This window comes from Micromonospora olivasterospora (assembly GCF_007830265.1).
Lineage (GTDB): Bacteria > Actinomycetota > Actinomycetes > Mycobacteriales > Micromonosporaceae > Micromonospora > Micromonospora olivasterospora.
The window spans coordinates 5,618,486-5,733,828 of sequence record NZ_VLKE01000001.1; the positions used below are offsets into that span (position 1 = coordinate 5,618,486).

At 72.0% G+C, this 115,343-nt stretch carries 98 protein-coding genes, 10 pseudogenes and 1 riboswitch (2 of these 109 running past the window's edge); of the genes and pseudogenes, 49 read left to right on the top strand and 59 right to left on the bottom strand.

The features are described 5' to 3' along the window. The 6 genes from JD77_RS25755 to JD77_RS25780 form a co-directional block, all read left to right on the top strand. Window positions 1–140: the 3' end of a hypothetical protein gene (locus JD77_RS25755; RefSeq protein ID WP_145777782.1), read on the top strand. It extends 223 nt beyond the left edge of the window; only the last 140 of its 363 coding nucleotides appear in the window; its start codon lies beyond the left edge, outside the window; its stop codon occupies window positions 138–140. Next, entirely contained in the window at window positions 137–967 is an 831-nt protein-coding gene (locus tag JD77_RS25760) for a hypothetical protein (protein WP_145776535.1), read from the top strand. Before JD77_RS25755 ends, JD77_RS25760 begins: the two co-directional genes overlap by 4 nt. Before the next feature lie 21 nt (window positions 968–988). Then, window positions 989–1,618 carry a tetratricopeptide repeat protein gene (locus JD77_RS25765; RefSeq protein ID WP_170286547.1) on the top strand — a complete coding sequence of 210 codons (630 nt, stop codon included), beginning with the start codon at window positions 989–991 and terminating at the stop codon, window positions 1,616–1,618. A 119-nt stretch (window positions 1,619–1,737) separates the two neighbouring features. Further along, window positions 1,738–2,853, top strand: coding sequence for a M24 family metallopeptidase (locus tag JD77_RS25770; RefSeq protein WP_145776537.1), 1,116 nt, complete (start codon window positions 1,738–1,740; stop codon window positions 2,851–2,853). Next, the gene (locus tag JD77_RS25775) at window positions 2,850–3,992 is read left to right on the top strand and encodes an acyl-CoA dehydrogenase family protein (protein WP_145776538.1); all 1,143 of its coding nucleotides are present in this window, start codon (window positions 2,850–2,852) and stop codon (window positions 3,990–3,992) included. The genes JD77_RS25770 and JD77_RS25775 overlap by 4 nt, the downstream gene beginning before the upstream one ends. A 92-nt stretch (window positions 3,993–4,084) precedes the next feature. Further along, window positions 4,085–4,591 carry an Lrp/AsnC family transcriptional regulator gene (locus JD77_RS25780; RefSeq protein ID WP_145776539.1) on the top strand — a complete coding sequence of 169 codons (507 nt, stop codon included), beginning with the start codon at window positions 4,085–4,087 and terminating at the stop codon, window positions 4,589–4,591. Here the strand turns inward: JD77_RS25780 and JD77_RS25785 are convergent. From JD77_RS25785 to JD77_RS25800, 3 genes and pseudogenes are all read right to left on the bottom strand, one after another. Next, a pseudogene (locus JD77_RS25785) lies at window positions 4,521–5,125 on the bottom strand (histidine phosphatase family protein). The gene JD77_RS25780 and the pseudogene JD77_RS25785 overlap by 71 nt on opposite strands. 8 nt (window positions 5,126–5,133) lie before the next feature. After that, complete coding sequence (locus JD77_RS35640; protein ID WP_425463598.1) at window positions 5,134–6,285, bottom strand: golvesin C-terminal-like domain-containing protein; 1,152 nt, start codon at window positions 6,283–6,285, stop codon at window positions 5,134–5,136. 128 nt (window positions 6,286–6,413) lie between these two features. Next, entirely contained in the window at window positions 6,414–7,823 is a 1,410-nt protein-coding gene (locus tag JD77_RS25800) for a KamA family radical SAM protein (protein WP_145776541.1), read from the bottom strand. A gap of 95 nt (window positions 7,824–7,918) precedes the next feature. Here JD77_RS25800 and kdd point away from each other — a divergent pair, with 95 nt between their 5' ends. The 9 genes and pseudogenes from kdd to JD77_RS25845 all read left to right on the top strand — a co-directional run bounded on the left by kdd (window position 7,919) and on the right by JD77_RS25845 (window position 18,251). Next, complete coding sequence (gene kdd, locus JD77_RS25805; protein ID WP_211372676.1) at window positions 7,919–9,028, top strand: L-erythro-3,5-diaminohexanoate dehydrogenase; 1,110 nt, start codon at window positions 7,919–7,921, stop codon at window positions 9,026–9,028. Window positions 9,029–9,033: 5 nt separating this feature from the next. Further along, window positions 9,034–10,619: pseudogene (locus JD77_RS25810) on the top strand (amidohydrolase). Further along, window positions 10,616–12,166, top strand: a pseudogene (kamD, locus tag JD77_RS25815) (lysine 5,6-aminomutase subunit alpha); the annotation flags it as partial. The pseudogenes JD77_RS25810 and kamD, both read left to right, overlap by 4 nt. A gap of 65 nt (window positions 12,167–12,231) precedes the next feature. Then, window positions 12,232–12,996, top strand: coding sequence for a lysine 5,6-aminomutase subunit beta (gene kamE / locus JD77_RS25820; RefSeq protein ID WP_145776544.1), 765 nt, complete (start codon window positions 12,232–12,234; stop codon window positions 12,994–12,996). Beyond that, window positions 12,993–13,385 (top strand): 3-aminobutyryl-CoA ammonia lyase, encoded by a 393-nt coding sequence (gene kal / locus JD77_RS25825; RefSeq protein WP_145776545.1) that lies wholly within the window; start codon window positions 12,993–12,995, stop codon window positions 13,383–13,385. The genes kamE and kal overlap by 4 nt, the downstream gene beginning before the upstream one ends. Further along, on the top strand, window positions 13,382–14,719 hold the full coding sequence (locus tag JD77_RS25830) for a glutamate mutase L (RefSeq protein ID WP_145776546.1): 1,338 nt from the start codon (window positions 13,382–13,384) through the stop codon (window positions 14,717–14,719). The genes kal and JD77_RS25830 overlap by 4 nt, the downstream gene beginning before the upstream one ends. A 425-nt stretch (window positions 14,720–15,144) precedes the next feature. Next, a complete protein-coding gene (gene lnt / locus JD77_RS25835) occupies window positions 15,145–16,758 on the top strand; it encodes an apolipoprotein N-acyltransferase (RefSeq protein ID WP_387227644.1) in 1,614 nt (537 codons plus the stop codon). Window positions 16,759–16,796: 38 nt separating this feature from the next. Beyond that, window positions 16,797–17,609, top strand: coding sequence for a polyprenol monophosphomannose synthase (locus JD77_RS25840; RefSeq protein ID WP_145776547.1), 813 nt, complete (start codon window positions 16,797–16,799; stop codon window positions 17,607–17,609). A 51-nt stretch (window positions 17,610–17,660) separates the two neighbouring features. Next, a complete protein-coding gene (locus JD77_RS25845; protein ID WP_145776548.1) occupies window positions 17,661–18,251 on the top strand; it encodes an FxsA family protein in 591 nt (196 codons plus the stop codon). Between the two features lie 61 nt (window positions 18,252–18,312). On the opposite strand, the gene JD77_RS25850 is transcribed toward JD77_RS25845, so the two are convergent. The 3 genes and pseudogenes from JD77_RS25850 to JD77_RS25860 all read right to left on the bottom strand — a co-directional run bounded on the left by JD77_RS25850 (window position 18,313) and on the right by JD77_RS25860 (window position 20,761). Then, window positions 18,313–18,654, bottom strand: a complete 342-nt coding sequence (locus JD77_RS25850) for an RNA polymerase-binding protein RbpA (protein WP_145777784.1) — start codon at window positions 18,652–18,654, stop codon at window positions 18,313–18,315. A 316-nt stretch (window positions 18,655–18,970) separates the two neighbouring features. After that, window positions 18,971–20,122, bottom strand: coding sequence for a coiled-coil domain-containing protein (locus JD77_RS25855; RefSeq protein ID WP_145776549.1), 1,152 nt, complete (start codon window positions 20,120–20,122; stop codon window positions 18,971–18,973). Window positions 20,123–20,183: 61 nt separating this feature from the next. Next, window positions 20,184–20,761: pseudogene (locus JD77_RS25860) on the bottom strand (LysE family translocator). Between the two features lie 218 nt (window positions 20,762–20,979). Here JD77_RS25860 and JD77_RS25865 point away from each other — a divergent pair. Beyond that, a complete protein-coding gene (locus JD77_RS25865; protein ID WP_145776550.1) occupies window positions 20,980–21,540 on the top strand; it encodes a GNAT family N-acetyltransferase in 561 nt (186 codons plus the stop codon). Window positions 21,541–21,556: 16 nt separating this feature from the next. Here the strand turns inward: JD77_RS25865 and JD77_RS25870 are convergent, their stop codons facing one another. Next, window positions 21,557–21,745 (bottom strand): class I SAM-dependent methyltransferase, encoded by a 189-nt coding sequence (locus JD77_RS25870; protein ID WP_145776551.1) that lies wholly within the window; start codon window positions 21,743–21,745, stop codon window positions 21,557–21,559. Window positions 21,746–22,014: 269 nt separating this feature from the next. Here JD77_RS25870 and argG point away from each other — a divergent pair, with 269 nt between their 5' ends. Both argG and JD77_RS25880 read left to right on the top strand, forming a co-directional pair. Beyond that, window positions 22,015–23,463 (top strand): argininosuccinate synthase, encoded by a 1,449-nt coding sequence (gene argG / locus JD77_RS25875; protein ID WP_145776552.1) that lies wholly within the window; start codon window positions 22,015–22,017, stop codon window positions 23,461–23,463. A 388-nt stretch (window positions 23,464–23,851) separates the two neighbouring features. Beyond that, a complete protein-coding gene (locus JD77_RS25880) occupies window positions 23,852–24,373 on the top strand; it encodes a DnaJ family domain-containing protein (RefSeq protein WP_145776553.1) in 522 nt (173 codons plus the stop codon). Between the two features lie 21 nt (window positions 24,374–24,394). On the opposite strand, the gene JD77_RS25885 is transcribed toward JD77_RS25880, so the two are convergent. The 14 genes and pseudogenes from JD77_RS25885 to JD77_RS25945 form a co-directional block, all read right to left on the bottom strand. Continuing rightward, the gene (locus tag JD77_RS25885; RefSeq protein ID WP_145776554.1) at window positions 24,395–24,994 is read right to left on the bottom strand and encodes a maleylpyruvate isomerase N-terminal domain-containing protein; all 600 of its coding nucleotides are present in this window, start codon (window positions 24,992–24,994) and stop codon (window positions 24,395–24,397) included. A 43-nt stretch (window positions 24,995–25,037) separates the two neighbouring features. Further along, the gene (locus tag JD77_RS34145) at window positions 25,038–25,337 is read right to left on the bottom strand and encodes a hypothetical protein (RefSeq protein ID WP_246140947.1); all 300 of its coding nucleotides are present in this window, start codon (window positions 25,335–25,337) and stop codon (window positions 25,038–25,040) included. A 111-nt stretch (window positions 25,338–25,448) separates the two neighbouring features. Continuing rightward, on the bottom strand, window positions 25,449–25,664 hold the full coding sequence (locus JD77_RS34150) for a hypothetical protein (protein ID WP_246140948.1): 216 nt from the start codon (window positions 25,662–25,664) through the stop codon (window positions 25,449–25,451). Window positions 25,665–25,851: 187 nt separating this feature from the next. Beyond that, a complete protein-coding gene (gene rox, locus JD77_RS25895) occupies window positions 25,852–27,282 on the bottom strand; it encodes a rifampin monooxygenase (protein WP_145777785.1) in 1,431 nt (476 codons plus the stop codon). A gap of 337 nt (window positions 27,283–27,619) precedes the next feature. Then, window positions 27,620–28,405: a class I SAM-dependent methyltransferase gene (locus JD77_RS25900; protein WP_211372677.1), complete on the bottom strand. Its 786-nt coding sequence runs from the start codon at window positions 28,403–28,405 to the stop codon at window positions 27,620–27,622. A 209-nt stretch (window positions 28,406–28,614) separates the two neighbouring features. Beyond that, the gene (locus JD77_RS25905) at window positions 28,615–28,959 is read right to left on the bottom strand and encodes a recombinase family protein (protein WP_281292123.1); all 345 of its coding nucleotides are present in this window, start codon (window positions 28,957–28,959) and stop codon (window positions 28,615–28,617) included. Between the two features lie 38 nt (window positions 28,960–28,997). Beyond that, window positions 28,998–30,251: an ISL3 family transposase gene (locus tag JD77_RS25910; RefSeq protein ID WP_145776556.1), complete on the bottom strand. Its 1,254-nt coding sequence runs from the start codon at window positions 30,249–30,251 to the stop codon at window positions 28,998–29,000. Between the two features lie 81 nt (window positions 30,252–30,332). Continuing rightward, on the bottom strand, window positions 30,333–30,485 hold the full coding sequence (locus JD77_RS34155; protein WP_246140950.1) for a recombinase family protein: 153 nt from the start codon (window positions 30,483–30,485) through the stop codon (window positions 30,333–30,335). A 38-nt stretch (window positions 30,486–30,523) separates the two neighbouring features. Further along, a pseudogene (locus JD77_RS34160) lies at window positions 30,524–30,655 on the bottom strand (hypothetical protein); the annotation flags it as partial. Next, window positions 30,652–30,912 carry a hypothetical protein gene (locus tag JD77_RS25920; RefSeq protein ID WP_145776557.1) on the bottom strand — a complete coding sequence of 87 codons (261 nt, stop codon included), beginning with the start codon at window positions 30,910–30,912 and terminating at the stop codon, window positions 30,652–30,654. The pseudogene JD77_RS34160 and the gene JD77_RS25920, both read right to left, overlap by 4 nt. Continuing rightward, window positions 30,912–31,673, bottom strand: a complete 762-nt coding sequence (istB, locus tag JD77_RS25925) for an IS21-like element helper ATPase IstB (RefSeq protein ID WP_013289162.1) — start codon at window positions 31,671–31,673, stop codon at window positions 30,912–30,914. The genes JD77_RS25920 and istB overlap by 1 nt, the downstream gene beginning before the upstream one ends. Continuing rightward, window positions 31,670–33,088, bottom strand: a complete 1,419-nt coding sequence (gene istA / locus JD77_RS25930; protein ID WP_145776558.1) for an IS21 family transposase — start codon at window positions 33,086–33,088, stop codon at window positions 31,670–31,672. Before istA ends, istB begins: the two co-directional genes overlap by 4 nt. A gap of 113 nt (window positions 33,089–33,201) precedes the next feature. Further along, entirely contained in the window at window positions 33,202–33,324 is a 123-nt protein-coding gene (locus JD77_RS34850; RefSeq protein WP_281292124.1) for a hypothetical protein, read from the bottom strand. 841 nt (window positions 33,325–34,165) lie between these two features. After that, a complete protein-coding gene (locus JD77_RS25945) occupies window positions 34,166–42,313 on the bottom strand; it encodes a winged helix-turn-helix domain-containing protein (RefSeq protein WP_145776560.1) in 8,148 nt (2,715 codons plus the stop codon). Between the two features lie 902 nt (window positions 42,314–43,215). Here JD77_RS25945 and JD77_RS25950 point away from each other — a divergent pair. The 3 genes from JD77_RS25950 to JD77_RS25960 all read left to right on the top strand — a co-directional run bounded on the left by JD77_RS25950 (window position 43,216) and on the right by JD77_RS25960 (window position 45,708). Continuing rightward, window positions 43,216–44,132, top strand: a protein-coding gene (locus tag JD77_RS25950; RefSeq protein ID WP_425463576.1) for an IS5 family transposase whose coding sequence is annotated in 2 segments (ribosomal slippage) — window positions 43,216–43,620 and window positions 43,623–44,132 — 915 coding nt in all. Because the reading frame shifts where the segments join, the coding sequence is not laid out codon by codon here. Between the two features lie 128 nt (window positions 44,133–44,260). Beyond that, window positions 44,261–45,304 (top strand): transposase domain-containing protein, encoded by a 1,044-nt coding sequence (locus JD77_RS25955; protein ID WP_170286513.1) that lies wholly within the window; start codon window positions 44,261–44,263, stop codon window positions 45,302–45,304. A 26-nt stretch (window positions 45,305–45,330) separates the two neighbouring features. Further along, window positions 45,331–45,708, top strand: a complete 378-nt coding sequence (locus JD77_RS25960; protein ID WP_145776072.1) for a hypothetical protein — start codon at window positions 45,331–45,333, stop codon at window positions 45,706–45,708. Between the two features lie 411 nt (window positions 45,709–46,119). Here the strand turns inward: JD77_RS25960 and JD77_RS25965 are convergent, their stop codons facing one another. After that, a complete protein-coding gene (locus JD77_RS25965; protein WP_145776561.1) occupies window positions 46,120–46,608 on the bottom strand; it encodes a hypothetical protein in 489 nt (162 codons plus the stop codon). 636 nt (window positions 46,609–47,244) lie between these two features. On the opposite strand from JD77_RS25965, the gene JD77_RS25970 reads away from it, so the two are divergent. Both JD77_RS25970 and JD77_RS25975 read left to right on the top strand, forming a co-directional pair. Further along, window positions 47,245–53,619 (top strand): winged helix-turn-helix domain-containing protein, encoded by a 6,375-nt coding sequence (locus tag JD77_RS25970; RefSeq protein WP_145776562.1) that lies wholly within the window; start codon window positions 47,245–47,247, stop codon window positions 53,617–53,619. Next, window positions 53,514–55,334 (top strand): winged helix-turn-helix domain-containing protein, encoded by a 1,821-nt coding sequence (locus tag JD77_RS25975; RefSeq protein ID WP_145776563.1) that lies wholly within the window; start codon window positions 53,514–53,516, stop codon window positions 55,332–55,334. The genes JD77_RS25970 and JD77_RS25975 overlap by 106 nt, the downstream gene beginning before the upstream one ends. A 619-nt stretch (window positions 55,335–55,953) precedes the next feature. On the opposite strand, the pseudogene JD77_RS25980 reads toward JD77_RS25975, so the two are convergent. The 8 genes and pseudogenes from JD77_RS25980 to JD77_RS26015 form a co-directional block, all read right to left on the bottom strand. Continuing rightward, window positions 55,954–56,778 (bottom strand): annotated as a pseudogene (locus tag JD77_RS25980) (IS701 family transposase); the annotation flags it as partial. Window positions 56,779–56,877: 99 nt separating this feature from the next. Continuing rightward, window positions 56,878–57,867 carry a tyrosine-type recombinase/integrase gene (locus JD77_RS25985; RefSeq protein WP_145776565.1) on the bottom strand — a complete coding sequence of 330 codons (990 nt, stop codon included), beginning with the start codon at window positions 57,865–57,867 and terminating at the stop codon, window positions 56,878–56,880. After that, window positions 57,864–58,802 (bottom strand): tyrosine-type recombinase/integrase, encoded by a 939-nt coding sequence (locus JD77_RS25990; RefSeq protein WP_145776566.1) that lies wholly within the window; start codon window positions 58,800–58,802, stop codon window positions 57,864–57,866. Before JD77_RS25990 ends, JD77_RS25985 begins: the two co-directional genes overlap by 4 nt. Next, window positions 58,799–59,482, bottom strand: coding sequence for a tyrosine-type recombinase/integrase (locus tag JD77_RS25995; protein WP_145776567.1), 684 nt, complete (start codon window positions 59,480–59,482; stop codon window positions 58,799–58,801). The genes JD77_RS25990 and JD77_RS25995 overlap by 4 nt, the downstream gene beginning before the upstream one ends. A gap of 194 nt (window positions 59,483–59,676) precedes the next feature. Beyond that, window positions 59,677–60,498 (bottom strand): annotated as a pseudogene (locus tag JD77_RS26000) (IS5 family transposase); the annotation flags it as partial. 83 nt (window positions 60,499–60,581) lie between these two features. Further along, the gene (locus JD77_RS26005; protein ID WP_145776568.1) at window positions 60,582–61,178 is read right to left on the bottom strand and encodes a site-specific integrase; all 597 of its coding nucleotides are present in this window, start codon (window positions 61,176–61,178) and stop codon (window positions 60,582–60,584) included. Between the two features lie 66 nt (window positions 61,179–61,244). Beyond that, window positions 61,245–61,559 (bottom strand): annotated as a pseudogene (locus JD77_RS26010) (transposase); the annotation flags it as partial. 81 nt (window positions 61,560–61,640) lie between these two features. Beyond that, window positions 61,641–61,844 (bottom strand): hypothetical protein, encoded by a 204-nt coding sequence (locus JD77_RS26015; protein ID WP_145776570.1) that lies wholly within the window; start codon window positions 61,842–61,844, stop codon window positions 61,641–61,643. An 830-nt stretch (window positions 61,845–62,674) separates the two neighbouring features. Here JD77_RS26015 and JD77_RS26025 point away from each other — a divergent pair. The 3 genes from JD77_RS26025 to JD77_RS26035 all read left to right on the top strand — a co-directional run bounded on the left by JD77_RS26025 (window position 62,675) and on the right by JD77_RS26035 (window position 64,623). After that, the gene (locus tag JD77_RS26025) at window positions 62,675–63,124 is read left to right on the top strand and encodes a hypothetical protein (protein ID WP_145776571.1); all 450 of its coding nucleotides are present in this window, start codon (window positions 62,675–62,677) and stop codon (window positions 63,122–63,124) included. 66 nt (window positions 63,125–63,190) lie between these two features. Further along, window positions 63,191–63,826: a hypothetical protein gene (locus JD77_RS26030; protein ID WP_145776572.1), complete on the top strand. Its 636-nt coding sequence runs from the start codon at window positions 63,191–63,193 to the stop codon at window positions 63,824–63,826. 395 nt (window positions 63,827–64,221) lie between these two features. Beyond that, on the top strand, window positions 64,222–64,623 hold the full coding sequence (locus JD77_RS26035; protein WP_145776573.1) for a hypothetical protein: 402 nt from the start codon (window positions 64,222–64,224) through the stop codon (window positions 64,621–64,623). A 112-nt stretch (window positions 64,624–64,735) separates the two neighbouring features. Here JD77_RS26035 and JD77_RS26040 read toward each other — a convergent pair whose 3' ends face one another. After that, a complete protein-coding gene (locus JD77_RS26040) occupies window positions 64,736–65,746 on the bottom strand; it encodes a glycoside hydrolase family 113 protein (RefSeq protein WP_145776574.1) in 1,011 nt (336 codons plus the stop codon). A 50-nt stretch (window positions 65,747–65,796) separates the two neighbouring features. Between JD77_RS26040 and JD77_RS26045 the strand changes: the two genes are divergently transcribed. Further along, on the top strand, window positions 65,797–66,477 hold the full coding sequence (locus JD77_RS26045) for a TetR/AcrR family transcriptional regulator (RefSeq protein WP_145776575.1): 681 nt from the start codon (window positions 65,797–65,799) through the stop codon (window positions 66,475–66,477). Between the two features lie 341 nt (window positions 66,478–66,818). Here the strand turns inward: JD77_RS26045 and JD77_RS26050 are convergent, their stop codons facing one another. The 9 genes from JD77_RS26050 to JD77_RS26080 all read right to left on the bottom strand — a co-directional run bounded on the left by JD77_RS26050 (window position 66,819) and on the right by JD77_RS26080 (window position 76,034). Next, complete coding sequence (locus JD77_RS26050) at window positions 66,819–68,048, bottom strand: coiled-coil domain-containing protein (RefSeq protein WP_145776576.1); 1,230 nt, start codon at window positions 68,046–68,048, stop codon at window positions 66,819–66,821. Window positions 68,049–68,227: 179 nt separating this feature from the next. After that, window positions 68,228–69,481 (bottom strand): ISL3 family transposase, encoded by a 1,254-nt coding sequence (locus JD77_RS26055; RefSeq protein WP_145776556.1) that lies wholly within the window; start codon window positions 69,479–69,481, stop codon window positions 68,228–68,230. Between the two features lie 67 nt (window positions 69,482–69,548). After that, window positions 69,549–70,892, bottom strand: coding sequence for an IS701 family transposase (locus JD77_RS26060; RefSeq protein ID WP_246140610.1), 1,344 nt, complete (start codon window positions 70,890–70,892; stop codon window positions 69,549–69,551). 199 nt (window positions 70,893–71,091) lie between these two features. Then, window positions 71,092–72,129: a TniQ family protein gene (locus JD77_RS26065; protein WP_145776577.1), complete on the bottom strand. Its 1,038-nt coding sequence runs from the start codon at window positions 72,127–72,129 to the stop codon at window positions 71,092–71,094. Continuing rightward, a complete protein-coding gene (locus tag JD77_RS26070; RefSeq protein WP_246140953.1) occupies window positions 72,126–73,175 on the bottom strand; it encodes a TniB family NTP-binding protein in 1,050 nt (349 codons plus the stop codon). The genes JD77_RS26065 and JD77_RS26070 overlap by 4 nt, the downstream gene beginning before the upstream one ends. After that, entirely contained in the window at window positions 73,172–74,299 is a 1,128-nt protein-coding gene (locus JD77_RS34170; RefSeq protein WP_342799694.1) for a Mu transposase C-terminal domain-containing protein, read from the bottom strand. Before JD77_RS34170 ends, JD77_RS26070 begins: the two co-directional genes overlap by 4 nt. A gap of 14 nt (window positions 74,300–74,313) precedes the next feature. Continuing rightward, a complete protein-coding gene (locus tag JD77_RS34175; RefSeq protein ID WP_246140956.1) occupies window positions 74,314–75,264 on the bottom strand; it encodes a helix-turn-helix domain-containing protein in 951 nt (316 codons plus the stop codon). After that, the gene (locus tag JD77_RS34180) at window positions 75,257–75,430 is read right to left on the bottom strand and encodes a hypothetical protein (RefSeq protein ID WP_246140958.1); all 174 of its coding nucleotides are present in this window, start codon (window positions 75,428–75,430) and stop codon (window positions 75,257–75,259) included. Before JD77_RS34180 ends, JD77_RS34175 begins: the two co-directional genes overlap by 8 nt. Then, window positions 75,405–76,034, bottom strand: a complete 630-nt coding sequence (locus JD77_RS26080; protein WP_246140959.1) for a TnsA-like heteromeric transposase endonuclease subunit — start codon at window positions 76,032–76,034, stop codon at window positions 75,405–75,407. The genes JD77_RS34180 and JD77_RS26080 overlap by 26 nt, the downstream gene beginning before the upstream one ends. Window positions 76,035–76,855: 821 nt before the next feature. On the opposite strand from JD77_RS26080, the gene JD77_RS26085 reads away from it, so the two are divergent. Both JD77_RS26085 and ltrA read left to right on the top strand, forming a co-directional pair. Further along, window positions 76,856–77,533, top strand: a complete 678-nt coding sequence (locus JD77_RS26085; RefSeq protein ID WP_281292190.1) for an IS3 family transposase — start codon at window positions 76,856–76,858, stop codon at window positions 77,531–77,533. 532 nt (window positions 77,534–78,065) lie between these two features. Continuing rightward, on the top strand, window positions 78,066–79,544 hold the full coding sequence (gene ltrA, locus JD77_RS26095) for a group II intron reverse transcriptase/maturase (protein ID WP_145776579.1): 1,479 nt from the start codon (window positions 78,066–78,068) through the stop codon (window positions 79,542–79,544). Here ltrA and JD77_RS26100 read toward each other — a convergent pair. Then, window positions 79,541–79,741: a hypothetical protein gene (locus tag JD77_RS26100; RefSeq protein ID WP_145773317.1), complete on the bottom strand. Its 201-nt coding sequence runs from the start codon at window positions 79,739–79,741 to the stop codon at window positions 79,541–79,543. The two genes, ltrA and JD77_RS26100, sit on opposite strands and share 4 nt — an antisense overlap. Beyond that, window positions 79,738–80,979, bottom strand: a complete 1,242-nt coding sequence (locus JD77_RS26105; protein ID WP_145776580.1) for an IS256 family transposase — start codon at window positions 80,977–80,979, stop codon at window positions 79,738–79,740. The genes JD77_RS26100 and JD77_RS26105 overlap by 4 nt, the downstream gene beginning before the upstream one ends. Before the next feature lie 238 nt (window positions 80,980–81,217). Between JD77_RS26105 and JD77_RS35645 the strand changes: the two genes are divergently transcribed. Both JD77_RS35645 and JD77_RS26115 read left to right on the top strand, forming a co-directional pair. Beyond that, on the top strand, window positions 81,218–81,850 hold the full coding sequence (locus JD77_RS35645; protein WP_170286549.1) for an IS3 family transposase: 633 nt from the start codon (window positions 81,218–81,220) through the stop codon (window positions 81,848–81,850). Then, window positions 81,754–82,536 carry a hypothetical protein gene (locus JD77_RS26115; protein WP_145776581.1) on the top strand — a complete coding sequence of 261 codons (783 nt, stop codon included), beginning with the start codon at window positions 81,754–81,756 and terminating at the stop codon, window positions 82,534–82,536. The genes JD77_RS35645 and JD77_RS26115 overlap by 97 nt, the downstream gene beginning before the upstream one ends. Window positions 82,537–82,806: 270 nt before the next feature. On the opposite strand, the gene JD77_RS34185 is transcribed toward JD77_RS26115, so the two are convergent. Further along, window positions 82,807–83,334, bottom strand: coding sequence for an MFS transporter (locus tag JD77_RS34185; protein WP_342799665.1), 528 nt, complete (start codon window positions 83,332–83,334; stop codon window positions 82,807–82,809). Window positions 83,335–83,426: 92 nt separating this feature from the next. Between JD77_RS34185 and JD77_RS26125 the strand changes: the two genes are divergently transcribed. The 4 genes from JD77_RS26125 to JD77_RS26140 all read left to right on the top strand — a co-directional run bounded on the left by JD77_RS26125 (window position 83,427) and on the right by JD77_RS26140 (window position 85,633). After that, a complete protein-coding gene (locus tag JD77_RS26125) occupies window positions 83,427–83,669 on the top strand; it encodes a helix-turn-helix domain-containing protein (RefSeq protein WP_145776582.1) in 243 nt (80 codons plus the stop codon). A gap of 108 nt (window positions 83,670–83,777) precedes the next feature. Continuing rightward, window positions 83,778–84,407, top strand: a complete 630-nt coding sequence (locus JD77_RS26130; RefSeq protein ID WP_145776583.1) for an NADPH-dependent F420 reductase — start codon at window positions 83,778–83,780, stop codon at window positions 84,405–84,407. Between the two features lie 58 nt (window positions 84,408–84,465). Next, on the top strand, window positions 84,466–84,996 hold the full coding sequence (locus JD77_RS26135; protein WP_145776584.1) for a DUF2087 domain-containing protein: 531 nt from the start codon (window positions 84,466–84,468) through the stop codon (window positions 84,994–84,996). Window positions 84,997–85,198: 202 nt separating this feature from the next. Beyond that, on the top strand, window positions 85,199–85,633 hold the full coding sequence (locus tag JD77_RS26140) for an Hsp20/alpha crystallin family protein (RefSeq protein ID WP_145776585.1): 435 nt from the start codon (window positions 85,199–85,201) through the stop codon (window positions 85,631–85,633). On the opposite strand, the gene JD77_RS35880 is transcribed toward JD77_RS26140, so the two are convergent. Next, window positions 85,516–85,836 carry a WYL domain-containing protein gene (locus tag JD77_RS35880; RefSeq protein WP_484213890.1) on the bottom strand — a complete coding sequence of 107 codons (321 nt, stop codon included), beginning with the start codon at window positions 85,834–85,836 and terminating at the stop codon, window positions 85,516–85,518. The two genes, JD77_RS26140 and JD77_RS35880, sit on opposite strands and share 118 nt — an antisense overlap. Then, a complete protein-coding gene (locus tag JD77_RS26145; protein WP_484213891.1) occupies window positions 85,818–86,276 on the bottom strand; it encodes a helix-turn-helix transcriptional regulator in 459 nt (152 codons plus the stop codon). The genes JD77_RS35880 and JD77_RS26145 overlap by 19 nt, the downstream gene beginning before the upstream one ends. A 124-nt stretch (window positions 86,277–86,400) precedes the next feature. Here JD77_RS26145 and JD77_RS26150 point away from each other — a divergent pair, with 124 nt between their 5' ends. Then, window positions 86,401–87,402: a tyrosine-type recombinase/integrase gene (locus tag JD77_RS26150; protein WP_145776586.1), complete on the top strand. Its 1,002-nt coding sequence runs from the start codon at window positions 86,401–86,403 to the stop codon at window positions 87,400–87,402. 60 nt (window positions 87,403–87,462) lie between these two features. Here JD77_RS26150 and JD77_RS26155 read toward each other — a convergent pair whose 3' ends face one another. Then, window positions 87,463–87,834, bottom strand: coding sequence for a VOC family protein (locus tag JD77_RS26155; protein WP_145776587.1), 372 nt, complete (start codon window positions 87,832–87,834; stop codon window positions 87,463–87,465). Between the two features lie 63 nt (window positions 87,835–87,897). Next, window positions 87,898–89,604: an acyl-CoA dehydrogenase family protein gene (locus JD77_RS26160; RefSeq protein ID WP_145776588.1), complete on the bottom strand. Its 1,707-nt coding sequence runs from the start codon at window positions 89,602–89,604 to the stop codon at window positions 87,898–87,900. 118 nt (window positions 89,605–89,722) lie between these two features. On the opposite strand from JD77_RS26160, the gene JD77_RS26165 reads away from it, so the two are divergent. Next, window positions 89,723–90,181 (top strand): Rv0361 family membrane protein, encoded by a 459-nt coding sequence (locus tag JD77_RS26165; RefSeq protein WP_145776589.1) that lies wholly within the window; start codon window positions 89,723–89,725, stop codon window positions 90,179–90,181. Window positions 90,182–90,230: 49 nt separating this feature from the next. Here the strand turns inward: JD77_RS26165 and JD77_RS26170 are convergent, their stop codons facing one another. The 4 genes from JD77_RS26170 to JD77_RS26185 all read right to left on the bottom strand — a co-directional run bounded on the left by JD77_RS26170 (window position 90,231) and on the right by JD77_RS26185 (window position 94,145). Continuing rightward, window positions 90,231–90,902 (bottom strand): thymidine kinase, encoded by a 672-nt coding sequence (locus JD77_RS26170; protein ID WP_145776590.1) that lies wholly within the window; start codon window positions 90,900–90,902, stop codon window positions 90,231–90,233. A 138-nt stretch (window positions 90,903–91,040) separates the two neighbouring features. Then, entirely contained in the window at window positions 91,041–92,438 is a 1,398-nt protein-coding gene (locus JD77_RS26175) for an MFS transporter (RefSeq protein ID WP_145776591.1), read from the bottom strand. Between the two features lie 15 nt (window positions 92,439–92,453). Then, a complete protein-coding gene (locus JD77_RS26180) occupies window positions 92,454–93,221 on the bottom strand; it encodes a glycerophosphodiester phosphodiesterase family protein (protein WP_145776592.1) in 768 nt (255 codons plus the stop codon). 141 nt (window positions 93,222–93,362) lie between these two features. Continuing rightward, window positions 93,363–94,145, bottom strand: coding sequence for a lysophospholipid acyltransferase family protein (locus JD77_RS26185; protein WP_145776593.1), 783 nt, complete (start codon window positions 94,143–94,145; stop codon window positions 93,363–93,365). A 166-nt stretch (window positions 94,146–94,311) separates the two neighbouring features. Here JD77_RS26185 and JD77_RS26190 point away from each other — a divergent pair, with 166 nt between their 5' ends. The 4 genes from JD77_RS26190 to JD77_RS32495 all read left to right on the top strand — a co-directional run bounded on the left by JD77_RS26190 (window position 94,312) and on the right by JD77_RS32495 (window position 100,930). Then, window positions 94,312–95,724 carry a cytochrome ubiquinol oxidase subunit I gene (locus JD77_RS26190; protein WP_145776594.1) on the top strand — a complete coding sequence of 471 codons (1,413 nt, stop codon included), beginning with the start codon at window positions 94,312–94,314 and terminating at the stop codon, window positions 95,722–95,724. Window positions 95,725–95,739: 15 nt separating this feature from the next. Continuing rightward, entirely contained in the window at window positions 95,740–96,738 is a 999-nt protein-coding gene (gene cydB / locus JD77_RS26195) for a cytochrome d ubiquinol oxidase subunit II (RefSeq protein ID WP_145776595.1), read from the top strand. A gap of 84 nt (window positions 96,739–96,822) precedes the next feature. Next, a complete protein-coding gene (locus tag JD77_RS26200) occupies window positions 96,823–98,022 on the top strand; it encodes a GNAT family N-acetyltransferase (protein WP_145776596.1) in 1,200 nt (399 codons plus the stop codon). Between the two features lie 286 nt (window positions 98,023–98,308). After that, window positions 98,309–100,930 (top strand): hypothetical protein, encoded by a 2,622-nt coding sequence (locus tag JD77_RS32495; protein ID WP_170286550.1) that lies wholly within the window; start codon window positions 98,309–98,311, stop codon window positions 100,928–100,930. Between the two features lie 70 nt (window positions 100,931–101,000). On the opposite strand, the gene JD77_RS26210 is transcribed toward JD77_RS32495, so the two are convergent. Further along, a complete protein-coding gene (locus JD77_RS26210) occupies window positions 101,001–101,693 on the bottom strand; it encodes a hypothetical protein (protein ID WP_145776597.1) in 693 nt (230 codons plus the stop codon). Between the two features lie 169 nt (window positions 101,694–101,862). Here JD77_RS26210 and JD77_RS26215 point away from each other — a divergent pair, with 169 nt between their 5' ends. Then, window positions 101,863–102,591 carry an SDR family NAD(P)-dependent oxidoreductase gene (locus JD77_RS26215; protein WP_145776598.1) on the top strand — a complete coding sequence of 243 codons (729 nt, stop codon included), beginning with the start codon at window positions 101,863–101,865 and terminating at the stop codon, window positions 102,589–102,591. 576 nt (window positions 102,592–103,167) lie between these two features. Here JD77_RS26215 and JD77_RS26220 read toward each other — a convergent pair. Beyond that, a complete protein-coding gene (locus tag JD77_RS26220) occupies window positions 103,168–103,422 on the bottom strand; it encodes a hypothetical protein (protein WP_145776599.1) in 255 nt (84 codons plus the stop codon). 146 nt (window positions 103,423–103,568) lie between these two features. Between JD77_RS26220 and JD77_RS26225 the strand changes: the two are divergent. The 3 genes and pseudogenes from JD77_RS26225 (at window position 103,569) to JD77_RS26235 (ending at window position 106,466) form a co-directional block, all read left to right on the top strand. Then, a pseudogene (locus tag JD77_RS26225) lies at window positions 103,569–104,572 on the top strand (tyrosine-type recombinase/integrase). A 30-nt stretch (window positions 104,573–104,602) separates the two neighbouring features. Then, a riboswitch (ZMP/ZTP riboswitch) is annotated at window positions 104,603–104,679 on the top strand. 22 nt (window positions 104,680–104,701) lie between these two features. Continuing rightward, a complete protein-coding gene (locus JD77_RS26230) occupies window positions 104,702–105,568 on the top strand; it encodes a bifunctional 5,10-methylenetetrahydrofolate dehydrogenase/5,10-methenyltetrahydrofolate cyclohydrolase (protein ID WP_425463577.1) in 867 nt (288 codons plus the stop codon). Between the two features lie 214 nt (window positions 105,569–105,782). Beyond that, a complete protein-coding gene (locus tag JD77_RS26235; protein WP_281292125.1) occupies window positions 105,783–106,466 on the top strand; it encodes a sulfite exporter TauE/SafE family protein in 684 nt (227 codons plus the stop codon). 40 nt (window positions 106,467–106,506) lie between these two features. On the opposite strand, the gene JD77_RS26240 is transcribed toward JD77_RS26235, so the two are convergent. Then, on the bottom strand, window positions 106,507–107,106 hold the full coding sequence (locus JD77_RS26240) for a malonic semialdehyde reductase (RefSeq protein ID WP_145776601.1): 600 nt from the start codon (window positions 107,104–107,106) through the stop codon (window positions 106,507–106,509). A gap of 94 nt (window positions 107,107–107,200) precedes the next feature. Between JD77_RS26240 and JD77_RS26245 the strand changes: the two genes are divergently transcribed. Beyond that, complete coding sequence (locus JD77_RS26245; RefSeq protein WP_145776602.1) at window positions 107,201–107,563, top strand: winged helix-turn-helix transcriptional regulator; 363 nt, start codon at window positions 107,201–107,203, stop codon at window positions 107,561–107,563. A 95-nt stretch (window positions 107,564–107,658) separates the two neighbouring features. Here the strand turns inward: JD77_RS26245 and JD77_RS34190 are convergent, their stop codons facing one another. After that, window positions 107,659–108,165, bottom strand: coding sequence for a hypothetical protein (locus JD77_RS34190; RefSeq protein WP_246140962.1), 507 nt, complete (start codon window positions 108,163–108,165; stop codon window positions 107,659–107,661). 41 nt (window positions 108,166–108,206) lie between these two features. Between JD77_RS34190 and JD77_RS34195 the strand changes: the two genes are divergently transcribed. Continuing rightward, a complete protein-coding gene (locus tag JD77_RS34195; protein ID WP_246140964.1) occupies window positions 108,207–108,359 on the top strand; it encodes a GNAT family N-acetyltransferase in 153 nt (50 codons plus the stop codon). Window positions 108,360–108,430: 71 nt separating this feature from the next. On the opposite strand, the gene JD77_RS26255 is transcribed toward JD77_RS34195, so the two are convergent. After that, on the bottom strand, window positions 108,431–109,114 hold the full coding sequence (locus JD77_RS26255; RefSeq protein WP_145776603.1) for a TioE family transcriptional regulator: 684 nt from the start codon (window positions 109,112–109,114) through the stop codon (window positions 108,431–108,433). 90 nt (window positions 109,115–109,204) lie between these two features. On the opposite strand from JD77_RS26255, the gene JD77_RS26260 reads away from it, so the two are divergent. Next, on the top strand, window positions 109,205–110,380 hold the full coding sequence (locus JD77_RS26260) for an erythromycin esterase family protein (protein WP_145776604.1): 1,176 nt from the start codon (window positions 109,205–109,207) through the stop codon (window positions 110,378–110,380). 40 nt (window positions 110,381–110,420) lie between these two features. On the opposite strand, the gene def is transcribed toward JD77_RS26260, so the two are convergent. Beyond that, a complete protein-coding gene (gene def, locus JD77_RS26265; RefSeq protein WP_145776605.1) occupies window positions 110,421–110,930 on the bottom strand; it encodes a peptide deformylase in 510 nt (169 codons plus the stop codon). Between the two features lie 10 nt (window positions 110,931–110,940). Next, window positions 110,941–112,148, bottom strand: a pseudogene (locus JD77_RS26270) (chorismate-binding protein). A gap of 123 nt (window positions 112,149–112,271) precedes the next feature. On the opposite strand from JD77_RS26270, the gene JD77_RS26275 reads away from it, so the two are divergent. After that, entirely contained in the window at window positions 112,272–112,472 is a 201-nt protein-coding gene (locus JD77_RS26275) for a DUF5999 family protein (RefSeq protein ID WP_145776606.1), read from the top strand. Window positions 112,473–112,579: 107 nt separating this feature from the next. Here the strand turns inward: JD77_RS26275 and gcvP are convergent, their stop codons facing one another. Beyond that, window positions 112,580–115,343 carry the 3' portion of an aminomethyl-transferring glycine dehydrogenase gene (gcvP, locus tag JD77_RS26280; protein WP_145776607.1) on the bottom strand. 59 nt of this gene lie beyond the right edge of the window, so only the last 2,764 of its 2,823 coding nucleotides appear in the window; the start codon falls outside the window, past its right edge; the stop codon is at window positions 112,580–112,582.

A 115,343-nucleotide genomic window follows, 5' to 3' on the forward strand; every position in this document is an offset into this window, starting at 1 on the left:
CGGGCGGGGGCCGGCCGCCGGGCGCGGGTTCGGCCGAGTACGCCTGTCCGCGCGACCGCTGCGCCCGCCGGGCCCACCGGGACGAGCACGGCCACCTGCCCCGGTGCACCGCCTTCGACACGCCCATGCGACCCGCATGATCGGGCTGCTCACCGAGGTCGGCAAGCGGGTCAGTGGCCGCTGGCTGACGGCGGTCCTCCTGCCGGGCGTCCTCCTGGTCGCCGTCGGCGCGGTCGCGGTGGCGCTCGGTCATGCCCGGCCGTTCGACCTCGACCAGCTCGCCGCGACGGCCGAGCGCGTGGGCCGCGACCTGGCCGCCAGCCCCGCCCGGCTGGTGGTCGTCGGGTCCGTCGTCCTCGTCGGGGCGGGGCTGGCGGGCACGGCCGCCCGCGGCCTGGGCTGGCTGGCGCAGCGGTGGTGGCTGCGCGAGTGGTTCCTGACCCGCGGGCTGGTCACCCGCTCCGGGTGGTCCAGGCGGTCGCGTGCCATCGCCGCCGCCCGCCGCGCCGGGGTGCCCACCGTCGCCGCATACCTGCCGCAGCGGCCGACCTGGCTGGGCGACCGCGTCCGGCTGGTCGAGGCGCGGGTCCGGGCGCAGTACCACGTCAGCGCCGCCCTGGTGTGGCCGCGGCTGTGGCTGCTGCTCGACGAGGACGCGCGGCAGCCTGTCACCGACGCCCGCACCCGCTACGGCGAGGCCGTCGCGCTGGTGGGTTGGTCGATCCTCTACCTGGCGCTGGGCTTGCGGTGGTGGCCGGCGCTGCTGGTCGGGGCCGGCATGCTGTTGACGGCCTGGCGGCGCCTGCGCGACACGCTGGCCGAGTTGGCCGAGCTGATCGAGTCGGCCATCGACCTGCGCCTGCGTGACCTGGCCGCGGCTCTCGGCCTGCCGCCGGCCGGGGCCGAGGTGAGCGAGGCGGAGGGGCGCGCGCTGGACGACCGGTTGGGCAAGTCGGCTCCGACGTAGACACCCGGGGAGGTGGACACGGTGGGATTCCGTTGGCGCAGGCCGGCTCCGCTGCCGGCCGACCTGGAGCGGCGGTCGCGGGCGGCCCTGGCGCTGTTCGACGCGGGCCAGTACGCGCCGGCGGAACGGGCGTGGCAGCGGCTGCTGGTCGACTGCGAGCGGGAACTCGGCCCCGAGCACCCGGAGACGGTCGTCACTCTCGACCGCCTCGGGTCCGCGCTGTTCCGTCTGCGGCGACTCGTCGAGTCGGCCGACCGGCACCGTGAGGCGCGCCGGCGGGCGGTAAGCACGTTCGGCCGCGACCACCCGGCGACGCTGACGTTCGCCCACAATCTCGGCTGCGCGCTGGTGGTGGCGCACCAGTGGGCGGAAGGTCTCCCGGTGCTGCGGGACACCCTGCGCCGGAAGCGTCGCCGGCTCGGCGCGGCCCACCCGGAGACCCTCGACACCGCCAAGACCCTCGGCGCCTCGTTGTTCATGGCGGGAAACGCGCCGGAGGCCGTGGAGATCCTCGAACCGGCCCACCGGGCGGCGGTGCGTCGCTTCGGGCCGGACGACCCGCTGACCCGCGAGATCGGCGACAACCTCGCGATCGTGCTACGCAACTCCCACCCCGGCCACCGGCCACGTCGCGAGGAGCCGGGGCCCTGACCCCGCGATCCGCTTGCGGGACCGCTCGCGTCCCGGGTGTCACGGTTCGCCCAGCGCTCGCCCGTCGCGGAGGGGCAAGCAGGGTACGGCGGCGCCCGAACGACCGTTAAGCTGACCGGGTGGGAACCGACGAGCTGTACCCCGCCGACCGGCTGGCCGCCGCCCGCCGCGCCACCGCCGCCGCCGGCCTCGACGCCCTGCTGCTCACCCCCGGCTCCGACCTGCGCTACCTCACCGGCTACGACGCGCACGCCGGCGAGCGGCTGACCTGCCTCGTGCTGCCCGCCGACGGCGAGCCCACCCTCGTCGTCCCCACCCTGGAACGTCCCGCCGCGGAGGCGTCCCCCGCGCCGGCCACCGGCGTACGCATCGTCGACCACGCCGACGGCACCGACCCGTACCCGCTCGTGCGGGCCGCCCTCGGCGGGCCGGTCGCCGCGGTCGGCCTGGCCGACCGGATGTGGGCCGAGCAGGTCCTCGCCCTGCGCGCCCTGCTGCCCGACGCCGCCCAGCGCCTGGCCGGCGACGTCCTGCGCGAGCTGCGCATCCGCAAGTCCCCGGCCGAGGTCGCCGCGCTCGCCGAGGCCGGCGCCGCCATCGACGCCGTGCACGCCCGCATGGGCGAGTGGCTGCGCCCCGGCCGCACCGAGGCGCAGGTGGCCACCGACATCGCGGCGGCGATCCGCGCCGCCGGCCACGTCACCGCCGACTTCGTCATCGTCGCCGGCGGCCCCAACGGCGCCAGCCCGCACCACGGCACCTCCGACCGCCCGATCGGCGCCGGTGAGCCCGTGGTGGTCGACATCGGCGGCACCATGCCGTCGGGCTACCGCTCCGACAGCACCCGCACCTACGTCGCCGGCGGCCCCGCCCCGGCCGAGTTCACCGACTACTACGCGGTCCTGCACGCCGCCCAGCGCGCCGCCGTCGCCGCGGTCCGCCCCGGCGTTCCCGCCGAGGCCGTCGACGCCGCCGCCCGCGACCTGATCGCCGACGCCGGGTACGGCCCGGCGTTCCTGCACCGCACCGGCCACGGCATCGGCCTGGACGGCCACGAGGACCCGTACGTGGTCGCCGGCAACTCCCGGCCCCTCGAACCCGGCATGGCGTTCTCGGTCGAGCCGGGCATCTACCTCGCGGGCCGACACGGCGCCCGCATCGAGGACATCGTCGTCTGCACGACGGACGGCGTCACCCGGCTCAACACCACCCCCACGGAGCTCATCGCGCTATGAACGTCGACCGGATCCTGCCCACCGACGAGGCCCACGACCTGCTCGACCTCGCCACCGAGCTGGCCGACCGGGAACTGGCCCCCCGCGCCGCCGGCTTCGAGCAGCGCGCCGAGTTCCCCCGCGAGGTGCTGCGCACCCTCGGCCGCGCCGGCCTGCTCGGCCTGCCGTACCCGGAGGAGCACGGCGGGGCCGCCCAGCCGTACGAGGTCTACCTCCAGGTGCTGGAGATCCTCGCCAGCCGGTGGCTCGCCGTCGCCGAGGCGGTCAGCGTGCACACCCTGTCCTGCTACCCGCTCGCCCAGTTCGGCACCGACGAGCAGCGCAAGCTGCTGCCCGACATGATCGGCGGCGAGCTGCTGGGGGCGTACTGCCTCTCGGAGCCCCAGGGCGGCTCGGACGCGGCGGCATTGACGACGAGGGCCGTCCGCGACGGCGACTCCTACGTGGTGACCGGCACCAAGGCGTGGATCACCCACGCCCGGGTCGCCGACTTCTACAACATCTTCTGCCGCACCGGCGGGCCCGGCCCGAAGGGCATCTCCTGCCTGCTCGCCGACCGGGCCACCCCCGGCATCACCCCGCAGGCCGCCGAGCGCACCATGGGCCTGCACGCCTCCCCGGTGGCCCAGATCGCCTTCGACGACGCCCGCGTACCGGCCGACCGGCTCGTCGGCGGGGAGGGGCGGGGCTTCGCCATCGCCATGTCCGCCCTGGACTCCGGCCGGCTCGGCATCGCCGCGTGCGCCGTCGGCCTGGCGCAGGCGGCCCTGGACTACGCCGTCGGCTACGCCCGCGAGCGGCAGCAGTTCGGCCGCGCGATCATCGAGTTCCAGGGGCTCGGGTTCATCCTCGCCGACGCCGCCACCCAGATCGCCGCCGCCCGGGCGTTGACGCTGCACGCGGCCCGGCTGCGCGACGCCGGCCGGCCGTACTCGATCGAGGCGGCGAAGGCGAAGCTGTTCGCGACCGACGTGGCGATGCGGGTGACCACGGACGCGGTTCAGGTGCTCGGCGGCGCCGGCTACGTGGCCGACCACCCGGTGGAGCGGTACATGCGCGAGGCCAAGGTGCTGCAGATCGTCGAGGGCACCAACCAGATCCAGCGGTTGGTCATCTCCCGCGCCCTGGCCAGGCCCTGAGGCGACGCGGTGCGTGACCGCGGGTCCGCCGAGCGTCACGCCCGGCGGACCGGTCGTCGCGTAACGCCGTGTTTCCCGGTAGGTTGCACGCCGTGGAGGAGATCGACCGGGCCATCGTCGCGGCGCTGACCGCCGACGGGCGGCTGTCGTACACGGACCTGGCGGAGAAGGTCGGCCTGTCGGTGTCCGCGGTGCACCAGCGGGTCCGCCGGCTGGAGCAGCGCGGGGTGATCAGGGGATACGCCGCCCGGGTCTCCTTCGAGGCGTTGGATCTGCCGCTGACGGCGTTCGTGGCGATCCGCCCGTTCGACCCGTCGCAGCCGGACGACGCCCCGGAGCGGCTGGCCCACCTGCCGGAGATCGACTCCTGCTACTCGGTGGCGGGGGAGGACTTCTACCTGCTGCTGGTGCGGGTGGCCAGCCCGGCGGACCTGGAACGGCTGCTCCAGGAGATCCGCACCGCCGCCAACGTCACCACCCGTACGACCGTGGTGCTGTCCACCCCGTACGAGAATCGGCCGCCGAAGATCAATGGCGGGCCGTCAGGTCGGGGGCGGCCGCGGGCGGCGGGAGAGCCGGCTGGTTCCACCGCAGGATGACCTGCCGGCCGTGCTCGTGACCGAGCACGCTGACGGTGGCGGTGTCCAGGCGTAGCCGGCTGCCGGCCGACGGCCGCAGGCCGATCCACCGGGCGCCGAGCACCCGCAGGCTGTGTCCGTGGCCGACGAGGGCGACGTTGCCCCGGTCGAGCAGGGGAGCGGCCCGGGCGAGCACCCGGTCGAGCCGCTCGCCCACCTCGCTCGGCGACTCGCCGCCGGGGCAGCCGTCGGTCCACAGGTTCCAGTCCGGACGGTCCTCGTGCACCTCGACGGAGGTGCGTCCCTCGTACTCGCCGTAGTTCCACTCGGCCAGGTCGGGGTCGGTCGCCACGTCGAAGAGCCCGGCCAGTTGCGCGGTGCGCAGCGCGCGGCGGCGGGGGCTGGCCAGCACCCGGACGAACCGGCGGCCGGCCAGGGCCTCGCCGACGCTGCGGGCCTGCCGCTCGCCGTCCGGGGTGAGTCGGTGTACGAGGTGTGCCGGTGGCTGGCGCTCCAGGTGGTCTCGCCGTGCCGGATCAGCGTGATCTCTCCCATTCGTCCAGTTAACCAGCCCCCGCCTCCCCGATTACACCTAGCCTCCTAGGATGCCGTAGGCGGTGTGCCCGCCATGTCGGCGAAATGGCGCCATCCACGAGGTCGGAACACCGCCGTTTCGCCGACATGGCGCGGGTTTCCGGTCCTGGCAGGCGGGCATGCGGGGCGGGGAGGGGCGTAGGCCCCCCGGAACCGCCGGAGCAGAGGGAGTCGAGATGAGCTTCACCGACAAGGCGAAGAGCAAGGCTCAGGAGATGGCCGGCGCCGCCAAGGAGCGGATCGGCGACGCCACCGACAACGAGCGGATGCGGGCCGAGGGTGCCGCCCAGCAGCAGGAGGCCCGGGGCCGGCAGGCGGGGGAGCGCGCCGGCCAGGAGGCTCGGCAGAAGTTCTCGAAGTGACGCGGTAACCGGGCGGGCGGGCTCTCCGGCCCGCCCGCCCGGTCGCGTACCCGCCCCGGCCGTGCTCGGGTCAGGAGACCCGGGTGACCCGGATGGCGTCGGCGATGACCAGGCCGGCGCCGCTCGTCCACCGGCTGACACCGACGCGGCGATGACGTACGGGGTGGAGCTGTTGTAGCCGGCGTTGGCCGGCCACCAGGCGTCGACGCGGTAGGTGCCGGTGGCCGGTATGTTCACCTTGTACCAGGCGGCGTCGCTGGCGGCGATGGGGTCGGCGAAGCGGTAGTCGGCGCCGTAGCGCTGGCTGGAGTACGTGGAAGTGCCCCAGTTGGCGCTGGCGGTGAACCGCCCGGCGGTGGTGTTGTCGACGATGGTGCTCCAGGCGGTGCCGCCGGACATCTTGGCGGCGACGTCGGAGCGCATGACGTTCAGGTCGATGAAGGACGGGTCGATCTTGCCGGTGGTGCTGGTCTCGCGGTGGCCCCGGGCGTAGCTGGCGTCCTTGCCGAGCTGCTTGAGGACGGCGGCGGTCGCGGCGATGGACGCGTTGTACTGGGCGGCGGTCTTCTCCTGGTCGACGCCGTTGTAGTCGATCTCCCAGCCGATCAGCATGGTGTTGCCGTCGCCCGCGGGGATGGGGCCGCTGGCGCGGGCGGTGCCCGCGTGGTTGCAGCGGCCGGCGGAGATGACGTGGAAGACGCCGTGGTAGTCGACGAGTGCCTGGCAGAGCGGGCCGGGCAGGTCGGAGCGGCCGTTGATGCAGACGTTGAGGGCCGGGCAACCCCTATCTTCCTAGGACGCTCTACGCGACGTGCTCCCGCACATCAGCACCAAAAACCGGGGCCCCGGATCGAACCGGAGCCCCGCTGACGGTGCCAGCCGAGCCGTCAGTCGTCGCGGTGCTCGTGCCACCACTTCCGGCTGGACTCGGGGAGGGTGTCGATCGGGTCGTAGTAGGCGTAGCGCTTGTTCAGCGCCTCCAGGTCGGCGGACTCGATCGAGGTGCGGTAGTTCTTCGTCCAGTACGAGATGCCCAGCTCCCGGTCGTACTCGGTGAGCATGTGCACCCAGCGCTTGCCGACGAAGGGCACGTCGCAGACGATGCGCGGGGTGGCGTAGCCGGGCAGGTAGCCCATGATGTCGTGCTGGAGTTGCTGGGCGTACCACACGGGGACGCGCCAGTGCTCGGCGTTGGGGATCATGTCGCACATGTAGAAGTAGTACGGCAGGATGCCCGCCTCGCCCTGCAGCGCGAAGCACAGGTCGAGCAGGTCGGCGCCGGTGGCGTTGACGCCCCGCATGAGCACGCCCTGGTTGCGTACGTCGCGGACGCCGACGTCGAGGGCGGTCTGGGCGGCCCGGGCGACCAGCGGGGTGATCGACTGCCGGTGGTTGACGTGGGTGTGGATGGCGAGGTTGACGCCGCGACGGGCGGCGGTGCGGGCGACCCGCTCCAAACCCTCGACGACGTCGGCCTGCAGCCAGTGCTGGGGGAGGCCCATGAGGGCCTTGGTGGCGAGCCGGATGTCGCGGATGGTCTCGATCTCCAGCAGCCGCATCAGGTACGACTCGAGGTTCTTCCACGGCACGTTCGCCACGTCGCCGCCGGAGACGACGACGTCGCGGACGCCGGGGTGGGCCCGCAGGTAGCTGATGTGGGCGTCGTACCGGTCGACGGGCTTGAGGGTGAGCTTGAGCTTGTCGACGGTGGGGGTGGAGTTGCCGACGAGGTCCATGCGGGTGCAGTGCCCGCAGTACTGCGGGCAGGTGGACAGCAGCTCGGCGAGGACCTTGGTGGGGTAGCGGTGGGTGAGGCCCTCGGCGACCCACATGTCGTGCTCGTGCAGGGAGTCGCGGCTGGCGTACGGGTGGGAGGGCCAGTCGGTGCGCCGGTCGGAGGCGACGGGGATCATGTAGCGCCGCACGGGGTCGGCGAGGAACGCCTCGGTGTTCATGGGTTCGAACGGCACCATGGTGTTGAGCATCTGCGGGGGCACCAGCATGGACATGGTCGCCATGGACTTCTGGTCGGTCTCGAGGTCGGCGTAGAAGGTCTCGTCGACGCCGTCGCCGAGGACGGCGCGCAGTTGCTTGACGTTCTTCACGCAGTTGACGCGCTGCCACTGGGCGTTCTCCCACTGCTCGCGGGTGACGTGGCGCCAGCCGGGGAAGCGGGTCCAGTCGGGTTCGACCAGGGGGCTGCGGCGGTACTCGTACGGCTGCCCGGCGGTCGACGGCGCGGCGGCCGGGGCGTGACGGGGTTGAGGCATGGTCTCAACCGGTTGGGTCTGGGTCACGGCCCCTCCTCGGTGCGTGGTGCTGGTGATCAGCGGCCCGTAGGCTACTGGAAAATATCCGGTGAAGAAATTAGTCTGCCGGAAGTTTTCCCGCGATGCGAGCCCTGGCCGGGGCTTCGGGCGGCTGGACAGGGGAGGTCGCCGTGACGTCACCGGTGGGTCTGCACCGCGTCGTGGAACCGGCGGGGGTACTGCCGCAGGCGGCCTGGCGGCTGGACGCCGACCCGGCGATCGCGCCGAACGAGGTGCGCATCCGGGTGGAGCGGCTGAACCTGGACGCGGCAAGTTTCCGACAGTTGTCGGAGAAGCACGGCGGGGACGGCGAGAAGGTCCGCGCCGAGGTCCTGGAGATCATCTCCACGCGGGGGAAGATGCAGAACCCGGTGACCGGGTCGGGTGGAATGCTGATCGGCACGGTCGACGAGGCGGGCCGGCGGTCCCCGCTGGGGCTGCGGCCCGGAGACCGGGTGGCCACGCTGGTGTCGCTGACGTTGACACCGCTGACGATCACCGACGGGCTGGCCCGGTGGGACGGGCGCAGCGAGCAGGTGCCGTGCGACGGGTACGCGATCCTGTTCGCCCGGTCGATCGCGGCGGTGCTGCCGGCGGACCTGCATCCGGAGTTGTCCCTGGCGGTGCTGGACGTGTGCGGGGCGCCGGCGCTGACGGCGCGGGTGGTCGCGGAGCACGTGGCGCGGCGGGAGCGTGCCGGTGACGTGCGGCCGGTGACGGTGGCGGTGATCGGCGGGGCGGGCAAGAGCGGGTCGTTGTCGCTGGCGGCGGCGCGGCGGGCGGGCGCGGGTCGTACGGTCGGGGTGGTGCCGGTGGCGGCGGAGCGGGACGCCCTGGCGGCGGCCGGGCTGGCGTCGGAGGTGGCGTTGGCGGACGCGCGGGATCCGGTGGCGTTGTCGACGGCGGTGACGTCGGCGTTGGGGGCGCCGGCGGACGTGACGGTGGTGTGCGTGGACGTGCCGGGTTGTGAGCACGGGGCGGTGCTGGCGACGGCGGACGGCGGCACTGTGATCTTTTTTTCGATGGCGACGAGTTTCGCGGCGGCGGCGTTGGGCGCGGAGGGCCTGGCGGCGGACGTGACGATGCTGGTGGGTAACGGGTACGTGCCGGGGCATGCGGAGTTGGCGTTGGAGTTGCTGCGCGGCGAGCCGGGGGTGCGGGCGCTGTTCGAGGCGCGGTTGGCGGCAGACTGAGTGCCATGACGAACCCCTCGACGACGCGCCCGGCGACGCTGTACCGCGGTGGCGTGCTGCATTGTCCTGCTGATCCGGGCGCGACGGCTCTGTTGGTGCGCGATGGTCGGATCGCCTGGTTGGGGTCGGACGCGGACGCGCCGGCCGCTGATCGGGTGGTGGAGTTGGGTGGGGCGCTGGTGACGCCGGCGTTCGTGGACGCGCACGTGCACGCGACGGACACGGGTCTTGCCCTGTCGGGGCTGGACCTGTCGGGGGTGCGGTCGGCGGCGGAGTTGTTGGGGGCGGTGTCGGGGTTCGCGGCGGGTCTGCCGGCGGACGCGGTGGTGCTGGGGCACGGTTGGGACGAGTCGACGTGGGCGCGGCCGGTGCCGCCGGGGGCGGACGAGTTGGATCGGGCGGCCGGTGGGCGGCGGGTGTATCTGTCGCAGGCGTCGATCCATTCGGCGTTGGTGTCGCGGGCGTTGTTGGCGGCGTGTCCGGACGCGGTGGTGGCGGCGGGGTTCGACGCGTCGGGGTGGTTGCGGCGGGACGCGCACCATGTGGTGCGGGAGGCGGCGTTCGCGTCGGTGACGCGGGCGCAGCGGGTGGCGGCGCAGCGGCGGGCGTTGGAGCATGCGGCGTCGTTGGGGATCGCGGCGGTGCACGAGTGTGGTGGGCCGGGGATCTCCGACGAGGAGGATTTCACGGATCTGTTGGGCGTCTCGGGTGTCGGGGTGCCGGAGGTGTACGGGTACTGGGGTGAGTTGGGGGGTGCGGCGCGGGCCCGGGAGTTGGGCGCGGTGGGTGCGGGTGGTGATCTGTTCGCGGACGGGGCGTTGGGGTCGCGGACGGCGCATGTGTCGGGGGCGTATCTGGATGGGGAGCCGGGGGCGTCTGGGCACGGGTACCTGTCGGCGGAGCAGGTGCGTGATCATCTGGTGGACTGCGCGGCGTACGGGTTGCAGGGTGGGTTCCACGCGATCGGTGACGCGGCGATCTCCACTGTGTTGGAGGGGTTCGCGGGGGCGGCGGAGCGGGTTGGTCTGGACCGGTTGCGGGCGGCGCGGCACCGGGTGGAGCACGCGGAGATCATGAGTCGGCGGTTGATCGCGGGGTTCGTGGAGTACGGGATCGTGGCGTCGATGCAGCCGGCGTTCGACCGGTTGTGGGGTGGCGCGGGTCGGATGTACGAGTCGCGGTTGGGGTTGGCGCGGTCGTTGGAGTCGAACCCGATGGGTGCGATGCATTCGGTGGGGGTGGCGTTGGCGTTCGGGTCGGATTCGCCGGTGACGCCGCTGGATCCGTGGGGTTCGGTGCGGGCGGCGGCGGCGCATCACAATCCGGTGCAGCGGATGAGTGTGCGGGCGGCGTTCGCGGCGCATACCCGGGGCGGGTGGCGGGCGGTGCACCGCGATGGTGAGGGTGTGTTGGCGTTGGGGGCGGCGGCGACGTTCGCGGTGTGGTCGACGCCGGCGGGGGTGGAGCGGGGTCTGCCGGTGTTGGAGGCTGAGGATCCGGAGTTGCGGGGGCGGGGGATCCGACGCCGTTGCCGGTGTGCCGGGCGACGGTGCTGCGGGGTGACGTGATCTACGAGGAAGGGTCTTCGTGACTGGGAAGCTTGGCCTGGATCCGGCGCTGGTGGCGCGGGCGCGGGAGTTGGCGCGCCGTGCGGGGCGGCCGGTGGTGGATCTGGCGCGCAGCCACACGACGGTGTCGGTGGAGCGGGCGGTGCTGCGGCTGGCGGGGGTGGCTGGTGCGGATCCGGATGGGTTTCCGTGGGTGAACCGGCTGGTCGACGCGGTGGTGGCGGACGTCGGGTTGGGGCACGGGGTGGCGGCGCCGGTGTTTGACGCCCTGGCTCGGGAGGGCCTGCCGGATGTGACGTTGCTGGCGCAGCAGGCGGCGGCGGGTTCGGTGCGGTTCGGGGTGCCGTCGGGGAAGGCGGCCGCGGCGGCGCGCAGGGCCGCGCGGAGGGCGGTCGCCGCGGGTGTGCGGCAGATCGACCGGCGTCGGGTGGAGCGGGAGCGCCTGGTCAGGCGGTACGGGGATCCGGAGCAGCGGCCGTGGATCTATCTGATTGTGGCGACGGGGGACATCTACGAGGACATTCCGCAGGCGCAGGCGGCGGCGCGGGCGGGTGCGGATGTGATCGCGGTGATCCGGTCGACGGGGCAGTCGTTGTTGGACTATGTGCCGGAGGGGGCGACGCGGGAGGGGTTCGCGGGGACGTATGCGACGCAGGAGAACTTCCGGTTGATGCGGGCGGCGTTGGACTCCTCGTCGCGGGAGTTGGGTCGGTACGTGCGGTTGACGAACTACGCGTCGGGGTTGTGCATGCCGGAGATGGCCACTCTGGCGGGTCTTGAGCGGCTGGACATGATGCTCAACGACTCGATGTACGGGATTTTGTTCCGGGACATCAATCCGATTCGTACGTTTGTGGACCAGCGGTTCTCGCGGCAGGTGCACGCGCGGGCGGGGATCATCATCAACACCGGTGAGGACAACTACCTGACCACGGCGGATGCGGTGGACGAGGCGCACACGGTGACGGTGTCGCAGCTGCTGAACGAGTTCTTCGCGCATGAGGCGGGGTTGGCGGACTGGCAGTTGGGGTTGGGGCACGCGTTCGAGATCAACCCGGATGTGCCGGAGTCGTTGCGGCTGGAGTTGGCGCACGCGTTGTTGGCGCGGGAGTTGTTCCCGGAGGCGCCGTTGAAGTGGATGCCGCCGACGAAGCACATGACGGGGGATGTGTTCCGGGGGAACCTGTTGGACGGGTTCTTCAATCTGGTGGGCACGATGACGGGGCAGGGGATCCTGCTGGTGGGGATGATGACCGAGGCGGTGGTGACGCCGTGGTTGTCGGACCGGGACATCGCGTTGCAGAACGTGCGGTACGTGTTGGGCGCGGCGGGTGGGTTGCGCGAGGATTTCGTGCCGGCGCCGGGCGGGTTCATCCAGCGGCGGGCGCACCGGGTGCTGGGTGAGGCGGTGGAGTTGCTGGAGCGCATCGGTGAGCAGTCGCTGTTGACGGCGATCGCGGAGGGCACGTTCGGGATCATGCGGCGGCCGGCGGACCGGGGTAAGGGCCTGGACGGGGTGGCGCGGCACGAGGCTGACTACTACAACCCGGCGACGGAGATTTTGGAAGGAGACCGGGCGGGAGCGGGGAGTGAGCTTGCGGGTGCCGTGGTCGCGAGCGAAGGGGTGAGGCGGGCGTGACCGCCGGGGTGGGGAGGAAGATCGTCCGGCCGTACGGGGACACCACCGGTGACGGGATGGTGCAGGTGTCGTTCACGCTGCCGGTGCCGCACGACAAGCGGGCCGAGGGTGCGGCGGTGCAGTTGGCGAACCGGATGGGCATCGATCCGGCGATGCTGGTGCACGCGAAGCAGATGGGTGATGGGTTCACCTTTTTCGTGGTGTACGGGCGGGTGAACCATCTGGTGGACCTTTCCGCGGTGCAGGTGGTGGAGCGGGATTTTCCGTTGCTGTCTGCCAAGGAGGTCAACGCGGTGGTGAAGCAGAGGTTGCGGCGGAAGCTGTCGGTGGTGGGGGCGTGCATCGGCACGGACGCGCACACGGTGGGCATCGACGCGATCCTGAACGTGAAGGGCATCGCCGGGGAGAAGGGCCTGGAGTACTACCGGGAGTTGAAGGTCACCAATCTGGGGGCGCAGGTGAGCGTGCCGGATCTGGTGGAGGCGGCCCGGGTGGAGCGGGCGGACGCGGTGCTGGTGTCGCAGGTGGTGACGCAGCGGGATGCGCATCTGCACAACACGCGGGAGATGTCGGCGGCGTTCCGGGAGGCGTTGCCGGCTGGTAGGCGGCCGCTGTTGATCGTGGGTGGGCCGCGGTTCGACGAGACGATGGCGGCCGAGTTGGGGGTGGACCGGATCTTCGGTCGGGGCACCACTCCGGGTGAGGTGGCCAGCTATCTGGTGCACGCGTTGGTCACGAGTAAGAGGGCGGCGAGGGCATGAGTGGTTCCCGGGTCGGTCTGACGGTGGTTCACCGGCGGTATGTGCCGTACTCGCACGCGCACTACGCGGGGAACCTGGTGGACGGGGCGTACGCGTTGGGGTTGTTCGGGGATGTGGCGACGGAGGTGTGTATCCGTACCGACGGAGATGAGGGGTTGTTCGCGTCGTACTCGGATGTGCAGTTTCTGGCGCCGATGCGGGCTGGTGACGTGCTGGAGGTGTCGGCGACGGTGACGCGGGTGGGTACCCGCAGCCGCACGCTCGGCTTCGAGGCGCGGGTGGTGTGCCGGGGTCGCCCGGACAGGGGCGAGTCGGCCGCTGAGGTGCTGGAGACGCCGATCGTGGCGGTGACGGCGACGGGCACGGTGGTCGTGCCGCCGCGGGCGTGAGGGTCGCGGTCTGCGCCGACGTCGGGTCGACGTTCACGAAGGCGGCGGTGGTCGACCTGGACGATGGCCGGCTGGTGGCGGCGGCGTCGGCGCCGACCACGGTGGGCACGGACGTGTTGCACGGCCTGGCCGCGGCCGTCGCGGCCGCGGCCGCCGGGTTGGGTGTCGGTGACGCGCCGTGGTACGTGTGTTCGTCGGCGGGTGGCGGGTTGCGGCTGGCGGTGGTCGGCTACGAGCCGCTGGTGACGGCGCAGGCGGGCCGGCGGGTGGGCCTGTCGGCGGGGGCGAACGTGGTGCATGTGGCCGCCGGGCGGCTGGGCGGGGCGGACGTGGCGGCGTTGCGGGCGGCCCGCCCGGACGTGGTGTTGCTGGTGGGCGGCACCGACGGCGGGGACGCCGACACCCTGACGCACAACGCGACCCGGTTGGCGCGGGCGCGGTGGCGGGTGCCGGTGGTCCTGGCGGGCAACGTCGATGTCCGCGACGAGTTGCGTGGGCTGTTGGCGGGTGCGGGGGTGCCGGTGACGGCGGCGGACAACGTGCTGCCGCGGATTGGGGTGTTGGCGCCGGCGTCGGCGCGGGCGGCGATCCGGGAGGTGTTCCTGCGGCACGTGATCGGCGGGAAGCGGCTGTCGCGGGGGTCGCGGTTCGCGCGGCTGGTGCGGGCGGCGACCCCGGACGCGGTGCTGACGGGGGTGGAGGTCCTGGCCGATGCGGCCGGCGGTGACCTGGTGGTGGTGGATGTGGGTGGGGCGACCACGGACGTGTACTCGGTGTTGACGCCGGACGAGCGGGACAGCGGGCCGGGCCGGCAGGTGACGGGGTCGCTGTGGCGGGCCCGCACGGTGGAGGGGGATCTGGGGATGCGGTGGAGCGCCCCGGGGGTGGTGCGGGCGGCGGCGGAGGAGCGGCTGCTGGCGGTGGGGGAGCAGGACGTGTTGGTGGGGGAGGCGGCGGCGCGGGCGGCGGAGCCGGGGTTTGTGCCGGTCGACGCGGCCGGACGGGCGGTGGACGGGCGGATCGCCGCGTTGGCGGCGACGGTGGCGGTGCGGCGGCATGCCCGGGGCGGGGCGACGGGGGAGCGGGACGGCCGGGATCTGCGGGACGTGCGGCTGCTCGTCGGCTCGGGGGGTGTGCTGCGTCACGCCCCGAGTGGGGACGCGGCGGTGGTGCTGGGGGCGGTGTTGACCGATCACGCCGGTGGGTGGCCGGTGCCGCGGGACGCGCGCGCGGTGGTGGATGTCGACTACGTGCTGGCCGCCGGGGGGTTGCTGGCGGCGGAGCATCCGCGGGCGGCGGGGTTGCTGCTGCGCCGGCATCTGCTGGCGGGGTGAGACACGCCGACGCGACACGCCGTGGACAGGCCGGGGGCGGGTTGACAGGGCCCCCGGTGTACCGCGTACCGTCTTTGAGTCCTACTACGGGAAGTGGCTGTTGTTCGCTTCGTCCCTTCGTCCGCTGGCCGAGTGACCTTTTTCGCTGGTCACGGCGGCCAGGTCCAGCGGGCGGGGGTCGGCGGGGCGGCGCGAACCGGCCACGGTTACCGGTGTACGGGCAGGGTGAGGTGCACGGCCAGTAGACAACGGCCGGGCGGGGGCAGCCAGTCCACCGTCAGGTCGGTCCGAAGGTCGGGGTGCCTGATCCTCGCCCCACCGGCCGGGGAGGGCCTGGGAGCATCGGGGCACGGCGCACGCCGTGCCCCGATTTTCGTCCGGTCGACCCGTCGGGGTGTCGGCGTGGCCGGGTAGCCTTCGGCGGTGTGATCGTAGGTGGGGTGCCGGTGACGGCTGTCGAGCAGACCCCGGCGCGGGACGCGGCCGCGCCCGGGTCTCCGGCCGGGCCGCGTCCGCTGCCGCTGCGGGTGGCCGTGCCGTTGGCCGTGGCGGCCGGGTTGGCGTTGCTGGTCGCGTTTCCCCCGTACGGGGTGTGGCCGGCCGCGGCCGTCGGGGTGGCGCTGCTGGCCGCGGCCGTGCACCGGCGGCGGCTGCGCGCCGGGGCCGGGTTGGGGTTCGTGGCCGGGGTGGCGTTGTTCGCGCCGCTGCTGTCGTGGACGAACCTGCACACCGGCTACCTGCCGTGGGTGCTGCTGTCGTTGTTGCAGGCGGGGTATCTGGCGCTGCTGGGGGCGGCGGCGGCGTACTGCTCGCCGCTGGTCGAGCGGCGGCGCTGGTCGTGGCCGGTGGTGACGGGCCTGCTGTGGGTGGGGCAGGAGGCGCTGCGGTCGCGTACCCCGTTCGGGGGGTTCCCGTGGGGGCGGCTGGCGTTCAGCCAGGACGAGTCGCCGGCGCTGCGGCTGGCCGCCGTCGGTGGGGCGCCGCTGGTGACGTTCGCGGTGGCGGTGGCTGGTGGGCTGCTGGTGGCGGCCGCGTGGCGGCCGTGGCGTGCTGGGGGACGGCGGTGGGCGGCGGCGCCGGTGGCGGGCGCGGTGGCGGTGTTCGCGGCCGGGCTGCTGGTGCCCGTCGGCGTCGCCGGTGACGCCGGCCGCGGCGTCACCGTCGCCGTGGTGCAGGGCAACGTGCCCCGCCTCGGCCTGGATTTCAACGCCCAGCGGCGGGCGGTGCTCGACAACCACGTGCAGGCCACCCTCGACCTGGCGGCGCAGGTCGCCGCCGGCGCCCGACCCCAGCCGGACCTGGTGGTGTGGCCGGAGAACGCCAGCGACATCGACCCGCTGCGCGACCGGGTCGCGGGGGAGTGGATCAGCCGGGCCGCCGACGCGGTGCGCGCGCCCATCCTCGTCGGGACGCTGCTGCTGGGCCCGGGTGAGCACGTCCGCAACGCCGGCGTCCTGTGGCGGCCCGGCACCGGCCCGGACCTGGAGCAGTTGTACGTCAAGCGGCACCCGGTGCCGTTCGCCGAGTACGTGCCGCTGCGCGACATCGCCCGCATGGTCAGCAAGCAGGTCGACCGGGTGCGCAGTGACTTCGTGGCTGGGGACCGGCCGGGCGTGGTCGACGCCGGGCCGGCGGTACTCGGGGACGTGATCTGCTTCGAGGTCGCCTACGACGGCCTGGTGCGGGACACGGTCACCGGCGGGGCGCAGTTGCTGGTCGTGCAGACCAACAACGCCACGTTCGACGTGGCCGAGGCCCGCCAGCAGTTGGCGATGGTGCGGCTGCGGGCCGTCGAGCACGGCCGCGCGTCGTTGATGTCCTCCACGGTCGGGGTGTCCGGGTTCGTCACCCCCGACGGGCGGGTATCCGACGCCACCGGGTTCAACACCCGCGCCGTGGTCGTGCGTGAGCTGCGCCTCGGTGACGGGCGCACCCTGGCCACGCGGGTGGGGGTGTGGCCGGAGGTGGTGTTGGCCGGCCTCGCCGTCGCGGCTCTGGCCACCTCGGCGGTGCTGCGCCGGCGGCGCCTGCCCGGCTAGCGGAGGCGCGCGCACGCCGCGCGGGGGCGGAGGATGCGGTGAGCGGAACGGTCGGTACCACCCGGGCGGCGACCGAGCCCCGGCCCGCGCTGCGGCGGGTGCTGGTGGTCATTCCCACCTACAACGAGGCCGACAACGTCACCGGGATCGTGGAGCGGGTCCGCCGCGCCGCGCCTGAGGTGGATGTGCTGGTCGCTGACGACAACAGCCCCGACGGCACCGGGACGATCGCCGAGGCGATGGCCCGCACCGACGGGCGGGTGCACGTGCTGCACCGCCCGGGCAAGCAGGGCCTCGGCGCGGCGTACCTGGCGGGGTTCGGGTGGGCCCGGGACCGTGGCTACGACGCGGTGGTGGAGATGGACGCCGACGGGTCGCACGCCCCGGAGGACCTGCCGCGGCTGTTGGCCGCCGCCGTCGACGCCGACGTGGTCATCGGGTCCCGGTGGGCCCGCGGCGCGCGGGTGGTGAACTGGCCGCTGCGGCGGCTGCTGCTGTCGCGGTGCGGGAACCTGTACGCGCGGCTGGCGCTGGGGATGCCGGTGGCGGACGCGACGGGCGGCTACCGGGTGTACCGGCTGGGCGTGCTGGACTCGGTGGATCTGGGGTCGGTGTGCTCGCAGGGCTACTCGTTCCAGGTGGAGTTGTCCCGGTTGGCGCACCGGGCGGGGGCGCGGATCGTGGAGGTGCCGATCACCTTCGCCGAGCGTGAACGGGGGGCGAGCAAGATGAGCCCGCTGATCGTGGCGGAGGCGTTGTGGCGGGTCAGCGTGTGGGCGGTGCAGGACCGGCGTGCGGCGTGGCGGCGTGGCCTGCACGGCACCCGGGACGGCCAGGTCCGGTGGCCGTGAGGCGCGGGCGTGTCATGCTGGAATCCGGCCGCGAGGACGCGATGGGGTGAGATGCGCCGAGGACTGAGATTCGTACCGCTGGCCCTGCTGGTGGCGGTGTTGCTGGAGTTGGCGGTGTTCGTCGGCGTGGGCCGTGCCGTCGGGTTCGGTGTGGCGCTGCTGCTGGTGTTCGCCGCGTCGCTGGTGGGGCTGGTGCTGCTGCGCCGGGAGGGCATGCGCGCCTGGCGGGGGTTCCGGGCCGCCGCGGCGTCGGGGCAGCCACCGGGGCCGCAGGTCACCGACGGTCTCGTGGGTCTGGCGGGGGCGTTGCTGCTGGCCACGCCGGGGTTGGTCAGCGGCCTGTTCGGGGTGTTGTTGCTGGTGCCGCCGCTGCGCGGGGCGGCCCGGGTCGGGCTGCGGCGCGTCGCCGAGCGGCGGGTGTCGTCGATGGTCGCCGGTGACCTGTTCGGGCCCCGCCGGGTGCGGGTGCGTCGCGGCCCGGCGCAGCCCGCCCCGCCGCAGCCGGCGCAGCCCGCCCCGCCGCAGCCGGCGCAGCCCGCCCCGCCGCAGCCGGCGCAGCCCGCCCCGCCGCAGCCGGCGCCGCCGACGGTGGTCGACGGCGGCCGGGCCATCGAGGGAGAGATCGTCGAACCCGGCCGCTGACCTCCTCAAAGCCGACGAAACGCCCCCGGGGTTTCCCCGGGGGCGTTCGTGACGTTCGGGCTCAGGCGCGGCCGCGGCGGGTGCGGACCTCCTGCAGCCGCTCGGCGAGGATGTCCTCCAGTTCGGCGATGGAGCGCCGCTCCAGCAGCATGTCCCAGTGCGTGCGCGGCGGCTTGGCCTTCTTCTGCTCCGGCTCGCTGCCGTCGACCAGCCGCGCGACGCTGCCGTCGAACCTGCACTCCCAGGTCGTGGGGACCTCGGCGTCGACGGCGAACGGCACCTCGAACTGGTGGCCCTTGGCGCAGAGGTACTCGCGGGACTGACGCGGCGCGAGCTCCGTGTTGCGGTCGGATTCGTAGCTGACCGCGCCCAGACGGCTTCCGCGCAGCATACGCTCGCCCATGATCGACTTCCCCTCGTTGATGGTGCTGGTCTTCTCGGTGTAACGGTCCACGCCGGCCGGGTCATTCCCCGCCGCCGGGCCCGCGCCGGCGGGACGCGGCGCGGGCGATGCCCCCGGCAAGGGTAGCCGGCCGCCTCAGGCACCCGGCGGGGTCGTCCGGCGTGTCGGTTCAGTGACCGGGCCGACGCGGGCGCAAGCCGTTGCGGGCGGTGGTGGCGACGCGGTCACTGACGACCTGGCCCCCGCGTCGTCACTGTCGGCGGTTCGCCAGCCGCCCGCAACGCGGCGAGACACCGCGCCGGCCGGATCGCCCCGCTCAGCCGGGTGGGGGCGCCGGCGCGCCCAGCCGGGCCAGCGCCGCCGCCAGGTCGCTGACCTGGTCCACCAGTTGCGCCGAGCGCCGCTGCGCCGCGTCCCGCTCCGCTTCGGCGGCGCGCAGCCGTCCGTCCAGCTCGTCGAGGCGGCCCTGCACCGCCGCGACCGCCTGCCGGGCGGCGGTCAGCTCGGCGGCCACCGCGTTCCGGGCGGCGACCGCCTCGGCCGCCCGCGCCGACGCCGCCGCCGTCTCCTCGCGCGCACTGCGGGCCGCCGCCAGCTCCCGGTCGGCGGCCCGGCGCGCGTCGGTCGCCTCGACGCGCAGCCGTTCGGCGAACTGGCGGGCCTGGCCCGCCTCGGCGAGGGCGGCGTCGGCCTGCTCGCGGGCCCGCCGGGCGTCGGCGCGGACCCGCTCCGCCTCGGTGTCGGCCCGTTCCGCCCGCTGCCGCGCCTCCTCCGCCGCCCGGGCCGTGCGCTGCGCGTCGGCGCGGGCGGCGTCGCGCTGCGCGGCCAGGTCCTCGGCCCGCCGCCGCTGCACGTCGTGTTCCTGGCGCAGGGCGCGCAGCTCGTCGCGGGCGGCGTCGCGGTCCTGGTCCGCCTGCACCCGCAGCGCCTGCGCCGCGCCGGCCTCGGCGCGCGCGGCGTCGCGCGCCGCCTCCGCGGTGTCGGCCCGCCGCACGGCCTGCGCCGCCTCCTGCTCGGCCCGGGCCGCGCGCTCGTCGGCGGCGTCGCGCTGCGCGGCCGCCGCGCGCGCCTCCTGCCGGGCTCGGGCCGCGGCCGCGGCGGCGTCCTCGGCGTCGCGGCGGGCCTCGTCGCGGTCGGTGTGCGCCCGCGCCACCTGCGCGGCCGTCTCCGCGCGCAGGTGGGCCAGCTGCGCCTCGACCCCGTCGGGGGACAGCTCGGCGTGCAGCGCCTCGGTCAGCGTCTGCACGATCTGGTCGAGCCGGTCCACCGCCTCCCACGTGCGGGCCACCTGCCCGGTCAGGCCGGGGGCGTTGCGGTGGCGCATGCGGCTGTTGCGCGACGCCCGCTGGCAGGCGCCGTCGTTGTCCCGGCAGTAGCGGAACGGCCGGCCCGCGCCGACCCGCTGCGGCACCGGGCGCCCACAGTGCGCGCAGGGACGGGTCTCGGTGGGCGGTGCCTCGGCGTCCATCGACGCGCAGTCTACGACGCGGCGCGCCGGCGCCCCGCCGCCCACCGGGCGGGTGCCGGCGTCAGCCGGCGGCGACGGCGGCGCGGGAACGGTCCGCGGCGATGCGTACGGCCAGCGCCGCCAGCACCGTGCCCATCACGTACCGCTGGACCCGCAGCCACGTCGGGCGGCGGGCCAGGAACGACGCGATCGACCCGGCGGTGAGCACGATCAGCGCGTTGACGGTCAACGCGATGGCGATCTGCACCAGCCCCAGCAGCAGGCTCTGCGCCGCCACGTGCCCGCGCTGCGGGTCGACGAACTGCGGCAGCAGCGACACGTACAGGATCGCGATCTTCGGGTTGAGCAGGTTCGTGACCAACCCCATGGTGAACAGCCGCCGCGGCCGGTCCGGCGGCAGCGGCGCCGGCGCGAACGCCGACGGCCGTCCGGGCGCACCGCCTGCCAGGCCAGCCACAGCAGGTACGCCGCGCCGGCCAGCTTCACCACCGCGTACAGCGTCGGCACCAGCACGAACACCGTGGCGATGCCGGCGACCGCGGCGGCCAGGTACACGCCGAACCCGACGGCCACCCCGGCCAGCGACACCAGCCCCGCGCGGCGGCCCTGCGTCACCGAGCGGGACACCAGGTACACCATGTTCGGCCCGGGGGTCAGCACCAGCCCCAACGCCACCAGCGCGATTCCCAGTACCGCTGTCGGGTCGACCACGTCTCGCCCCCGTTCGTCGCCGGCCTCTGCCGGGGAACCCTACGCCCGCCCGGTTCCGGCCGACGTCACGGGCGTGTGGTGGCGGCTCGGGCGTGTGGGGCGGCTCGGGGGCGCGCGGTGCGGCGGTGATCGGCCACACTACGGGCATGCCGGTCCTGCTGCGGGCGCCCGCCACCCCCCACGCCCCCGAGTTGCTGCTGCGACCGTGGCGGGACGCCGACGCCGACGCGCTGGTGGAGGTCTACCGCGATCCGGTGCTGCGCCGCTGGACCAGCCGCCCGGTCACCGACGCCCGCGACGCCCGGCGGTGGGTGTTCCGAAGCCGGCAGGGCTGGGCGACGCACCGGCGGTTCAGCTTCGCCGTGGTGCAGCCGCAGCCCGACGGCGGCGACCGGCTGGCCGCCCACGTGCTGGTCAAGGAGGTGCTGCCCGGCCGGGCGTGCGCCGAGGTGGGCTACTGGACGGCGGCGTGGGCGCGCGGGCGGGGCGTGGCGCCCCGCGCCGTGGACGCGGTGACGCGGTGGGCGTTCGGCCGGTTCGCCGCCGTCGGGCTGACCCGGCTGGAGTTGCTGCACCAGGTCGACAACCCGGCGTCGTGCCGGGTGGCGGAGAAGTGCGGCTACCTGCTGCAGGAGGTGGTGGCCGCCCGTCCGCCGTTCCCCCGCGACGGGCACCGGCACGTCCGCTGGGCGGCGCCGGCGTCCTGAGCGGCTTCCCGCCGGGTCACGGCGCGGCCAGCACGAGGTCGCCGTCGGGCAGCGGGACGCGTTCGGCGCCACCGGCCAGGACGGGCCGGTGCACCGAGCGGGCACGCATCGGCGCGGCTGGTTCGACGGCGATCACCGCCAGGCCCGGGTGCCAGGTGGTGAGCGTCCGGGCCCACGCGCCGGTGCCGGAGCCCGGGTCCAGCACCCGTGTCCCGGACCGGGGGCCAGGTGCCGGTCCAGCCCGGCCCGCCAGCCGGCCAGATCGTCCCCGGCGAGGTGGCGGGTCGCGGCGAACGCCTCGGCCTCGGCGTCGTCGTACGCGATGAGGGCATGTTCCGACCCCACCCTTGCCCGCCGGGGCGGGCACGGTGTGTGACCTGGGCCGCACGCGGACGCCCGGCCGGTCCGGGAGCCCGTTCGGAAAGAAACAGCGAGTTTGCATGGTCATGCAGTGGTGTGCATATACTCTTACTCGTGTCCAAGGTGCTCACCTCCCTGCCTGTCGGTGAACGTGTCGGAATTGCCTTCTCCGGAGGTCTCGACACCTCCGTAGCGGTCGCGTGGATGCGCGAGAAAGGCGCGGTGCCCTGCACCTACACCGCTGACATCGGCCAGTACGACGAACTCGACATCGCCTCCGTGCCCGGGCGCGCCACCAGCTACGGCGCCGAGGTCGCCCGGCTGGTCGACTGCCGCGCGGCCCTCGTCGAGGAGGGACTCGCCGCCCTGGCCTGCGGGGCGTTCCACATCCGCTCCGGCGGCCGCACCTACTTCAACACCACCCCGCTCGGCCGCGCCGTCACGGGCACCCTGCTGGTGCGGGCGATGCTCGAAGACGACGTGCAGGTCTGGGGCGACGGCTCCACCTTCAAGGGCAACGACATCGAGCGGTTCTACCGCTACGGCCTGCTCGCCAACCCCTCGCTGCGGATCTACAAGCCGTGGCTGGACGCCGACTTCGTCAGCGAACTCGGCGGCCGCAAGGAGATGTCCGAGTGGCTGCTCGCCCGCGGCCTGCCCTACCGCGACAGCACCGAGAAGGCGTACTCCACCGACGCGAACATCTGGGGCGCGACGCACGAGGCGAAGGCACTCGAACACCTCGACGCCGGCATCGAGCTCGTCGAACCGATCATGGGCGTCCGGTTCTGGGACCAGGCCGTCGAGATCGCCGCCGAGGACGTCACGATCGGCTTCGAGCAGGGCCGCCCGGTGACGATCAACGGCAAGGAGTTCGCCTCCGCCGTCGACCTGGTGCTGGAGGCCAACGCCATCGGCGGCCGGCACGGCCTGGGCATGTCCGACCAGATCGAGAACCGGATCATCGAGGCCAAGAGCCGGGGCATCTACGAGGCACCGGGCATGGCGCTGCTGCACGCGGCGTACGAGCGGCTGGTCAACGCGATCCACAACGAGGACACCCTCGCCAGCTACCACACCGAGGGCCGGCGGCTGGGCCGACTGCTGTACGAGGGCCGCTGGCTGGACCCGCAGGCGCTGATGCTGCGCGAGTCGCTGCAGCGCTGGGTGGGCTCCGCCGTCACCGGTGAGGTGACCCTGCGCCTGCGCCGCGGCGAGGACTACTCCGTCCTGGACACCACCGGGCCGGCGTTCAGCTACCACCCGGACAAGCTGTCGATGGAACGGACCGAGGACTCCGCGTTCGGGCCGGTCGACCGCATCGGCCAGCTGACCATGCGCAACCTCGACATCGCCGACTCCCGCGCCAAGCTGGAGCAGTACGCCGGGCTGGGCATCCTCGGGGGCAACGGGCACCCGCGGCTGATCGGCGCCGCGCAGCCGGCGTCGACCGGGCTGATCGGCGCGCTGCCCGAGGGCGGGGCCGAGGCGATCGCCTCCCGCGGTGAGGTTCCCGGCGACGAGCTGCTCGACCGGGCGGCGATGGAGTCCGGCACGGACTGACCGGCGCGAAAGGCAGGCGCCCCGGGCCGGCAGTGTCGGCCCGGGGCACCTGCCGCCCGGCGGGATGAACGCCGCCAGGTCACGCAGGATGCCCGGGGGCAGCCGCCGGGCCAGCAGCACCAGCACCGCCCAGCCGGCGAGCAGACAGGCCGCCGCGACCGCCAGGCCGATCAGCCAGTCCCGCACCGCCGTGGTCTGCGCCCTCTCCTGGTACGCCGCCCCGAGGCGCCCGTGCCGCCCCGGCTCATGCCGGCCGGGTGCGCGAGGGGCGTCCGTAATCTACGCCCCGGCGCCGGAGGTCGCCCACCTCACACCGGGAATCCCCGCCCCACGGTCGGCGCTGCCCTCATGACGGCACGTTACGGTAGGTCGAAGGGGGTGGCGAACGGTGACCGGCGGCTGGGAGGCGAAGGCCGAGGCGGAGATTCGCACCGCCCAGGAACGCGGCGAATTCGACAACCTGCCCGGTATGGGCAAACCGGTCCCCGGCCGGAACCTGCCCTACGACGAGGCGTGGTGGATCAAGAGCTTCCTACGGCGGGAGGAGCTGCCCACCGACCTGCTGCTGCCCACCCCGCTGCTGCTGCGCAAGAGGATCGAACAGGTCCCCGACGAGGTCCTCGACCTGCCCACCGAGCAGGCGGTACGGGCGTACGTCGGCGACCTCAACGCCCAGGTCATGGCCTGGCTACGCAACCCGACCGGCCCGCGCGTCGCCGTGCGTCCCGTCAACGCCGACGACACCGTACGCCGGTGGCGCGCCGACCGGAACGCCCGGTCCGGCGCCGCGACGCCGGTCGCGGCGGCGCAGCCCCGGCCCGAGGCCACCGGCCCTCGGCCGGCCCGCCGGCGCTGGTGGCTGCCCTGGCGCCGGCGCCCGACGGACACGGTCGCCGGCCGCCACACCTGAGGGACTCCGCCGCCCCGCCGGTCAGCCCGGCAGGGCGGCCCGCCACGTCCACGCGGTCCGGCGGGGCCGCCCGGCGAACTCGGCCCGCCCGGTCATCCACAGCAGCACCTCGGCCGGCGGCCCCGACGGGGCGTCGGGAAACAGCCGGGCCAGCACGGCGGCGCTGAGCGCGGCGGGCGGCTGCCAGGCGACGCCGAGACCCCGGGTGACGTCCGCCGTGTGCAGCAGCATCTCGGCGACCCCCATGGCGGCGAACCCGGTCGGGTCGCAGGGCCCGAAGTGCCAGGCCCGCAGGGCGGGATCGGCGGTGTCGAGGGCGGCGGCGAGCAGGCCGCCGCAGGCGGCGACGACGGTCAGCACCTCCGCGGGGGTCGCGGTGGGGGAGACGGTCAGGTCGAAGGGCAGGTACCGGTCAGCCGGTCGACCGGCCAACTGCCCGGCGTACGCGAGCAGGTCGTGCGCGACGTGCGCGGCGGTCGTCCAGCAACTCCAGTCGAGCGAGCCGGCCCGGACCGTCCAGTCCCGCCCCGCATGCGGCGCGAGCACCCGGATCATCTCGTCGACCGCCTCGCGGACCTGCGCCGCACCCACGCCGGCGGTCGCCGCTCGCCCACCACCCATGCCATGATCCTCGCGCGCCGGCCCCGGTGCTGCACGACGGGGTTCAGCCGGCGGGCTTCTCCCACACCGACACGTGCTGGCGGCTCTCGCTGGTGAACGGCGCCCGGTTCCACCCGTCCCAGCGCCCGCGCAGCCGCCGCCCGGCGAGCCGCGCCATCAGGTCGAGCTCCGAGGGCCACACGTACCGGAACGGGATCGACCGGAACGGGATCGACCGGAACGGGATCGACCGGAACGTGGCGTGACCGTCGACGATCCAGACGTAGTTGGAGCTCGTCGCCTGGGTCGCGACGTCGTAGACGTCGTACGCCCAGCCGGTCGGACCGACCTGGAAGGGCAGCACGTTCTGGCCGGGCGGAAGCCGGCGCAGTTCGGGAACCAGAACCTCGACGACGAACCGTCCGCCCGGCGCCAGATGCTCGGCGACGTTGCGGAAGCAGGCGACCTGGGCCTCCTACGTGGTCAGGTTCATGATCGTGTTGAAAACCAGGTACGCCGCGGCCGGCGAGCGGCAGCGCGACGCGTCCGGTGCCGATGCCCAACTCCAGGGCCCGGCCAGTTCCGCCAGCACGTCCACCGTGGCGCCCACGACGTTCGGCGCGAACATCTCCGACGTCGGGTCGTCGTACCGCGCCGCCACCTCGTCGCCGAAGTACCCGTCGTCGATCATGCGCGGACCGTAGCGCGGGGCCCCGCGCCGGCAACTTCCACTTATCGCGCGCACGCCCGCGTCGGACCCGGCACGCGGGTATCCTGTGCGGCCAGCTCGGCGTCCGTTCGCCGCTGCTGTTCACCGTCACCCGAGCCCGCTCGACTGGCCGACCAGGCGTGCCCGGTGCGGTGCCACGACTGCGCGCTCACCCGAGGGCGGCGCCGAACCACGTGGGCAGCTGGCCGAGCAGATCCTGCTGATCGTCACCGACCCACGCCACGTGGCCGTCCGGCCGCAGCAGCGCCGCGGGCACGTCCAGCTCCTCGCTGACGGCGACGACGTGGTCGACCCGATCCGCCCAGCCCGCGACCGAGAGCCGGCCGGTCTGGTCGAGCAGCAGCCCGCGGCCGCCGTGCATCAGCTCGTAGAGGCGCCCCCGCTTCAGCCGCACGTCCCGCATCCGCCGGCCGAGCAGTTCGTGGCCCCCGCCGAAGTCGTAGCGGATCCCGATCGCAGTGATCTTCTCGATCAGGTAGCGGTTCACCTCCTCGAAGTCCATCAGTTCCGACACCAGCTGGCGCACTGCCCGGGGGCCGGGCTCGGTGGACAGCAGCTCCATCAGCGCGCGGGTGGTGTTCAGCACGTCGGCCGCCACCGGCTGCCGCTCGGCGTGGTAGCTGTCCAGCAGCCCCTCCGGCGCCCAGCCGTTGACCTCGGCGGCCAGTTTCCAGCCGAGGTTGAACGCGTCCTGGATGCCGAGGTTGAGGCCCTGCCCACCCGTCGGCGGGTGGATGTGCGCCGCGTCGCCTGCCAACAGCACCCGGCCGGTCCGGTAGCGCTCGGCCAGCCGCGTGGCGTCGCCGAAGCGGGAGAGCCAGCGCGGTGAGTGCACGCCGAAGTCGGTGCCGGCGAACGTCCGCAGCTGCTTTCTGAACTCCTCGAAGGTCGGCGGGACCGAACGGTCCTCGGCCACCCCCTCGGCGGGCACGAGGACGCGGTACACCCCGTCCCCGGAGAGCGGCGCGGTGCCGAACCGCTTCTGGGTCTTGCGGACCTCGGCCACCACGGCGGCCACCACCTCCGGTGGCACGGCCACCTCCATCTCGCCCAGCAGCGTCTCGACCCGGGTGGGCTCGCCGGGGAACCCGACGCCGAGCAGCTTACGCACCGTGCTGCGCCCGCCGTCGCAGCCGACGAGGTAGCGCGAGCGCAGCTGCGTGCCGTCGGCCAGCTCGACGGTCACCCCGTGGTCGTCCTGGCTCAGCCCGACCAGTTCGCAGCCGCGCCGGATCTCGGCGCCGAGTTCGGCGGCGCGCTCGGCCAGCAGGCGGTCGGTGGTGGGCTGCGGGATGCCCAGGACGTAGGCGTGCGCGGTGTCCAGCCGGTCGGGCGCGGGCTTGTCGAGGCCGGCGAAGTAACCGCGGACCGGGTGCCGCTGGCCGAGCGCGAGGAACCGTTCCAGCAGACCACGCTGGTCCATCAGCTCGATGCTGCGTACGTGCAAGCCGAGCGCGCGCACGTACCTGGCCGGCTCCGTCTCCTTCTCCGACACGAGCACCTGCACACCGTGCAGCCGCAACTCGCTGGCCAGCGTCAAGCCGGTCGGTCCGCCGCCGGCAACGATCACGTCGATCATGAACCCCCCATTGTTGTCGGCCAGCCGCCGGGTGCGGTCCGGCGGGACGCACACCGGTGCCTCCGTGCCGAGTGCCGCGAGTCCCACCGGCGGCCCGCCCCGGACCCGTACGTGGACCCCCGGCTTCCCGGCGGTTCTGGCCTCGGCCGACGATTCTGCGCCACGCCCCGGGTATTGCCGCAAGACCCCGGGTGAGCTATACCTTGAGAAGGGCAAGGGGTGCGTCTTCCTTGCCCTTTGTCGTGCGCGGTCGACGGGCGAGCCCCTCCCGACGACGAATGCTCGCACTCCCCCTGACGACGGCCAGGGTCGCCATGCGCGGCGGTAACGGCGCCGCCTATACCGTGTCGGCGCGCTGTCCGATGCGCAGGACGCTCAGGTAACGGCGTGCCGCTCGGTCGCCCATCCGTGTGCGGACGCGCTCGGCGACGGCGTCGAGCAGGGGCTCACGGACACGGCGATCAAGCCTGCGGTACGGCGACGTCGAGCGGAGGAGATCGGCAAAGCCGTCCCCGGTGAACCACTGAACGGTCGGGTACCAGCGCACGATCGTGGGGCCGAACAAGCCACCGGGATCGTCGACCAGGCCCCAACCCTCATCGGTGGTGCGTACGTCGTCCTCAAGCGGCGGATGACCCCAGTCGGGGTTTGCGGGGGAGAACCGCTCGTGCAGATCGGCGGTTTCGGCGTACACCTCCGGCTCGTCCGGCCGGCGGACGACGACGTGGCCGAGCAGCGCGATCCAGCCTCCGGGGTTGAGCACGTCATGCGCTCGCGGCCAGCCGATGGACGGGTCGACCCAGTGCCACGCCGAGGCGGCCACGAGAACATCGAAGCGTCGACCGCGGTCGTCCCACTCCTCAAACGTCGACGTCTCGACGGTGACATTGCCGAAGGCGGCGAGCCGTTGACGGGCGAGTGCGGCCATTCCCGCGCCCGGCTCGACGGCCGTCACCGAACACCCGAGCACTGCCAGCGAGCGAGTCGCCTGACCGGTACCGCAGCCCACCTCAAGCACCGACGCCCCGTCGCCCATCCCGGTGATGGTGACGAGGTCTGCGAACAGCTCGTCGGGGTATCCCGGCCGCACCCGGTCGTAGAGCTGCGGCACCTCGTTGAACACGCCACCGAGGTCACGTCGATCCGGGCCTGCCATCGCACCATCCTGCCGAAACGGTCGCCGAGGCGACACGCCCGCTGCCGATGCCCCGGGTCCGGGCCGGCGGTCGACGTGTTGGCCGACCGTAGCCGGGGTCGCGCCGCGGTGCCTGCTATTTGGGGTGCCGGGAAGAAACGTGTCACCAGATCCAAACGGCGCTGATCTTGGATGGGTCAGCTGGTGGTGCCGGCGGAAAGCTGTCTGCGGGCTCGGCCGGCGGCACGCAGCTCGCGCAGGTCGGGGATGTGGTTGTAGAGGGTGCCGGGGCTGACGCCGAGCAGCCGGGCGATAGCGGTGACGCTGGCGTCGGGGTTCGGCAGCATGTCTCGGGCGGCGCGGATGATCTCGGGTGTGATAACGCTGGGGCGGCCGCCGACGCGGCCGCGGGCGCGGGCGGCGGCCAGGCCCTCGCGGGTACCGGCGACGATCAGCTCGCGGATGAACTCGGCGAGGGCAGCGAAGACGTGGAACACGAGCCGGCCGCCCGGCGTGGTGGTGTCCAGGTTTTCGTGCAGCAAGGTAAATCCGGGTCTACTGCCGTTCTCGTGGGTCGGGTTCATGATCGTCCGGGTAGTGGTGGGCAGAGGCCGCCGCGGCGGAGGTTGGCCATGGTGATCAACGCTTTGGCGCTGTGGTAGCCGTAGGCCTGGCGGGTCAGCACGCGCAGGTGGACGTTGTTGGCCTCGATGCGGGCGTTGGACAGTCCGCTGTCGAGCATGTTGTGGATCGCGGGCAGGTGACGGCGAATCGTCTTGGCCAGCTTGACGAACGGGGCCAGCTTCGACCGGCTCGCCCAGCGTAGCCACGCCTGCAGCAGGAGCCTGCCGTCGGCGCCCTTGACCGCGATGATCTCCCGGAACTGTTCCTTGAGCAGGTACGCCCGGTACAGCGGCCGGTTGGTGGCCTGGATCGTGGCCAGGGTCGCCTTCTGCTTGTCGGTCAGGTTCGGCGGGTTCTTCCACAGCGCCCACCGGGCGTCTTTGAGGGTCTTGGACGCCTCGGTGCGGCCGCCTTTGCCGCCACGGGCGGTGTTCCACACCGCCCGGCGTACCTCGTCGAGGGCGTCGGTGACCCAGGCGACCAGGTGATAGGGGTCAAGGCAGCGGACCGCCTGCGGCGCCCGCTCGGCCACCACGTCACCGATCCAGGCGGCGGCGTCGGCCGACACGTGGGTCAGCGCCGCGGCCCGCTGCGCGCCCAGCTCGTCGAAGAACGCGGCGACGGTGGCCTTGTCCCGCCCGTCGGCGGCCCACACCAGGCGGCCGGTGTCGTGATCGACGACCAGGGTCAGGTAGCGCTGGCCCTTGCGGTAGGCGACCTCGTCGATACCGATCCGTTTGAGTCCGGCCAGTCGATCGGCGCCGGCGGCGGCAGCGTCGACGACCCGGCCGACGATGGCGACCACGCTGCGCCAGGCGATGCGTAGCAGCCCGGTCACCGCCGACGCGGACGTGCGCGCGGCCAGCCACGCCGCGGTGTCCTCGAACGCCGTGGTGAACCGGGCACCGTGACGCGCCCACGGCACCGCGATCACCGTCGGCCCGTGCTCGGCACAGTCGACCCGAGGCACGGCGGCCTCGATGACCACCCGCAGCGTGCCGAAGTCCAGGTGCCGCCACCGCCGCCTGCCCCAGCCGCGGTCGTACCACGGCGCGCGAGCCCGGCAGCGCCCGCAGCGACGCGCCGCGCCCTTGCGCGGCCGGGCAGAGATCACCAAGACCTCACCGTCGGTGTCGTCATCGAGGCGCACGCCCTCGACGACGGCCCGTTCCAGCCCTGCCTGTCGATGCAATACCCTGGTCAAACGCACGCCGTTTCCCAATCTTCAGTTTCTGACCTTCGACAAGCCAGAAACCTAGACGGGACACGGCGTGCCCTGTCGATCAGGGCGTCAACCCACCCACGAGAACATCACAAGAGCCGTAAATCCGACGCCGCGCCCGCGCAGATCCCCGACGGTGGCGATGAGGTCTTGAAGCGAGCGGGAGAGCCGGTCCAGGGACGGCACGACCAGGGTGTCGCCGGGGTGCATGAAGCCAGGCATGCGACGAGCTCGGGTCGGTCGGTGTCGCGGCCGGACTGCTTCTCGGCAGAGATGCGCCGGCAGCCAGCGGCGGTGAGCGCGTCGAGCTGGCGTTCGAGCTTCTGTCCGCCGGGTTGTCGGGGTACTCGTTGGAGTGCAGAGGTGAGTACGGCTGATCTTGCAGAGGTCAGGTGTCGTGGTGGGCGCCTTGTTCGTCACGGTGGGTTGCGTCTTGCAGGCGCAGGCGGGTGAGGCCGAGCATGTCGATCAGCCATCCGGGTCCGCCGGTGATGCCGCGGGCGCGTAGGAGGGTGTCGACCTCGTGGTGGGTCGCCGGAGTGGTGCGGGCGAGGAAGTCCTCGCAGATCTGGAGCAGGAGTTGCAGCAGGTCGCCGCGGTTGGTGTCGCTGGTGGCTGCGGGGTCGTCCGGGGTGGCCGGGGTGGGCATCAGGCGACGTTCTCGATGGCGGTGAGGCGGTTCTTGAGTCGGTAGCTGGGGCCGTTGATGGGGACGACGTCGCAGTGGTGCAGGAGCCGGTCGAGGATGGCGGTGGCCAGGACCTCGTCGCCGAAGACTTGGCCCCATTCGCCGAAGCCTTTGTTCGAGGTCAGCAGGGTGGAGCCCTTCTCGTAGCGTTTCGAGATCACTTGGAAGACGAGGTTGGCCTCGGGTCGTTCGAGGGGTTGGTAGCCCACTTCGTCGATGACCAGGACGGTGGGGCGTAGGTAGGTTTGCAGCTTGCGGGCCAGGCGGCCGATCGCGTCGGCGGCGGTGAGGTGGCGGACCATGTCGTCGAGGGTGGTGAAGTAGACGGTGAATCCGGCTCGGCAGGCGGCGACCGCGAGGGACACGGCGATGTGGGTCTTGCCGACGCCGGGTGGGCCGAGGAGAGCGACGTTGGCCTTGGCCTGCACGAATGCGAGGGTCGCGAGGTCACGGACCTTGCGGGGGTCCAGGTCGGGTTGGAAGCTGAAGTCGTAGTCGTCGAGGGTCTTGTGGTGCGGCAGCTTCGACAGGCGTAGCCCGGCGCGGAAGCGGCGTTCGTCGCGGACGGCGAGTTCCTCTTCCAGGACGAGGTCGAGGAACTCCAGGTAGCCCATGGCTTCGGTGTCGGCCCGGCCGGTGAGTTCCCGCAGCGTCTTGGCCAGGTGAGGCAGGCCGAGTTTGGTGGCGCTGGCGTGGATGCGGTTGGTGACCAGCTCACTCACTTCGAGACGTCCTTCAGGTGTGGGCGGTTGGTGAACGGGCTGGCCGCAGCGATCTGCTCATAGACCGACAGCGGCCGGGCCTCGACGGCGATCTGGGCGGCGGCGGCCCGGTTGAGCAGGGCTTGCAGCGGCCCCTGGCCGCCGTCGTGACGGGCCGGTCGGCGTGCGGTCGACTGCCCGCTGTCGGGGTCGCCGATGGTGACGGCCCGGGTGTGTCCGTCGGGCAGACCGTCCCAGTGGCTCTCGTCGACCACGCGGGCGCCGCGGCCCACGGCCCGCTGGTGCGTGGCCAGCAGCGTGGTGCCGTCCAGACCGGGCACGATGGCGTGAATAGTGATCGTGGCGGCGGTCGCCCGAATCTCCACGAGTTGGCGGTGGCGGACCCGTCGGGCCGGCACGGAGTAGAGGTTGCCGGCGTAGGCGACCAGGCAGTCCTTGCCGACGTGCCGCAGATGCCGGTCGGCGACCACATACGGCCGGGCGGGGATCGGTCGCAGCGCGGCGTGGTCGCGGACCGCCCGCACGCCGATGATCTCGCCGTGGGTGCGATGCCTTACGGCCCGCCGCTGTGGCACCCAGGCCATGAACGTGGCGTCGAGTTCGGCCAGCGACGAGAACGCCCGCCCGGCCAGGACATGATCGCGGATGATGGTGACCTGCCGTTCGACCCGCCCTTTGCCGGTCGGCCGATAGGCGGCCAGCACATCGATGTCGAAGTCGTAGTGCCCGGCGAACGCGACCGCTTCCGGGTGCAGCGGCACCGCCTGGCCCGGGGCGACATGCCGGCGGACCACGGTCTTGGTCCGGTCGTAGACGATCGCCCCGGGAACCCCGCCGAAGTGCGCGAACGCCCGCCGGTGACACTCCCAGAACGCGGCCAGGTCCTGGCTGGTGGTGAAACAGCAGAACGGGTCCCGCGAGTACGACAGCACCATGTGAAACGAGTACACCTTCGGGATCCCGACATGGGCCAGGATGCCGCCTTCGTCGCCCCAGTCCACCTGCGCCTGGGCGCCCGGAACGACCTCGAACCGGCGGTGCAGCCCGGCCAGCTGATCCGGACTGATCCCCAACTCCGCAGCGATCCGCGGCCGGGCCTGCTGCAGATACAGCTTCACCCGCTGATAGTTGCCGGTGAACCCGTACTGCTCGACAAGGCGTTCATGGATCACCGTGCCCTTGAGCAGCAACTCCGCCCGCAGCCACGCATCGACCACGTGCGCGAACACGTCGATCAACTGCCCCCGAGCCGGCCGCGCCCGAACCGGCGGCACCACCTCGCCGCTACCAGCAGCCAGGTACTTCTTCACCGTCCGCCAGTTCAGGCCCGTCTCACGAGCGATCTCCGAGACACTCGCACCAGCCTCGTGCAACGCCCGGAACCGGCGCACATCCAGCCACCGCTGCTCATCCATCGCTCCCATCGCCAGCCGCCCCACGTCTGCCCGATCACGACCCGAGCAGCCTCACCCTCAGTCACCCGCTGACGACGGACAAACAGTGCGCACCTCTGCAAGATCAGCTGTACTTAGCTCTGCACTCCAGGCCGTACCCCGACACCGGTGGAGACGCGGGCGTAGCCGATGCGGATGTTGGTGAGCACCGCCGGTTCGGCGGCGAGGAGTTCGGTGGGTTTCAGCGCACCCGTCATGACCGCGATCTTCTCAGAAAACGGTCCTTGGGCTGTTGTTGAACGCGCTGGTTTTTGAAGCAGTTTTGAAGGCAGATCAGGCGGTTTCGAGGCCGATCGGATGATCTTCAAGAAACGATGGTTTGTTGAAGATGTAGAACGTGGCGGCAGGTGGCGGCCCGGTTGGCCACCAGGTCATTGGCCGAGCATTTGACGCCCTTGGGGGATTTTCTCGTTGCTGGTGGTGATGTCGCGGCTGGTGGCCCGCCGGTAGTTTCCGGACCGGAAACAACGCCAACGCTGGTCAAGGACGTGATGGATATCCAAGTTCCCTGGCGTTCGTACGGGGCCGCGATCAGGGCTGGCGTTGTTTTCGGTCCGGAAACTACGGCGAGGCCACTGGCATCAGCCACGTCGGCGAGCAGCCGCGTACCGGCATGGCCGACCACACCCCGCCCGTCACCGCTGACAACAACCCTCGGACGCGTTCCGGTAGCCTTCACCCAGCAAGTGCCTTCCGTGACGGGCGATCTGGACCTTTGACAAGTCAGATCATCCCAGATCAGAAGGCACTTCTTCTTTCAAGATCCGCGATGCGGACAGGCCTTACCGAAGGCCCGAGGCTAAGGGCTCGCAGATCAACAACACGCAGATTCGGACTCTGGGAGGCGCTGTTGTGGTATGCACCTTGCTGGACCTGTGCAAACTGGCGATGAGTATCGAGTGTGCGAGCAGTCCACCGAAGGGCAGCTCCGCAGTTCGCGGACGGCTACCACAAGCAACTCAGCCGGACCCGAAATCTGCGTGTTAATGATCTGCGAGCCCTAAAGATCAACTAAACGATCCCCGGTGACATGAGCCGTTAGGAAACCCCCGGGTCCGGCCCCTGCCAGGTGGCCCAGGCGCCGAGGTTCCCGCTGCCGTCGCCGGCCTGATTGCGTGGCTGGCCGGGGTCGGTGGACATCCCAGCACCGTGGGCGGTCACATCACTGTCGGGATCCGGCCACCCCGGTTCCGTCCACCCCGCCGGTCCCTCCTCCATCGGCCAGGCCGACGCGGCCGGCCCCGCCGGCCAGGCTGACGCGGTGGGGGCGTCCGGGGCGTCCAGCGGCCAGGGCAGCCAGGGCAGGCCCGTGTCCGCCGGCGGGGCAGGTGCCGGCCCGGGCATCGGTGACTGAGGTGCCGGTTCCTGCATGCCCGGTCCGGGCGGGAACGACTGTGTCCCTGGGAACTGGCTGGGCTGGTCGCCGCTGGGCGGCGACCACGGTGTCGGGCCGGGCGGGGCCTGCGGCCAGGTCGGATCCATCGGTTGCGGCCCGGGGTAGAGTCCCGTGCCCACGGCCGTGGGCGGGCCGACCCACGCCACCGGATGGAGCGGATCAAACAGATCGAGGGCTGGGTCCTCCTGCCAGGTGGCCCAGGCGCCGAGGTTCCCGCCGTCGCCGGCCTGATCATCGATGCGCGGCTGGCCGAAGTCGGTGGACATCCCAGCACCGTGGGTGGTCACATCAATGCCGGACACCGGCCCCGCCGGCCCCGCCGGCCCCTCCTCCACCGTCCAAGCCGGCGCGGCCGGCCCCGCCGGCCAGGCCGACGCCGTGAGGGCGTCCAGTGGCCCGGGCGGCCCTGAGAGCCCGGGCAGACCCGTGCCCGCTGGCGGGGCAGGTACCGGCCCGGGCATCGGCGACGTATCCCCGTGGTTCAGCCGGGACAGATCCTCACTACCCTGCGGGCGGCCCGGTTCGGGGGCAGGGCCCGGCACCGGTGCTTGCCGGGGCTGACCCGGATCGCTCACCCCGTACCGCGCCGCCACACCACGGTGTGCTTCCTGGACCATCTGCAGCAGACCACTGTCGCGTAATGCCACGATCCGGCGATGCACCGTCGTCTGCGATGTGGATGTCGCCGCGGTGAGGTCTGACAGGCTGGCGGTGATGGTCCCGTCGGCGGCCATATGGTTGATCAGGGCGTTCCACAACTGCGGCAGCTGTTCCCGCTGCTGTGTTGTGGTGGCGATGTGGTCGGCGTGCTGGTTGAACAGCGTCCGGGCATCATTCCGGTTGCGTACCCACTGGCTGCCTTCGGGAAGGTCCGGCAATGGTGCTTGCCGGGGCTGACCCGGATCGGTCACCCTGTACCGCGCCGCCACACCACGGCGTGCTTCCCGGACCAGCTGCAGCAGACCACTGTCGCGTAATGCCACGATCCGGTCATGCACCGTCGGCTGCGGTGTGGATGTCGCCTCGGCGAGGTCTGACTCGCTGACGGTGATGGTCCCGTCGTCGCCCATATGGTTGATCAGGGCGTTCCACAACTGCGGCAGCTGTTCCCGCTGCTGTGTTGTGGTGGCGATGTGGTCGGCGTGCTGGTCGAACAGCGTCTGGGCATCATTCCGGTTGCGCACCCACCGGCTGCCCGCGGGAAGGTCCGGCAACGGTGCTTGCCGGGGCTGACCCGGATCGGTCACCCTGTACCGCGCCGCCACACCAGGGCGTGCTTCCTGGACCAGCTGCAGCAGACCGCGGTCGCGCAATACCACGATCCGGTTATGCACCGTCGGCTGCGATGTGGATGTCGCCTCGGCGAGGTCTCGCTCGGTGACGGTGATGGTCCCGTCGTCGTCCATATGGTTGATCAGGGCGTTCCACAACTTCAGCAGCTGATCCACCCGCTGCTGTGTTGTGGTGGCGATGTGGTCGGCGTGCTGGTCGACCAGCGTCTGGGCATCATTCCGGTTGCGCACCCACCGGCTGCCCGCGGGAAGGTCCGGCAACAGTGCTTGCCGGGGCTGACCCGGATCGGTCACCCCGTACCGCGCCGCCACACCACGGCGTGCTTCCTGGACCAGCTGCAGCAGACCACGGTCGCGCAATACCACGATCCGTTTATGCACCGTCTGCTGCGGTGTGGATGTCGCTGCGGCGAGGGCTGACTCGGTGACGGTGATGGTCCCGTCGTCGCCCATATGGTTGATCAGGGCGTTCCACAGCTTCGGCAGCTGTTCCTGCTGCTGTGTTGTGGTGGCGATGTGGTCGGCGTGCTGGTTGAACAGCGTCCGGGCATCATTCCGGTTGCGCACCCACTGGCTGCCCGCGGCGGGTTGGGGTTGGGGTTGGGGTTGGTCGGGGTGCAGCGGGGCGGTGGTGGTGGGTGGCTCGTCGGCCGGGTGATGGGGGGTGTCGCCGGCGTGGACAGTGCCGGCGTCGGTGCTGGTCACCGCCGGGGAGGGCGCGAGGGATGGTTGCCAGTCCATGTCCGGCCCCTGCCAGGTGGCCCAGTCGCCGAGGTTCCCGCTGCCCTCGCCGGCCTGATCGCGCGGCTGGCCGGGGTCGGTGGACATCCCAGCACCGTGGGCGGTCACATCAATGCCGGAAACCGGCCACCCCGGTTCCGTCCACCCCGCCGGTCCCTCCTCCATCGGCCAGGCCGACGCGGCCGGCCCCGCCGGCCAGGCCGACGCGGTGGGGGCGTCCGGGTCGTCCAGCGGCCAGGGCAGCCCGGGCAGCCCCGTGCCCGCCGGCGGGGCAGGTACCGGCCCGGGCATCGGTGACTGAGGTGCCGGTTCCTGCATGCCCGGTCCGGGCGGGAACGACTGTGTCCCTGGGAACTGGCTGGGCTGGTCGCCGCTGGGCGGCGACCACGGTGTCGGGCCGGGCGGGGCCTGCGGCCAGGTCGGATCCATCGGTTGCGGCCCGGGGTAGAGTCCCGTGCCCACGGCCGTGGGCGGGCCGACCCACGCCACCGGATGGAGCGGATCAAACAGATCGAGGGCTGGGTCCTCCTGCCAGGTGGCCCAGGCGCCGAGGTTCCCGCCGTCGCCGGCCTGATCATCGATGCGCGGCTGGCCGGGGTCGGTGGACATCGCAGCACCGTGGGCGGTCACATCAATGCCGGAAACCGGCCCCGCCGACCCCGCCCCCTCCACCGTCCAGGCCGGCCCCGCCGGCCAGGCCGACGCCGTGAGGGCGTCCGGGGCGTCCAGCGGCCCGGGCGGCCCTGAGAGCCCGGGCAGACCCGTGCCCGCTGGCGGGGCAGGTACCGGCCCGGGCATCGGCGACGTATCCCCGTGGTTCAGCCGGGACGGATCCTCACTACCCTGCGGGCGGCCCGGTTCGGGGGCAGGGCCCGGCACCGGTGCTTGCCGGGGCTGACCCGGATCGCTCACCCCGTACCGCGCCGCCACACCAGGGCGTGCTTCCTGGACCAGCTGCAGCAGACCACTGTCGCGCAGTACCCCGATCCGGTAATGCACCGTCGGCTGCGGTGTGGATGTCGCCGCGGCGAGGTCTCGCTCGCTGGCGGTGATGGTCCCGTCGGCGCCCATATGGTTGATCAGGGCGTTCCACAACTGCCGCAGCGGTTCCCGCTGCTGTGTTGTGGTGGCGATGTGGTCGGCGTGCTGGTCGAACAGCGTCCGGGCATCATTCCGGTTGCGCACCCACTGGCTGCCCGCGGGAAGGGCCGGCAACGGTGCATGCCGGGGCTGACCCGGATCGGTCACCCCGTACCGCGCCGCCACACCACCGTGTGCTTCCTGGACCAGCTGCAGCAGACCACGGTCGCGTAATACCACGATCCGGGCATGCACCGTCTGCCGCGATGTGGATGTCGCCGCGGCGAGGGCTGACTCGCTGACGGTGATGATCCCGTCGGCGCCCATATGGTTGATCAGGGCGTTCCACAACTGCCGCAGCGGTTCCCGCTGCTGTGTTGTGGTGGCGATGTGGTCGGCGTGCTGGTCGAACAGCGTCCGGGCATCATTCCGGTTGCGCACCCACTGGCTGCCTTCGGGAAGGTCCGGCAATGGTGCTTGCCGGGGCTGACCCGGATCGGTCACCCCGTACCGCGCCGCCACACCAGGGCGTGCTTCCTGGACCAGCTGCAGCAGACCACGGTCGCGCAATACCACGATCCGTTTATGCACCGTCTGCTGCGGTGTGGATGTCGCCACGGCGAGGGCTGACTCGGTGACGGTGATGATCCCGTCGTCGCCCATATGGTTGATCAGGGCGTTCCACAACTTCAGCAGCTGATCCACCCGCTGCTGTGTTGTGGTGGCGATGTGGTCGGCGTGCTGGTCGAACAGCGTCCGGGCATCATTCCGGTTGCGCACCCACCGGCTGCCCGCGGCGGGTTGGGGTTGGGGTTGGTCGGGGTGCGGCGAGGCGGGGGTGGTGGGTGGCTGGTCGGCCGGGTGATGGGGGGTGTCGCCGGCGTGGACAGTGCCGGCGTCGGTGCGGGTCACCGCCGGGGAGTGCGCGGGGGATGGTTGCCAGTCCATGTCCGGCCCCTGCCAGGTGGCCCAGTCGCCGAGGTTCCCGCTGCCGTCGCCGGCCTGATCGCGCGGCTGGCCGGGGTCGGTGGACATCCCAGCACCGTGGGTGGTCACATCAATGTCGGAAACCGGCCACCCCGGTTCCGTCCACCCCACCGTCCAGGCCGGCGCGGCCGGCCCCGCCGGCCAGGCCGACGCGGTGGGGGCGTCCGGGTCGTCCAGCGGCCCGGGCAGCCAGGGCAGCCAGGGCAGACCCGTGCCTGCCGGCGGGGCAGGTGCCAGCCCGGGCATCGGCAGCGTATCCCAGTCGTCCAGCCAGGACAGGTCCTCACCCTGCGGGCGGTCCGGTCCGAGGGCAGGGCCCGGCACCGGCAATTCCGCCTCTGGATCCCGCGACGGGCCCCACATCCACTGGGCCGCGGACGCCGGGCCAGGACCGGACGGGTCGCCGTCTTGCGCTGGATCGGGTGACTGCCCGTGTGAGGTGTTGCCGGCCCACCGGTGCCGGCCGCCGGCGGCGGCGAAGTCTTGCTGGTCCGGCCAGCGGACGCCGGGTTCCTGGCCGTTGTCGATGATGTCCGCGGTCCGTACCGCCTCCACCAGGTCCGGTCCGAACAACTCCACCGAGGCGTCCGAGAACAACACCGACCGTACCGGCTCGTCCACGTGTGGCCGCAGCTCGCCGGGTATCTGGTCCACCTCGTGCGTGGACGACATCAGCCGCCGGGCGCGCAGCCGGGTGCGCAGCCATTCACCGAAGGAGGTGGCCTGTCCCGGTGCCTGCCATGCCGCGTCGCACCAGACCAGCATGATGTCGGGTGTGTCGCCGCCGCGCTGTCGCGCCTGCGCGACGGCGTGTTGCCAGGCGGGCGAGGCGGTGAGCATCCGGAGGAACAAGGCCTGACGCACGGGATCGTCGGCCAGCCGCTCGGCCAGGTTCCGGTGCCCGGCGATGGTGAACCATCCCCGTACCCGCGGCAGCGCCTGCGCCGCCGTGCGGTCCGCCGCCGCCGCGTCCGGATCCGCCGCCGCCGGGTCTGCGAAGTACACGCCGCTGAACGTGTCCGCCATGACGATGTCCCTGGACACCTCGAACAGTCGGGGCAGGACCCCGTCCGGCGACGCCGTCTGGATACCGAGGTCCGCGGCGAGGCGGCGCAGCTGAGCGTCGCTGGCACGGCCGTAGCCGCCGCTGGCGAGCTCGTGGATTCGTTGCCCGGCCGGCCCGGTAGCCGCGACGGCCGGCTCGCCGAGACCGGCAGAGTCGGCACCGACCGGTTCGTCCAGCACCGACACGTCACTGATCGAACCCGTGTCCCCGAAACCGGTCGAATCCGTGTCTCTGGAGCCGAGATCGGGGCTGAACACCGCATCGCTTGCCACGGACACGTCACTGACCGAGGCCGTATCACTGACGCTGTCGTAGATCGGCGTGGCGTCAACGCGGAAGGCAGCGCCGCCCGGCTCCGTACTGCGGGCGCTGGCCGTGTCCGGAGTGCCCGGCATGCCGGGCGTGCTGCCGCCGGCCTGCGTGAGCACCTGATGGTATCCATCCACCCAGTCCCCTCGGAACAGTTCGGCGAGGGTGTCGTGACCGGCCAGGTCGACACCGTAGCGGTGGGCCAGGGCGGTGAACTGCTTTTCTGCCAGGCTGGCCGCGGCTGCGGTGTGCTGCTCGACAGTCACCGACACTGCCGGCGCGCCGGTACGCCAGCTTGCCGGGGCGTCCGCCGGGAACGGGATGGCGTGCGGTGCGGTGATGTCGGCAATGGTCGCAGCCGAGAAACGGGCGGGCAGGTCGGTGACCGCCTGCCGGACCACGTCCGCCACGGCACTGACCCGCGCGGCGTCGGGACCGGCCACCACAGCGGGCAGCACAGCGGGCAGCACGGCGGGCAGCACTGCGGGGGCACCGAGGATCGCATCGAGGCTTCGGTCCACCCAGTTCCGCGTTTCCCTCTCGACCACCTCGACCGCCGCGGCGGACGGCACCCCCGCCCCGGCACCTGCCGGCACGCCCGCGCCCGACGACGTGCCAGCGCCTCCCGGTGTGCCAGCGGCCGACGACGTGCCGGGGCCCGACGACGTGCCGGGGCCTGTCGGTGCGCCCGTGCCTGTCGGCGTGCCCGCGCCTGTGGGTAGGCCGGCGGCGAGGTACTGGTCGATGTGGTGTTGGACGGCCAGGTGCGCCAGCGAGCGCAACGCCTGCCGGTCGAACTCCGCCGGCAGCCCGGCGACCACCTGCTCCGACCGCACCCCGGCCGGGAACTGCCCACCCGCGGACGCCAACGCCTCGACCATCCGGGCCACCGCCCGCTGCCGAACACCCGTCAGAAACCCCTCGGTGAGCGCGGCAGCGGGCAGACCGACCGCGGACAGGAAACCCGCAACAGCCCGATCACCCCGCCGGGCGTCGACCCACCCGGCGAAAACCCCCTCGACCGGCACGGCGAGCGCGGCCATGCTCTCGCCCGCCCGAGCCACCCCGGCCAGCAACCCACCGTAACGATCCACCAGATCCTGCTGGAACTGTCGCCACCGCTCGACCACCGGCCCACCCGCTGCCGCGACCCACGCCGGCACCGGCGCAACCGGCACCGACAGGCTCGGCACCGACCACGACGGCACCGACAGGTCCAGGCGCGGCGCGGGCAGGTCCAGACTCGGCGCGGGCATGTTCGATGCCGGCAGCGCAGGCGGGGGCGGCGGGGACTGCCCGCCGTCCACCACAGGCTTCGGATCATCGACCCCAGCCCGGTACCCCTTGAATGTGTCCCCACCAACCGGTGTCGGCCCCACCGGCAGGACCGGCCTACCATCCCACGTGAAGTCGGGGCGAGGCATCTGCACCCGGGGCTGCATCATGGCGCGACTCACGACGATCCCGAGGCCGCTCGCGGCCGCCCCGCCCGTCCCCGACAGCGCCCCGGACAGAAGATCGGCACCGAGATTGCCGGTGTCGTAGTACCCGTCGACCATCAGGCTGGCACCGATACCGAAGATTCCCTCCGTGCCGGTCTCCAACACCGGCCGCGTCAACAGATCGGTCAACAGCATTCTGGTGCTGTCCGACACGCCGAGTTTGCCGACCGCGCCGGCGACAACGCCAGCGACCTTGCCCAACGCCGGCCCGCCCACCGTGCTCAGGAACGCCACCGCCCCCGCGAACGCCGCCTGCTTACCGACCGCCGACCAGTTCACCCCCGACTGCAGACCGTCGGTCATCATCGACACCTGCGCCAACAACGCAGAACCCGGCATCGTCAGCATCTGCATCGCCGTGCTACTCGCCGCCGACCGCACCAACGCCGAACGCAGGACCACCTGAATGATCGTCCGCGCCTCCGCCAGGTGCGCCGCCGCCCCCACCGGATTCCACCACCACATCGCGGCGGCGGCGGCGAACTCGGCCTGCATGAAGGAGAACATCGCCACCGTCGTACGCTTGCCGGCCTCCGTCTCCAGGAAGAACTTCTTCTCCGCCTCCACCACGGCGAGCATCAGATCGGCCGTCTCGGCCATCTTCCCCACGAACGGAACGGTCTGCGCCACGAACCGGTCGAAGGCCTCACCCTCCCCCGCCTGCCGGACCGCCCTGACCGTCTGCTCCAGCAACGGACCCAGCACCGCACGCACCCGACCCGCCAGCATCTCCAGCGTGCCGATGTCATCCCACAACAACGGCAACCTCGCCCGGGACACCCGCACCCCGGTGAACCCTTCCAAAGCCCGCAACGAACTCTCACTGAGCTCAACAGTCGAAAAAGCGGCGGCGACCAACGCGCAACGCTCCTTCCCCGCTCCCGAACCAAGGACACCCAGTCCGGATCAGCCAGCCCCGCAGGCCGCCCACCCCAGCCCCCGACCACCTCGCCGGCGACAACCTCACCACCCCGTCGCCCACCCGCCGGCCAAAACCCCCAACACCTCACCCCACCCGGCCGACGCCCACCACCACCGACAGTGTTGATCGCCGATAGCCACGCACCCCTCACCGCAAAGTGACGGTAGTCGACACCGGCGACACCAGCCATCCCCACCCACACGTGCGCCACCCCACACCCACACCCCACGCCGGGCCCCGGCGGGGCCTCACCCCGACCCGAGCCAACCCGCAGCGGTACTCCGAGGCGTCGGGGCCCGTCATGCCAGCCCTCCGCGAAACCGGCGCGCTCACCCGCGCCGCCCACCTCACCTGGTGGTCGGTGCCACGCCCCAGAGCCACGGGTAGGGCGGCCGCCAGGGATGGTGGTTCCGCAAGCTCAGGCGCCTCGCTCCTCACACGGCCGGGGCGGAACCAGGACGGCAACGGGCCCGGGCTGGTAACACCGCAGTGGTCCTGACGGTTGCCGAACGGGTTCGGACATCCGCGCGCGGCTCGTTGACGAGCACCAGGGCGCGTCGGTCTGGGCGTGCCCTGGTGCTCGGCCTGCTGGCGGCCTCCGGCCGGCATCGGCCGACACAGCACCGGGAACAGGCCGAACCCGCGAACCCATAAGACGTGCGAACCAGCCCCCGCCGCGTGCCCGTAATGCGCCTTTCGATGCTTACCTGTGTGCCGCGCGGTCGCCGCCCCGCGCGGGGCGCTAGGGCGTGTCTCGTGGATCTTCGGGGCGGGTTTTGGTAGATAGATTGGCGTGTCTCGACGACATGAGTTGACCGATGACGAGTGGGCGCTTCTGGCGCCGTTGCTGCCAGCGGATCCGCCGCGTGGGGGCCGATGGCGTGACCATCGGACGACGGTCTCGGGGATCTTGTATCGGGAACGTACCGGGATTCCGTGGCGTGACCTGCCGGAGCGGTTCGGTCCGTGGAAGACGGTCTACCAGCGCAAACGCAGGTGGGCGATGGACGGCACCTGGTCGCGGATCTGCGCGGCGTTGCGGATCGACTGCGACGCCGAGGAAGGCGACGAGTGGACGGTCGGGGTGGACACCTCCTCGATCCGGGCGCACCAGCACCAGCACGCGGCGGATGCGCGGCACGCCCCGGCGGCTGATCACCCGAAAAGGGGGAAGCCGCCAGGGACGAAAAGGGCGGAAGGGAAGCCCTCGGCCGGTCCCGTGGCGGGTTGACCACCAAGCTGCGCCTGGCCGCTGACCGGCGTTGCCGTCCGATCGCCCGGCACACCACGTGCGGGCAGCGGGCCGACTGTACCGGCTTCACGCAGGTCATGGCCGCTATCCGGATTCCCCGCCGGGTCGGCCGGCCGCGTACCCGTCCCGGGCATGTCCTGGCTGACAAGGCGTACAGCTCGAAGGCTATCCGTTCTCACTTACGCCGCCGCGGCATCAAGGCCACGATCCCGATCAAGGCCGATCAGGCGGCCAACCGTCGCGAGAAGGGATCCCGCGGCGGCCGGCCACCGAACTTCGACCGGGAGCGCTACAAGCAGCGCAACACCGCTGAGCGGGCGTTCAACAAGCTCAAGCAGTTCCGGGCGGTCGCGACCAGGTACGACAAGCGCGACTACATGTACCGGGCCACCGTCGACATCGCCACGATGAAGATCTGGCTACGTGACCTCGCCCAAGATCGACGAGACACGGCCTAGCGGCAAGGCCGGGTAGTTAGGCGGCGGGCGTGGCTGTCAAGCCGATGGGCCCGGGGGCGGTAAAAGCAACGGAACTCCGGTAGAACTGGCGGTCGACCAAGATCCACCGTTTCTGCCCGGGAGTTCCGTTGCCGGATCATTCTGCCCTGTCCCGCACTGTGGCCGCCATCACCCGCACTGTCCGGGTCGCGGCGGGAGTGTTCGCCCCGGGCCATCTCGGGGAACTCACCTCGATCGTGCCCTTTGAACTCGTCGATGCGGTGCTGGCCGAGACCGGTACGGTGCAGGCAAGACTACGGAACCTGCCGTCCCGGGTCGGGGTGTACTTCGTGCTGGCGATGTGCCTGTTCCCGGAGGTCGGCTACCGGCGGGTCTGGGCCAAGATGATCGCCGGGCTGGTGGGGCTGGTCGTGGTCGTCCCATCGGGTAAAGGGCTACGTGACCTGCGCCGCCGCGTCGGTCCCGCTCCGGTGAAGGCCCTCTTCGAGGTCCTCGCCGGGCCTCTCGCGCAGCCACACACTCCCGGGGTGCGGTTCGGCCGCTATCGCACGGTGTCCTTCGACGGTTGTACCTCCCAACGCACCGCCGACACCGCCCGCAACCGTGCCTGGCTCGGCAAACGCACCGGAAACGGCTACCCGGCGGTGGAGTTGATGACGCTGGTCGAGACCGGCACCCGCGGCATGCTCGGTGCGGTGTTCGGACCGACCGCCGAGGGCGAGACCAGCTACGCCAGCAAACTGCTGCATCTGCTGGATGCCGGCATGCTCGTGCTGTGGGACAAGGGCTTCGACTCCAACATGTTCCTGACCGCGGTCGCCGGCACCGGCGCCCAATTCCTGGGCCGGCTGCGCGGCAACCGCCGCCTGCCGGTCCTGGCCCGCCTCGACGACGGCTCATACCTGAGCGTCCTCAACCACGTCCCCGTCCGGGTCATCGACGCCACCGTCACCGTCACCTGCGCCGACGCCACCACCTACACCGGCGTCTACCGCCTCGTCACCTCCCTGCGCGACCCCCGCCGGCACCCGGCCACCGCCTGGTCGAGCTCTATCACCAGCGCTGGGAACACGAATCGGCGTACTACGCCCTGCGCCACACCATCCTGCACGGACGAATCCTGCGCTCCGGCGACCCGACCGGCATCCAGCAGGAACTGTGGGCACTGCTGACCGTCTACCAGGCGCTGCGCACCGCGATGGTCCACGCCACCGAAACCCGGCCCGGGACCGACCCCGACCGGGCCAGCTTCACCATCGCCCTGCACACCGCCCGGGAACAACTCACCAACGCCGCCGACGTCCTGCCCGAGAACACCGACCTCACCGGCGCTATCGGCCGCGCCGTCCTCGCTGAACTCCTCCCACCACGCCGAGCACGCACCAGCACCCGCCGCGTCAAATCACCACTGTCCCGCTACGCCAAACACCCACCCGGCAGACCCACCACCAACCAGAAGATCACCAACCTCGCCATCACCATCCACGACGACACCACCGAACCACTCCCACCACCCACACCATCCCCACCCCGCAAACCCCGCAAACCCCGCTTGACAGCAGCCGCAACGCCCTAACTACCCGGCCTTGGGCCTAGCGGCGAACTGCCCATCGACATCCAGGTCCTCTACCCCGGCCAGAACACCTCCTACGAGACCCTGAACAGCCTCAACGCCCAGCAACTCGGCTGACTGCATGCGTCTTGATCGCGATATTGGCCTGGCCGTAGCTTCCAGCCCGAAATCAACGGCAACGCTGGTCAACCGGCTCTCGGCACGAGCAGCACTGCTGTCCTGCGGCACCCTGCTCTGACCAGCGTTGTCGTTGATTTTTCCTGTTTACTACTACTCCGGGAGGCCACCACGGCGCGCAGCGCGTCGAGGCTGACCACCTGTGATGGCCGGTAGCGTGCGGCCGCCCAGGTGGGACTTGCCGAACCCCGGCCGCGCCGATAAGCACGACCAGCGCCGGCCCGTCCAGGCCGGCGATCACCTCCGCTTCCCTTGGGCCTGGTCGAGCTGGGCGTGGAGTCGGGCGGCTTCGGCGCGGGCGTCCTGGGCGGCTTGCTCGGCGGCCCGCCGGTCGGTGTGGAGCTGGTCGACCTGGCGGCGCACCTCGGCCAGGGCGGCCCGCTCGGCGCGCAGGTCGGCTTCGACGTCGCGGCGGGCCGTCTCGGCCTCGGCCAGGGCGGTGCGGGCGGTGTCCCGTTCGGCGGCGGCCGCCGCGGCCACGGTGGTGGCCTGCTCGGCGCGCTGCTCGGCGGTGGCGCGGGCGGCATCGGTGGCGCGGGCCTGCGCCTGCGTGTCGGCCAGGTCCCGGCGCAGGGCGGTGTTCTGCTCGGCCTGGTCGGCGGCGCGAGCCTCGGCGGTGTCGGCGCGGCCGGTCGCGGCGGCCAGGTCGACGCACAGCTGCTCGATGGTGGTGCGGGCGGTGTCGAGCTGGGCGCGCAGGTCGGCCACCTCGCCGGCGAGACGCACGCCCTCGGCGCGGGCGGCGTCGCGCTCGGCGGTGACCGCGTCGGCGGTCGCCTCGGCCCGGTCCGCGCGGCCTGCTCGGCCCGGCCGGTCTTCTCCGCGGCGCGGAGTTCACCGGTGAGGGTCTTGACCTCGGCGCGGGCCGTGGCTCTGTTGTACGGCGTGGCACCGACCACCAGTTGAGGTGGGCGGCGCGGGTGAGCGCGCCGGTTTCGCGGAGGGCTGGCATGACGGGCCCCGACGCCTCGGAGTACCGCTGCGGGTTGGCTCGGGTCGGGGTGAGGCCCCGCCGGGGCCCGGCGTGGGGTGTGGGTGTGGGGTGGCGCACGTGTGGGTGGGGATGGCTGGTGTCGCCGGTGTCGACTACCGTCACTTTGCGGTGAGGGGTGCGTGGCTATCGGCGATCAACACTGTCGGTGGTGGTGGGCGTCGGCCGGGTGGGGTGAGGTGTTGGGGGTTTTGGCCGGCGGGTGGGCGACGGGGTGGTGAGGTTGTCGCCGGCGAGGTGGTCGGGGGCTGGGGTGGGCGGCCTGCGGGGCTGGCTGATCCGGACTGGGTGTCCTTGGTTCGGGAGCGGGGAAGGAGCGTTGCGCGTTGGTCGCCGCCGCTTTTTCGACTGTTGAGCTCAGTGAGAGTTCGTTGCGGGCTTTGGAAGGGTTCACCGGGGTGCGGGTGTCCCGGGCGAGGTTGCCGTTGTTGTGGGATGACATCGGCACGCTGGAGATGCTGGCGCATCGGGTGCGTACGGTGCTGGGTCCGTTGCTGGAGCAGACGGTCAGGGCGGTCCGGCAGGCGGGGGAGGGTGAGGCCTTCGACCGGTTCGTGGCGCAGACCGCTCCGTTCGTGGGGAAGATGGCCGAGACGGCCGATCTGATGCTCGCCGTGGTGGAGGCGGAGAAGAAGTTCTTCCTGGAGACGGAGACCGGCAAGCGTACGACGGTGGCGATGTTCTCCTTCATGCAGGCCGAGTTCGCCGCCGCCGCCGCGATGTGGTGGTGGAATCCGGTGGGGGCGGCGGCGCACGTCGCCCAGGCGCGGACGATCATCCAGGTGGTCCTGCGGTCGGCGTTGGTGCGGTCGGCGGCGAGTAGCACGGCGATGCAGATGCTGACGATGCCGGGTTCCGCGCTGCTGGCCGAGGTGTCGATGATGACCGACGGTCTGCAGTCGGGGGTGAACTGGTCGGCGGTCGGTAAGCAGGCGGCGTACGCGGGGGCGGTGGCGTTCCTGAGCACGGTGGGCGGGCCGGCGTTGGGCAAGGCCGCTGGCGCGGTCGCCGCCGCGGTCGGCAAACTCGGCCTGTCGGACAGCACCAGAATGCTGTTGACCGATCTGTTGACGCGGCCGGTGTTGGAGACCGGCACGGAGGGAATTTTCGGTATCGGTGCCAGCCTGATGGTCGATGGGTACTACGACACCGGCAATCTCGGTGCGGAATTTCTGTCCGGGGCGCTGTCGGGGGCGGGCGGGGCGGCCGCGAGCGGGCTCGGGCTCGTCGTGAGTCGCGCCATGAATGGGCCCCGGGTGCAGATGCCTCGCCCCGACTTCACGTGGGACGGTAGGCCGGTCCTGCCGGTGGGGCCGACACCGGTTGGTGGGGACACATTCACGGGGTACCGGACTGCAGCCGACGATCCGAAGGCTGTGGGTGCCGGCGGGCAGGCCCCGCCGCCCACCCCGCCGCCGCCGCTGCCGCTGCCGGGGTTGAACATGCCCGCGCCGCGCCTGGACCTGTCGGTGCCGTCGTGGTCGGTGCCGAGCCTGTCGGTGCCGGTTGCGCCGGCGCCGCAGTGGGTCGCGGCAGCGGGTGGGCCGGTGGTCGAGCAGTGGCATCGGTTCCAGCAGGATCTGGTGGACCGTTACGGTGGGTTGCTGGCCGGGGTGGCTCAGGCGGGCGAGAGCATGGCCGCGCTCGCCATACCGATCGAGGGGGTTTTCGCCGAGTGGGTCGACGCCCGGCGGGGTGATCGGGTTGTTGCGGGTTTCCTGTCCGCGGTCGGTTTGCCCGCTGCCGCGCTGACCGAGGGGTATCTGACGGGTGTCCGGGAGCGGGCGGCGGCCCGGATGGCCGAGGCGTTGGCGTCCGCGGGTGGGCAGTTCCCGGCCGAGGTGTGGTCGGAGCAGGTGGTCGCCGGGCTGCCGGCGGAGTTCGACCTGGAGGCGTTGCGCGCGATCGCGCACCTGGCCGTCCAACACCACATCGACCAGTACCTCGCCGCCGGCCTACCGACGGCCGCTGGCACGTCGTGGGCCGTTGGCACGCCGACAGGTGCCGGCGTGCCGGCAGGTGCCGGGGCGGCGGTGCCGTCCGCCGCCGCGATCGAGGCGGTCAAGAGCGCCGTGCGGGACCGGGTGGACCGAAGCCTCAATGCGATCCTCGGTGCCCCCGCCGTCCTGCCGGCCGTGCTGCCCGCTGTGGTGGCCGGTCCCGACGCCGCGCAGGTGAGCGCCGTGGCGAACGTGGTCCGGCAGGCGGTCACCGACCTGCCCGCCCGTTTCTCGGCCGCGGCCATCCCCGGCGCCACCGCACCGGCCGCCAACTGGGCTACCGTCGGCGTTGCAGAAAGCGGGCGCGCCGGCGCGCCGACCGTGCCGATAACGCTCGAGCAGCACACCGCAGCAGCGACCAGCCAGGCAGTAGAGCAGTTCACCGGCCTGGCCCACCAGTACGGCGTCAAGCCGGCCCGCCATGACCCCCTCGCCGAATCCTTCCAACGGGACTGGGTCAACGGATACCACCAGGTCCTCGCCCAGGCCGCCGGCAGCGTCACCCCCGGCACGCCCGGCACGCCCGGCACGCCCGGCACGCCCGGCACGGCTGGGACGCCGGAGGCGGCCGGCGTCCGTAGCATGGTGCCGGCTGGCGCTGCCTCCCGCGCCGATGACACGCCGATCCACCACAACGCCACCGCCAACGCCAACGCCAGCGGCCGTGACAGTGACATGTCTGTCGCCAGCGATGACGTGTTCAGCAACCTCGACACCAGCGACACAATGTCGATCAGTGACGTGTCCTCGCCGGACGAGTCGCTTGGTGGGGTGCCGGGTAAGCACGGTCTCAGCGACGCGGCTTCGTCGCGGGATGAACCGGTCAGTGGCGGCCCCGGCAGACACGGCGAGCCGGCTGTCGCGGCAACCGGGCAGGCCGTTGCGGCAACTGGGCAGGCGGTCGGGATGTTCGAGTCCGGGCAGCGGGTCGCTAACTGGGCCGCTGCGGAGCAGGTACGTCCCGGCAGCGGTGACCTGTGGTGGTGCGTGGCGGCCACTCTCGATGTGTTCCACACCGTGTACAAGCGGCTGGGCAACCGGGCGGTGTTCGACGACCGGATCATCGGACCGGACGGCCGGCTCTCGCCCACCATGGGCTGGCCGCAACTGATGGAGATCCTCGACGCGGTACCCGAGCGTGTCGCCCACCCCGACGGGGTCGCGGGAGAGGACGTGCTGGCCGCGTTGCGGGCGGTGCCGGGGTCGATGGTGGTGGTCAGGGCCGCGCCACCGAACGAACCGCAGCACGTGTTCGCCCTCCACAGCCAGCCACAAAGATCCGGGCCGCCGAGGATCCGGGTGCGGGACCCTCTGCTGCCCGGCGCCGTCGACCGACCCGAGCCGGACGACCCGATACGTGACCCGTGGCTGCGGCACCTGTTCGCATCCAGCACCCGGGTGGCCGCGTTCGACGGGAACGGGCGGCCCGCCACCATCACCGATCTCCTCGGCCAGACCGCCCGCCACCCGCGGCCGACAACCACGACCGGCACCGACACCAGCGCGTTCCTGCTCGCCTCCACCAGCACACCACGCGGCCCGTCCCACGCCATGCGGGCAGACACCACCGCCCCCGACCCGGCCGACTCCCCCAACTCCGATCCACTGGTGGACCCGGCCGATCTGCTCTATCTGCTTGTTGAGGCCGTGGGCACGGAACCCGACCCCGAGCCGCAACCGATGGATCCGCGCAAGGACGACCCGTCTGGTACCGGCCCGGTGTCCGGTGATCAGGAATTCCAGAACGTACGGGACCCGGATCTTGACGGGATGGATCTGGGCACATCACACCTCGACGACGAGTGGGAGCCGCCGCGGAACACCGGACAGGTCGAGTCCCCGTACTGGGTGAGCGATCCGGGTCAGCCCCAACAAGCACCGTTGCCCGACCCTCCCGAGGGCAGCCAGTGGGTGCTCAACAAGAAGGACGCCCGGACGCTGTTCGCCCAGCACGCCAACCACATCGCCACCACAACACGGCAGCAGCCGGAGAATCTGCAGGAGTTGTGGAACGCCCTGATCCACCGTATGGAAAAAAACGGGACCATCACCGCCAGCCAGCCGGCCCTCGCCGAGGCGACAAACACAGCGCTGTCGACGGTAAGTAAGCGGATCAAGATATTGCTCGACAGTGGTCTGCTGCAGCTGGTCCAGAAAGCTCACGGCGGTCGCGGGGTGACGCAGTACAGGGTGAGCGATCCGGGTCAGCCCCAACAAGCACCGTTGCCGGACCCTCCTGCGGGCAGCCAGTGGGTGCTCAACAAGAAGGACGCCCGGACGCTGTTCGCCCAGCACGCCGACGACATCGCCACCACAACACGGCAGCGGGATGGTCTGCGGGAGTTGTGGAACGCCCTGATCCGCCTTATGGACGACGCCGGGATCATCACCGTCACCCTGAGAGCCCTCGGCAAGGCGACAACCCCCTCCACGGACCCGAGAACGGTGCAGGACCGGATCGGGGTATTGCTCCGCAGTGGTCTGCTGCGGCTGGTCCGGGAAGGTCACGGTGGCGTGGCGGCGCGGTACGGGGTGAGCGCTCCGGTTCAGCCCCGGCAAGCACCACTGCCGGGCCCTGCCCTCGGACCGGACCGCCCGCAGGGTGAGGACCTGTCCTGGCTGGACCAGGGGGCTACGGTGCCGATGTCCGGGCTGGTACCTGCCTCGCCGTCGGGCACGGGTCTGCCAGGGCTGCCCGGGCCGTTGGACGACCCGGACGCCCCCACCGCGTCGTCCTGGCCGGCGGGGTGGGCGGAACCGGGGTGGCCGGTACCCGGCATGGGCGTGACCGACGGGCACGGTGCGGCGATCTCCACCGACTTCGACCAGCCGGGCATCGACGATCAGGCCGGCGACGGCGGGAACCTCGGCGACTGGGCCGGCGACGGCGGGAACCTCGGCGACTGGGCCACCTACCAGGGGCCGGACATGGACTGGCAGCCATCCCTCGCGTCCTGGCCAGCGGTGGCCCGCACCGACGCCGGCACTGTCCACGCCGGCGACACCCCCCATCACCCGGCCGACGAGCCACCCACCACGCCCGCCTCGCCGCACCCCGACCAACCCCAACCCCAACCCACTGCGGACAGCCGGCGGGTGCGCGACCCGGGCGAGGCCCGGGCGCTGTTCGACCAGCACGCCGGCCACATCGCCACCACAACGCGGCAGCGGGAACCGCTGCGGCAGTTGTGGAACGCCCTGATCGACCGGATGGACGACAACGGGATCATCACCGCCAGCGAGCCAGACCTCGCCGAGGCGACATCCACACCGCAGCCGACGGTGCATCGCCGGATCGGGGTATTGCGCGACCGTGGTCTGCTGCAGCGGGTCCAGGAAGGTCACGCTGGCGTGGCGGCGCGGTACGGGGTGAGCGATCCGGGTCAGCCCCGGCAAGCACCGCTGCCGGCCCCTCCCGAGGGCACCCGGTGGCTGCGCGACCCGGATGGGGCCCGGGCGCTGTTCGACCAGCACGCCGGCCACATCGCCACCACAACACCGCAGCGGGAACAGCTGCGGCAGTTGTGGAACGCCCTGATCGACCGGATGGACGACAACGGGATCATCACCGCCAGCCTGTCAGACCTCGTCGAGGCGACATCCACACCGCGGCCGACGGTGCAGGCCCGGATCGGGGTATTGCGCGACCGTGGTCTGCTGCAGCTGGTCCGGGAAGGTCGCGGTGGCGGGGCGGCGCGGTACGGGGTGAGCGATCCGGGTCAGCCCCGGCAAGCACCGCTGCCGGCCCCTCCCGAGGGCAGCCAGTGGCTGCGCGATCCGGGCGAGGCCTGGGCGCTGTTCGACCAGCACGCCGGCCACATCGCCACCACAACACGGCAGCGGGAACCGCTGCGGCAGTTGTGGAACGCCCTGATCGACCGGATGGACGACAACGGGATCATCACCGCCAGCCTGTCAGACCTCGTCGAGGCGACATCCACATCGCGGCGGACGGTGCGTGGCCGGATCGGGGTATTGCGCGACAGTGGTCTGCTGCAGCTGGTGCAGGAAGGTCGCGGTGGCGGGGCGGCGCGGTACGGGGTGAGCGCTCCGGTTCAGCCCCGGCAAGCACCACTGCCGGGCCCTGCCCTCGGACCGGACCGCCCGCAGGGTGAGGACCTGTCCTGGCTGGACCAGGGGGCTACGGTGCCGATGTCCGGGCTGGTACCTGCCTCGCCGGCGGGCACGGATCTGCCAGGGCTGCCCGGGCCGTTGGACGACCCGGACGCCCCCACCGCGTCGTCCTGGCCGGCGGGGTGGGCGGAACCGGGGTGGCCGGTACCCGGCATGGGCGTGACCGACGGGCACGGTGCGGCGATCTCCACCGACTTCGACCAGCCGCGCATCGACGATCAGGCCGGCGAGGGCAGCGGGAACCTCGGCGACTGGGCCGGCGAGGGCAGCGGGAACCTCGGCGACTGGGCCGGCGACGGCGGGAACCTCGGCGACTGGGCCACCTACCAGGGGCCGGACATGGACTGGCAGCCATCCCTCGCGTCCTGGCCAGCGGTGGCCCGCACCGACGCCGGCACTGTCCACGCCGGCGACACCCCCATCACCCGGCCGACGAGCCACCCACCACGCCCGCCTCGCCGCACCCCGACCAACCCCAACCCCAACCCACTGCGGACAGCCGGCGGGTGCGCGACCCGGGCGAGGCCCGGGCGCTGTTCGACCAGCACGCCGGCCACATCGCCACCACAACACGGCAGCGGGAACCGCTGCGGCAGTTGTGGAACGCCCTGATCGACCGGATGGACGACAACGGGATCATCACCGCCAGCCTGTCAGCCCTCGCCGAGGCGACATCCACACCGCAGCCGACGGTGCGTCACCGGATCGGGGTATTGCGCGACCGTGGTCTGCTGCAGCGGGTCCAGGAAGGTCACGCTGGCGTGGCGGCGCGGTACGGGGTGAGCGATCCGGGCCAGCCCCGGCAAGCACCGCTGCCGGCCCCTCCCGAGGGCAGCCAGTGGCTGCGCGACCCGGGCGAGGCCCGGGCGCTGTTCGACCAGCACGCCGGCCACATCGCCACCACAACACCGCAGCCGGAACAGCTGTGGCAGTTGTGGAACGCCCTGATCGACCGGATGGACGACAACGGGATCATCACCGCCAGCGAGCCAGACCTCGCCGAGGCGACATCCACCCCGCAGCGGACGGTGCGTGCCCGGATCGGGGTATTGCGCGACCGTGGTCTGCTGCAGCGGGTCCAGGGAGGTCGCGGTCGCGTGGCGGCGCGGTACGGGGTGAGCGATCCGGGTCAGCCCCGGCAAGCACCGCTGCCGGCCCCTCCCGAGGGCAGCCAGTGGCTGCGCGACCCGGGCGAGGCCCGGGCGCTGTTCGACCAGCACGCCGGCCACATCGCCACCACAACACCGCAGCCGGAACAGCTGTGGCAGTTGTGGAACGCCCTGATCGACCGGATGGACGACAACGGGATCATCACCGCCAGCGAGCCAGCCCTCGCCGAGGCGACATCCACACCGCAGCAGACGGTGCATGCCCGGATCGGGGTATTGCGCGACCGTGCTCTGCTGCAGCTGGTCCAGGAAGCACACGGTCGCGTGGCGGCGCGGTACGGGGTGAGCGATCCGGGTCAGCCCCGGCAAGCACCGCTGCCGGCCCCTCCCGAGGGCAGCCAGTGGCTGCGCGACCCGGGCGAGGCCCGGGCGCTGTTCGACCAGCACGCCGGCCACATCGCCACCACAACACGGCAGCCGGAACAGCTGCGGCAGTTGTGGAACGCCCTGATCGACCGGATGGACGACAACGGGATCATCACCGCCAGCGAGCCAGCCCTCGCCGAGGCGACATCCACACCGCGGCCGACGGTGCGTCACCGGATCGGGGTATTGCGCGACCGTGGTCTGCTGCAGCTGGTCCAGGAAGCACACGGTCGTGTGGCGGCGCGGTACGGGGTGAGCGATCCGGGTCAGCCCCGGCAAGCACCACTGCCGGGCCCTGCCCTCGGACCGGACCGCCCGCAGGGTGAGGACCTGTCCTGGCTGGACCACGGGGCTACGGTGCCGATGCCCGGGCCGGCACCTGCCCCGCCAGCGGGCACGGGTCTGCCAGGGCTGCCCGGGCCGTTCGACCCGGACGCCCTCACCGCGTCGTCCTGGCAGGCGGGGTGGGCGGAACCGGGGTGGCCGGTACCCGGCATGGGCGTGACCGACGGGCACGGTGCTGCGATCTCCACCGACTTCGACCAGCCGGGCATCGACGATCAGGCCAGCGACGGCGGGAACCTCGGCGACTGGGCCACCTATAAGGTGGACCCAGCCGGTTCGCTCGATGTGGACCCGGCCGATCTGCTCTATCTGCTTGAGGCCGTGGGCACGGAACCCGACCCCGGGCCGCAACCGATGGATCCGCCCCGGCCGCAGGCCCCGCCCGGCCCGACATCGTGGTCGCAGCTCAGCGGCGACCAGCCCAGCCAGTCCCCCGGGACTCAGTAGTTCCCGCCCGGACCGGGCGTGCAGGACTCGGCACCTCAGATCGCGCGGCCTGCCGGTCCGGGCGGCTGACCGCCCCGGCGGGCCTGTCCGCGTGGACAGCTCCGAGACCAGATCCAGTACATGCTTCTGGCAATCGGCCAGGGTCGCCCCGGCTGCGTTTGCCGAAAGGGCCTCGCCGTAGTTTCCGGACCGAAAACAACGCCAGCCCCGTACGAACGCCAGGGAACTTGGATATCCATCACGTCCTTGACCAGCGTTGGCGTTGTTTTCGGTCCGGAAACTACCGGCGGGCCACCAGCCGCGACATCACCACCAGCAACGAGAAAATCACCCAAGGGCGTCAAATGCTCGGCCAATGACCTGGTGGCCAACCGGGCCGGCACCTGCTGCCGCCACTTCTACATCTTCAACAAACCATCGTTTCTGGAACAGCCCCTAATACTGCAACGGCGGGTCGTGACTTATGGCGGTTCGAGTCGTTTGCGGTAGTGGGCGGCTCGGGCTTGTTCCTGGCGTAGGCGGCGGAAGTTGGACCAGTGCAGGATGTGGCTGGCGTGGTGGCGGATGGTCAGGACGAGGTGGGCGAACAGGTGGCGGATCTCGTTGCTGCTCAGCGGGATCAGGGCGCCCTCGCTGCCGGTGGTGCCCCCTTTGCGGCTTCGCGGGCGCGGGTGACGACGAGGAACGCGGCAGCGGCCATGGCCAGGGTGATGTGGCCGTACCAGGCGTCGTAGCGGCGGACCTGGTACTGGTCCAGGCCGACCTCGTTCTTCGCGGTCTGGAACGATTCCTCCACCGACCAACGGCTACCGGCGACCCGCACGAGTTCCCGCAGTCGGATGCCGCGGGGGCCGAAGCAGACGTAGTAGGCGATGTCGCTAGGGTCGCTGATCGAGCGTCGGGCCAGGACCCAGCCGCGGCGGCCGTGGGCGAAGGTGCGGCGGATCGGCACCCGGGCCCAGTCGTAGCGGCGTGGTCCGTGCGCGCCATCGCCGCACGACAGCCGCTGCCACGCGCCCGCACGTACTCTGGCGATCAGCTCATCGACGCGGGTGGTGGTATGCAGCCCGGAGGGCACCTCGTCGTCGCATCGGGTGGCCATCACATACGCGATGTCCTGCTCCTCCAGCCAGCCCCGCAGGCCGGGGTTCTGCCCGTAGGCCTCGTCGGCGGTGAACCACGAAAACGGCACCCCGGCGGTGATCGCCCGCTCCAGCATGGCCCGAGCCTGCTGCGGCTTCGTGGCGAACTCGACCTCGTCCGGGATCGCCGCCGCTCGGCACCGGTCCCGGTCGCCGGTCCACGACTTGGGCAGGTACAACTCCCGGTCGATCAACGCCCGGCCCCGACTCGTGGCGTAGCACAGGAACGTGCCGATCTGGCAGTTCTCCGTCTTGCCCGCCGTGCCTGAATACTGCCGTTGGACCCCCGCCGAGGCGCGGCCTTATGACGAGCCGACGGTTATGCCGTGGTCGGTGCGGATGCCGTGTTGTTCGGCGGTTGTTTGGCCTTCGACCGCGGCATAACCGTTGGAGGGTCGTGTTCAGAGCTGTTCGAGGAAGGCGAGTAGATCGTCGCTGGCCTGGTAGCGGGTGGGGTCGGTGTTCGGCGGGGTGGTCCGGGCGATGGCTTGTTCTTTGAGGGCCATGTCGGCGTGCAGGTAGATGCGGGTCGTGGCCGGGGTTTCGTGGCCGAGCCAGAGCGCGATGACGGTGATGTCGACGCCGGCGTGGAGCAGGTTCATCGCCGCGGTGTGTCGCAGGGTGTGCGGGGTGATGTGCTTGACCTGCAGTGATGGGCAGGTGCGGGCTGCGGTAGCAGCGTGTTTGGCGACGAGGCCGGAGACGGCGTCGTGGGAGAGCCGGGTGCCGCGACGGGTCGTGAACAGGGGGTTGGTGTCGGCGGGTCGGTGTGTGGTGAGCCAGCTGGTCAGGATGTTGACGGTGTGCGCGGTCAGCGGGGTGCAGCGGTCTTTGCGGCCTTTGCCGTGGCAGTAGACATGCGCGCCGACACCGAGTTGGAGGTCACCGGTGGTGAGCGCGGTCAGCTCCGCGACGCGTAGTCCGGTCTGTGCGGTCAGTGTGAGTAGGGCATGATCTCGGCAGCCGTGCCAGGTGGTGGTGTCGGGGGCTGCCAGCAGGGCGTCGAGTTCGGTGGGATTGAGGAAGCTGACGATCGTGGTGGCGGTCCGTTTGGTCTGGATGGCCAGGACCCGGGCGATCAGGTCGGCGTGTTCAGGTGCGCGCAGGCTGGCGTAGCGGAACAGGGAGTGGATCGCGGCCAGCCGGTTGTTGCGGGTGGCGACGGTGTTGCCGCGCTTGGTTTCCAGGTGGTGTAGGAACTCGCCGATGGTGACGGCGTCCAGGTCGGTCAGGTCGAGTTGGGCGGGGAGTTTCCCGGTCTGCTGGTGAATGTGGGTGAGCAGCAGCCGCAGGGTGTCGCGGTAGGAGGCGATGGTGTGCGGGCTGGCGCCGTACTGGGTCATCAGCCGGTCGGTGAAGAACGCCTGTAGCAGCGGTGCGAGCGTGGTCACGGCGTGGTCACCTCCCTGCGGCTCGGCTGGGCTGCCGTGTCGAGGCGTTGCGCTGCCAGGGCCAGCAGTTGCGGGGTGGCTTGCAGATACCAGTAGGTGGATTCCGGGCTGTTGTGGCCGAGGAACGCCGAGAGCACCGGAAGTCGGGCCGACACGTCGACTCCGGCGGAGTACCAGTCGATCAGGACGTTGACCGCGAACGTGTGCCGCAGGTCGTGGATGCGGGGACGGCGGTGTCCGGGCGGGGTGTGGATGTCGGCGGCGGCCAGGAGTCTGGTGAAGATCTGGTGCACGCCGCGATGCTGGACTCGGCGGCCGGTGGTGGTCAGGAAGAACCCGGGCGAGACTGGGGTGGGGCAGAGCTGGTCTCGGCGGACGGCGTAGCCGGCGAGCATCTGTGTCGTGGTGGGGTGCAGCGGGACCAGGCGGGTCTGGTCGTTCTTGCCGGTCACCGTCACCGCCGCCGCGTGCGGGTCGATGTCGTCGCGGTTGAGGGCGAGGGCTTCACCGACGCGCAGGCCGCTGGCGGCCAGCAGGCTGATCAGGGCCTGCATCGTTGCCGCGGGCAGCGGCGCGGCGATCGTGCCTGCGGCGTGCACCAACGCCGCGACCTCCTCAGCCGAGTAGTGGTAAGGAGTCGGCCGGTGCGCCCGGCCGGGCAGCAGCCCGGGCGGTGGGACCTGGCAGTCCGGGTCGAACGCGGCCAGGTGGCGGGCGAAGCCTCGCACTATCGCCAGGCGCTGCCGCTTGCGCGCGGCGGTGATACCGTCGGGCTCGCTCGCCCATGCCACCGCCGCGGCGATGGTGACGGTCGGCTGGCCGGTCCGGTCGAGCCGGTCGGCGAACTCCAGTAGCGACCGGCCCTCGCCGCGCAGCGTGAACCCCAGGGCGCGGCGCATCGTGAGGTACTGCTCTGCCCGGGCGCGGATGCTCATCGTGGCGCTCCTTGCGGGCAGGGCCTGGCCAGCTCGGCCAGCCGGGCCTGGTCCAGCCGGGCATAGATCGCGGTGGTGCGCTGCTGGGCGTGGCGCAGCAACTGCCCGATCTCCTCCATCGACGCGCCGGCTGCGAGCAGATCGCAGGCCGTCGCGTGCCGCATCCCGTGCGGCCCGAACCGGGACACCCCGGCCCGGCCGCACGCGGCACCGACCAGCACGGTGACCGACGAGGTCGCCAGCCCGGTGAACGGCGCCTTGACCGTGATGAACACGTTCCGCGCGGCGGTGGCCGGCCTGGCGTGCAGCAGGTAGTCGGCGATCGCCGCGCCGACATCAGCCGGCAACGGCAGCACATCGACCCGGCCGCCCTTGCCATGAACGGTCAACTCGCCCGCCCGCCAGTCGATGTCGGCCAACTCCAGCCGGGCCACCTCACTGCCGCGCATCGCCAGCCGGGCCAGCATCAGCAGGATCGCGTAGTCCCGACGGCCGACCACGCTGCCTCGATCACAGCCGGCCAGCACCGCCCGGACATGTTCGCGGCCGGCCGCCCGCGGCTGGGCCAGGTTGCGGGGCCGACCCCGCCCAGCCGGGACCGCGCCAGCCAACCCCGTCGCAACGCGTCCGGCCAGGTGCAAGAACCGCAGCAGCGACCGCAACGCGGGCAGCGTCACCATGTCCAACGCCGTACTACGCCGCCGTGTGCTCCAGTCCCGCACAAAGTCGATGACCTGCTCGGCCGACAGCCGCGGCAGCGCCTCCTCTAAGAGACCGTCGGGTAACCGGGTGACTACGTGGCGAGAAGTCGCTCGACGTTGATGCGTTGGGCGGCTTCGCGCTCGGTGGCGTTGGCCCAGCGGATCGTTTGACCGGCCAGGCGTATCGTCATGAGTCGAATCATCGCTACCTTGATCATGGCCTCTGAGTTGACGGTCAGCCGTTCGTAGTCCCGGGCCAGGCGTCGGTTACGGACCAGCCAACCCAGCGTCCTCTCTACCACCCACCGGCGCGGTAGGACCTTGAAGCCCTTGACGTCGTCGTTGCGCTTGACGATCTCCACCAGGATGCCGAGCTGCTCTTTCGCCCAGGTCAGCAGAGTGGAGTCGATGCTGTTGGCGTAGCCGCCGTCGGCCCACACGAGGGCGATGGTGGTGAACGCCTCGGCCAGCCGCGCCAGGATCCGCCGGCCACCGGGACGGTCGTTGACCGAGGCGGAGGTGACCATCACGACCAGGATCAGCCCCATCGTGTCCACGACCAGGTGCCGCTTGCGGCCGGTGGTCTTCTTGCCCATGTCGAACCCACGGCATTCGCCGCCCTCACTGGATTTGATGGACTGGGCGTCCAGCACCGCCGCTGTCGGCTCCGGCTCACGACCGGCCGCTACCCGCACCTGCCGGCGAAGCTCGTCGTGGATCGCGTCCCACGTTCCGTTCTTCCGCCACGTCGTGAACCAGCGATGTGCCGCGTCCGGTGGCGCCAGATCCCGCGGCATCATCCGCCACGGACAGCCCGACCGCAGCACATAGAAGATCGAATCCAGGATCAGCCGATCTCCCCACTTGCGCGGCCGGCCGCCTTTACGCAGGTCGCGTACCGGCATCAAGGGCGCGAGGATCGCCCACATCGCATCGGTCAAGCTCGACGGATAGCATGAACGGGCGTCATCCCCGCCACAGTTGCAGTTGCGCACACAACGCGATCATGGCGGGGATGATCTATTTGTCGAGCACCTGGCATCGACGTGTCTCCCCGTAACAGAACGCTCGGAGCTGGTTACCCGACGGTCTCTAACGGCCCAGGAAGCCCAGTCAAGAACGTCCGAGCGCACCGCAGGTAGTGCTTCACCGTGCCCGCGGCCAACCCGCGCTCGTCTTCCAAGTACCGGCGGTACTCGCTCAACAACACATCTACCGGCGTCACCGCGGCCATGGCCGCGGGCGGCGGGACCGCCCCCAGCCTGCGCAGATACCCCAACATCGGCGCCAACGCCCGTTCACTGCTCCCGGCCCGGACACCAACTGACCGGCGTTCCTGCTGAAACTCCCGCACGACCATGCTGGTCAACTCGCCCGTGACCAGACCCCGCTCGACCAGCCAGCGGCTCAGATCCGCCAACCGGTGCACATGATCGACGATGGTGTCCGGCGAGAACCCCTGCCCCGCCAGGTCCTCGCGCAGCCCGTCAGCGAACGGCGCGAGCGGTCCCTGCACCACGATTCGACGGCGACGCCGTCCCACATCCTCCGCGTCCATGATCTTCTCCTGTCTGTCGATGGACACATCGACCAGACACGAGAAACCCTCGACCACGACGGACAACCACTGCGTAATGCCGCACGGCGACCGAAGAATCAGCGTGCTGACCAGCACCGCTCACGAGCAACACGGCATAACCGTCGGCTCGTCATAAGGCCGCTAATGCCGAACTCGGCATTACGTGCCCTTCTTGACGAACCCGGTCTCGTCGGCGACGAGCACCCCGGCCGCATCGCCGATCTGCTCCACGACGTAGTCGCGTACGTCATCGCGGACCGCGTCCCGGTCCCACGCCGCGCTGCACAACATGCCCTGCAACCCGTCCGGCGAGACATGCCCAGCCTGCTCCGCGAGGGTCCAGCCGTTGCGCCGCTCCAACGGCGCCAGCAACCCCCGCACATACGCCCACGCCCGCCGCCGCGGCTCCACTCGAGTAAACCGATGCGAGAACCGGAAGAACAACTCCTCCAACCCGGCATCCCACGACCCGACCAACTGCGCATCCACCACAACCAGTCAACGAACGATCAGCAGCCGAAGCCACGACCCGCCGTTGCAGTACTAACCGCCCTCCCGCTAGATCAACCCCTTAGCGTTGGGTTGGAAGCTATGGGCGGGCCGTATGCGGACCGTGCCGACCGGCGCACCGGTGACCCGGGCCAACTGGTTGGTGGTCAGCACGCGGTGCTGGTCGAGCAGCACCAGCAGCTCGTGCGACGGACCGCCAGCGGCCCGCAGCCGCTGCACGAACGCCCGGTCAGACAGAGCACCCCTCCCCAAGTCCGCCTCTATGGCCACCTTCCTTGACACAGACAGTGTCAGTCGCCTGCCGACCGGAATCTGTCACAGGCGGCCTGGCCTGCGCTGTGAGCGGGGTCGGGGTTGCCGTTCGTGCCTGAAGCAAACGGCAACCCCGGCCAGCCCGGTTGGTCAATCAGGTGGTGGCAGCGTTTCCCCGGGGCAACGCCGCGACCCGGCCACCCGTCGCCGGTAGGCGTCAGCGCGGCCGGGCCGGAGGCCGGCCGAGGAGCGATTCCCAAGCCACCTGCTCGTCGGGCTTGGCCATCAGCGCCTCGATCGTCCACACGCTCAGTTCCTCGGCCAGCGCCAGGATGCGCTCGAGTCGGTTACTGCCATCGCCAAGCACCTGGGCGTCGGCCGATCCACGCTCTACCGAGCCCTGCAGTGAAGTGCGATACACATCACACGGGAGGTGGATGAAGTCCAGAGCGACACATATAGTGACCTGCTGATTGCGATCTGCGAGCACGATTCGGGTGCGCTGTTCATGCTGAGCTACGTCCATCGCCGGCGCCAGTCTGGTCGCTCGCCGTTGGGGCCGGCGGCGGGGGCAGCGAAACTTGTCGATGGTCTGATACGAAGATCGGGCTCGGATGCATGGGTGGCTGCGGTGATTGGGCACCGCAGCCACCGTATCCGCGCGAAGCCCAGCCCCTTCAGAAGGAGGACCTATGCGGTTCCGAGCAAGTCTACGTGCTGCCGTGATGGTGGCCGGTATGGCGATGGCCGCCGGTTTGTCGCCCGCCGCCGCTCACGCAGCCGCGCCCGCGGCGCAACCTGACCCGGCGTCCACCTACATCGTCACGCCGATGAAGCGAGTCGGCGTCGATCACAAGATCGCCGAGGCCAACGGCTACGAGGTTCGCGTCGACAGCAACGGCGTCGAGTACGCCGTCAAGAAGGGTGCGATCACCCCGCTCAACGAGGTGCCCGGCGAGTGCGGGAGCTCGTTCGTCTACTTCACAGCGGTGGACACGAGCAAGCACTACACGTCCATCTACACCGGCTACACGATCCGCAGCGACTGGCCGGGCGCGGTCTACACGAACTGGGCTGTCGGCGTGATCGACAACTACGGTTCGAGCACCAAGACCTGGAACGATCCGTCCACGCCGACGCACTTCTGGGCGAAGACCAAGGGGTTCACCTCCAGCGGTCCCGGCTGGGCCTACGCCGACGTCTTCCTGGGCAGCATCGCCACCCTGTCCAACGGCACCATCTGCTACTCCCACGGCCCCTCCGCCAGCGCATACTTGTAATCACCTGAGCTGCGGCAGCGGGTAGGCCGCGGCGCGAGACACGGAACAGGTGAGGGAGCCTCCAGCATGGCGTACACCCCGGGACAGTCAGGTCAGCACGACCCCAGCGGGGCGCGGACACCGCCCACGCCGGAGGAGATCTACGGCTGGCTCGGGGTCAGGTTCGCCATGCTGGAGGCCCCCCACTACCGCACCCACATGGTCGGCTGGCACGGGGAGACCACGACCGCCGACGCGCACGGTGTCGCCCGCGACCTGGGCCGATCGAGGCCCGTCGAGGTCCGCGTCGGTCATGAACTCGACGACGACGCCACCATTGATGTCATCACGGTCCGCGACGACACCGGCGGCGCCTCTGTCGTTCACCACCTGTGGACGGCCCTAATCAACTACCAGCTCGCACTAGCAGGGCGCCGAGGCGCGCCCCCCTGGGGCAGTGGCCCACCACCGCCGCAGTACGTCGACCGGCTCGACACCAACAACCCGCCCGAGCCAACCGGAACCCGCACGCTGTCCGTGGACGGCCGGGACGCCACAAAGTGGGTCTACCTCGCCTGCCCGGACATGGCCACCGGAGCGCCGCTCGTTGCCTGCGGAGGCCATGTCGGCACGTCGCTGGTCATGGTCACCGGACCGCAGGACGCCGTCATGGCCGCGCAACTGCGCATGTTGCCCCAGCCCGACCTGCACGCCAGCATCTGATCTGACGCCGCCCCTTCCGCGCGGGCACCACCGCATCTCGCGTGCCCGGTCAGCTCGGCATGCCGGTCGCAGTGTCGATGGCATCCATGCCGATCGCGGCGCGCAACTCGCCGGCGGGCCCCTGGGGGCCGGGTCAGTCCGGCTGGTCTGCCTGGTCGACGCGGACCACCCGGGCGAAGCCCTTGGTGTGCAGGGTGTCCAGGCTGGCCGGTGTGCGGGCGTGCTGGTTGCGGACCACGGTGGTGGGTACGGCGCGTCCCCACCGCTGGCCGGGCAGGGGCCGGGCCGTTGGTCCTGGCGGGCCAGGCAGACCTCCAGCGGGGTGTCGACGACGACGGCGACGGCGGGCACCCCGGTGGCGGGCGGCGATGGCCGTAACTGTGTAAGTTGCCCACGTGGCGAAGACAGTGCGCTGGGTCCAGTACGAGGCCGCGGTGTTCGTGCGGGTCGAGGCCGACGAGAACGGCTGGGACACCGAAATCACCAAGGTGGTCACCGCCAACGACGCCGACGAACTGCACCTGGCGCGGGACGACCGGGGCCACTTCAGGGTCTACGACGAGAACTTCGAGCCGGTCAACGACGATCTGCGCCTCGACGGCATCCGGGAAACTCATCATCCTGGTCAGCGCACCCGACGGCGACCACATCAACGCCCTCAAATGGGAGGTCCGCGAGGCGCTGGTCCGCTGTATCGACCAGGCGCACCCCGGGGCCGTCCCCCGCAGCCACACTCCCTACGCCGAACCCGGCAGCGGAAGCTCCGGCCGCTGACGCTCACTGGGGCGCCCGGCTGATCAACCCCGGGCACCATGCGCTGGCCCGCAGGGCGTTCTTCGAGTTCCTGGCGGCGCACGGGCCCGCCTGACAGGCCGCCGACCGCGCCCACCGCTCAGGGACGCGGCCGGCTCAGACCTGCTCGCCGCCCGCCCGTGCCGCGCGGGCGGCAAGCATGTCGAATGCCGCCTTCGGGCGCCACGAGCCGTCGGCCGCGACCGCGATGATGCCGTAGCCCGCGGTGTCGAGGTCGTGCTCGGGCACGTCGACGTGTGGGTAGGTGTACTGCGCCCAGGTGAAGACGAACGCCGCCGACACCGGCTCGGACTGGTAGATCTCCAGCAGGTCGCGCAGCTCGTCGGCCTGGACCCGCTCGTCGCGCACTACGGGGCGGGTCAACCGGGGTGGGATGGCCGAGCGGTCGGCGATGGTCCAGGCGGTGGCGCCGAGGCCGGGCGCGCCCTGGTAGGCCGCGCAGCCGAACTCGGTCAGCACCAGCGGTTTGCCGTGCCCGGCGTAGCCGCGCAGCAGTTCGCGGTAGCGGCCCCGGTTGCGGCGGTCGCGGTAGAGGTTGACGCCCACCAGATCGAACGGAGTCCAGTCGACCTCCTCCCAGGGCCCGCTGGCGTACGTGACGGGCCCGTCGAACTCGGCCCGCACGGTCGCGGCTGCGCTGTGCAGGTAGGCGTTGAGGCGGCGGTGGAAGCTGCCGAGCCGCACGGTGCTCCACATGAGCCGCCAGGGCAGCATCGCGGTGCGGATGCGGTCCAGCGGTGTGTCGCCGAGCAGGAAGCCGCGCAGGAAGAAGCTCGCCTCCAGGCCCGCCACGAACACGACGTCGCCGTGGCGGCGCAGGTCCGCGGCCAGCCGGGCGGTGTCGGCGAGGTAGGCCAGGGCCTGGTCGGGGTGCAGGTTGTGCCGGACCGGCGACAGGTACACGGTCAGGCCCCGGTCCAGGGCCAGCCGGGCGGCGGCCTCCAGCCGGGCCGGGTCGTCGCCGCTGATGCGCAGCGCGGTGCAGCCGAGCGTGCCGACGATGGTGTCGATCTCGGTGCGGGCGGCCGCCGGGTCGAAATCGGGCCGCGAGGGACGGTCGGGCAGCAGGTACGAGCCGACGTCGTAGTTCATGCCCAGGGTAGGCATGGCACCTCCTTCTGATACAGCGTATCGGATAATGCGATACACTGTATCGCATGAGTGTGATCTGGGAGCGCCCTGCCCCGGCTCGCCGGGGCGTCGACCTCGACCTCGAGCGCATCGTGGCCGCCGCGACCGCCGTCGCCGACAGCGAGGGGCTGGAGGCCGTCACCCTGCGCCGCGTCGCCGCCGACCTCGGGGTGCTGCCGATGCGCCTCTACACGCACCTGGGCACCAAGGACGACCTGCTCGACCTGATGCTCGACACGGCGTACGGCCAGGTGGAAAGCCCCTCGGGCACGGACTGGCGGGAGATTCTGACCGCGCTGGCGCGCAGGCTGCGGGCGGTCGCGCAGCGCCATCCGTGGCTGCCGCGCCTGATGGGCGCCAGAGACCCGATCGGCCCGCATGGGCTCCGGCTGACCGAGCATGTCTGGCAAACGCTGCACGCCCTCGATCCCACACCGGCGACCGCGGCCGCCCGCGCCGCGGCGTTCATCGGCTACGTCACCGGCGCGCTGCAGCAGCAGACCGGCGCGCCGAACGACGAGCAGGTGCGGCGCTACCTGGCTGCAGCGGTCGCGGGCGGGGCGCTGCCGACCCTTGCGCGTGTGTTCGCCGAGCTGACTCCGACCGACACGTACGAGCTCGGCCTGCGGGTGGTCCTGGACGGGATCGGCGCAGCCGGCGGTTCAGAGCCCGACAGGAGCCAGGGCACCGGCCGGGCTCGGCGGTAGCCTGCGCAGCAGCTCCCACAGCTGCGGCAGGAGCCGGGCCGCGCCTTCGACCGCAGGCTCGGACTGACTGTCGGCAAAGGGTCATTTGACGACACCAACGGACCAAGGTCAATGGATCACGCCCGACCACGGGAGCCTCGCCCGCCGATCCAATGCAAGCCGATCCGAATTGACGACAGCGTTTGACGACAGGTTGGATCAGCGAAACCGGCTCGGGGTCAGCGGCGGGTGCCGGTGCGGAACGGCAGCACCGTGGCGCTGGTGCTGTCGTCGGAGTTGGTGGTGGGGGAGTCGCCGCCGAGGGCCAGCTACACAAGCGCCGGCCCGTCCAGGCCGACGGGTCACCGCCGCTTCCCTTGGGCCTGGTCGAGCTGGGCGTGGAGTCGGGCGGCTTCGGCGCGGGCGTCCTGGGCGGCCTGTTCGGCGGCCCGCCGGTCGGTGTGGAGCTGGTCGACCTGGCGGCGTACCTCGGCCAGGGCGGCCCGTGCGGCGCGCAGGTCGGCGTCGGCGTCGCGGCGGGCCGTCTCGGCCTCGGCCAGGGCGGTGCGGGCGGTGTCCCGGTCGGCGGCGGCCGCCGCGGCCACGGTGGTGGCCTGCTCGGCGCGCTGCTCGGCGGTGGCGCGGGCGGCGTCGGTGGCGCGGACCTGCGCCTGCGTGTCGGCCAGGTCCCGGCGCAGGACGGTGTTCTGCTCGGCCAGGTCGGCGGCACGCTGCTCGGCGGTCTCGGCGCGGCCGGTCGCGGCGGCCAGGTCCACGCGCAGCCCCTCGATGGTGGTGCGGGCGGTGTCGAGTTGGGCGCGCAGGTCGGCCACCTCGCCGGCGAGACGCGTGCTCTCGGCGCGGGCGGCGTCGCGTTCGGCGGTGACGGTGGCGGCGATCGCTTCGGCGCGGTCCGCGCGGGACTGCTCGGCCCGGCTGGTCTTCTCCGCGGTACGGAGTTCGCCGGTGAGGGTCTTGACCTCGGCGCGGGCGTCGCGAAGCTGGGCGCGGGCGTCGTCGTGCTGGGCTTGCAGGGCGCGGCGGCGTTCGATCTCCCGGGCGGCGGTCGCCGCGCGGGCCTCCGCCTCGGCCTCCGCGCGGCCTTGGGCCTTGCGGGCTTCGGCGACGTTCTGGGCGGCGCGGGCGACCGCGTCCGCGGCGTCCCGCTCGGCCGCGGTGGCGCGGGCGACGGCGGCGTGCCGCTCGGTCTGCGCCGCCGCCCGTTCCCGCTCCGCGTGGTGGGCGGTGTTGAGGGCCTGGTCCCGCTCCGCCTCCGCCGTCTGGGCGCGCTCGACGGCGGCCGCCATCGCGGTCTCGGCCTCCGCGATCCGGGCCAGGGCGCCGGCCTCGACCTCTTGCACCGCCGGCAGCACCGGATCCAGGCGGGCGGTCAGCGCGGTGAGCGCCGGCACCAGGTCGGCCGCGAGAGCCCGGAACGTGGCCAGCGGGGCGTCGAGGCCGGTGGCCAGCTCAGCCGCGCGTTCGGCGGCGGCCATCTCCTTGCACGTCCGGTTACCCGGCTGCCACCGCCGGTCCTTGCAGAACTCCTGCGGCCTGCCGAACCCGCTGTAGACCAGCGTCGCGCCGCACACGCTGTAGCCGCACCGCCGCTCACGCGGCCCGGACTCCGACCCTGGGTGTCGCTTCTCGTTCGATCTGGTGATGTGGGTTGACCTGTGGTTCGCCAGTTGGGTGTGGTGTGGTCACGGGACACCGTCTTTCACTTGAAGTGGCGAATTTCCGGGTCTACTGCCGTTCTCGTGGGTCGGGTTCATGATCGTCCGGGTAGTGGTGGGCAGAGGCCGCCGCGGCGGAGGTTGGCCATGGTGATCAACGCTTTGGCGCTGTGGTAGCCGTAGGCCTGGCGGGTCAGCACGCGCAGGTGGACGTTGTTGGCCTCGATGCGGGCGTTGGACAGTCCGCTGTCGAGCATGTTGTGGATCGCGGGCAGGTGACGGCGAATCGTCTTGGCCAGCTTGACGAACGGGGCCAGCTTCGACCGGCTCGCCCAGCGTAGCCACGCCTGCAGCAGGAGCCTGCCGTCGGCGCCCTTGACCGCGATGATCTCCCGGAACTGTTCCTTGAGCAGGTACGCCCGGTACAGCGGCCGGTTGGTGGCCTGGATCGTGGCCAGGGTCGCCTTCTGCTTGTCGGTCAGGTTCGGCGGGTTCTTCCACAGCGCCCACCGGGCGTCTTTGAGGGTCTTGGACGCCTCGGTGCGGCCGCCTTTGCCGCCACGGGCGGTGTTCCACACCGCCCGGCGTACCTCGTCGAGGGCGTCGGTGACCCAGGCGACCAGGTGATAGGGGTCAAGGCAGCGGACCGCCTGCGGCGCCCGCTCGGCCACCACGTCACCGATCCAGGCGGCGGCGTCGGCCGACACGTGGGTCAGCGCCGCGGCCCGCTGCGCGCCCAGCTCGTCGAAGAACGCGGCGACGGTGGCCTTGTCCCGCCCGTCGGCGGCCCACACCAGGCGGCCGGTGTCGTGATCGACGACCAGGGTCAGGTAGCGCTGGCCCTTGCGGTAGGCGACCTCGTCGATACCGATCCGTTTGAGTCCGGCCAGTCGATCGGCGCCGGCGGCGGCAGCGTCGACGACCCGGCCGACGATGGCGACCACGCTGCGCCAGGCGATGCGTAGCAGCCCGGTCACCGCCGACGCGGACGTGCGCGCGGCCAGCCACGCCGCGGTGTCCTCGAACGCCGTGGTGAACCGGGCACCGTGACGCGCCCACGGCACCGCGATCACCGTCGGCCCGTGCTCGGCACAGTCGACCCGAGGCACGGCGGCCTCGATGACCACCCGCAGCGTGCCGAAGTCCAGGTGCCGCCACCGCCGCCTGCCCCAGCCGCGGTCGTACCACGGCGCGCGAGCCCGGCAGCGCCCGCAGCGACGCGCCGCGCCCTTGCGCGGCCGGGCAGAGATCACCAAGACCTCACCGTCGGTGTCGTCATCGAGGCGCACGCCCTCGACGACGGCCCGTTCCAGCCCTGCCTGTCGATGCAATACCCTGGTCAAACGCACGCCATTTCCCAATCTTCAGTTTCTGACCTTCGACAAGCCAGAAACCTAGTACGGCAGCCGCCAGTTGCTAGCTGACCAGGGTGTAGTCCCGGTTCAGCCGTGTGCGTTGGTGGAACCAGCGGGCGCGGGCCTGGTGACGGCGTCGCCAGTTGAGCCAGTGCGTGGCGTGGCCGGGTGGTTTCGGATGCTGGAGGGCGTTGGCGAGTAGTCGTTTGACCTCGGGGACGGTCAGCGGGATCATTCCGGGCTCGGGTGGCGGCGGCTGGTCCGGTGTGCTTGGCGGCGGTGCCTGGGTGTCGGTGCGGTCGGCGAGGTGGGCGGCGGTGACCGCGCAGACCGCGAGGGCGGCCATGACCAGCACGGTGTGCCGCTGGATCGCGGTGTAGAGCCTCGCTTGGCACTGGTCCAGGCCGAAGTGGTCCTTGCTGAACTCGAAATCTTCCTCGACCGGCCAGCGCAGCCCGGCAGCGCGGATCAGCCTCGTCTTGGTCAGGATCTGCCCCTCGGGCACATGGCAGTAGTGGAAGGCCAGTTCACCGCTGCGCAGGTGACGGCGGATGAGCAGATGATGGCGGGGCGAGGCGGTGGCGATCCACGCCCAGGCATACCAGCGCTGTCCCTTCGACCCGGTACCGGCCGAGCGGACCTCCCACCGACGCTTGTCCTTGACCAGCAGCGTGACGGCCTGTGCGCAGGTCAGTTTCGCTTCGGAGGGCAGGTCGATCATGAAGGTGGCAGCGACCCGCAGCACGTACGCCTGCCCGTGCTGCTCGAAGAACTCCCGTAGTTGTGTGCAGTTGCCGTACACCTCGTCGCCGCAGGCGAAGTCGAATACCAGGCCGTCGGCGAACGCATCAGCACAGATATCGATGGCCAGCTGGCCCTTGGTGCGGAACTCCACCTCCGGCGGCAGTCCCATACCGGCCGAGGCCCGGGGGTCGGTGATGTGCTCGGCCGGGATCCACTGACGCGCCCCGATCAACGCGTGCCCCGTCTTCTCCCGAACGTAGGACAGGTGCACCGTGTTGATCCCGTTCGCGACCCGGCCCGCGCACCCCATGTACTGCCGCTTCACCCCGCACGTCGCCTTGCCCTGCTTGGGCTGGCCCGTCTCGTCCAACGCGCCGACGACCAGGCCACGCCGCCGCCGACGGCGCGCCGCCTCGTCCAGACCCGCAGCGGCGAACCGCCGGACCTGGCTCATCGCGGCCGTCGTGTCCCACACCGCCCGGTTCAGCAGCCGCTGCGTGCGGTCCGGCGTGGCGTCCCCGACCTGCTCGGCGATGGTCCACCCGTTGCGCTTCGGCACCTGGCTGACCAGCGCCGATATGTATCTTCCCGCGTGCTGCCACGTCTGCGTTCGGGCGAAGCACGACCGCAGCCGCTGCAACAGCCCGGCCCGTTCCCGCACCGCGCGCCCAGCCGCTACCCTGGCAACCGCAGCCGCCTTCGATCTTGTAGTCCTCACAAACACATGATCGACAGGCGGCTGCGTCCACGTTGCACGCCCCCACCGCGTCCCGCGAGGTCAGACCACCAATGGCGGCTGCCGTACTAGACGGGACACGGCGTGCCCTGTCGATCAGGGCGTCAACCCACCCACGAGAACATCACAAGAGCCGAATTTCCGGGAAGGGGGTTCTCGTGGCGTAGCCGGTGCGGTGCCGGTCCCAGAACTTGGTGCGGGTCTGGAGGTGCTTATGCCGGTGCTGGATGATCCACTGTTGAAGTGGGTTGGTGACGCTGCGGAGGCGGTGTCGGTCAAGGACGAGCCGTGGTCGTGAAAGTTGGTCGGCGAAGGTGCGTGGCTGGCCGAGCCGATGGGTGATGTGGCGGTAGAAGTTGGTCATGTCGATGTCGCTGTTGACCATCGCGACGTGTCGACGCCATTCGAGGTCGCAGAGGATTTCGGTAAGGGCGATGGTCTCGGGGAAGACCAGCAGTGGTGAGGGGTTGAACGGTCCGTGGAACGTCCGGAGTGCATCGGCCCGAGCGGTCCAGCGGGCGTGTAGTCGGGGGCTGGCGCTGTGACTGGAACGGGCCCAGTCCATGACGATCCAGATGGCTTGCGTGAACTGCTCGCGGGTCCATTCGTGATCGCGGGTGGTGGCGCGTAGCCGGCCGTAGCGGCGGTCCGCCCTGATGATCTCTGGGGTGTTGGTGAGGTCGACCTGGCGGGTGACCTGCGCCATGCCGGGGGCCAGCCAGCGGCGGTGACGCCGGCAGAGGTGCGGGAACGACGGACTGTGCACCCTGATTCTCGGGCGGCCGGGGATCCGGGAGACGCAGTGGTCGCAGTGGTCGCGCAGGTTCCAGGTCCGGTAGGGGTGGATGGCGGGGATGTCGACGGGTAGGGCGTCGTGGGTGTGGTGCAGGCTGGGCAGTGATGCCTTCAGCCGCGCTATGGGAATACCGGTGAAGGTCTCCAACCTGCGGCGCGAATGCTCGTTGAGCGCGACGTCGTAGTCTTTGCCGAGCAGGTAGCGCGTGAGTCCGATGGTGGGCCGCCCGAGCGCTCCCAGCAGGATCGTTGGCCGGTCGAGGTCGTTGGCGTCGGCGAGCCGGAAGACGTAGGAGATCAGGGTCTCCCCGCGCACCGGACGGACTCGGATCGGGAGTTGCTGGGCGGGTTGCTGCCAGAACCTCATCGCGGGTCCGCCCGTCGACGTTGGCGGGGCGGGTTGAACTGTGCTTGCGCGGCGATGTCGAGGATGACCGCGTCCAGGTGGGCTTTGGTGGTCTTCTCGGTGCCGTCGGTGATGGCGTCGTTGGCGGCCTCGTGGATGAGCTGGTCGAGGCTGCCGATCATGCCGCCGGTGCGGTCGTGCAGGTGAGGAGCCAGCTCGACCAGGGTTCCAGGCTGGTGGCGGTGCAGCCGTAGCGCCTGTTCCATCGCGGCGACGAGTTTTGCCCAGTCGTGCTTGTCCTGGGCGGTGCGGTGGGTGAACGGGCTGGTGTTGACCGGGATGAACCGGCCGGCGATCTGCCGGCCGCGTACTCCGGAGAACATGCCGGTCTCGTCGAGGTCGAGCCCGGCGTAGACGAACGTCGCGCTGATCGTGTCGAAGAAGTATTTGAGCTGGTCGGAGGCGTTCTTGCCCTGGCGGGTGGTCAAATCCAGCCGGTGGATCTCGTCCACGAGGACCATGCCGGTGCCGACCCGGCGCATCACCGAGGCGACGTTGTGCGCGATCGACTGCGGGCTGTCGTGGTGGGCGACCGGCAGTCCGAGGAAGATCGCCATCTCGGTGGCCAGCATCTTGGGGGTGGCGTCGGGCGGGACCACGATGTAGACGACCGGGATCCGGTCGCGCACTCCTGGGCTGCGCCGTTCCAACTCGACCTGGAACTTCTTGCCCAGTTGGCTGATCGAGGTCGACTTGCCGGTGCCGCTGGGGCCGGAGACGATCAGGCCACGACGGCCGAGTTGCTTGCCACGGTTGTTGATGACCAGCTTGCTGCCAGTGTGGATGATCTTCTTGATGTCCGGAGTGGCGACCAGCAGCAACGCGGAGTGATAGTCCTGGCGTGCCTCGTTGTAGAGGTCCCGCTCGAACGAGGTTAGCCGCTGCCAGTCGGCTGCGGGCAGCAGCCGGGGCGGTTCCGGGTTGACCTGCGCGACGAACGAGGCCCAGCCCTGCTTGGTGGCCAGCGGATGCCGAACGTCGGTGGACATGGACAGCGTGCTGCTCATCGGCCCGCCTCCAGGTCGTCGGCGAACGGGTCGAACAACGCGAATGGCACCACGTCCCCGACCAGGACCTGCGGCTGCTCGTCCGGCTCCGGCCCGGGTGGGGGCAGCGGTCGAGGCGGGACCGCTGCGGCCTTCGGTGGTTCGGACAGCGCCGCAGTGGTGAGTTCCGGGGGCAGGTGGTTGCCCATCGCCTGGGCTGTGCGTGTGCGCGCCAACGCGCGACCGGCGCCCGGTCCCTGCTCGGCGCGGCGCAGCAACGCGGCCAGGATCACCGAGACGGCCATCTCGTTGGTGTCGTCCAAGCCCCGCTGCGCGGCGATCTTCCGCGAGGCCCGCCAGGTGAAGTCGGCGAACGGCTGCCCCACCAAGCTGTGATGGGTCCAGGGAACGGTGATCCAACCGCCGTGGTGGTGGTTGCGTACCCAGATGCGGGAGACGTCGTAGGGGTCGTAGTGGACCTCCCACCGGCCGGCGCGGCTGGTGATCCCCGAGTTCTTGCGGGCATAGGGGCGCAGCTCCGCGCAGTTGTAGGTGCGGTAGTCGATCTGGATCCCGCCGTCGCCGATCGCTCGCCAGTCCGCCGGCAGCAGCTCGATGTAGTCCTCGCCGGTCAGCGACACCGGGACGTAGCCGGCCGCAGCGACCAGGGCGGCGTAGGCGTCGTTGGGTGAGGCGGCCTGATCGGGGTTGAACGGGTGCCGCAACCCGTCGTGTGGGCGGGTCTGCCAGCCGGCGATCACCCACTCGTCGAACAGTTCTTGCAGGTCCGGCAGCGACCACACCGCCCGCTCGGCGACATCCCGGCCGCGCCGGGTGACGTCCCTGCCGGTGTATCCCGCCACGTGCTGGCAGAACAACGTGTTGATCGACTCGAACGTGCGCTCCACGATCGCCTTGTCCGTGGGCGTCTGCTGGTGCGCCGGCTGCACCGAGATGCCCAGCGTGTCGGCCGCGCGCAGGAACACCTCCGACAGGAACACCTTGCCGTGTTCGATCACGACGGTGTCCGGGACGATGACCGGCTTGGCCGCAGCCAGGGCCATCCGGGAGTCCAGGCTGACCAGCCTCTGGTGCGGGATCCGCGACGCCGACATCGCCAGCGCGGCGTCCCAGCCCGGCCGCATCGGCTCCGGGACCGTCACCCGGGCCAGCAGCAGCGCCGCGTCGACCGCCTTCGCCCCGACCGGCCGCAGCACGCCAGCGCAGATCGTGCGGGTGGCGATGTCGATCGCGAGAACGAGTTCCGCTCGGCCGGGCTGCCCGTCATCCATGATCGCCAACACGTCCAGCGGGTGCTGTCCATCTGGACCTGCTCACCAGGACGACTCGCGGTGGTCGCGGTGTAGGCGCCGGCCGGCTTGTTCGCCGTCTGCCGGCGGGTCACCGCCGAACCGAACGTGTGCCGCCCAGCCGACAGCACCTCCAGCAGCCGATAGCACGTGGCCTGCGACGGCATCTTGACCACGCCCGGGCCATGCTCCTCGTCCAGCAGCTCCCGGATCTGCCGCAGCGCCCGCGACTTCGTCCCCGTCGACGTGCCGGTCTGCCTCTCGATCACCGCGACGGCGGCGGCCACCACCCTCGCGTCGACGTGCCCGGTCGGCTTCGCCACGCGGGCGTGCCGGGTGTCGACCAGGCCCCACAAGCCCTGCTCGCGGTAACGACGGCGCATCCGCTGGACCGTGCGTACGCTCGTCTTCGCCCCCGCGTCGGTCAACTCCGCCGCCTTCGCCGCCTCCCGGGCGGCCAGAGTGAACGTCGCCGGGTCATAGCCCGGCCTCGGCACCGTCCCCTCCGGCGCCAGCCCGGTCTCCACCTCGATCAGGTGCCGCTCCCAGTCCCGGGCAGCGCGCACCACCTGCGCTGGCGGCGCCTTTAGCAACCCATGCGGATCCACCCTCGGCGCCGGCGCCGCGCCGACCAGCTCGAAGTCCGGGGCCGCCAGCAGATACGCCAACGCCACGACGGTGGTCGCGCCGGCCGCCGACAACAACCGGATACTCGCGCCCGAGATCGCCACCACGGTGTGCGTGGTCCCGGCGAAGACCACCCGGTCATTGACCCGCAGCACCCCGGGGCGCTCAACCATCGCGCTCACCAACCCGCGCCAGACGGTCGTTGGTCGGCGCCACCCGCACCAGCGTGCGGTGTGACAGCACCAGCGACAGGTCCGCCACCAACTCCCGCCGCCACAACAGGTGGTAGAGCACCGGCAGGGTCCTCAGCGTGTCACCGGCAGCCTCGGCACCGTCCATCAACGACCTGGGCCGCGAACGCCTCCAGCAGCAACGCCGCGACCCGCTCGTCGAAGCACCGCGGATGCCGGTACCCGGCCAACCAACGCTGGTTCGCCACCACCACCGGATCCATCCGGTCCCACACCGCGTACCGCCAACCCAACAACGCGCACGCCTGGTCGGTGACCCCGAACGCCACCCGGTCCACCTCCTCGACCAACACCAACGGCCGAGAGTCCAGCACCACGACCGCGCCGTCCTCCAGCCGTACCAGAAAGTCCGGAGCGTGCCGCCGGGTCTTGCCGTTCCCGCCCGGCCGCAGCAGCCAGAACGGCTGCGACACGATCCCGGTCACCGACGGGTCGAAGTCCAACGCCACCAGGTGATCGCGTTCCGCCCACGACTCGAACCCGACCAGGCGCCCGAGCGTCGCCGACCAGTACCAGCCAGGGAAGTTCCGCTGGCCCCGGTACGACGGAAACGACCTCACCGGCCGCGCCAACTCACCCACGACATCCGGCAACCAGCCCCACGGCACGCGCTGCTCAACGCCCAGCCCGTCCAGGTAGATCGCCTCGAAGTTCTCGTCCAGGCCAGGCAGCCCGACACGTCTCTCCAGCACCGAGACATCATTCCTCGCCACTTTCGATGAGAACTCGCCACCCGCCTCGCCACCTCAGCGCCCGGCTCGCCACATCTGACGAGAAGCGACATTTCTTACCGGCACCCGTTGTCACTTCTCGTTCGATCTGGCGATCCGTCATCGCGCTGACCAGCCCTTCGCCACTTGCGCGGCGGCCACCCAGCCGCGCCTGATTCTCATCTGATCTGGCGGATTCCCGGGTCGCTGGCGCGCGGCAAGCCGCAGCGGCCCGGGTTCGCCACTTCCGCTGAGAATCCGGCCGCCGCTCGCCACGTGGCTCGCCACGGTGCTGAGAACTCGCCAGTTCAGCCGCGAAGCGACACCCGTCTTTACGGCCCGCAGCGCACCTCACCAACCCTCGGCCATTTATCGGATTAACGGTAACGACAATACGGAAACTAAGCGCCGCAAAACGGACATAAGCCAGGAGCATCATAATGACACTTTTGGTGTTTCCTACCTTGTCGGTAGGGACTTGGAGTCCGCAGGAGGGCTGTCCTGGCCCAGTGGAGTTGACATGTGCCACTGAGGTTGGGGGTGCCGGCCCACCTATCTGCGACCTGGTCCACCGAATCTGATCAGTGGCTGCCACACTGGCGGACCGGTGAGGGATGTGGGTGGTCTTCATGGTGGCCAGTCTTCGGTCCGTGTCGGGCGGCCGTCTGGAGGATCCGGTTGAGTTCGAGGGGAGGTCAGGACTCGACGTCCAGGACCAACGAGTGCTCACCGGCTGGCGGCTACCTACCCACCAGGAGTTTGCCGGATGGCTAACTCCCAGAACTCATTAGGTCTGGCACGAGCTGCACCGCCAAGGGGTGCCGGTGGCTCGGTGCACGGTCGAGCGGCTGATGCGCGAGTCCGGGCTGCGAGGGCTGCTGCGTGACAAGTCGCCGCGCACGACCCGGCCGGCGGCCGAGACCAGCCGACCCGCTGACCTGGTCAAACGGGACTTCACGGCGGCCGGCCCGAACCAGCTGTGGGTCGCTGACCTGACCTACGTGCGCACGAGTGTGGGCTGGGTTTACGCCGCGTTCGTCCTCGACGTGTACTCCCGCATGATCGTCGGCTGGCAGGTGTCGACGTCGCTCTACACGGATCTGGCTCTCGACGCGTTGAAGATGGCGATCTGGCGCCGCGAGAATCAAGGCGCTGACCTGGGCGGGCTGATCCATCACTCGGACAGGGGAGCCCAGTATCGAGCGATTCGCTACAGCCAGCGGCTGGCCGAGGCCGGTGCCGTCGCCTCGGTTGGTTCCAAGGGCGACTCGTACGACAACGCGATGGCCGAGGCGTTCAACTCCCTGTACAAGGCTGAACTCGTCCGGAACAAGGGCCCGTGGCGCGGACTCGACGACCTGGAGATGGCCACCGTCGAGTACATCGACTGGTACAACAACCGGCGCGTGCGCCACGAGGCGCCATATGACCGTACGGAGGTGAAAGACCACCGTCGCCGGGCCGTCGCAGCGGCTCGGTAGAAGCTGGGGGCAGCCTGAGCCGGGGGACACCGGGGAGGGTGGGAAGCGGCCCCGACAACGCCGGAACGGTTCGGAACTGCCAGACGGGCCGGGTTCGGCAAGCGAGATCAGAGGGTGTAACGCGAGTGAACCAGCGGCTGAAGTCCCGTAATGGTTGTGCCGGCTCGAACCTGGTGGATCTGGGCCGGTTTGCAGCGCTCGTACCCCTGGGTGTTCGAGGGGACGTCTCCGAGGCCGGATGCGTCGGCCGGTCCGGAGGCCGCGGTGAAGGACTGCGGCGTAGCCGCGGCGATGCTGCCGGGATAGAGCTGGGCACCGTGCTGATCGATCGGTCATGTGGTGAACGTGGGAACCGTCCCTGGTCGCCCCTGGTGCGGGCATCCAGTCCGTCTCGGGGGCAGGTCTGTCGCCGACTGGTGGCCGTGGGGCGGGGCGGAGGCCCCGTAGTAGTCCGAGGCTGGGAGAGCCGGTCACATGGCGAAGGGGGCCAGCAAGTCGGCAGTGAGGATGCTGGAATGCCGGGAGGACGTTGGTGAACACCGACGATCTGGAGGCCGCCGCCTACCGGGCGGAGCGCCGGGTACTGGAGATCCAGACCAAGCTGCACCGTTGGGCCCGTGAAGACCCTCATCGCGGGTTTGATGACCTGTTCAATCTCGTTGCTGACCCCGCCTTCTTGCTGACCGCATGGATGCGGGTGCGGGGCAACAAGGGGGCGCGCACGCCCGGCGTGGACGGCCGCACCGTCTTCTACGTCGAGAACGTGCGAGGCGTCGAGGACTTCCTCGACGAACTACGGTCGCAGGTCAAGGACCGCAGTTTCCGTCCGATCCCGGTGCGCGAGCGCATGATTCCCAAGGCGAACGGCAAGCTCCGCCGTCTGGGGATCGCGTCCGTGGCCGACCGGACGGTCCAAGCGTCCCTGAAGCTGGTGCTGGAGCCGATCTTCGAGGCGGACTTCCACCCGTGTTCCTACGGGTTCCGCCCGATGCGCCGGGCCCATGACGCGATCGCCGAGACTCGCCTGCTCACATCCAAGAGCTACGAGTGGATCGTGGAGGGCGACATCACGGCGTGCTTCGACGAGATCGACCACGCGGCCCTGATGGGTCGGGTGCGTGCACGGATCGCGGACAAGCGCGTCCTGGCCCTGGTCAAGGCGTTCCTCAAGGCAGGCATCCTCAGTGAGGACGGCCAACTGCGAGCCACCGACACCGGCACCCCGCAGGGATCGATCCTTTCGCCGTTGCTGAGCAACGTGGCCTTGTCGGTCCTGGACGAGCACTTCGCCCAGATCCCCGGCGGCCCCAGCTCACCCCGCGTGGAGCGGGCCAAGCGACGACGGCACGGGAAGGCCAACTACCGGCTGGTGAGGTATGCGGACGACTTCCTCGTGCTGGTCTCCGGCACCCGGGAACACGCCGAGCAGATACGCGGCGACGTCGCCGAAGTGCTGGCACCGATGGGCTTACGCCTGTCGGAGGAGAAGACACTGATCACCCACATCGACGACGGCCTCGTCTTCCTCGGATGGCACATCCAGCGCCACCGCAAGCGAGGAACCGACCGGCACTACATCTACACCTATCCCTCGCGCAAGGCCGTCAAGGCCGCGATGGACAAGGTGCGCACGTGGTGCCGGGAACTGGACACCAACCAGCCGCTCGACGCCCTGCTGCTGCAACTCAACCGGCAACTGCGGGGCTGGTGCGCATACTTCCGGCCCGGGGTCTCGCACGCCGCCTTCCACTACCTGAGCCACTACACCTGGGCACGGGTCATCGGATGGCTGCGCCGCAAGCACCCCAAGACCAACTGGAAGGACCTCCGCCGCCGCTACTGCGACGGACGGTGGTGGCCACACGGCCAGGAACGGGAACTGTTCGATCCAGCAAAGGTACGCACCACGCGCTACCGCTACCGGGGAACAGCCATCCCAACCCCCTGGACGGGCGACGGTCAAGCCCCTGGAAGTGGTGTAACGGCTGATCTTTCGAGTTGTACTGGTTAGAAGGGTTGTGTTCCGGGCTGCTCAGGGGCGGGTTCGTTGGTTTCGGGTTGCCAGCGGTCGATGTCGTCGGGCCAGGCTGCGGGACGGCCGTGGCCGTCCCAGAAGCCGGTCTCGGTGCCGGTGGCGGCCAGGGCGGCGTTGAGCTTCTTGCGTTCGGCCGGGGTGGGGATGGTGTGGTCGCCGGTCACGTCGGTCATGCTGCGGTCTCCAGTTGGGGCAGGTCCGGACTCGTCGTGGTGGTTCTGGCGGTCTCGCGGGCCTTGGCGAGGATGTCGAGGGCGAAGTAGCGGCGGCCTTCGGTCCATTCGTCGTGTTGTTCGGCAAGGACGGCACCGACGAGGCGGATGACGGCGTCGCGGTCGGGGAAGATCCCGACGACGTCGGTGCGGCGGCGGATCTCCTTGTTGAGTCGTTCGTTGGGGTTGTTCGACCAGATCTGGCGCCAGATCTGTTGCGGGAAGCCGGTGAAGGCGAGCAGGTCGGCGCGGGCGTCGTCGAGGTGGGCGGCCACGGCCGGCAGCGACCTGCTGACCGAGTCGAGGAGTTTGTCGAACTGGGCGTGGACCGTAGCGGCGTCGACCTGGTCGTAGACCGAGTGCAGCACGGTCTTGACCGCCGGCCACGCGGACTTCGGACACACCGCCATCAGGTTCGCGGCGTAGTGCGTGCGGCACCTCTGCCAGGACGCGCCGGGCAGGTTCGCGGCGATCGCGTCGACCAGGCCGGCGTGGGCGTCGCTGGTGACCAGCAGGGTGCCGGTCAGGCCGCGGGCGACCATGTCGGCGAAGAACGCGTTCCATGCCTGCTTGGTCTCGCTTGTGGCGACCTTGACGCCGAGGACCTCGCGGTGGCCGTCGGCGTTGACGCCGGTCGCGACCAGCACGACCGCGTTGACGACCCGGCCCTGCTCGCGGACCTTCATGGTCAGCGCGTCGGCGGCCACGAACGTGAACGGCCCCGACTCGCTCAGCGGCCGGGTGCGGAACGCCGCGACCTGGGCGTCCAGGTCGGCGGCCATCCGCGAGACCTGTGACTTGGACAGGCTGGTGATGCCCAGCGACTGTACGAGTTTGTCCATGCGTCGGGTGGAGACGCCGAGCAGGTAGCAGGTCGCGACCACACTGACCAGCGCGGCCTCGGCCCGCTTACGCCGTTCGAGCAGCCGCTCGGGGAAGTAGGAGCCCGACCGCAGTTTCGGGATGGCCACGTCGATCGTGCCGATGCGGGTGTCGAGCTCGCGGTGCCGGTAGCCGTTGCGGGAGTTGATCCGTTCCGGCGAGGCGATGCCGTACTCGGCGCCGCAGACCGCGTCGGCCTCCGCCGACAGCAGAGAGTTGATCACCGTGGACAGCAGGTGCCGCATCAGATCCGGTGACGCGTCGGTCAGTGCCTGGCCCAGCAGGCCGGCAGGGTCGATGATGTGAGGTGCGGTCATCGCGGTAGTCCCTTTCGAGAGTGCTGTCGAAGGTTCACTCGAAAGATCACGCGATGGCCGCGCTCTATGCCGGACAGGCTGTCCGGCGATCACGCCAACCGCGTTACACCACTATCAGGGACGCCACTCGGGCGGACCGGATGAGGACAGACCACACGACCACCACGGGACTTGTGGAGAGCCCGTTGCGTTGAGAGGCGCACGGCGGGTTCGGCGAGCGGCCTGGAGAAACGGGCTGGTGGCAACACCAGCACCGCGCTCCAGGCCGACTCAACCTACACGGCGAGCTCGGACACGTCCCACCCGCCGAAAACGAGGCACTCCACGCGATGACCCACCCGGTCACCGCACCCCTGAAAACCAGCTAACCAACTCTCCATCAAACCCGGGGCTTGACACTTGGTCGACGCTGAAGATCGAACTCGTCTACCGCACGAGCTGGCGCACCCGCGACGAGCCCGAGAACGCGATCTTCGCCTACATCGACGGCTGGTACAACACCCGCCGCATCCAGAAGGAACTGGGCTACCGCAGCCCCGACGAGTACGAGACCGCCTGGCACACCCACCAGAAGGAACCAGCCGGCCAACTATCGCTACCCCTGCACCAACCGGCAGCAGGTAACCACCGCTCCATCAAAGCGGGGGGAGCTCAGAGCCAGCGTGATCTTGGTTGGTGGCGGTGGACGGGTTGGCACGGGGGCGTCCGGGGTCGTGCCGAGTGGTCCCGCCGGAGGTTCGGCGGGACCACTCGTGCCGGCATCAGGGCAGCCGGATGGTCCTGGTGTTGGGGAAGCTGCCGGGGCAGGATGTCGACGAGCCCGTGCCGACCACGACGTATCCCGGTGGGATCGGCGAAACCGAGCAGATGACCGTCGTGCCAGAGGCCGCCGGAGTGCGGATGGTCCAGGTGTTGGGGAAGCTGCCGGGGCAGGATATCGACGAGCCCTCGGCGATGATGACGTACCCGCTCGGCAGGGCCGAGACCTTGCACATCACGGTGGTTCCCGTGGTGGACGGAGTGGTGATCGTCCAGGTGTTGGGGAAGCTGCCGGGGCAGGATATCGACGAGCCCTCGGCGATGATGACGAACCCGCCCGGGACGGCGGAGACCTTGCACATCACGGTGGTTCCCGTGGTGGACGGAGTGGTGATCGTCCAGGTGTTGGGGAAGCTGCCGGGGCAGGATATCGACGAGCCCTCGGCGATGATGACGTACCCGGCGGGTATGGGGGAACTCTTGCAGATGGTCATTGTCGCCGCGCTGGCTGGCGTCGCGACCGTCACCGCCGAGATGATCCCGAGAGTGATGGCGGCCACCGCGACCGCCCCGAGGCGGCGCAGGGCCTTCGCAACCCGTCCACCTGTTTGCGAACGTCGCGGCAGCCGCCGGACCCGTTCCGGTCGAGTCATGCTGGTCCCTTCGATAGATCCCACAGCAGCGGAAGGTGCTGTTGCTATTACTCGATGCGATCATGGGCTGAGTGCCCCGGGCTTCGCAATAGCTACCGTGATGAATGAACAAACGAAGTCGGCGCGGGCCGACGCACGGCTCTGACCTCCATCAACGCGATCCGGGACTAGCAACCACTCGTCAACAAACGTCCGCGACGTGCGCGGGCATGTTCCTGACCGGGCACGCAGTGTGTCGATGGCGTGAAGCTCTCAAGCTCACTTACCGATACCCGTCCGGAGACGACGCCCCAGCGCCCCGTTACCTAATGAGTCCCGAACGGCCCGCCGAGGTCCGCGGAATCTGCGGAGCAATAGGGCTGTCCGACTGGCAGGGGTGCGGTAATCCGACTGTCCTGTATTCCCTGTCCGCTGATCACAGTGTGTTGCGGCTAGGGCTGTAGCGGTTCCAGGATCCACCGGCAGCGGCGTGGTGGCGGTGGGTGGTGGTGTGGTGGAAGCCGAGGGCCTGGGTGACAACCGGTGCCGGGGACTGGAGGACGAGTTGGTGCAGTGCGGCCAGGTGACCGGACGTACGCCGGGGACGGCGGCGGTGCCGGCGCAGGCGAGCGCGACCAGTCCCGCAGCGACAGCCAGCGGTACGGGGACGTCCCAGGCCCGCGCCGCCAGGGGAGCGAGGGCGTAGCCGCCCGGCGAGCAGTGACCCGGCCAGCAGGCCGACGGCGCCGCCCTGTTGCAGCAGCACCCAGACGCCGTCGCCGCCGAGCCGGTCGACGGCGACGAGCGGGCCGAGGGTGAGCGGGACGGCGGCGGCGCCGTTGCACACGCCGTGGGCGAGCAGGCTGGTCCAGTACCAGTCGCGGGCGCGGACCGCCCGCCAGCCGAGCGTCAGGTCGTCGCGCAGCGAGCGGCGGGGCGTGGGGACGTGGCGTACCCGGGTCACCGACAGCAGTAGGGCGCTGAGCGCGAAGGACGCGCCGTCGATGACGAATGCCCAGCCGGGGCCGGCGGCCCAGACGAGTCGCCCCTGCGTCGGTGACCGCGCGGGTCGATGCCCTGCTGCGGTGCGGGTTCGTGCGCCGGATCCCGTCGACCGTCGACGGGCGCCGCATCGACGTCGAGCTGACCGAGGCGGGCCGGGCCGCCTGGCGGGCCGCGATCGACGTGGTCGCCGCCGAGGAGCGCCGTCTGCTCGACGCCCTCAGCGGCGAGGAGCGCCGGCTGCTGTCGGACCTGCTGCGCCGGGTCGCCCTGGTCGCCGAACGTCCCGCCCGGTAATCCGGCAACCGCGCCCGCCGGCCCGCCGCCCGGGCTTACGTTGGCTGCGGGCCGCGTCCCTGCCCGCCGACGGGCGGGAACGTCGCGCGGCCGGAAGGGGGCTTCGTCATGCGGATCGCGATCATCGGCGCCGGCAACGTCGGCGGGGCGCTCGCGGCGGCCGCCGCTCGCGCCGGGCACGACGTCACCGTCACCGCGGCGCACCGGGAGCGCGCCGACGCCGTCGCCGAGCGAGCCAACGCGCGGGCGGCCGACAGCCCCGCCGACGCGGCCCGCGACGCGGACGTCGTCGTCCTGGCCGTCCCGGCCGCGGTGGCGGCCCCGGTGCTGCGGTCACTCGGCGACGAGGCCAACCGCCCGGTCGTCGTCGACGTCACCAACCCGCTCAACGACTCCTACAGCGACCTGACGACCTTCGGCACCAGCGTCAGCGAGCAGCTCGCGGCGCAGGCCCCGAACGCGCGGATCGTCAAGGCGTTCAACACCCTCTTCGCGTCCCGGCACGGCAACCCGACTGAGGACGGCCAGCGCCTCGACGGCTTCTACGCCGGCGACGACCCCGACGCCAAGGCCACCGTGGCGCGGCTGCTGGAGTCGCTGGGGTACCGGCCGATCGACGCGGGTGGCCTGCGGATGGCCCGCAGCCTCGAGGAGATGGCGTTCCTGAACATCACCCTCAACGCGCGCAACGGCTGGCCCTGGCGCTCTGCCGTCCAACTCGTCGGCCCCACCGGTTGAGCGGCGGACCCGGAAATCCGGTGGCGGCGCGTCGCGGCGCGCTGGCAGGGTGGCCGCCATGACGGACCAGGCCCTGGCGGGCGCACTCGCCGACGAGCGACGCCGCCTCGTCTTCGCCGCGATCACCCTCGGCGACTCCGACACCGCGGCGGTCGTGGCGCGTACCGGGATGGGCGTGCGGGACGTCGCCACCGCCGTGCGGCGGCTCGTCGACGCCGGCCTGGTCACCGACGCCGGGCCGGGCCTGCGCGTCGACGACGGCCGGCTGGGGGAGATGGCGCGCATCCGTACCGGGGATTCCGCTGCTCTGGCGCGGTCGCCGGCCGCCGCGGTGCTGCGGGCCTTCCTGCGCGACGGGGTCCTGGTGCGTTTCCCCGCTCAGCGGGGGAGGCGGCGGCACCTGCTGGAGCACATCGCCGCCCGGTCCTTCGAGCCCGGGGCGCGCTACCCGGAGCGCGCGGTCGACGAGGCGCTGCGGGCGTGGTGCGACGGCGGCGAGGCCGACCACGTCACGCTGCGCCGGTACCTGGTCGACGAGCGGCTGCTCGCCCGCGACCAGGGCGTCTACTGGCGACCCTGCCCCGCCTGACCCGCCCGGCGGGGCAGGGCTGGCGAAAGTCGGTCGACCGGGCCGCGACGAGCCCGCCTACGGCGACGACCCGTACGCGCGGCACTGGTGGGAGAAGCGAGTTGACGGCGCCGGCCTGACGCGCTGAACAAGGAGACGGAACTTGAGTCGCACAGACTCAACTTGACACCTTCGGCCCAGGAGAACCGAGGAGGCACGAACCATGTTGATGCGCACCGACCCGTTCCGTGAGATCGACCGGCTCGCCGAGCAGTTCTTCGGCACCACCACCCGCCCGGCCGTCATGCACATGGACGCCTACCGCGACGGGGACTACTTCTACGCCGCGTTCGACCTGCCGGGGGTGGACCCGGAGAGCATCGACTGCACCGTCGAACGCGACGTGCTCACCGTCCGCGCGCAGCGCCGTCGCCCGACCGGCGACAAGGTGGAGCTGGTCGCCGCGGAACGCCCGATGGGCACCTTCAGCCGGCAGCTGTTCCTCGGCGACACCCTCGACACGGACAACCTGGAGGCCGGCTACGACAACGGGGTGCTGACGCTGCGCATCCCGGTGGCCGAGCGGGCCAAGCCGCGGCGGATCGCGGTCGCCGCCGGCAACGGCAACGGCAACGGCCGCAAACAGATCGACGCCTGATACGTGTACGGGTCCATCTCGGGGCGCCCCGATCCGCGTCCGGCGCGGGCGGCGGGTATCGGGCGGACCTGCCCGTCGGCGTCGGCCACCAGATACCACCGCCCGGCCTTGAGCACCACGCCGAGCGGGGCGAGCCGGCGGGTCACCTCCCGCGGCGCCTTCCACCGCCGGTACCGCACCCGGATCAGCCGGTCCTCCCACACCGCGTGAGCCAGCGCGGAAGGTGCGGGGTGGGCTCCGGGTCCCGGAACCAGCCGGGTGCGTCCAGGTGGAACCGCTGCCGGATCAGCCCACCCCGGTCGGCCGGGCCGGCGGGCAGCGCGGCGAGCAGCTTCAGCTCCGCCGCCGCCAGCGTCGGCCCCAGGCCCAGATCGGCGGCCGCGCCGGGTATCCCGGCGAGGAACAGCGCCTGCGCCTCGTCGCCGGTCGTCCCGGTCAGCCGGGTGCGGTAGCCGTCGACCAGCCGGTACCCGCCGGCCGGCCCCCGGTCGGCGTAGACGGGCACGCCCGCCGCGCCGAGGGACTCCACGTCCCGGTACACGGTGCGCACCGACACCTCGAGGGCGTCGGCGAGCTGCCGCGCGGTCATCCGCCCCCGCGACTGCAGGAGCAGCAGCAGGGCGACCAGGCGGCTGGCACGCACCCCGGCACCGTATCCCCACCGCCGACCGGCCGAGAACCGGCGGCCGGGGCCGGACGCTGCCAGAGAACGGGTACGGCGGCGCGCCTCACCGCCGATCCGGCCCCGGGCTGAGAGTCTTTCTCGCATGTCCCGTCCCGAGGTTCCGGTGCTGTCCCGACCGTCGGCCCCTCCGGTGCTGCCCGGTGCGGGGCCCGAGGACTTCACCGAGGCGTGGCTGCGCAACCGGCGGCTGTCCGAGCACACCCGCGACGCGTACCGGCGGGACGTGGCCGGCTGGCTGGCCTGGTGCGCCACCCGGGAGCTGGACCCGCTGCGGGCGACGTTCCTCGACGTCAACGCCTACGGCCGAACGCTGGAGGCCACCCCGGCCGGGCGTAACGGACAGCCGCTGACCCCCGCCACCGTGGCCCGCCGGCTGTCGGCCCTGTCCAGCTGGTACGACTTTCTGGTCAAGCTTCGGGCCGTCGACGCCAACCCCGTGGCCGGGGCGGACCGGCCCCGCGTGGACCGGGACCACTCGGCGACCGTGGGGCTCACCCCGCAGGAGGTGGACGCGCTGCTGGCCGCCGCCGAGGCGGACACCGGCCCGACCGCCGTCCGTAACCGGGCGGCCATCGCGCTGCTGGCCGACCTGGGACTGCGGGTGGGCGAGCTCGTGTCGCTGGACGTGACCGACCTGGGCAGCGAGCGGGGGCACCGCAGCGTGCGGTTCGTCGGCAAGGGCGGAAAGCACCGGCGGCGGGCGCTGACCCCGTCCACCGCGTACGCGATCGACGCCTACCTGGCCGCACGGGCGGCGGCGCGGAACGTGGCGCCGCACGAGCTGACCGGGCCGCTGCTGGTCACCTCGACCGGCGCCCGCCTGGACCGGCACTCGGTGTTCCGGCTGGTGCGCCGGCTGGCCCGGGACGCCGGCATCCCGTCCTGGGCGAAGCTGTCGCCGCACTCGCTGCGGCACGCGTTCGCCACCACCGCCCGCGCCGAGGGCGTGCCGCTGGAGGACGTGCAGGACGCCATGGGGCACGCCGACCCGCGGACCACCCGCCGCTACGACCGCGACCGGCACAACCTGGACCGGGACCCCGCGTACGTCATCTGGGCCGCCCGGGCCCGCCGCGGCGGCTGACCCGAGGCAACCGCGGGGCGGCGCGCCCGGCCCACCGGCCGGCGCGCCGCCCGCGTGCGGTCAGCCCTGTGGGCGGGGGCAGACGCAGAACGGCTGCCCGACGGGGTCGAGCAGCACCGTCCACCGCTCGCCGCCGGGCTGGTGCTCCGGCTTCGACGCCCCAGCCGCGCAGAACGCCTCCTCCGCCGCGGTGCGGTCGTCGACGTACACGTCGAGGTGGTAGCGCTTGCCGCCGCTGGGGTCCGGCCAGGCCGGCGGGGCGTACCCGTCGACCAGGCCGAAGCCGATGGCCACGCCGCCGCCGGTGACCATGGCGTACTCGGGTTGGCTGTGGGTGATCTCCCAGCCGAGGACACGGGCGTAGAACGCGGCGTGGGCGGCCGGGTCGGAGGAGTCGAGGTTGACCATGCACAGGTCGCCGGTGATCGTCATGCCGGCCAGCCTGCCGCGGGTACCTGACATCCGCTGGCAGGTGCCCGCGGTGACCGCCGACACTCAGCAGAGCAGGTCGAGGTGCTGGTGGGCGTCGGCGGCGACGTCCTCGTGGCGCAGCCGCCGCCGCGCCCACAGCCGCGCGGCCGCCTCCGCCTGCTCGTCGCCCCACGCGGCGTGCTCCACCAGCAGCGCCGTGGTCAGCGCCGCCGCGGTGCGCAACGCCAGCCCGCGCGCCCCGGCGACCACGCCGGCGGCGCGCGGGTCGGCGGCCACGTCCGCGAGGGCGGCGGCCAGCTCCGCGGTGACGGCGGCCAGGGTGTCGGCCAGTGCGGGCGAGATCGGCCGGGCCAGGTCCACGGCGGCGTCCAGCCGGCGCAGCAGCGGCGCGCCGGCGTCCTCGCGGGTGACCGCGCGCAGCACGTCCAGGGCCAGGACGTTCGTGGTGCCCTCCCAGATCGGCAGGACCTGCGCGTCGCGCAGCAGCCGGGGCACGCCGGTGTCCTCCACGTACCCGGCGCCGCCGAACGCCTCCACGTACTCGCTGGCGGAGGAGACGGCGAGCCGGCCGGTGGCGAGCTTGGCCAGCGGCGCGACGACGCGCAGTTCGGCGGCGGCGTCCGGGTCGGCGCCCACCTCCGCGCGGCCGAGCAGCGCGAACGCGTGCCCGGCGAGGGCGAACGCGGCGGCCGCGTCGACGGCGAGCGCGCCGAGGGTGGCCCGGTGCAGCGGGTTGTCGGCCAGCCGCCCGCCGGCGATCGTGCGGGCGTCGGCGTACGCGCGGGCGTAGGCCAGGCCGCGGCGCATCCCGCCGGCCGCGGCGGCCGCGTTGTGCACCCGGGTCACCACGACCAGCGTCATCGCCCGCACCAGGCCGGGCGCGGCCGGGTCGCCCAGCGGCAGCGCGTACGCCTCCCGCAGCCCGATCTCGGCGGTGGGCAGCGCCCGGGTGCCCAGCTTGTCCTTGAGCCGGTGCACGGTGACCCCGGGCGCCGGGGCGTACGGCGCGGCGTCGGCGGCGGTGAGGGGGGAGTCGGTGGCGTAGCGGGGCACCAGGAACGGCGTGAGGACGCGGCTGCCCGTCCCGGCGCCCTCGGGGCGGGCCAGGGCTACGGCCATCGTGGCGTCGGCGGCGGAGCAGAACCACTTCTCCCCGGTCAGCCGCCACGAACCGTCGTCGGCGGGTCGGGCGGTGGTGCCCGACCGGGACAGGTCGGAGCCGCCCTGCGACTCGGTCATCCACTGCCCGCTGACGATCGCGGTGTCGGGGTCGGTGGAGGTCAACCGGGGCAGCCACGCGTCGCGGACGGCCGCGTCGACCTCGGGAAGGCTGAGCAGCGCGGCGGCACCGTCGGCCATCGCCACCGGGCAGGAGAACGTGGCCGACTCCGGCCCGTACAGGTGCAGCAGCGCGTGCTGGACGACCCGGGTAGCGGCGCCCCACGTGCCGCGCGCGGAGTCCAGGTAGGGCAGGGCGACCACGGCATGCCGGGCGGCGGCGGCGCGTTGGGCCCGCCAGCCGGCGGAGGTGTCGATCCGGTCGACGCGGGCGCCCCACGGGTCGTAACGCACGAGCGTGGGTGGGTGCGCCTCGGCGTCGGCGTGCGCGGCGCGCAGCGGCCCGGCGACGTCGGCGGCCAGGTCGGCCAGGCGGCCCTTCGCGGCGGCGTGCCCGGCCGGGCCGAGCTGCCGTTCCAGCCAGGACCGCAGCAGGCCGTCACCGGTGTACGGGTCGTCGGGGGCGGGCACCGGCTGCACGTAACGGGTCATCGTCTCGCTCCAGGGGCGCGGTGTGGCGGGTGTGCGCCGACCGTAGACGATGCGCGGGCGGCGGCGACAGGTGCGAGTTGCTGCGCGCCGGCGGGCGCGTTGCCTACGGTCGGAGGTGATGGGCAGGCGGCAGGCGTGGACGCGGCCGGTCCGGCGTCGCCGGCCGGTGCGCACCGGTCTGCTGTTCGCCGGGCTGGGGCTGGGCCTGTGCCTGATCGGGGTGGCCGGCCTGGGCGCGTGGAACCTGCAACTGGTGACGCGGTCGACCGAGCCGGTGCGGCAGACCGCGGACGGGTTCTTCCGGGAGGTCGCCGCCGGGGACGTCGACCGGGCGTACGAGCGGTTGTGCTCCGAGGCGCGCGGCAAGTGGAGCGCGGGCGGGTTCGGCGCCTGGGTGCGCACCCCGCCGCAGGTCACCGGCTACGAGATCACCGACGTGTCGGTGGCCACCCGCGGCGGCCGGCCGCTCGGCACGGTGACGGTGCGCCTGACCCGCGACGGCGGCGGCAGCGAGGAGCGCCGGCTGCCGGTGGTGCGCGAGGACGGCCGGTGGCGGGTGTGCGGGGACCCGTTCTGACCCCGGGCGGCTTCGACGGCTACCGCGACGACGGCGGGTGCCGGTGGCGTCAACGGCCGCCGAGGTCGCCGGCGCGGTAGTGCCGCCGGCACAGCACCTGGTAACGCACCTCGGCGGTGTCGACGGTGTCGCCGATGACGACCTGCCGGCCCTCGCGGACCACCCGGCCGGCGACGACGCGGGCGTTGAGCAGCCCCTCCCGGCCGCACCAGCACAGCACCTCGACCTGGATGCGGGCCACCTCGTCGGCCAGTTCGAACAGTCGCTGGGCGGCGGGGAACAGGCAGGACCGGAAGTCGGTGGCCAGGCCGAAGGCGTACACGTCGACGTCGTAGTTGTCGACCAGGTCGGCCATCTGGTCGATGTGTTCCAGGTTGTAGAACGACGCCTCGTCGCAGACGAGGTAGTCCACGCGTACGCCCTCGGCCCACGCGTCTCGGACCAGGTCGCGCAGGTCGAGGGCGTCGGTGACCTCGACGGCGGCGTGGGCCAGGCCGATGCGGGTGGTGACCTGCGGGCCGAGGGAGCGGTCGATGCGGGTGGTGACCAGGCCGCGGCGGCCCTGCCGGGCGTGGTTGTGGTTCATCTGCAACGCCATCGTGGACTTGCCGCAGTCCATCGGTCCCCAGAAGAACTTGAGCGCGGCGGCGTGCAGCGGCCGGCCGTCGACGGCGCGGGCGGCGGCGCAGCCGGCGCGGGCGGCGGCGCAGCCGGCGCGGATGTCGTCCGGGCCCGGCAGGGGCGGGCCCGGCAGATCGGGGCGGCGGCGTCGTCGTCGGTCACGTCCGGGCAGCCTATCCCATCGATCGTCGACGATCAGGCCGGTGCGGCGCCGTCCGGCACCGCACCGGCGGCGCGGTCACAGCACGCGGGGCGGGGTGTTGCCGGCGGCGACGATGGCCCGCCGGATGGGCACGGCGGCCAGCAGCGCGAACCCGAGCACGAAGAAGATCAGCAGGGAGACCAGGCCGACGCGGTAGGAGGAGGTGAGCTGGAACACCAGGCCGAACGCCAGCGGCCCGAGCCAGCTGGTGCCCTTGTCGCTGATCTCGTAGAAGCCGTAGTACTCGCCCTCCTTGCCGGCGGGGATGAGCTGGCTGAACAGCGACCGGCTCAGCGCCTGGCTGCCGCCGAGGACCAGGCCGATGGCCCCGCCGAGGATCATGAACGGCACCGGCGCCTCGGCCGGCAGCCGGAACGCCGCCACGATCACCCCGGTCCACAGCACGAGGCTGAGCAGCACGGTCTTCCAGGCGCCGATGCGCCGGGCGAGGGCGCCGAGGGCCAGCGCGCCGCCGAAGGCGAGGAACTGCACCACCAGGATCGTGACGATCAGGGTGTCCTGCTCCAGCCCCAACTCCTCGGTGCCGTACTGGCTGGCCAGGCCGACCACGGTCTGGATGCCGTCGTTGTAGATGAGGAAGGCCAGCAGGAAGAACAGCGTCAGCGGGTATGCCTTCATCTCCCGCACGGTGCGGCCGAGCTGCCGGAACCCGGCGGTGACCACGTTGCCGCCCCCGCCGCCGCGCAGCGCTTCGGCGGTGGGGTGCTCGCGCAGCCAGCGCAGCGGCACGAGGGTGAACGCGGCCCACCACACGCCGGCGGAGACGATCGACCAGCGGGCCAGGTCCAGGGTGCGCTGCGGGTTGCCCTCCTCGCTGAGGGCGCTGACCGCGGCGAGGTTCAGCGCGAGCAGCAGGCCGCCGCCGAGGTAGCCGAGCGCCCAGCCGCGGCTGGAGATGGCGTCCCGGTCATCGGGGCCGCCGAGTTGCGGCAGGAACGAGTTGTAGACCACCACGGCGGCGCCGAAGGCGATGTTGGCGATCAGGAACAGCACCCCGCCGAGCAGGTACCGGTCGCCGGTCACGAACACCATCGCGATGGTGGCGCCGGCACCGGTGAACGCGGCGCCGGCCAGCAGCGTCTTCTTGCGGGCGGAGCGGTCGGCGACGGCGCCCACGACCGGCAGCACGAAGACCGTCAGCAGCACCGACAGGGAGATCAGGTACGGCACGTAGGAGCCGACGGCGACGGCGATGCCGAGCGGGTGGACGTACCCGTCGCGGCACTTGTCCTCGATGTCGCAGCCGGCGGCGACCTTGGTGACGCCGGTGAGGAAGGGTCCGAGGAACACGGTGATGACGGTGGTGGAGAACGCGGAGTTCGCCCAGTCGTAGAAGTACCAGCCGGTGCGTTCGCGGCGGGTGCTGCCTGGGTGGGCGGGCTCGGCGACGGCGGGGGTGACCGTTTCGGCCATCAGGTTCCTCGATGTTCAGGCGGCCCAGTGGCCGCGGCTGCGGTAGACGTCGCGCAGCACGCCGACGTGATCGGTCATGATGCCATCCACTCCAAGATCAAGTAATTCGTGCATCTCGGCAGGTTCGTCGATCGTCCAGACGTGCACCTGCAACCCGAGCCGGTGGGCGTAGGCGAGGAGCCGGCGGTCCACCACCCGGATGCGTCCGTAGCGGGGCGGCACCTGCGCGGCCACCACCGACGGGGGCAGCCGCAGGGGCCGGCCGTGCAGCGAGGCCATGCGCAGCCGGGCCACGCCGCGCATGCCGAGGCCGGTGGCGACGCGCCCCTGGGTGAGCACCCGCAGCCGGGCCAGCCGGGCGTCGCTGAACGAGGCCAGCAGCACCCGGTCGCCGGCGGCTGCCCGGATCACCGTCTCCACGGTCGGTTCGACCGCGCGGTCGGCCTTGACGTCGACGTTGAACCGGACGTCGGGCCAGGCGCCCAGCACCTCGTCGAGGCGGGGCACCAGGGCCGCGCCGCCGACGCGTACGGAGGTCAGGTCGGCCCAGCGCAGGTCGGCGATGCGGCCGCGTTCGCCGGTGACGCGTTCGAGGGTGGGGTCGTGGAACACCACGGCCACCCCGTCGGCGGTGGCGTGCACGTCGGTCTCGACGTGCCGGTAGCCGAGGGCGACGGCGCGCGCGAACGCCGCCGCGGTGTTCTCGTCGCCGTCGGCGGCGCCACCCCGGTGGGCGAACGCCAGCGGCGCGGGCGCGTCGAGGTAGCCGGAGGGGCCCTGCACGCACGGCAGTATGCCGGGCGCCGGTGGCCGCCCGGTGACCGGCCGGCGGCCCTCGACCCACGTCAGGGCGGCGACGTGGCGCGAACCGGGCCGCCCAGACCCCGCCACGTCGCCGACATCGCGCGAACCGGCCCGTCGGGGTCAGGTGGCCGGAGGCTGGTGGCGGCGGTGCGAGCGGCTGGTGTCGCTGGGGCGGCCGGGGTCGACGTGCCGGGGCCGGTCGGGCTCGTCGGGGCGCAGCGGGACGAGCGTGTCGGTGATCGCGTCGATGATCCGGTCGGTGGCGCGCCGGGCCGCCCCCGGCGCCGCGGGGTCGATGTCGCTCAGGTCGACGGGGTCACCGAAGCGCACCCTGACCTCGGGGCGGCGCAGCAGGGCCCGGCCGACCGCCCCGGCCAGGCCCTGGGGCGCCCGGTACGGCAGCACCTCGTGGGCGCCCCACTGGGCGACGGGGATCACGAGGGCGCCGCTGGCGAGGGCGAGCCGGGCGGCGCCGGTCTTGCTCCGCTCGGGCCACATGCCGGGGTCCAGGCCGATGCGCCCCTCGGGATAGACCAGGACCACCGAGCCCTCGGCGACGGCGCGGGCGGCGGCGTCGAGGGCCTGGTGCACGGCGGCGGTGCCCCGGTCGACGCGGATGTGCCCGGCGTGGCGCATGGCGGCGCCGACGACGGGGGCGCGGAACAGCCCGGCGGTGGCCATGATCCGCGGCGCGACGCCTCGGACGCGGCAGGCGGCGGCCATCACGATCGGGTCGAACGGGCTGATGTGGTTCGCGGCGAGGATCAGCGGCCCGCGGCGCAGGTGTGCGGGGATCTCGCCGCTGACCCGCAGGCGGGCCAGGGCGCCGACGACGGCGCGGGCGAGCAGTTGGGCGGCGCGCCAGATCAGGGGCGGGCGCCAGGTGTCGGTCGGGGTGTCCATCAGCGGTCGATCGTCGCACGGCGGCGCACGGCCGGGCGGGGGAGGCCCGGATCGGCGGCGGAGGTGATCAAGGTCATCCGCCCGGGACGGGCCGGAGCAGCCGCACCATCTACGACGCCAGGTAGTATTTACTACGTCCCGTAGTACCAACCGCTGGGGGTTCCAGGTGGACGCGTTGGACGTCGCCCGCTGGCAGTTCGGTGTCACCACCGTCTACCACTTCCTGTTCGTACCGCTGACCATCGGCCTGTCCGTGCTGGTCGCGATCCTGCAGACCCGCTGGCACCGCACCGGCGACGAGCGCTACCTCAAGCTCACCAGGTTCTACGGCAAGCTGTTCCTCATCAACTTCGCCATGGGCGTGGTCACCGGCATCGTCCAGGAATTCCAGTTCGGCATGAACTGGAGCGACTACTCCCGCTTCGTCGGCGACATCTTCGGCGCCCCCCTCGCGATCGAGGCCCTCGTGGCCTTCTTCCTCGAATCCACCTTCATCGGCCTGTGGATCTTCGGCTGGGACCGGCTGCCCAAACGCCTGCACCTGGCCGCCATCTGGGCCGCCGCCATCGGCAGCAACCTGTCGGCCTACTTCATCCTCGCCGCCAACTCGTTCATGCAGAACCCCGTCGGCTACCGGATCAACCCCGACGCCGGGCGGGCCGAGCTGACCGACTTCCTCGCCGTGCTCACCAACAAGGTCGCCCTCGTCACGTTCCCCCACACCATCGCCGGCTCGTTCCTCGTCGCCGGGTCCCTCGTCGTCGCCGTCGGCCTGTGGCACCTCGTCCGCAACCGCGACAGCGCCGACACCCCCGCCTACCGCTACGCCACCCGGTTCGGCGCCTGGGTCGTCATGATCGCCACCGTCGGCGTGCTCGTCACCGGCGACATCCAAGGCAAGATCATGACCGAGGTGCAGCCCATGAAGATGGCCGCCGCCGAGGGCCTCTACACCACCGAGAGCCCCGCCTCATTCTCCGTGCTCACCGTCGGCAGCCTCGACGGCAGCCGCGAGGTCTTCGCCATCAAGATCCCCTACCTGCTGTCGTTCCTCGGCACCGGCGACCCCAACGGCACCGTGCAGGGCATCAACGACCTACAGGCCCAGTACGCCAGCCAGTACGGCCCCGGCAGCTACACACCGATCATCCCCGTCACCTACTGGAGCTTCCGCTTCATGATCGCCTTCGGGCTCGCCGCCGCCGCGATCGCCGTGCTCGTCCTGTGGTCGCAGCGCCGGGGCCGCACCCCCACCAGCCGCTGGCTGCTGCGCGCCGGCCTGGCCATGCCCGTGCTGCCCCTGCTCGCCAACGCCTTCGGCTGGATCTTCACCGAGATGGGCCGCCAACCCTGGATCGTCTTCGGCGAGATGCTCACCCGCGACGGCGTGTCCCGCAGCGTCTCCCTGACCGAGGTGCTCACCTCCTTCACCGCCTTCACCCTCGTCTACGCCACCCTCGCCGTCGTCGAGATCAAACTCCTGCTGCGCTACGCCAAAGCCGGCGTACCCGACCTGACCCCCGCGCCCGAACCCACCGACACCGACGACGCCGAGCGCCCGCTCGCCTTCGCCTACTGACCTGCGGAGCCCACCGTGGAACTGACCACCGCCTGGTTTCTCCTCGTCGCCGTGCTCTTCACCGGCTACTTCATCCTCGAGGGCTTCGACTTCGGCGTCGGCATGCTGCTGCCCGTCCTCGGCCGCGACGACCGGGAACGCCGCGTCCTGATCAACACCATCGGCCCCGTCTGGGACGGCAACGAGGTCTGGCTCATCACCGCCGGCGGCGCCATGTTCGCCGCCTTCCCCGAGTGGTACGCCACCCTCTTCTCCGGCTTCTACCTGCCCCTGCTGCTGATCCTGCTCGCCCTCATCGCCCGCGGCGTCGCCTTCGAGTACCGGCACAAGCGCCCCGAGGCATGGTGGAAACGCCGCTGGGACACCGCCATCTTCGTCGGCTCGCTCGTCCCCGCCGTGCTCTGGGGCGTCGCCTTCGCCAACATCCTGCGCGGCGTGCCCCTTTCCGCCGACCACGAGTACGTCGGCGGCCTGCTCGACCTGCTCCACCCGTACGCCCTGCTCGGCGGCGCCACCACCGGCGCGCTGTTCCTCACCCACGGCGCCGTGTTCGTCGCCCTCAAGACCGTCGGCGACATCCGTCACCGCGCCCGCGCCCTGGCCGTCAAGCTCGGCGCCGGCACCGCCGTGCTCGCGGTCGCCTTCCTGACCTGGACGCTGAACATCCGCTCCAGCGCCGCCGCCGTCGTGCTCGCCGCCGGCGCCGCCCTCGCCCTGGTCGGTGGACTCGCCGCCGCCCGGGTACGCCGGGAGGGCTGGGCGTTCACCGGCACCGCCGTGGCGATCGGGCTGGCCGTGGCGACCCTGTTCGCCGCGCTGTTCCCGAACGTGCTGCCGTCCACCCTGGACACCGCCGGCTCGCTGACCGCGAGCAACGCGGCGTCCACCCCGTACACCCTGAAGATCATGACCTGGGTGGCCGTGGTGTTCACCCCGGTCGTGCTGGCCTACCAGGGCTGGACCTACTGGGTGTTCCGCAGGCGCATCGGCGTCGCCCACATCCCGCGGCACTGACCCGCGCCCGGGGCCGGGGACGGCCCGGCCCGGCCCCGGGAAAAACCGGTTTGGCGCCGCCCGAGCCGTGGCTACCGTCGGCAGATGCCCACAAGCGTCGCCGTCCGCGAACTCACCCCCGACGACATCCCCGCCGCCTGGGCACTCGGCGGCCTCGCGTTCGGCTCCGACCCGCAACCCCCGCCGGACGCCACCACCCGCGTCCGGCCCGGCATGACCCCCTACGGCGCGTTCGACCCCGCCGGCCGGCTGTGCGGCAAGGCCGTCGACCTGCACCACGAGCAGTGGTGGTCCGGGCGGGCCGTGCCCGCCGCCGGCGTCGCCGGCGTCGCCGTGGCCCCCGAGGCCCGCGGCCGGGGCGTCGCCCGCGCCCTGCTGGCCGCCCTGCTGCGCGGCGCCCGCGAGCGCGGCGCCGCCGTCAGCGCCCTGTATCCCACCACCACCGGCCCCTACCGGGCCTGCGGCTGGGAGGTCGCCGGCACCCTGCGCACCGTCGACCTGGCCACCGCCGACCTGCCCCGGCACCGGCCCGCCCCGCACCTGAGCGTCCGCGCCGCCGGCGCGCAGGACATGCCCGCCGTCGCCGGCCTGTACGAGCGCGTCGCCCGCCACCGCCGCGGCATGCTCACCCGCCGCGGCGAACTGTTCGACCACCTCGGCGCCACCACCGCCCTGCCCACCGACGGCGTCACCCTCGTCGAGGACGCCGGCGAGCTGGTCGGCTACGTCAGCTGGGACCGCGGCCGCGGCGGCTACGGGCCCGATTCCGTCCTCACCGTCGAAGACGTCCTCGCCACCAGCGCCGACGCGGCCCGGGAACTCCTCGGCGTCCTCGCCAGTTGGCGCAGCGTCGCCCCCACCCTGCGGCTGCGCCTGCTCGACGGCGACGCCGTCACCGCCCAACTGCCCCTGGAGACGGTCCGGGAACACCGGCAGCAGCCCTGGATGCACCGGCCCGTGGACGTGACCCGGGCCGTACGGGAACGCGGCTGGCCGGCGCACGCGCGCGGCGTCGTCGACCTCACCCTCCACGACGACCTCGCCGACTGGAACGCCGGCGCCTGGCGGCTGGAGGTCGCCGACGGCGCGGCCGAGCTGCGCCGGACCACCGGCGAACCGGCCCTGCACCTGAGCGTGCGCGGCTTCGCCCAGCTCTACGCCGGGGCCACCACCGCGGAGAGCCTCGTGCACGCCGACCAGCTCCGGCACCGACCCGACGCCGACCCCCGCGCCCTCGACCTGCTCGCCGCCGGCGGCCCCGCCCAGCTGCTCGACTACTTCTGACCGGGCGCCGCGCGGCGCCCGACGCGGGATCCGGCCCGCCAGCCGCGCTCGCGGGATCCGGCCCGCCAGCCGCGCTCGGCGGCAACGCAGGGGGAGTGCCTCGGCGGCCGTCAATGCCCCGACCGGTGCGGCCGGCCTCCTGGACGTGTCCCGCCGACTGTCGATCGACGGGACCGGCCACGCGAACAGCCGATGCGCGGTGAGTAATCAGGCTGTTACTTTTCGCACCGGAATTCGGTTGATCGCCTGTCGTCGACAGGCGTCCCGACGAGCCCGTGGAGGGGACATGAGACGTGCTCGACCATTGATCGGGTTGGCCGCGCTCTGCCTTGTCGTACCGGCCGCGCCCGCCGTGGCCGCGGCCGCCGCCGCGCCCGTGACCCAACCGGCCAGCGCGGTCTACAGCGTCAGCGGCGGCGAACTGTCGGCGGGGCAGCAGGGCACGGTGCCGTTCACCGTCGCCGCCAGCGACTACACCCCGGCCGGGCACGGCCGCGTGCTGGTCGGCTTCACGCTCGACGCCGCGCCCGGCAGCGCCCTCGACCCCGGCATGATCGTGGTCCGCTCGAAGTCCGGCCCACCGCCGTACGTCTCCGTGCCGTGGCGCGCCGACACCCCCGGCAGCAGGTCCAGCTTCACCGTCGCCGCCCTCGCCCCCGGCGGCGCCTACGACGTCCTGATCAGATCCGACAAGAACACCTCCGGCGCCTACCAACTCTCCGCGTTCCTCGCCGGCGACGCCAACGCCGACTTCACCGTCAACCAGGACGACCTCGTCCTCATCGACTCCCTGGCCGGCACCGCGTACGGCGCGCCCACGTACTCGCCGTGGGCCGACGTGGACCGCAGCGGAACGATCAACCGACTCGACCGGATCGCCGCGGCGCTCAACCTCGGCGCGGCCACCCGACTACGGCTGACGGTCGAGAACCCCCTCGACGAGGCCCTGCCCGCAGACGCGCTCGCCCTGACCGACGTGTCGCCGACCGGCTTCAACCCCGCGTCCACCCCGGTGACGTTCAGCCTCTCCGGAGCGCAGTTCCACGCCGACCCGGCCGAGATGGCGCTCACCGTCAACGACCACCGGGTGCCGGCCGACCGGATCGCCGTCGAGCAGCACCGGGTGAGCGCGGCGTCCGCGCTGACCGACGGCCGCAACGACCTGCGCTTCGCCGGCGTCGACACCCTCGGCCGCCCCCTCTACCACACCGCCACCGTCTGGGCGGGCGCCAACACCCTCCGGGTGGACGTGGTGGACGAGGCCGGCGCGCCGGTCACCGAGCCGGTGAACGTGCGCGTCAGCCTCACCGACGACCAGGACATCTCCGTCGAGCACACCACCTCGACCGGTCAACTGACCGTGCCCAACGTCCCGTCCCGCACCGTCCTGGTCAAGGCCACCGCAAGCGGCAACCGGCACGGCCTCGCGGGCGTGTACGCCGGCGACGGGTCGGTCCGGGTCACGCTGCTCGGCTTCGCCCCGCCCAGCACCGTCGACAACAACGACTTCAGCCAGGGCACGGCGGGCTGGAACACCGGCACCGCCCCGGTCACCATCACCCCGCACGTGGAGGGCATCCCCGGCTCGGCCTCCGCCAACGGCCTGTCGGCGCAGCGCGGACAGCGTGCCTCGGCGCCCCCGATGACCCCGGCGAAGCCCACCGCGACCGACGCGAAGGTGACCCCGTCGAGCATCGTGGACAACGACCTGACCCTCGGCACCGCCGGCGAGGGCGAACAGTCCGTGTCCCGCGCGTTCACCACCGACGAGGACGTGACCGCCGTGCGCGTCCGCTACCGGTTCATCACCAGCGAGGTGCCGGGCGGCTGGTTCGGCTCCGAGTTCAACGACTACTTCCGCATCTCCCTGCGCAGCCAGCAGGGCGGCGGGTCGGCCGCCGAGGCCAACAGCATGAACGGCCTGGGCCTGGGCCAGTTCGACTACGGCAGCGGCGCCACCGGCTGGCGGGAACTCACCCTGCCCGTGGACAAGGCCGGCGACACCATCCAGGTCGACCTGGGCGTGGCCAACGTCGCCGACGACCTGTTCGACTCGCAGGTCGTCGTCGACTTCGTCGAGGAGGTCCGCGACCAGATCCAGCCGAGCCTCACCTGGAACAACACCGCCGGCGGCATGGACCTGCGGTACACCGTGGACAACGGCGAACTCAAGCAGGCCGCCACCATCGACGTGTACTGGGCCAACGGCCCCGGCCACGCCAACCGGCTCGGGACGCCCATCTTCAGCCACTCCGTCCCCGCGGGCACCGCCGCCGGCCAGCACGGGCCAATCCGCATCGCCGGGAACCTGCTGGCCGACAACCCGGCCGGCGCCACCCACCTGATCGCGGTGGCCAGCCCCAGCCGGGTAGGCGCCCTGGCCGACGTGCAGGTGGCCTTCGGCGCCAACGCCAACGCCGCGGCGCTGAGCGCGGCCACCATCGACATCGTCAAGGACAGCCTGCGCGCCGCCGGCCAACGCACCGTCACCATCACCAGCACCGCGCGCACCCCCGCCGACCAGGCGCGGGCGATGTTCCAGAACCTGACCAACGCGGCGAACCCGGTGAGCGTCAACGTCGCCAACCAGCTGGCGCTCTACGCCGCGGCCGGCGACGCGGTCGTCAACAGGTTCGTCCAGCAGACCCAGGGAATGACCCTGCAACAGATCCTGGCCAACTCCGCGACCATCCGCGCCGCCATGGAACAGGAGATCAACAACCAGGGCCCGCAGAACGTCTCCCGCCACTGCGCCGACCCCGCCGTCGTCAACGTCGCCGACCTCGGCGCCGGCGCCTTCAACGCGACCAACGGCCCGCTGTTCGTCAACGCGATCCGCCCGCGGGTGACCCGCTTCATCGACGAGCGCGCCACCAACAACTGCTACCACATCGAGATAACACAGTAGCCGCCACACGATCGGCGGCAGGCGGCCACCGCCGCCTGCCGCCGATCGTGCCCGCCCACGGCAAGCCCGGTCAGCCCGCCTCGCGCAACTCCGCCAGCCGTGCCTCGATCTCCGCCAGCTCGGCGCGCAGCTTCTCCGCCTGCTGCTCGGCCTCCGCCCGCTCCGCGGCCAGGATCTGTTCCACCGCCTCCTGCACCCCCGGCACGTCCACCAGCGCCACCATCTTCAGCGCCTCCGCCGGCTTCACCACGTACGGCTTCGCGAGGGCCTTGCTGCCCTGCTGCGCCGCGACCGTCCACTCGCCGTCGGCGTACGCCAACGTCACCGTCAGCCCCGCCGGCCCCTTCGGCTTGGCCACCTTGGCCGCCCGCTTCGCCGGCTTCGCCTCCGCCTGCTGCTCCACTCTCGGCTCCTCCCGCCGCGCCGCCGGCACCCTCGGCGGGGTGTCCAGCACGAACTCCGGCTCCGCAGCCGGTTGCGGCTGCTCGACCACCGGCTCCGGCCGCGCCTCGGCCGCCCTGCGCCCCGCCCCGCGCGGCGCGATCGCCACGTCGGCGGGGGAGAACGGCAACTCGTCGCGGCCGAAGCGCACCACCACGTACTCGTCCGACTCCGCCGGATCGGCCAGCTCCACGACCTGACCCACCTGGCCGGCGATCTGACCGGCGGAGGCGGTGAACACCACCTTCGGCTTCCGGCCGGCCGCCAACGCCTCCCGAATGCCCTCCACCTCGTCCGTGGACAAACCCTCGCCGCCGCCCATCACAACCCTCTTCCGTACACCTGTCTGATTCCTGCCTTGATACCAGTCGGCCCCGACAGCGCGAAGATCAGCCCCCGCTCGGGCGCCACTGCGACGGCGCTCTCCGGCACCGGGCCGATCATCGCCGGTAACGTCACCGCCGACACCCGACGGCAGGGGAGCGGCCCGGATGAACCCAGTCACCATCGTCACCGGCGGCAGCCGCGGCATCGGCGCCGCCACGGCCCGCCGCCTCGCCCACGACGGCCACCACGTCGTCGTCGGCTACCGCCGCGACCACGACGCCGCCGCCCGCGTCGTCGCCGACATCCGCACCGCCGGGCGCCACGGCATCGCCGTCGCCGCCGAGGCGGCGGACCCCGAGCAGATCCAGCGGCTCTTCGACACCGCCGCCGACCTCGGCCCCCTGACCGGCCTGGTCAACAACGCCGGCGTCACCAGCCCGATCGGCCCGTTCACCGACCTGCGCGTCGACGACCTGCGCCGCGTCGTCGACGTCAACCTCATCGGGTACGTCCTGGCCGCCCAGCAAGCCGCCCGCCGGATGAGCGCCGGCGGCGCGATCGTCAACGTCTCATCCGCCGCCGCCACCCTCGGCAGCCCGGGGGAGTACGTCCACTACGCCGCGGTCAAGGCCGCCACCGACACCCTCACCGTCGGCCTGGCCAAGGAACTGGCCCCGCGCGGCATCCGCGTCAACGCGGTCGCCCCCGGCATCATCCGCACCGACCTGCACGCCGTGTCCGGCGCGCCCGACCGCCCCGACACCGCCGCCGGCCGCATCCCGATGGGCCGCGCCGGGCAGCCCGACGAGGTCGCCGGCGCGATCGCCTGGCTGCTCGGCCCCGACGCCGGCTACACCACCGGCGCCGTCCTGCGCGTCTCCGGCGGCCTCTGACCGCTGCGGCGGGGCGGCCGCGATTGGCTCCATGGCGGCGACATGGGGGTATCCGAGTCCCCTGGATGCCCCCATGTCGGTGACACGGAGTGGATCACCCCGGCCCACCCGTCAAACCGTGACGCCCCGGCCCGCCCGCGTCAGGGTTTGACGGCGAGCACGGGCCGGTCGGCGTCGAGCAGGATGCGCTGCGCTCACCGTCAGGGCGCGCGCGAGGCCGCGCGGGTCGACCCTCGGACCGTAGCCGGACGATGTACTCACCGGGGACCGGCCGAAGGCCCGGCGCGGCGTCCGTCGCCCTGACCGGTGACGGCGACGCGGGCGCCGCCGCGGCCGGTACGGCGGCCAGGGCGTTGCCTGCGGCCACCAGCAGGGCCACCAGGACCCGTGATCTCATGTTGCCTCCCAGAATCGCCCGGCGTCATCGAGAGGGCGATGAACGTCCGGGCGCGGAGGCACGCCAGGTCGAGCGATGGCGAAACGTCAATGCCTCGCCCGCAGGTCGGCATGGATTCGATAATGTACATTATGTCAAGTAGACAGGTCAGGTGCCTCCTCCGGCCCCGACCCAAGCCCCTACGCCGCCGACTCAGCCACCGACAGCGACCGCTCCGCCGGCAGCCGCGCCGCGACGACCGCGGTCAGCAGCACCAGCCCACACAGCGCGGGCAACGCCACGGCGAGACCGAACAGCGCCGCGACGGCCGGCCCCAGTGCCGCGCCGATGAGCGCCGCGACCGCATCACCGGCCTGAAACGCCGCCGCCACCCGACCGCGCACCGCGTCCCCGGTGGCGGTCTGGACCCGGTGCACCGACACCACGAGCGCCACGGCTCCCGGCACCCCGGCGGGCGGCGGTTGACGGAGCGGGACCTGCACCGGGTGCTTGACGGCGCGGCGCTGGTCACGGACGGCCCTTCCCGCTCCCCCTCTCGGCGGCCTCCCCACCGACGCGAAAATAATGCATAATATGCCTTATGTACGAAAAACAGGACGAATCGGTGGTCGGGTTGATCGAGGAGTTCCTGACGGCCCGGGCGACCCGCAAGCCCTCCCCCCACACGCTGGCCGCCTACCGGCGGGACCTGCTGGCCGTCGCCCACCTCGCGGCGGAGGGTGCCACCCCTCCCCTCCCCCTCGACGACCTGACGATCACGGCCCTCTCCCCCCGCACTATGCGCGCGGCGTTCGCCCGCTTCGCCGCGCCCGCGCCGCCGCGTCCGTGCACCGGGCCTGGTCGACGTGGAACAGTTTCTTCACCTTCCTGGTGGCCGAGGGGGTCGTGCCCGGCAACCCGATGCCCGCCGTGGGCCGGCCCCGGGCGCCGCTGCCCCACCCCAAGCCGCTGCGCGGCGACGACACCCCGGAGGAGTTGCTCGCGGCGGTGGCTCGCGGCGACGGCCGGCAGCGCGACCCGTGGCCGGAGCGGGACCTGGCCGTGCTCGCGCTGGCGCTGTGCGCCGGGCTGCGCCTGTCGGAGTTGCTGGCGTTGCGCGTCGCGTCGCTGGCGGGCCGGCCCGGTGAGCGGCGGGTCGACGTGGCGGGCAAGGGCGGACGGCCTCGGGTGGTGCCGATTGAGGCGGACCTGGACCGCCTGCTGGCCGACTACCTGGACAGCCGGGCCCGCCGGTTCGGCGCCCGCAGCGTGCGGCCGGACTCGCCGCTGCTGGTGGACCGGCGGGGCGAGCCACTGCGTCGGGGCGGCCTGCAGTACCTGGTGGAGTCCTGCTACCGGCGGGCGGGCATCGGCGACCGGGTGCCGCGCGGGGCGCGGTTGCACGCGTTGCGGCACACGTTCGCGACGCGGTTGGCCGAGGATGGGGCGAGCGCGGCGGAGATCATGCGGTTACTGGGGCACGCGTCGTTGGCGTCGTCGCAGACGTACATCGAGGTGACGGCGGGTCAGCAGCGGGCGGCGGTGGCGTCGAACCGGACGAACCGGGCGTTGGCGGGGCTGGGGGGCGGGGGCCGGGTGGGGTGACCGGTCGCGGTGGGTGTGGCAGGGTGGGGGTACGCGACTGGCGGCACCGGGGATGGGATCGACCATCGGGGAGCTCGTCGTGGGGGTCGTCCGCCTGGGCTCCCGCGGGCGAGGTGTCGCATGTCTGCTGTGGGTACGACGACTGCGCGGGTGCTGTCCGGCAAGCCGGTGGCGGAGCGGGTGTTGGCGGAGATCGCCGAGGGGGTGGCGGCGTTGCGGGCGGCGGGGGTGACGCCGTCGTTGGCGACGGTGCTGGTGGGTGACGACGACGCGAGCGTCGGGTACATCCGGATCAAGCAGCGGCAGGCGGCGGAGTTGGGTTTCGCGTCGCCGCATGTGCATCTGCCGGCGTCGGCGTCGCAGGCGGATCTGCACCGGGTGTTGGAGGAGTTCAACTCCGACGCGGGTGTGCACGGGGTGTTGGTGCAGCATCCGATTCCGGGGCATCTGGACTACGACCGGGCGTTGCAGGTTCTCGATCCGGACAAGGACGTGGACGGGATGCATCCGGTGAACATGGGCCGTCTGGCGTTGGGGTTGCCGGGTCCGCTGCCGTGTACGCCGGCGGGAATCGAGGCGTTGTTGGCGTTCCACGGGGTTCCGGTGGCGGGTCGGGAGGTGGTGGTCCTGGGTCGGGGTGCGACGTTGGGGCGGCCGTTGGCGATGTTGTTGGCGCAGCAGCGGCCGACGGCGAACGCGGCGGTGACGGTGGTGCACACGGGGGTGGCGGACTGGGCGCGGTACACGCGGCGGGCGGAGATTCTGGTGGCGGCGGCGGGGGTGCCGGGGATCGTGCGGCCGGAGCATGTGCGTCCGGGTGCGGTGGTGGTTGGTGGTGGGGTGCGGTACGAGGGGCGGCGGTTGCTGCCGGATGTAGACGAGTCGTGTGCGGGGGTGGCGGGGGCGATCACGCCGCGGGTCGGTGGGGTGGGTCCGACGACGGTGGCGATGTTGTTCCGTAACGCGTTGGCGGCGGCGCGGCGGGCCGCGGGCTGACGGCTGCGTGTCTTCCGGCCGTGGGAGGGTTGCCGGGTGTTGAGGGTGTTGCTGTGTTCGGTGCTGGTGTTCGTGGCTCTGGGTGGGGTGGGGATCTGGTTGCGGCGGCGCCGGGGCCGGTGACGCCGGGCGCGTGCCTGCTGGCGGTGAGGGGCGACACAGCGCTTCCCGCTGGTCGGGGCCGGGTGGGGGTGGGTGGGCAGAATGGCGGCCCGTGGATCCCTTGTCGCTGACCACCCTGCTCGCTGCGGCCGCGATGGCCGGTTGGGTCGATGCCGTTGTCGGCGGGGGCGGGTTGCTGCTGTTGCCGGCGTTGCTGGTGGCCGCGCCGGGGGTGCCGGTGGCGATGGCGTTGGGTACGAACAAGCTGGCGGCGATCTTCGGTACGTCGACGGCGGCGGTGACGTATGGGCGGCGTACGAAGCTGGACTGGCGGGTGGCGGGGCCGGCGGCGGGGTTGGCGGTGTTGTTCGTGCTGACCCGGCCGCGGTTGGGGGTGGTGGCTCATCCGCACCGGCGTACGGGGGTGCGGGTCGTGGTGGCGGTGGCGGTGGCGGGGTTGGGCATCGCGCTGTACGACGGGTTGATCGGTCCGGGTACGGGCACGTTCCTGGTGTTGGCGTTCACGGCGCTGATCGGGGCGGATTTCGTGCATGCCTCGGCGATGGCGAAGGTGGTCAACGCGGGTACGAACCTGGGTGCGTTGGTGGTGTTCGCGGCGACGGGGCACGTGTGGTGGCTGCTGGGGGCGGCGATGGCGGTGTGCAACGTCGCCGGAGCCGCGCTGGGCGCGCGGATGGCGTTGCGGCGCGGCTCCGGCTTCGTGCGGGTGGTGCTGCTGGTGGTGGTGGGGGCGTTGGTGGCGAAGTTGGGTTACGACCAGTGGCGGGCGGCCTGAGTTTCGGGCGGGGCCGGGGCGCCGCGGGTGGCTGGTTGGGTCAGGCGTGGCGGACGACGTCGTCGTAGTCGAGGCGGGGCAGTCGGGGGAACCAGGCGTCGGGGCCGGGCTTGCCGATGTTGACCACGAGCAGGGACTTCCAGGAGTTGTCGGTGAAGAAGTCCTTGTCGACGCCGGCGTGGTCGAAGCCGGCCATGGGCCCGGCGGCGAGGCCGGCGGCGCGGACGGCGAGTAGCCAGTAGCCGATCTGGAGGGCGGCGTTGAAGCGGGCCATCTGTTCGCGGGCGGCGGGGTCGCCGGCGAGGGTGTCGCGCATCTCGGGGCGGATCGGGAAGACGCGGGGGACGAACTCGTGGAAGTCGGTGTCGGCGGCGAGTACGGCGACGACGGGGGCGGAGGCGGTCTTGGCGCGGTTGCCTTCGGCCATGTGGGTGAGCAGTCGCTGGCGGGGTTCGCCGTCGCGGATGAACAGGACGCGCAGTGGCTGGGTGTTGGCGGCGGTGGGCGGGTACTTGGCGAGTTCGAAGATGGCGCGCAGTTGTTCGTCGGTGACGGGTTCGTCGGTGAAGGTGTTGGCGGTGCGGGCGTCGGTGAACAGTTGGGCCTGCGCGTCGGGGTGCAGGGTGATCGGGTCGCTCATGGGCTCCTCATTCTCGCGAAGCCGCTCCACTTACCGGAGGGGCTAGCTTTTTAGTAGCGCATTGCCGCGTCAGCGTAGCGCGTATCCTGGGGCCATGACGACGAGGCCCGAGGCGAGCGCGGTCCCCCGCGCGTGCGACGCCGGTCTGGCGCTGGCCTTCGCGTTCCTCGGCAAGCGGTGGAACGGGGTGCTGCTGGGCACTCTCGCGGTCGGGCCGGCGGGCTTCGCGGAGCTGGCCCGCGCGCTGCCCGGTATCAGCGAGTCGGTGCTGTCGGACCGCCTCGGCGAGCTGTGCCGGGTGGGCCTGGTCTCGCGCACTGTGCGCCAGGGCCCGCCGGTGGGGGTCAGCTATCAGCTCACCGACCGCGGGGCGGCCCTGGCGCCGGCGCTGGAGGCGCTCGCCCGGTGGGCGCACGAGAATCTGCCGGCCGAGGCGGGACGCGCCGGCGGCTGCTGACCCCGGTTGTGTGATCATGGGCGGGTGCCCGTCCGCGCCGAACACGACCGGGCCGTCCTGGCCGAGCTGCTGGGCCGGGATCCGGTGCTGCACGCCTACCAGCTGGGCGACCTGGACGACTTCTTCTGGCCGTACACGTCGTGGTATCGCCGGGGCGACCAGGTGGCGCTGCTGTACCACGGCGTGGCCACCCCGACGTTGCTGGCGTTCGCCGCCCCGGAGCGGGCCGGTGAACTGGCGACGCTGTTGGACGAGCTGGCCCCGGTGTTGCCGGCCCGGCTGTGGGCGCACCTGTCTCCCGGCCTGGACGCCACGGTGGCCCGCTGGTACGAGGTGTCCGACGCCGCCGCGCACCACCGGATGGCGTTGACCGATCCGGCGCGGCTGGCGCAGGTCGGCCCGGCCGGGGAGGTGCTCGGCCGGGCGGACCTGCCGGCGCTGCTGGAGCTGTACGCGGTGGCGTACCCGGGGAACTGGTTCGACCCGCGGATGCTGGACACGGGCCAGTACGTGGGTGTGCGGGACGCCGGGGAGCTGGTCGCGGTGGCCGGGGTGCACGTGTTCTCCCCCACCTGGCGGGTGGCCGCCCTGGGTAACGTCACCACCCATCCGCGCGCGGGGCCGGGGCCTGGCCGCGGCGTCGGTGTCCGCGCTGTGCGCGCGGCTGCGTGCCCGCGTGGACCATGTGACGCTCAACGTGCGGGCGGACAACACCGCCGCGGTGCGCCTGTACGAGCGGCTCGGCTTCACGCGGGTGGCCGACTTCACCGAGTGCGGGCTGCGCCGCCGGGCGTGACCGTCGCGGGGCGCTGGCTCGGGGCGGGCCCGGCGGGGCGTGGTGTGGTGTGGTGTGGGCCTGATCCGGCCTCAGGGTTCGCGGGCGCGCAGGTACGCGTCGAGGTGGGCGGCGCCGGTGAGCATGGCGCGGCCCCGGGCGGACAGGCGGGCCTGCCAGTCGCGCAGGGCCGACTCCAGCGGGGCGACGCCTCCGGCGGAGCGGACCTGGGCGAGCAGCGGGGCGATCCGCTCCAGCAGGTAGCCGCCGCGTCTGAGCTGGTGGGCCAGGCGGGCGTCCCGTACGTCGGCCGCGCTGTATACGCGGTAGCCCGTCTGCGGGTCGCGGCGCGGTTGGACCACGCCGGCGCGTTCCCAGGTGCGCAGGGTGGCGGGGCGGATGCCGAGCCTTCTCGCCAGGGGGCCGATGAACGTGTCGCCGCGTTCCTGCGGCACGGGGGCCAGATCGCGTAGCGCGGCGTCGACGGCCTGGAGGGTGCGGCGGTCGTCGAGAAGCTGGCCGTGGCTCTCGTCGATGAGCCGAAACGCGTCGTCGGTGGCGCCCCGGTTGACCGCCTGCATGACCGACGTGGCCGTCCGGTGACCGTGCCCGGGCGCGAGGGCGAGGAACGCGCGCAGGGCTTGCGCGTGCAGCGGCGTGTAGGTGCGGTAGCCGTGGACGGTGCGTTCGGCGGCGGGCAGGATGCCGGCGTCCTCGTAGTTCCTGACCGCCTGGGTGGACAGGCCGTGCTCGCGCGCCAGGTCCACTGGCCTCATGGGTGCATCACCGGTTGAAGGTTTGTCGCGACAATAGCGGGGTTTGCCAGACAAAGTTTACATCGGGAGTTCAACGATATCGTTAATGGTATGGATATCAAGGACGCGGCCCGGCCGCTCGACGGCGCGGGCGTCTCGGCATTCCTGCGGTCGCTTCCCGCCCGGCCCCTGCTGCTCGGCCTCGGCGAGGCCCGGCACTTCGTCGGGGAGTTGGGCGAGTTGCGCAACGAGATATTCCGACACCTGGTCGAGCACGAGGGCTACCGGTCGTTCGCCATCGAGAGCGACTGCCTCATGGGCCTCGTGGTGGACGACTTCGTCACGACGGGCGCGGGTACCCTCGGCGACGTCATGGAACGCGGCTTCAGCCACGGCTTCGGCGCGTCGCCGGCCAATCGGGAGCTCGTGCGCTGGATGCGCGCGTACAACGAGGAGCACGATGAGAAGGTCCGGTTCTTCGGGTTCGACGGCCCTCTGGAGTACTGGGCGGCGAGCCCGCGCCAGGCGCTCACCGGCCTCTACGCCCTCCTCGACGGTCCGCTCCCCCGCACGGTGGTGACCAGGGAAACCCTCGACACGCTGCTGGGCCCGGACGACCGGTGGGCGAACGAGGCCACGGCCATGGACCCGTCCCGGTCGATCGGCCGGTCCGCCGACGCCCAGCGGCTGCGTCTGATCGCCGACGACCTGGTGGCGCTGCTCGACACCCAGGCGCCGCTGCTGAGCGCGGAGGACCGGGAGCGGGCGGCACTGTACGGGCGTACCGCCACCGGCCTGCTGCGCTACCACTACTGGATGGCCGACACGTCCCCGGCCCGGTGGGCGCGGCTGTCGGCCCTGCGGGACGCGATGATGGCCGCCAACCTGCGTGCCGTCGCCGGGCACGGCCCGGCGCTGGTCTTCGCCAGCAACCTCCACCTGCAGCGGAACAAGAGCTTCATGCCGTTCGGCGAGCAGGTGCTGCAGTGGTGGAGCGCGGGGGCGATCACCGCGACCCACCTGGGTGACCGGTTCGCCTTCCTGGCCTCCGCCCTCGGCACGGTCGGCGACGACGCCCCGCCTCCGGACACCGTCGAGGGCATCCTGTCCACGCTTCCGTGGGATCACTGTCTCGTCGACGCCCGCCGCCTGGCCGGGGCGGCGACGAAGGCCGTACCGCGCAGTTCCCGCGACTTCGCCTATTTCCCGCTGGACCCGGCCCACCTCGACATGATCGACGGTGTCGTCTTCCTCCGGCAGGCGGTCGGGCTGGGTTCGCTGGGCTGATGGGGGGCGGGCGCCGTGGAGAGGTGCCCGCGCGGCGCCGTCAGGCCCGGCGGCGGGGCGAGTCGAAGCGGCCGGCGCGGATCTCCCGCAGCGCCCGGCGCCGGACGTCCCCGCGCAGGGTGTCGACGTAGAGGCGGCCGGCGAGGTGGTCGGTCTCGTGTTGCAGGGCGCGGGCCAGGAACCCGCTGCCGGAGATCGTCAGCGGTTCGCCGTGCTGGTCGATGCCGCGGGCGGTGGCGTGCATGGCGCGGCGGGTCGGGAAGTACAGGCCGGGGATCGACAGGCAGCCCTCGTCGTCGTCCTGCGGTTCGTCGGACAGCTCCAGGGTCGGGTTGACCATGTGTCCGCGGTGGCCGTCGGCGTCGTAGACGAACACCTGGACCGGCACGCCGATCTGCGGGGCGGCGACGCCGGCGCGGCCGGGGGCGCCGAGCAGGGTGTCCATCAGGTCGGCGACCAGGGCGCGCAGTTCGGTGTCGAAGCTGGTCACCGGCTCGCAGGCGGTGCGCAGCACCGGGTCGCCGATGATCCGGATGGGCCGCATCGTCATGGTAGGCAGGCTAGCGGTACGCGGGTGCGGGGTCGCCGCCCAGGGCGGCGCGTACGGGGCGGGCCTTGGCGGCGGCCTCGGCGACCTCGGCGTCGGGGTCGCTGTCCCAGGTGATGCCGCCGCCGGCCCAGGCGTGCAGCAGGTGGCCGTCGGCGGCGGCGGTGCGGATGGTCAGGCCCAGGTCGAGGTGGCCGGGGCCGATCCAGCCCAGCGCGCCCATGCTGGCGCCGCGGCCGGCGGGTTCGCAGGCGGCGACCACGTCGAGGGCGGCCAGTTTCGGGGCGCCGGTGACGGACCCGCCGGGGCAGACCGCGCGGAGCAGGTCGGCCAGGCCGAGCCCGTCGGCGCAGGTGGCGGAGATGGTGGATTCGGCCTGCCACAGGTCGCACCAGCGGCGTACGGCGAACAGTTCGTCGACGGTGACGCTGCCGGTGGCGGCGACGCGGGCGAGGTCGTTGCGTTCCAGGTCGACGATCATGATGTGTTCGGCGCGTTCCTTGGCGGAGGCGAGCAGTTCGCGGCGTCCGGCGCCGGTGGCGGGGCGGGTGCCCTTGATGGGGCGGGTGACCAGCCGGCCGGCGTGCAGGGCGATCAGGGTCTCCGGGGAGGCGCTGCCGATCGTCCAGCCGGGGCCGTGCAGGGTGCCGCCGTAGCGGGCGCCGGGCAGGCGGGCCAGCCGGGCCAGGGCGGGGCGGGGGTCGCCGGTGTAGGGGGCGGCGGCGTGGCCGACGAGGTTGACCTGGTAGACGTCGCCGCGGCCGATGGCGGCCCGGACGGCGGCGACGGCGTCGGCGTGCTGGCGGTCGCTCCAGCTGGGTGTCCACGGCCCGACCCACCACGGGCCGGGCGCGGGGGCGGCCGGGGCCGGGGCGGCGGCGTGGTCGTAGACGACGACGGCGAGGTCGGGTAGGGCGGGGGCGGGCTGGGCGCGCCGGGGTGGCCGGCGGCCAGGATGGCGCCGGCGGCGGCGGAGACGTACAGGGCGGCCCCGCACGGCCTGTCGGGGTGGTGGGCGGCCGGGCGGTTGAGGTCGTCGGCGGTGAGGCCGTGGGCGGTCAGGAACGCCTCGGCGAGGGCGGCCGGGTCGCCGCCGTCGGCGAGGCGCCACTCGAGTCGCTCGCGTTCGACGAGCCGGTCGCGGCAGCCGTGCGGGGCGGCGGGTGCGTCGACCCGTGTCAATGGGAGCGCTTCCACACCGTCTGGCCCATTCTTCCTCATCCGTTCAGTGGATTTCCCGCCAACATGACGGGAACCGGCTCGATGCTGCGCGCAATAGCTTGGTACTGTGCGTCACTGGTCATGTGAACCATGACACAGTGCCCCCACAGTCCGGAGAACCCGATGTGCCAGCATCAACCCACCTGCCCCTCCGCTGAAGCCACCGACAGGGAAGCCGCCAGAGCCATCGCCTGCTTCCCTGAGCAGGGCTGGAGCCTACTCTGCAACGGCGTCATCGTCTTCGAGGACACCGGCGAACTACTCCCCGACGGCCGGACCATCGCCCCCCACCGCGGCCCCGCCCGCCACGCCCTGGTCGCCTGACCCATCACTCAGCGTCAGCACCCGGGCCGGTCACCCGGGCACGCCGGCCGGCGCCCCACCCGCACGCGCCGGCCGGGGCGCCACCAGCGCCACCCCGGCGCCGCCCGTCACAGCTCGAACGCCTCCGGCGACGGACACGAGCACACCAGGTTCCGGTCGCCGTACGCGCCGTCGATACGCCGCACCGGCGGCCAGTACCGCCCCGCCCGATCCACCCCCGCCGGGTACGCACCCACCGACCGCGGGTACGCGTGCCCCCACTCGTCGGCCGCCACCATCGCCGCCGTGTGCGGCGCGTTCACCAGGGGATTGTCCCCCGCCGGCCACTCACCCGAGGCCACCTTGTCGATTTCACCCCGGATGGCGATCATCGCATCGCAGAACCGGTCCACCTCGGCCAGGTCCTCACTCTCCGTCGGCTCCACCATCAGCGTCCCCGCCACCGGGAACGACATCGTCGGCGCGTGGAAACCATAGTCGATCAGCCGCTTCGCCACGTCGTCCACGCTCACCCCGCTGGCCTTCGACAGCGGACGCAGGTCCAGGATGCACTCGTGCGCCACCAGGCCCTTGTTGCCCGCGTACAGCACCGGAAAATGCTCACGCAACCGCGCCGCCACGTAGTTCGCGGCCAGCACCGCCACCCCCGTCGCGCGGGTCAGCCCCGCCGCCCCCATCATCCGCAGGTACGCCCACGGAATCGGCAGGATCCCCGCCGACCCGTAACGGGCCGCCGAGATCGCCGGCCCGCCCTCACCCGGGGCACCGGCCGGGTCACCCGGCAGGAACGGCGCCAGGTGCGCCCGCACCGCCACCGGGCCCACCCCCGGCCCACCGCCGCCGTGCGGAATGCAGAACGTCTTGTGCAGGTTCAGGTGCGACACGTCCGCCCCGAACCGGCCCGGCTTGGCGAACCCGACCAGCGCGTTGAGATTCGCCCCGTCGACGTACACCTGCCCACCGGCGTCGTGGACCTTCGCGCACAGCGACGCGATGCCCGTCTCGTACACCCCGTGCGTCGACGGATACGTCACCATGATCGCCGCGAGCGCGTCCCGATGCTTGTCGATCTTCGCGTCGAGGTCGACCAGGTCCACGTTGCCGTCGGCGTCGCAGCCCACCACGACCACCCGCATCCCCGCCATCACCGCCGACGCCGCGTTCGTGCCGTGCGCCGACGACGGGATCAGGCACACGTCCCGGTGCCACTCACCCCGCGAACGGTGGTACGCGCGGATCGCCAGCAGCCCCGCCAACTCCCCCTGCGACCCCGCGTTGGGCTGCACGCTGACCGCGTCGTACCCGGTCACCTCCGCCAGCCACCCCTCCAGCTGCGCGATCAGCTCCCGGTACCCGGCGGTCTGCGCCGGCGGCGCGAACGGGTGGATGTGGGCGAACTCCGCCCAGCTCACCGGCTCCATCTCGGTGGTGGCGTTCAGCTTCATCGTGCACGACCCCAACGGGATCATGCCGCGGTCCAGGGCGTAGTCGAAGTCGGCCAGCCGCCGCAGGTACCGCAGCATCGCCGTCTCCGAATGGTGGCTGCGGAACACCGGATGGGTCAGGAAGTCACTGGTGCGCCGCAACGCCTCCGGCAGCCGGGTGTCCGTCTCCCCGTGCGCGGCCGGCACCCCGAACGCGGCGCACACCGCGTCCAGGTGCGCCTGGGTGGTCGTCTCGTCGCAGGAGATCCCCACCCGGTCGGCGTCGACCAGCCGCAGATTGACGTGCCGCTGCGCGGCGGCGGCCACCACCTCGGCGGCCCGGCCCGGCACCACCGCGGTGATCGTGTCGAAGAACGGCACGTCGACGACCTCGACGCCACCGTCACGCAGGCCGCCGGCCAGCCGCGCCGCCATCCGGTGCGTGCGCTCGGCGATCTCACGCAGCCCGTCCGGGCCGTGGTAGACGGCGTACATCCCGGCCATCACCGCCAGCAGCACCTGCGCGGTGCAGATGTTGCTGGTCGCCTTCTCCCGCCGGATGTGCTGCTCACGGGTCTGCAACGCCAGCCGGTACGCCGGGTCACCGGCCGCGTCGCGGGACACCCCCACCAGCCGGCCCGGCAGCATCCGCTCCAGCCCGGCACGCACCGCCAGGTAGCCGGCGTGCGGGCCGCCGAAGCCCATCGGCACCCCGAACCGTTGGGTGGTGCCCGCGGCGATGTCGGCGCCGACCTCCCCCGGCGGGCGCAGCAGCGTCAACGCCAGCAGGTCCGCCGCCACCGTCACCAGCGCCCCGGCGGCGTGCGCGGCGGCGACCAGACCCCCGTGGTCGCGTACCGCCCCCGACGCCCCCGGATACTGCAGGTGCAGGCCGAAGAAATCCGCCGGCAGCTCCTGCACGTCCAGGTCGAGCACCCGCACGTCGATGCCGAGCGGCTCCGCCCGGCCGATGATCACCGCGACGGTCTGCGGGAGGGTGTCCGCGTCGACCACGTACACCGGGCTCCTGCTCTTCGACGCCCGCCGGGCGAGGGTCATCGCCTCCGCCGCCGCCGTGCCCTCGTCGAGCATCGACGCGTTCGCCGTGGCCAGCCCCGTCAGGTCCGTGACCATCGTCTGGAAGTTCAGCAGCGCCTCCAGCCGGCCCTGGCTGATCTCCGGCTGGTACGGCGTGTACGCCGTGTACCAGGCCGGGTTCTCCAGCACGTTACGGCGGATCACCGCCGGGGTGTGCGTACCGTGATACCCCAGGCCGATCATGGACACGGCGACGGTGTTGCGGGCGGCCAGCGCCCGCAGCTCGGCCAGGGCGTCGTGCTCGCTGGCCGGCTCCGGCAGGTCAAGGGTGCCGTGCCAGCGGATCACCTCGGGGATCGCCGCGTCCATCAGCTCGTCGATCGAGTCGTAGCCGACGGCCTGCAGCATG

Coding starts and splice junctions, on each gene's coding strand:
- JD77_RS26160 (WP_145776588.1), bottom strand. CDS start 89,604: ATGACCCGTTACGTGCAGCCGGTGCCCGCCCCCGACGACCCGTACACC.
- JD77_RS26185 (WP_145776593.1), bottom strand. CDS start 94,145: ATGGACACCCCGACCGACACCTGGCGCCCGCCCCTGATCTGGCGCGCC.
- JD77_RS25845 (WP_145776548.1), top strand. CDS start 17,661: ATGCGCCGAGGACTGAGATTCGTACCGCTGGCCCTGCTGGTGGCGGTG.
- istA (WP_145776558.1), bottom strand. CDS start 33,088: ATGGATGAGCAGCGGTGGCTGGATGTGCGCCGGTTCCGGGCGTTGCAC.
- JD77_RS25885 (WP_145776554.1), bottom strand. CDS start 24,994: ATGGGTGGTGGGCGAGCGGCGACCGCCGGCGTGGGTGCGGCGCAGGTC.
- JD77_RS25920 (WP_145776557.1), bottom strand. CDS start 30,912: ATGCCCACCCCGGCCACCCCGGACGACCCCGCAGCCACCAGCGACACC.
- JD77_RS26255 (WP_145776603.1), bottom strand. CDS start 109,114: ATGAGGCCAGTGGACCTGGCGCGCGAGCACGGCCTGTCCACCCAGGCG.
- JD77_RS26030 (WP_145776572.1), top strand. CDS start 63,191: ATGGCGTACACCCCGGGACAGTCAGGTCAGCACGACCCCAGCGGGGCG.
- JD77_RS25960 (WP_145776072.1), top strand. CDS start 45,331: ATGGTCCACGCCACCGAAACCCGGCCCGGGACCGACCCCGACCGGGCC.
- JD77_RS26025 (WP_145776571.1), top strand. CDS start 62,675: ATGAAGCGAGTCGGCGTCGATCACAAGATCGCCGAGGCCAACGGCTAC.
- JD77_RS26200 (WP_145776596.1), top strand. CDS start 96,823: ATGCCCACAAGCGTCGCCGTCCGCGAACTCACCCCCGACGACATCCCC.
- kdd (WP_211372676.1), top strand. CDS start 7,919: ATGCGAGCCCTGGCCGGGGCTTCGGGCGGCTGGACAGGGGAGGTCGCC.
- kal (WP_145776545.1), top strand. CDS start 12,993: ATGAGTGGTTCCCGGGTCGGTCTGACGGTGGTTCACCGGCGGTATGTG.
- rox (WP_145777785.1), bottom strand. CDS start 27,282: ATGATCGACGTGATCGTTGCCGGCGGCGGACCGACCGGCTTGACGCTG.
- JD77_RS25775 (WP_145776538.1), top strand. CDS start 2,850: ATGAACGTCGACCGGATCCTGCCCACCGACGAGGCCCACGACCTGCTC.
- JD77_RS25855 (WP_145776549.1), bottom strand. CDS start 20,122: ATGGACGCCGAGGCACCGCCCACCGAGACCCGTCCCTGCGCGCACTGT.
- JD77_RS26150 (WP_145776586.1), top strand. CDS start 86,401: ATGTCCCGTCCCGAGGTTCCGGTGCTGTCCCGACCGTCGGCCCCTCCG.
- JD77_RS25995 (WP_145776567.1), bottom strand. CDS start 59,482: ATGGTGACGCTGCCCGCGTTGCGGTCGCTGCTGCGGTTCTTGCACCTG.
- JD77_RS26245 (WP_145776602.1), top strand. CDS start 107,201: ATGACGACGAGGCCCGAGGCGAGCGCGGTCCCCCGCGCGTGCGACGCC.
- JD77_RS26175 (WP_145776591.1), bottom strand. CDS start 92,438: ATGGCCGAAACGGTCACCCCCGCCGTCGCCGAGCCCGCCCACCCAGGC.
- JD77_RS34155 (WP_246140950.1), bottom strand. CDS start 30,485: ATGCCTGGCTTCATGCACCCCGGCGACACCCTGGTCGTGCCGTCCCTG.
- JD77_RS26115 (WP_145776581.1), top strand. CDS start 81,754: ATGGTCCTGGTGTTGGGGAAGCTGCCGGGGCAGGATGTCGACGAGCCC.
- JD77_RS25990 (WP_145776566.1), bottom strand. CDS start 58,802: ATGAGCATCCGCGCCCGGGCAGAGCAGTACCTCACGATGCGCCGCGCC.
- JD77_RS34850 (WP_281292124.1), bottom strand. CDS start 33,324: ATGACGGGTGCGCTGAAACCCACCGAACTCCTCGCCGCCGAACCGGCG.
- JD77_RS26140 (WP_145776585.1), top strand. CDS start 85,199: ATGTTGATGCGCACCGACCCGTTCCGTGAGATCGACCGGCTCGCCGAG.
- JD77_RS26130 (WP_145776583.1), top strand. CDS start 83,778: ATGCGGATCGCGATCATCGGCGCCGGCAACGTCGGCGGGGCGCTCGCG.
- JD77_RS32495 (WP_170286550.1), top strand. CDS start 98,309: ATGAGACGTGCTCGACCATTGATCGGGTTGGCCGCGCTCTGCCTTGTC.
- JD77_RS34170 (WP_342799694.1), bottom strand. CDS start 74,299: ATGCGGCCGGGCTGGGACGCCGCGCTGGCGATGTCGGCGTCGCGGATC.
- JD77_RS34175 (WP_246140956.1), bottom strand. CDS start 75,264: ATGGTTGAGCGCCCCGGGGTGCTGCGGGTCAATGACCGGGTGGTCTTC.
- JD77_RS26155 (WP_145776587.1), bottom strand. CDS start 87,834: ATGACGATCACCGGCGACCTGTGCATGGTCAACCTCGACTCCTCCGAC.
- JD77_RS25865 (WP_145776550.1), top strand. CDS start 20,980: ATGCCGGTCCTGCTGCGGGCGCCCGCCACCCCCCACGCCCCCGAGTTG.
- JD77_RS26105 (WP_145776580.1), bottom strand. CDS start 80,979: ATGACCGCACCTCACATCATCGACCCTGCCGGCCTGCTGGGCCAGGCA.
- JD77_RS34180 (WP_246140958.1), bottom strand. CDS start 75,430: ATGGACGGTGCCGAGGCTGCCGGTGACACGCTGAGGACCCTGCCGGTG.
- JD77_RS26070 (WP_246140953.1), bottom strand. CDS start 73,175: ATGAGCAGCACGCTGTCCATGTCCACCGACGTTCGGCATCCGCTGGCC.
- def (WP_145776605.1), bottom strand. CDS start 110,930: ATGACGATGCGGCCCATCCGGATCATCGGCGACCCGGTGCTGCGCACC.
- JD77_RS25850 (WP_145777784.1), bottom strand. CDS start 18,654: ATGGGCGAGCGTATGCTGCGCGGAAGCCGTCTGGGCGCGGTCAGCTAC.
- JD77_RS26165 (WP_145776589.1), top strand. CDS start 89,723: ATGGGCAGGCGGCAGGCGTGGACGCGGCCGGTCCGGCGTCGCCGGCCG.
- JD77_RS26240 (WP_145776601.1), bottom strand. CDS start 107,106: ATGAGCGACCCGATCACCCTGCACCCCGACGCGCAGGCCCAACTGTTC.
- JD77_RS26275 (WP_145776606.1), top strand. CDS start 112,272: ATGTGCCAGCATCAACCCACCTGCCCCTCCGCTGAAGCCACCGACAGG.
- JD77_RS26210 (WP_145776597.1), bottom strand. CDS start 101,693: ATGGGCGGCGGCGAGGGTTTGTCCACGGACGAGGTGGAGGGCATTCGG.
- JD77_RS25760 (WP_145776535.1), top strand. CDS start 137: ATGATCGGGCTGCTCACCGAGGTCGGCAAGCGGGTCAGTGGCCGCTGG.
- JD77_RS26260 (WP_145776604.1), top strand. CDS start 109,205: ATGGATATCAAGGACGCGGCCCGGCCGCTCGACGGCGCGGGCGTCTCG.
- JD77_RS26135 (WP_145776584.1), top strand. CDS start 84,466: ATGACGGACCAGGCCCTGGCGGGCGCACTCGCCGACGAGCGACGCCGC.
- JD77_RS26100 (WP_145773317.1), bottom strand. CDS start 79,741: ATGACCGACGTGACCGGCGACCACACCATCCCCACCCCGGCCGAACGC.
- JD77_RS26045 (WP_145776575.1), top strand. CDS start 65,797: ATGAGTGTGATCTGGGAGCGCCCTGCCCCGGCTCGCCGGGGCGTCGAC.
- JD77_RS26215 (WP_145776598.1), top strand. CDS start 101,863: ATGAACCCAGTCACCATCGTCACCGGCGGCAGCCGCGGCATCGGCGCC.
- JD77_RS26040 (WP_145776574.1), bottom strand. CDS start 65,746: ATGCCTACCCTGGGCATGAACTACGACGTCGGCTCGTACCTGCTGCCC.
- JD77_RS26065 (WP_145776577.1), bottom strand. CDS start 72,129: ATGAGGTTCTGGCAGCAACCCGCCCAGCAACTCCCGATCCGAGTCCGT.
- JD77_RS34150 (WP_246140948.1), bottom strand. CDS start 25,664: ATGATCGACGACGGGTACTTCGGCGACGAGGTGGCGGCGCGGTACGAC.